106 protein-coding genes (1 of these 106 running past the window's edge) are annotated in these 114,161 nt (G+C 68.8%); 49 read left to right on the plus strand and 57 right to left on the minus strand.

Going from position 1 to position 114,161, the window contains the following annotated elements:
- The 6 genes from H7J06_RS11845 to H7J06_RS11870 all read right to left on the minus strand — a co-directional run.
- Positions 1-521: DUF222 domain-containing protein (locus H7J06_RS11845; RefSeq protein WP_264039046.1), on the minus strand; the 521-nt coding region annotated here is incomplete at its 3' end.
- Positions 522-558: 37 nt separating this feature from the next.
- Complete coding sequence (locus tag H7J06_RS11850) at positions 559-1,233, minus strand: methyltransferase family protein (RefSeq protein WP_264039047.1); 675 nt, start codon at positions 1,231-1,233, stop codon at positions 559-561.
- On the minus strand, positions 1,230-2,876 hold the full coding sequence (locus tag H7J06_RS11855) for an ABC transporter permease (protein WP_264039048.1): 1,647 nt from the start codon (positions 2,874-2,876) through the stop codon (positions 1,230-1,232). Before H7J06_RS11855 ends, H7J06_RS11850 begins: the two co-directional genes overlap by 4 nt.
- Positions 2,873-3,811, minus strand: coding sequence for an ABC transporter ATP-binding protein (locus H7J06_RS11860; protein WP_264039049.1), 939 nt, complete (start codon positions 3,809-3,811; stop codon positions 2,873-2,875). Before H7J06_RS11860 ends, H7J06_RS11855 begins: the two co-directional genes overlap by 4 nt.
- Positions 3,812-3,814: 3 nt before the next feature.
- Positions 3,815-4,444, minus strand: a complete 630-nt coding sequence (locus H7J06_RS11865; RefSeq protein WP_264039051.1) for a TetR/AcrR family transcriptional regulator — start codon at positions 4,442-4,444, stop codon at positions 3,815-3,817.
- Between the two features lie 72 nt (positions 4,445-4,516).
- A complete protein-coding gene (locus tag H7J06_RS11870) occupies positions 4,517-5,197 on the minus strand; it encodes an O-methyltransferase (protein ID WP_264039052.1) in 681 nt (226 codons plus the stop codon).
- Between the two features lie 176 nt (positions 5,198-5,373).
- Here H7J06_RS11870 and sigE point away from each other — a divergent pair, with 176 nt between their 5' ends.
- The 4 genes from sigE to tatB all read left to right on the plus strand — a co-directional run bounded on the left by sigE (position 5,374) and on the right by tatB (position 8,608).
- The gene (gene sigE / locus H7J06_RS11875; RefSeq protein WP_264039053.1) at positions 5,374-6,144 is read left to right on the plus strand and encodes an RNA polymerase sigma factor SigE; all 771 of its coding nucleotides are present in this window, start codon (positions 5,374-5,376) and stop codon (positions 6,142-6,144) included.
- A gap of 91 nt (positions 6,145-6,235) precedes the next feature.
- Positions 6,236-6,631, plus strand: a complete 396-nt coding sequence (rseA, locus tag H7J06_RS11880) for an anti-sigma E factor RseA (RefSeq protein WP_264039054.1) — start codon at positions 6,236-6,238, stop codon at positions 6,629-6,631.
- Between the two features lie 69 nt (positions 6,632-6,700).
- Positions 6,701-8,203 (plus strand): serine protease HtrA, encoded by a 1,503-nt coding sequence (gene htrA, locus H7J06_RS11885; protein ID WP_308205769.1) that lies wholly within the window; start codon positions 6,701-6,703, stop codon positions 8,201-8,203.
- A 3-nt stretch (positions 8,204-8,206) separates the two neighbouring features.
- Complete coding sequence (tatB, locus tag H7J06_RS11890; protein ID WP_264039056.1) at positions 8,207-8,608, plus strand: Sec-independent protein translocase protein TatB; 402 nt, start codon at positions 8,207-8,209, stop codon at positions 8,606-8,608.
- On the opposite strand, the gene H7J06_RS11895 is transcribed toward tatB, so the two are convergent.
- The 4 genes from H7J06_RS11895 to H7J06_RS11910 form a co-directional block, all read right to left on the minus strand.
- Positions 8,605-9,762 carry an Mrp/NBP35 family ATP-binding protein gene (locus H7J06_RS11895; RefSeq protein ID WP_264039057.1) on the minus strand — a complete coding sequence of 386 codons (1,158 nt, stop codon included), beginning with the start codon at positions 9,760-9,762 and terminating at the stop codon, positions 8,605-8,607. The two genes, tatB and H7J06_RS11895, sit on opposite strands and share 4 nt — an antisense overlap.
- A 24-nt stretch (positions 9,763-9,786) precedes the next feature.
- Positions 9,787-11,040, minus strand: a complete 1,254-nt coding sequence (locus H7J06_RS11900; RefSeq protein ID WP_264039059.1) for a lytic transglycosylase domain-containing protein — start codon at positions 11,038-11,040, stop codon at positions 9,787-9,789.
- 109 nt (positions 11,041-11,149) lie between these two features.
- The gene (locus tag H7J06_RS11905) at positions 11,150-11,689 is read right to left on the minus strand and encodes a DUF1003 domain-containing protein (protein ID WP_264039060.1); all 540 of its coding nucleotides are present in this window, start codon (positions 11,687-11,689) and stop codon (positions 11,150-11,152) included.
- The gene (locus H7J06_RS11910) at positions 11,686-13,014 is read right to left on the minus strand and encodes a magnesium transporter MgtE N-terminal domain-containing protein (RefSeq protein ID WP_264039061.1); all 1,329 of its coding nucleotides are present in this window, start codon (positions 13,012-13,014) and stop codon (positions 11,686-11,688) included. Before H7J06_RS11910 ends, H7J06_RS11905 begins: the two co-directional genes overlap by 4 nt.
- A gap of 25 nt (positions 13,015-13,039) precedes the next feature.
- Here H7J06_RS11910 and H7J06_RS11915 point away from each other — a divergent pair, with 25 nt between their 5' ends.
- Complete coding sequence (locus H7J06_RS11915) at positions 13,040-13,999, plus strand: HpcH/HpaI aldolase/citrate lyase family protein (protein ID WP_264039062.1); 960 nt, start codon at positions 13,040-13,042, stop codon at positions 13,997-13,999.
- Here the strand turns inward: H7J06_RS11915 and H7J06_RS11920 are convergent.
- Together H7J06_RS11920 and H7J06_RS11925 are read right to left on the minus strand one after the other, a co-directional pair.
- Positions 13,993-14,538, minus strand: a complete 546-nt coding sequence (locus H7J06_RS11920) for a DUF4190 domain-containing protein (protein WP_264039063.1) — start codon at positions 14,536-14,538, stop codon at positions 13,993-13,995. The genes H7J06_RS11915 and H7J06_RS11920 overlap by 7 nt on opposite strands.
- On the minus strand, positions 14,535-14,780 hold the full coding sequence (locus H7J06_RS11925) for a DUF4190 domain-containing protein (protein WP_264039064.1): 246 nt from the start codon (positions 14,778-14,780) through the stop codon (positions 14,535-14,537). The genes H7J06_RS11920 and H7J06_RS11925 overlap by 4 nt, the downstream gene beginning before the upstream one ends.
- Positions 14,781-14,949: 169 nt before the next feature.
- On the opposite strand from H7J06_RS11925, the gene H7J06_RS11930 reads away from it, so the two are divergent.
- The 6 genes from H7J06_RS11930 (at position 14,950) to H7J06_RS11955 (ending at position 20,499) form a co-directional block, all read left to right on the plus strand.
- Positions 14,950-15,462, plus strand: coding sequence for a YflT domain-containing protein (locus H7J06_RS11930; RefSeq protein WP_264039065.1), 513 nt, complete (start codon positions 14,950-14,952; stop codon positions 15,460-15,462).
- A 154-nt stretch (positions 15,463-15,616) separates the two neighbouring features.
- Positions 15,617-17,014: an ABC transporter substrate-binding protein gene (locus H7J06_RS11935; protein ID WP_264039067.1), complete on the plus strand. Its 1,398-nt coding sequence runs from the start codon at positions 15,617-15,619 to the stop codon at positions 17,012-17,014.
- On the plus strand, positions 17,011-17,904 hold the full coding sequence (locus H7J06_RS11940) for a carbohydrate ABC transporter permease (RefSeq protein ID WP_264039068.1): 894 nt from the start codon (positions 17,011-17,013) through the stop codon (positions 17,902-17,904). The genes H7J06_RS11935 and H7J06_RS11940 overlap by 4 nt, the downstream gene beginning before the upstream one ends.
- The gene (locus tag H7J06_RS11945) at positions 17,897-18,733 is read left to right on the plus strand and encodes a carbohydrate ABC transporter permease (RefSeq protein WP_275079322.1); all 837 of its coding nucleotides are present in this window, start codon (positions 17,897-17,899) and stop codon (positions 18,731-18,733) included. The genes H7J06_RS11940 and H7J06_RS11945 overlap by 8 nt, the downstream gene beginning before the upstream one ends.
- A 3-nt stretch (positions 18,734-18,736) precedes the next feature.
- Positions 18,737-19,909, plus strand: a complete 1,173-nt coding sequence (locus H7J06_RS11950) for an ABC transporter ATP-binding protein (RefSeq protein WP_264039070.1) — start codon at positions 18,737-18,739, stop codon at positions 19,907-19,909.
- Positions 19,906-20,499, plus strand: a complete 594-nt coding sequence (locus H7J06_RS11955; RefSeq protein ID WP_264039071.1) for a suppressor of fused domain protein — start codon at positions 19,906-19,908, stop codon at positions 20,497-20,499. The genes H7J06_RS11950 and H7J06_RS11955 overlap by 4 nt, the downstream gene beginning before the upstream one ends.
- A 12-nt stretch (positions 20,500-20,511) precedes the next feature.
- On the opposite strand, the gene corA is transcribed toward H7J06_RS11955, so the two are convergent.
- Complete coding sequence (gene corA / locus H7J06_RS11960) at positions 20,512-21,615, minus strand: magnesium/cobalt transporter CorA (protein WP_264039072.1); 1,104 nt, start codon at positions 21,613-21,615, stop codon at positions 20,512-20,514.
- Between the two features lie 107 nt (positions 21,616-21,722).
- Here corA and H7J06_RS11965 point away from each other — a divergent pair, with 107 nt between their 5' ends.
- Positions 21,723-22,559: a glycine betaine ABC transporter substrate-binding protein gene (locus tag H7J06_RS11965; protein WP_264039073.1), complete on the plus strand. Its 837-nt coding sequence runs from the start codon at positions 21,723-21,725 to the stop codon at positions 22,557-22,559.
- Between the two features lie 4 nt (positions 22,560-22,563).
- On the opposite strand, the gene H7J06_RS11970 is transcribed toward H7J06_RS11965, so the two are convergent.
- The 3 genes from H7J06_RS11970 to H7J06_RS11980 all read right to left on the minus strand — a co-directional run bounded on the left by H7J06_RS11970 (position 22,564) and on the right by H7J06_RS11980 (position 28,113).
- On the minus strand, positions 22,564-23,394 hold the full coding sequence (locus tag H7J06_RS11970; protein WP_264039075.1) for an SDR family NAD(P)-dependent oxidoreductase: 831 nt from the start codon (positions 23,392-23,394) through the stop codon (positions 22,564-22,566).
- A 76-nt stretch (positions 23,395-23,470) separates the two neighbouring features.
- The gene (locus H7J06_RS11975) at positions 23,471-27,199 is read right to left on the minus strand and encodes a multifunctional oxoglutarate decarboxylase/oxoglutarate dehydrogenase thiamine pyrophosphate-binding subunit/dihydrolipoyllysine-residue succinyltransferase subunit (protein WP_264039076.1); all 3,729 of its coding nucleotides are present in this window, start codon (positions 27,197-27,199) and stop codon (positions 23,471-23,473) included.
- 170 nt (positions 27,200-27,369) lie between these two features.
- Positions 27,370-28,113, minus strand: a complete 744-nt coding sequence (locus H7J06_RS11980; protein WP_264039077.1) for a hypothetical protein — start codon at positions 28,111-28,113, stop codon at positions 27,370-27,372.
- 249 nt (positions 28,114-28,362) lie between these two features.
- On the opposite strand from H7J06_RS11980, the gene H7J06_RS11985 reads away from it, so the two are divergent.
- Entirely contained in the window at positions 28,363-29,565 is a 1,203-nt protein-coding gene (locus H7J06_RS11985; RefSeq protein WP_372515296.1) for a multidrug effflux MFS transporter, read from the plus strand.
- Between the two features lie 140 nt (positions 29,566-29,705).
- Positions 29,706-31,784, plus strand: coding sequence for an MFS transporter (locus tag H7J06_RS11990; protein WP_264039079.1), 2,079 nt, complete (start codon positions 29,706-29,708; stop codon positions 31,782-31,784).
- Between the two features lie 3 nt (positions 31,785-31,787).
- Here the strand turns inward: H7J06_RS11990 and H7J06_RS11995 are convergent, their stop codons facing one another.
- Genes H7J06_RS11995 through H7J06_RS12005 form a run of 3 tightly spaced genes read right to left on the minus strand, consistent with a single transcriptional unit; the run spans position 31,788 to position 37,192 of the window.
- Positions 31,788-33,146, minus strand: coding sequence for an FAD-binding oxidoreductase (locus H7J06_RS11995; protein WP_264039080.1), 1,359 nt, complete (start codon positions 33,144-33,146; stop codon positions 31,788-31,790).
- On the minus strand, positions 33,143-36,580 hold the full coding sequence (locus H7J06_RS12000; protein ID WP_264039081.1) for a TM0106 family RecB-like putative nuclease: 3,438 nt from the start codon (positions 36,578-36,580) through the stop codon (positions 33,143-33,145). Before H7J06_RS12000 ends, H7J06_RS11995 begins: the two co-directional genes overlap by 4 nt.
- A 45-nt stretch (positions 36,581-36,625) precedes the next feature.
- Complete coding sequence (locus H7J06_RS12005) at positions 36,626-37,192, minus strand: LppP/LprE family lipoprotein (RefSeq protein ID WP_264039083.1); 567 nt, start codon at positions 37,190-37,192, stop codon at positions 36,626-36,628.
- An 84-nt stretch (positions 37,193-37,276) separates the two neighbouring features.
- On the opposite strand from H7J06_RS12005, the gene H7J06_RS12010 reads away from it, so the two are divergent.
- Together H7J06_RS12010 and H7J06_RS12015 are read left to right on the plus strand one after the other, a co-directional pair.
- A complete protein-coding gene (locus H7J06_RS12010; protein WP_264039084.1) occupies positions 37,277-38,947 on the plus strand; it encodes a DEAD/DEAH box helicase in 1,671 nt (556 codons plus the stop codon).
- A 95-nt stretch (positions 38,948-39,042) separates the two neighbouring features.
- The gene (locus H7J06_RS12015; RefSeq protein WP_264039085.1) at positions 39,043-40,086 is read left to right on the plus strand and encodes an acyltransferase family protein; all 1,044 of its coding nucleotides are present in this window, start codon (positions 39,043-39,045) and stop codon (positions 40,084-40,086) included.
- On the opposite strand, the gene H7J06_RS12020 is transcribed toward H7J06_RS12015, so the two are convergent.
- From H7J06_RS12020 to H7J06_RS12030, 3 genes are read right to left on the minus strand one after another with little or no spacing between them, the layout of a single operon-like run.
- Positions 40,034-40,651: a TetR/AcrR family transcriptional regulator gene (locus H7J06_RS12020; RefSeq protein WP_264039086.1), complete on the minus strand. Its 618-nt coding sequence runs from the start codon at positions 40,649-40,651 to the stop codon at positions 40,034-40,036. The two genes, H7J06_RS12015 and H7J06_RS12020, sit on opposite strands and share 53 nt — an antisense overlap.
- The gene (locus H7J06_RS12025; RefSeq protein ID WP_264039087.1) at positions 40,651-41,886 is read right to left on the minus strand and encodes a cytochrome P450; all 1,236 of its coding nucleotides are present in this window, start codon (positions 41,884-41,886) and stop codon (positions 40,651-40,653) included. The genes H7J06_RS12020 and H7J06_RS12025 overlap by 1 nt, the downstream gene beginning before the upstream one ends.
- A 51-nt stretch (positions 41,887-41,937) precedes the next feature.
- Positions 41,938-42,597, minus strand: a complete 660-nt coding sequence (locus H7J06_RS12030) for a TetR/AcrR family transcriptional regulator (RefSeq protein WP_264039088.1) — start codon at positions 42,595-42,597, stop codon at positions 41,938-41,940.
- 120 nt (positions 42,598-42,717) lie between these two features.
- Here H7J06_RS12030 and H7J06_RS12035 point away from each other — a divergent pair, with 120 nt between their 5' ends.
- A complete protein-coding gene (locus tag H7J06_RS12035; RefSeq protein ID WP_264039090.1) occupies positions 42,718-43,143 on the plus strand; it encodes an MmpS family transport accessory protein in 426 nt (141 codons plus the stop codon).
- Complete coding sequence (locus H7J06_RS12040; RefSeq protein ID WP_264039091.1) at positions 43,140-46,061, plus strand: MMPL/RND family transporter; 2,922 nt, start codon at positions 43,140-43,142, stop codon at positions 46,059-46,061. Before H7J06_RS12035 ends, H7J06_RS12040 begins: the two co-directional genes overlap by 4 nt.
- Here H7J06_RS12040 and H7J06_RS12045 read toward each other — a convergent pair.
- The 3 genes from H7J06_RS12045 to tap are packed head-to-tail and all read right to left on the minus strand — an operon-like array spanning position 46,058 to position 50,366.
- Entirely contained in the window at positions 46,058-47,413 is a 1,356-nt protein-coding gene (locus tag H7J06_RS12045; RefSeq protein ID WP_275079332.1) for an FAD-binding oxidoreductase, read from the minus strand. The genes H7J06_RS12040 and H7J06_RS12045 overlap by 4 nt on opposite strands.
- A gap of 30 nt (positions 47,414-47,443) precedes the next feature.
- On the minus strand, positions 47,444-49,072 hold the full coding sequence (locus H7J06_RS12050; RefSeq protein ID WP_264039093.1) for an L-lactate permease: 1,629 nt from the start codon (positions 49,070-49,072) through the stop codon (positions 47,444-47,446).
- 55 nt (positions 49,073-49,127) lie between these two features.
- Positions 49,128-50,366, minus strand: a complete 1,239-nt coding sequence (tap, locus tag H7J06_RS12055; protein WP_264039094.1) for a multidrug efflux MFS transporter Tap — start codon at positions 50,364-50,366, stop codon at positions 49,128-49,130.
- A 75-nt stretch (positions 50,367-50,441) separates the two neighbouring features.
- Between tap and H7J06_RS12060 the strand changes: the two genes are divergently transcribed.
- Entirely contained in the window at positions 50,442-51,263 is an 822-nt protein-coding gene (locus H7J06_RS12060) for a uracil-DNA glycosylase (RefSeq protein ID WP_308205770.1), read from the plus strand.
- A 77-nt stretch (positions 51,264-51,340) separates the two neighbouring features.
- A complete protein-coding gene (locus tag H7J06_RS12065) occupies positions 51,341-52,393 on the plus strand; it encodes an LLM class flavin-dependent oxidoreductase (protein WP_264039095.1) in 1,053 nt (350 codons plus the stop codon).
- Here H7J06_RS12065 and H7J06_RS12070 read toward each other — a convergent pair.
- Positions 52,390-52,836: a nitroreductase family deazaflavin-dependent oxidoreductase gene (locus H7J06_RS12070; protein ID WP_264039097.1), complete on the minus strand. Its 447-nt coding sequence runs from the start codon at positions 52,834-52,836 to the stop codon at positions 52,390-52,392. The genes H7J06_RS12065 and H7J06_RS12070 overlap by 4 nt on opposite strands.
- A gap of 109 nt (positions 52,837-52,945) precedes the next feature.
- Here H7J06_RS12070 and H7J06_RS12075 point away from each other — a divergent pair, with 109 nt between their 5' ends.
- Positions 52,946-53,905, plus strand: coding sequence for an amidohydrolase family protein (locus H7J06_RS12075; RefSeq protein WP_264039098.1), 960 nt, complete (start codon positions 52,946-52,948; stop codon positions 53,903-53,905).
- Here the strand turns inward: H7J06_RS12075 and H7J06_RS12080 are convergent.
- The 4 genes from H7J06_RS12080 to H7J06_RS12095 form a co-directional block, all read right to left on the minus strand.
- Positions 53,902-54,327 carry an HIT family protein gene (locus tag H7J06_RS12080; protein ID WP_264039099.1) on the minus strand — a complete coding sequence of 142 codons (426 nt, stop codon included), beginning with the start codon at positions 54,325-54,327 and terminating at the stop codon, positions 53,902-53,904. The two genes, H7J06_RS12075 and H7J06_RS12080, sit on opposite strands and share 4 nt — an antisense overlap.
- Before the next feature lie 23 nt (positions 54,328-54,350).
- Positions 54,351-55,253, minus strand: coding sequence for a hypothetical protein (locus H7J06_RS12085; RefSeq protein ID WP_264039100.1), 903 nt, complete (start codon positions 55,251-55,253; stop codon positions 54,351-54,353).
- 126 nt (positions 55,254-55,379) lie between these two features.
- Positions 55,380-55,862, minus strand: coding sequence for a DNA-deoxyinosine glycosylase (locus tag H7J06_RS12090; protein WP_264039101.1), 483 nt, complete (start codon positions 55,860-55,862; stop codon positions 55,380-55,382).
- 39 nt (positions 55,863-55,901) lie between these two features.
- The gene (locus H7J06_RS12095) at positions 55,902-56,660 is read right to left on the minus strand and encodes a DUF899 family protein (RefSeq protein ID WP_264039102.1); all 759 of its coding nucleotides are present in this window, start codon (positions 56,658-56,660) and stop codon (positions 55,902-55,904) included.
- 90 nt (positions 56,661-56,750) lie between these two features.
- Between H7J06_RS12095 and H7J06_RS12100 the strand changes: the two genes are divergently transcribed.
- Positions 56,751-57,875, plus strand: a complete 1,125-nt coding sequence (locus H7J06_RS12100) for an adenylate/guanylate cyclase domain-containing protein (RefSeq protein WP_264039103.1) — start codon at positions 56,751-56,753, stop codon at positions 57,873-57,875.
- Here the strand turns inward: H7J06_RS12100 and H7J06_RS12105 are convergent.
- The 4 genes from H7J06_RS12105 to H7J06_RS12120 are packed head-to-tail and all read right to left on the minus strand — an operon-like array spanning position 57,859 to position 62,701.
- Positions 57,859-59,994, minus strand: a complete 2,136-nt coding sequence (locus tag H7J06_RS12105) for a heavy metal translocating P-type ATPase (protein WP_264039105.1) — start codon at positions 59,992-59,994, stop codon at positions 57,859-57,861. The genes H7J06_RS12100 and H7J06_RS12105 overlap by 17 nt on opposite strands.
- Positions 59,991-60,191 carry a cation transporter gene (locus H7J06_RS12110; RefSeq protein ID WP_264039106.1) on the minus strand — a complete coding sequence of 67 codons (201 nt, stop codon included), beginning with the start codon at positions 60,189-60,191 and terminating at the stop codon, positions 59,991-59,993. Before H7J06_RS12110 ends, H7J06_RS12105 begins: the two co-directional genes overlap by 4 nt.
- 42 nt (positions 60,192-60,233) lie before the next feature.
- Positions 60,234-61,817, minus strand: a complete 1,584-nt coding sequence (locus tag H7J06_RS12115; RefSeq protein ID WP_264039107.1) for a class I adenylate-forming enzyme family protein — start codon at positions 61,815-61,817, stop codon at positions 60,234-60,236.
- A complete protein-coding gene (locus H7J06_RS12120; protein ID WP_264039108.1) occupies positions 61,814-62,701 on the minus strand; it encodes an AIM24 family protein in 888 nt (295 codons plus the stop codon). Before H7J06_RS12120 ends, H7J06_RS12115 begins: the two co-directional genes overlap by 4 nt.
- A gap of 93 nt (positions 62,702-62,794) precedes the next feature.
- Between H7J06_RS12120 and H7J06_RS12125 the strand changes: the two genes are divergently transcribed.
- On the plus strand, positions 62,795-62,998 hold the full coding sequence (locus H7J06_RS12125) for a hypothetical protein (RefSeq protein WP_264039109.1): 204 nt from the start codon (positions 62,795-62,797) through the stop codon (positions 62,996-62,998).
- Between the two features lie 67 nt (positions 62,999-63,065).
- On the plus strand, positions 63,066-63,608 hold the full coding sequence (gene abmR / locus H7J06_RS12130; protein ID WP_264039110.1) for an ATP-binding transcription factor AbmR: 543 nt from the start codon (positions 63,066-63,068) through the stop codon (positions 63,606-63,608).
- On the opposite strand, the gene H7J06_RS12135 is transcribed toward abmR, so the two are convergent.
- Positions 63,605-65,506 carry an ABC transporter ATP-binding protein gene (locus H7J06_RS12135; protein ID WP_264039111.1) on the minus strand — a complete coding sequence of 634 codons (1,902 nt, stop codon included), beginning with the start codon at positions 65,504-65,506 and terminating at the stop codon, positions 63,605-63,607. The genes abmR and H7J06_RS12135 overlap by 4 nt on opposite strands.
- Entirely contained in the window at positions 65,503-67,236 is a 1,734-nt protein-coding gene (locus H7J06_RS12140) for an ABC transporter ATP-binding protein (protein WP_264039112.1), read from the minus strand. Before H7J06_RS12140 ends, H7J06_RS12135 begins: the two co-directional genes overlap by 4 nt.
- Positions 67,237-67,353: 117 nt before the next feature.
- On the opposite strand from H7J06_RS12140, the gene H7J06_RS12145 reads away from it, so the two are divergent.
- Together H7J06_RS12145 and H7J06_RS12150 are read left to right on the plus strand one after the other, a co-directional pair.
- Positions 67,354-67,932, plus strand: coding sequence for a DUF3558 domain-containing protein (locus H7J06_RS12145; RefSeq protein ID WP_264039113.1), 579 nt, complete (start codon positions 67,354-67,356; stop codon positions 67,930-67,932).
- Between the two features lie 62 nt (positions 67,933-67,994).
- Positions 67,995-68,492, plus strand: coding sequence for a DUF3558 domain-containing protein (locus tag H7J06_RS12150; protein ID WP_264039175.1), 498 nt, complete (start codon positions 67,995-67,997; stop codon positions 68,490-68,492).
- Positions 68,493-68,498: 6 nt separating this feature from the next.
- Here the strand turns inward: H7J06_RS12150 and H7J06_RS12155 are convergent, their stop codons facing one another.
- Positions 68,499-69,002, minus strand: a complete 504-nt coding sequence (locus H7J06_RS12155; RefSeq protein WP_264039114.1) for a SixA phosphatase family protein — start codon at positions 69,000-69,002, stop codon at positions 68,499-68,501.
- A 114-nt stretch (positions 69,003-69,116) separates the two neighbouring features.
- On the opposite strand from H7J06_RS12155, the gene H7J06_RS12160 reads away from it, so the two are divergent.
- Both H7J06_RS12160 and H7J06_RS12165 read left to right on the plus strand, forming a co-directional pair.
- Positions 69,117-70,265 (plus strand): metallophosphoesterase family protein, encoded by a 1,149-nt coding sequence (locus H7J06_RS12160; RefSeq protein WP_264039116.1) that lies wholly within the window; start codon positions 69,117-69,119, stop codon positions 70,263-70,265.
- Positions 70,262-72,883 (plus strand): AAA family ATPase, encoded by a 2,622-nt coding sequence (locus H7J06_RS12165; RefSeq protein ID WP_264039117.1) that lies wholly within the window; start codon positions 70,262-70,264, stop codon positions 72,881-72,883. The genes H7J06_RS12160 and H7J06_RS12165 overlap by 4 nt, the downstream gene beginning before the upstream one ends.
- Here the strand turns inward: H7J06_RS12165 and H7J06_RS12170 are convergent.
- Together H7J06_RS12170 and H7J06_RS12175 are read right to left on the minus strand one after the other, a co-directional pair.
- Positions 72,880-74,241, minus strand: a complete 1,362-nt coding sequence (locus H7J06_RS12170; protein WP_264039118.1) for an LLM class flavin-dependent oxidoreductase — start codon at positions 74,239-74,241, stop codon at positions 72,880-72,882. The genes H7J06_RS12165 and H7J06_RS12170 overlap by 4 nt on opposite strands.
- Before the next feature lie 71 nt (positions 74,242-74,312).
- A complete protein-coding gene (locus tag H7J06_RS12175; protein ID WP_264039119.1) occupies positions 74,313-75,539 on the minus strand; it encodes an acyl-CoA dehydrogenase family protein in 1,227 nt (408 codons plus the stop codon).
- A gap of 90 nt (positions 75,540-75,629) precedes the next feature.
- On the opposite strand from H7J06_RS12175, the gene H7J06_RS12180 reads away from it, so the two are divergent.
- Complete coding sequence (locus H7J06_RS12180) at positions 75,630-76,904, plus strand: alpha/beta fold hydrolase (RefSeq protein WP_264039120.1); 1,275 nt, start codon at positions 75,630-75,632, stop codon at positions 76,902-76,904.
- Here the strand turns inward: H7J06_RS12180 and H7J06_RS12185 are convergent.
- The 4 genes from H7J06_RS12185 to H7J06_RS12200 are packed head-to-tail and all read right to left on the minus strand — an operon-like array spanning position 76,891 to position 82,311.
- Positions 76,891-78,561, minus strand: coding sequence for an oligopeptide ABC transporter substrate-binding protein OppA (locus tag H7J06_RS12185; RefSeq protein WP_264039121.1), 1,671 nt, complete (start codon positions 78,559-78,561; stop codon positions 76,891-76,893). The genes H7J06_RS12180 and H7J06_RS12185 overlap by 14 nt on opposite strands.
- Positions 78,562-78,579: 18 nt before the next feature.
- Positions 78,580-80,403, minus strand: a complete 1,824-nt coding sequence (locus H7J06_RS12190; RefSeq protein ID WP_264039122.1) for an oligopeptide ABC transporter ATP-binding protein OppD — start codon at positions 80,401-80,403, stop codon at positions 78,580-78,582.
- Positions 80,400-81,332, minus strand: a complete 933-nt coding sequence (locus tag H7J06_RS12195) for an oligopeptide ABC transporter permease OppC (RefSeq protein ID WP_275079323.1) — start codon at positions 81,330-81,332, stop codon at positions 80,400-80,402. Before H7J06_RS12195 ends, H7J06_RS12190 begins: the two co-directional genes overlap by 4 nt.
- Position 81,333: 1 nt before the next feature.
- Positions 81,334-82,311 (minus strand): oligopeptide ABC transporter permease OppB, encoded by a 978-nt coding sequence (locus H7J06_RS12200; RefSeq protein WP_264039123.1) that lies wholly within the window; start codon positions 82,309-82,311, stop codon positions 81,334-81,336.
- Between the two features lie 192 nt (positions 82,312-82,503).
- Between H7J06_RS12200 and H7J06_RS12205 the strand changes: the two genes are divergently transcribed.
- Positions 82,504-82,755 carry a hypothetical protein gene (locus tag H7J06_RS12205; RefSeq protein ID WP_264039125.1) on the plus strand — a complete coding sequence of 84 codons (252 nt, stop codon included), beginning with the start codon at positions 82,504-82,506 and terminating at the stop codon, positions 82,753-82,755.
- A gap of 2 nt (positions 82,756-82,757) precedes the next feature.
- Here H7J06_RS12205 and H7J06_RS12210 read toward each other — a convergent pair whose 3' ends face one another.
- Positions 82,758-83,231, minus strand: a complete 474-nt coding sequence (locus H7J06_RS12210; RefSeq protein ID WP_264039126.1) for a hypothetical protein — start codon at positions 83,229-83,231, stop codon at positions 82,758-82,760.
- 163 nt (positions 83,232-83,394) lie between these two features.
- Between H7J06_RS12210 and H7J06_RS12215 the strand changes: the two genes are divergently transcribed.
- From H7J06_RS12215 to H7J06_RS12240, 6 genes are all read left to right on the plus strand, one after another.
- A complete protein-coding gene (locus H7J06_RS12215) occupies positions 83,395-84,099 on the plus strand; it encodes a response regulator transcription factor (RefSeq protein ID WP_173008368.1) in 705 nt (234 codons plus the stop codon).
- On the plus strand, positions 84,096-85,751 hold the full coding sequence (locus tag H7J06_RS12220) for a sensor histidine kinase (protein ID WP_264039127.1): 1,656 nt from the start codon (positions 84,096-84,098) through the stop codon (positions 85,749-85,751). Before H7J06_RS12215 ends, H7J06_RS12220 begins: the two co-directional genes overlap by 4 nt.
- Before the next feature lie 23 nt (positions 85,752-85,774).
- Positions 85,775-87,664, plus strand: coding sequence for a glycosyltransferase family 39 protein (locus H7J06_RS12225; RefSeq protein ID WP_372515293.1), 1,890 nt, complete (start codon positions 85,775-85,777; stop codon positions 87,662-87,664).
- A gap of 55 nt (positions 87,665-87,719) precedes the next feature.
- Positions 87,720-88,997, plus strand: coding sequence for a bifunctional glycosyltransferase family 2/GtrA family protein (locus H7J06_RS12230; RefSeq protein ID WP_264039128.1), 1,278 nt, complete (start codon positions 87,720-87,722; stop codon positions 88,995-88,997).
- A gap of 25 nt (positions 88,998-89,022) precedes the next feature.
- Positions 89,023-90,939: an ArnT family glycosyltransferase gene (locus H7J06_RS12235; RefSeq protein WP_372515294.1), complete on the plus strand. Its 1,917-nt coding sequence runs from the start codon at positions 89,023-89,025 to the stop codon at positions 90,937-90,939.
- A gap of 65 nt (positions 90,940-91,004) precedes the next feature.
- Positions 91,005-91,496 (plus strand): beta-class carbonic anhydrase, encoded by a 492-nt coding sequence (locus H7J06_RS12240; protein WP_264039129.1) that lies wholly within the window; start codon positions 91,005-91,007, stop codon positions 91,494-91,496.
- Between the two features lie 16 nt (positions 91,497-91,512).
- On the opposite strand, the gene H7J06_RS12245 is transcribed toward H7J06_RS12240, so the two are convergent.
- On the minus strand, positions 91,513-92,685 hold the full coding sequence (locus H7J06_RS12245; protein ID WP_275079340.1) for a sulfotransferase family protein: 1,173 nt from the start codon (positions 92,683-92,685) through the stop codon (positions 91,513-91,515).
- 94 nt (positions 92,686-92,779) lie between these two features.
- On the opposite strand from H7J06_RS12245, the gene H7J06_RS12250 reads away from it, so the two are divergent.
- The 8 genes from H7J06_RS12250 to H7J06_RS12285 all read left to right on the plus strand — a co-directional run bounded on the left by H7J06_RS12250 (position 92,780) and on the right by H7J06_RS12285 (position 101,598).
- Positions 92,780-93,355: a TetR/AcrR family transcriptional regulator gene (locus H7J06_RS12250; protein WP_264039131.1), complete on the plus strand. Its 576-nt coding sequence runs from the start codon at positions 92,780-92,782 to the stop codon at positions 93,353-93,355.
- Positions 93,352-94,458: a DUF1214 domain-containing protein gene (locus H7J06_RS12255; RefSeq protein WP_264039133.1), complete on the plus strand. Its 1,107-nt coding sequence runs from the start codon at positions 93,352-93,354 to the stop codon at positions 94,456-94,458. The genes H7J06_RS12250 and H7J06_RS12255 overlap by 4 nt, the downstream gene beginning before the upstream one ends.
- A 94-nt stretch (positions 94,459-94,552) precedes the next feature.
- The gene (gene cysD / locus H7J06_RS12260) at positions 94,553-95,482 is read left to right on the plus strand and encodes a sulfate adenylyltransferase subunit CysD (RefSeq protein WP_264039134.1); all 930 of its coding nucleotides are present in this window, start codon (positions 94,553-94,555) and stop codon (positions 95,480-95,482) included.
- 7 nt (positions 95,483-95,489) lie between these two features.
- Positions 95,490-97,364 (plus strand): sulfate adenylyltransferase subunit CysN, encoded by a 1,875-nt coding sequence (gene cysN, locus H7J06_RS12265; protein WP_264039135.1) that lies wholly within the window; start codon positions 95,490-95,492, stop codon positions 97,362-97,364.
- Complete coding sequence (locus H7J06_RS12270) at positions 97,361-98,104, plus strand: 3'(2'),5'-bisphosphate nucleotidase CysQ (RefSeq protein WP_264039136.1); 744 nt, start codon at positions 97,361-97,363, stop codon at positions 98,102-98,104. The genes cysN and H7J06_RS12270 overlap by 4 nt, the downstream gene beginning before the upstream one ends.
- Before the next feature lie 75 nt (positions 98,105-98,179).
- Complete coding sequence (locus H7J06_RS12275) at positions 98,180-98,776, plus strand: cysteine hydrolase family protein (RefSeq protein WP_264039137.1); 597 nt, start codon at positions 98,180-98,182, stop codon at positions 98,774-98,776.
- A 212-nt stretch (positions 98,777-98,988) separates the two neighbouring features.
- Entirely contained in the window at positions 98,989-100,908 is a 1,920-nt protein-coding gene (locus H7J06_RS12280) for a glycoside hydrolase family 5 protein (protein WP_264039138.1), read from the plus strand.
- Between the two features lie 36 nt (positions 100,909-100,944).
- The gene (locus tag H7J06_RS12285) at positions 100,945-101,598 is read left to right on the plus strand and encodes a pyridoxamine 5'-phosphate oxidase family protein (protein ID WP_264039139.1); all 654 of its coding nucleotides are present in this window, start codon (positions 100,945-100,947) and stop codon (positions 101,596-101,598) included.
- On the opposite strand, the gene H7J06_RS12290 is transcribed toward H7J06_RS12285, so the two are convergent.
- Positions 101,587-102,414, minus strand: coding sequence for a nitrilase-related carbon-nitrogen hydrolase (locus H7J06_RS12290; RefSeq protein ID WP_264039140.1), 828 nt, complete (start codon positions 102,412-102,414; stop codon positions 101,587-101,589). The genes H7J06_RS12285 and H7J06_RS12290 overlap by 12 nt on opposite strands.
- A gap of 60 nt (positions 102,415-102,474) precedes the next feature.
- Between H7J06_RS12290 and H7J06_RS12295 the strand changes: the two genes are divergently transcribed.
- Complete coding sequence (locus H7J06_RS12295; protein WP_264039180.1) at positions 102,475-102,945, plus strand: Rrf2 family transcriptional regulator; 471 nt, start codon at positions 102,475-102,477, stop codon at positions 102,943-102,945.
- 6 nt (positions 102,946-102,951) lie between these two features.
- Here the strand turns inward: H7J06_RS12295 and H7J06_RS12300 are convergent, their stop codons facing one another.
- Positions 102,952-103,341: a VOC family protein gene (locus H7J06_RS12300; RefSeq protein ID WP_264039141.1), complete on the minus strand. Its 390-nt coding sequence runs from the start codon at positions 103,339-103,341 to the stop codon at positions 102,952-102,954.
- A 54-nt stretch (positions 103,342-103,395) separates the two neighbouring features.
- On the opposite strand from H7J06_RS12300, the gene H7J06_RS12305 reads away from it, so the two are divergent.
- Together H7J06_RS12305 and H7J06_RS12310 are read left to right on the plus strand one after the other, a co-directional pair.
- A complete protein-coding gene (locus H7J06_RS12305; RefSeq protein WP_264039142.1) occupies positions 103,396-104,409 on the plus strand; it encodes a nitronate monooxygenase in 1,014 nt (337 codons plus the stop codon).
- Positions 104,410-104,530: 121 nt separating this feature from the next.
- Entirely contained in the window at positions 104,531-104,830 is a 300-nt protein-coding gene (locus H7J06_RS12310; RefSeq protein WP_264039144.1) for a hypothetical protein, read from the plus strand.
- Positions 104,831-104,890: 60 nt separating this feature from the next.
- Here the strand turns inward: H7J06_RS12310 and H7J06_RS12315 are convergent, their stop codons facing one another.
- The 3 genes from H7J06_RS12315 to H7J06_RS12325 are packed head-to-tail and all read right to left on the minus strand — an operon-like array spanning position 104,891 to position 107,706.
- Entirely contained in the window at positions 104,891-105,748 is an 858-nt protein-coding gene (locus H7J06_RS12315) for a DUF4097 family beta strand repeat-containing protein (protein ID WP_264039145.1), read from the minus strand.
- A gap of 21 nt (positions 105,749-105,769) precedes the next feature.
- The gene (locus H7J06_RS12320; protein WP_264039149.1) at positions 105,770-106,414 is read right to left on the minus strand and encodes a response regulator transcription factor; all 645 of its coding nucleotides are present in this window, start codon (positions 106,412-106,414) and stop codon (positions 105,770-105,772) included.
- Entirely contained in the window at positions 106,402-107,706 is a 1,305-nt protein-coding gene (locus H7J06_RS12325; RefSeq protein ID WP_372515295.1) for a sensor histidine kinase, read from the minus strand. The genes H7J06_RS12320 and H7J06_RS12325 overlap by 13 nt, the downstream gene beginning before the upstream one ends.
- 154 nt (positions 107,707-107,860) lie before the next feature.
- On the opposite strand from H7J06_RS12325, the gene H7J06_RS12330 reads away from it, so the two are divergent.
- Both H7J06_RS12330 and H7J06_RS12335 read left to right on the plus strand, forming a co-directional pair.
- On the plus strand, positions 107,861-108,286 hold the full coding sequence (locus tag H7J06_RS12330) for a DoxX family protein (protein WP_264039150.1): 426 nt from the start codon (positions 107,861-107,863) through the stop codon (positions 108,284-108,286).
- Between the two features lie 54 nt (positions 108,287-108,340).
- On the plus strand, positions 108,341-109,222 hold the full coding sequence (locus tag H7J06_RS12335) for an LLM class flavin-dependent oxidoreductase (protein WP_264039182.1): 882 nt from the start codon (positions 108,341-108,343) through the stop codon (positions 109,220-109,222).
- A 9-nt stretch (positions 109,223-109,231) separates the two neighbouring features.
- Here the strand turns inward: H7J06_RS12335 and H7J06_RS12340 are convergent, their stop codons facing one another.
- The 7 genes from H7J06_RS12340 to nthB all read right to left on the minus strand — a co-directional run.
- Positions 109,232-110,209, minus strand: coding sequence for a phytanoyl-CoA dioxygenase family protein (locus H7J06_RS12340; RefSeq protein ID WP_264039151.1), 978 nt, complete (start codon positions 110,207-110,209; stop codon positions 109,232-109,234).
- 233 nt (positions 110,210-110,442) lie between these two features.
- Complete coding sequence (locus H7J06_RS12345) at positions 110,443-111,528, minus strand: substrate-binding domain-containing protein (protein WP_264039152.1); 1,086 nt, start codon at positions 111,526-111,528, stop codon at positions 110,443-110,445.
- Positions 111,529-111,631: 103 nt separating this feature from the next.
- On the minus strand, positions 111,632-112,072 hold the full coding sequence (locus H7J06_RS12350) for a MarR family winged helix-turn-helix transcriptional regulator (RefSeq protein WP_264039153.1): 441 nt from the start codon (positions 112,070-112,072) through the stop codon (positions 111,632-111,634).
- An 82-nt stretch (positions 112,073-112,154) separates the two neighbouring features.
- Complete coding sequence (locus H7J06_RS12355; RefSeq protein WP_264039154.1) at positions 112,155-112,673, minus strand: DUF1097 domain-containing protein; 519 nt, start codon at positions 112,671-112,673, stop codon at positions 112,155-112,157.
- A gap of 10 nt (positions 112,674-112,683) precedes the next feature.
- Positions 112,684-113,058, minus strand: a complete 375-nt coding sequence (locus tag H7J06_RS12360; RefSeq protein ID WP_264039156.1) for a nitrile hydratase accessory protein — start codon at positions 113,056-113,058, stop codon at positions 112,684-112,686.
- Positions 113,059-113,649, minus strand: coding sequence for a nitrile hydratase subunit alpha (gene nthA, locus H7J06_RS12365; RefSeq protein ID WP_264039157.1), 591 nt, complete (start codon positions 113,647-113,649; stop codon positions 113,059-113,061).
- Positions 113,650-113,683: 34 nt separating this feature from the next.
- Positions 113,684-114,161: the 3' portion of a nitrile hydratase subunit beta gene (gene nthB / locus H7J06_RS12370; protein WP_264039158.1), read on the minus strand. 218 nt of this gene lie beyond the right edge of the window; only the last 478 of its 696 coding nucleotides appear in the window; its start codon lies off the right edge, out of view — the gene reads right to left on this strand; the stop codon is at positions 113,684-113,686.

A 114,161-nucleotide genomic window follows, 5' to 3' on the forward strand; every position in this document is an offset into this window, starting at 1 on the left:
GCGGGGCGCACCCACACCGAGCGCTCCGACTCCGCGCGGGCGGCGCGGTCGACGACGGCGTGGGGGTCCAGTTCGTAGGCGATGGCCTTGGCGTCGGCCTCGATCCTCTTGTCACCCTTGCCCTCCAAACTCTTCGTATCGGCGCACATCCTCGCGTCCAACACCCGCCGGTCCGCCACGCTCAGGCAGGCCGACTCCCGGACGATCAACGTCGCCCGCCATTCGGAGAGCCGGCCAGCGGCCAGGGCGGCCAGGGTGTGGGGCATCTCGTGGACCAGGGCGCGGGCGAACCCGAGGTGACGACCGCCGCGGTTGGGTGAGTCGCGGCGGGCCAGCGCGACCTCACTGGCCAACCCCTTGCCCCGCTTGGCCGCGGGTATCCCGTTGGCGGCTTCGCGGGCTCGACGCGCACTGTCGAGTTGGGCGGTCAGGACCGCTTGTTCGGCGGCTGCGGCGCACTTGGCGCGTTCGAGCGCGGCGATGCGATCGACCAACCCCGCCTCGTCCACCGTATCGAACATGCGTTCGACGATACGCCGACCCACCGACAAGCGGGGATCACCACACTCCCGGGAGCAACCGGAAGCGCACCTGCTCGACGTAGTCGGCGTACCCGGCCAGTTCCTCGGTGAGCATCTCTTCCTCGTCGACGATCCTGGCGCCCAGCGCGACGCACGCGGGAACCAGCAGCACCAGCCCCCAATACGAATCCAGGGCCAGGGGCGTGCCGATCATCATGACGAGCGCACCGAAGTACATGGGATGGCGCACGAGTCCGTAGAGCCCCGTGGACACCACTGGCTGGTCGGCCTCGACGGTGATGGTGGCCGCGGCGTACTCGTTCTGGATGATGACGAACTGGGCGACGAGCAACCCCACGCCGACCAGGACGTCACCGAGAACCACTACGGCCGATGGCACCGACGACCAGCCAAAGCGGTGATCGAGGGCGCTGACGACCAACTGAACCACCACCGCCGCGACGGTGGCGACCATGACGACGCGTTGAATCGGGCGCGTTTCTGCGGTCGGGCCGCCCTTCATCCGGCGTTGCAGCGCGGCCGGATGCTTGACGGCGAGATAGACGCTCGGCAGCAACGTGGTCGCGGCGAAGACCACGAGAAACACCCACGCCTGCCAGTAGTCGACCGTCCCGGCGGGCAGGAACAGGGCAACGCCGAAGAACACCACGCTGACGACGAACGTGGCGACGAACTGCCCGACGACCTTCATGCCGTCAGATCCCTGCGGCGAAAGGCCATTGCGCCCAACGTGATCAAGGCGACGTCGATCCCGAGGAGCCACCAGAGTGGGGTGGCGCTGAAGTCGCCCACGCCGACGTGCGGCACGTGGGTGAACGGTTCGAGGTCCAGCAACCACTGCGGCGAATTCGCCAGCGAGCCAAGCAGGTACAGCGCGACGAAGGCGGTCAGAACTCCCCACGCCACCGGCGTGAACCGGGGGAGCAGGCCGAACAGGGCGACCGTGACGGCCGCCAACAGCCAGACCGCGGGCAACTGTACGGCGGCCGTCTCGAGAACGGTCGGCAACTTGCCGGTCACGTCACCCGAGGCGGCGCCATAGGTCAACCCCGCCACCGCCGCGGCGAGTATCATCGCGACACCGGTGCCCACGATTGCGACGATCAGATGGCTTGCCAGCCAACGAGTCCGGCTCACCGCACCCGCCAGCACCATCTCGGCACGCCGGCTCGACTCCTCCTGGTGCAGCCGCAGGGTCAGCGAGATGGCGAACGCCGACGCGACCATGCCAAGCATCCCGAACGCCACCGTGATGAAGGCCTGTTCCAACTGATCGGTGCTGCCGAGGCGGGCCACCACGTCGCGGGCGGCCTGGCTGTCGCCGATCTCGTCCCCGACGCCGTCGACGACGCTGCCGATCAACAGGCCGTAGAGGCACAGACCGACCGTCCACAGCGCACACGACGCCCGGTTGAGCCGCCATGCCAGAGTGGTCACCCCGCGCAGGCCCCACCCGGCCCGCGGCGCACCCGGGCGTTCGGCGATCAAACCCGCGCCGACGTCGCGCCGGGCCAGCAGGTGGTAGGCGAGCGCGAGCAGCACGGCGGTCACCGCCGCGTGCATCGGCAGTATCCACAACCGGTCGCCCGCGTAGGGGCGCACCTGCAGCGACCATCCCAAAGGCGAGAGCCACGACAAGAATTCGGCTCGGGACCCCGCGTCGCCGACGGCCCGAAGCGTGAACGCCGCAGCCAGCACGCCGAAGGCCGCGCCGCGGGCGAAGCGCGCGCTGGGCGACAACTGCGCCGTGACGGCGGCCACGGCGGTGAACACCAGGCCGGTAGCCGCCAGAGCCAGGCCAAAGGCCACCGAGCCCCCGGCGGGCACGCCCATCGGAAGCAGGCCTGCGGTGCCGATGATTCCCGTGGCGAGAGAGCCGCCTCCCGCCGCGATGATCGCCGCGGTGAGGCTTGCGTATCGGCCGACGGCCGTCGAGTCGACGAGTTCGGTTCGGCCGGACTCCTCCTCGGCGCGGGTGTGCCGGACGACGGTCAGAATCACGGCCACGGCGATCAGCACGTGGAACATGCCGGCCTTCCAGATGCCGGTGGCGCCGAGGCTGTCGCCGTAGACGTTGCCGTACAGCGCGCGCTGGGCCGGACTGGCCATGATGGTCGCGGCGAACCCCGCGCGGGCGGCCTCCGTCGGGTAGACGGCCTCGATGCCCCCGACGTACACCGTGCCGAGCGGAATCGACAGCAGCAGCACCCATGCGGGCAGGACGATGCGGTCGCGCCGTAGATAGAGGCGAAGCAGCCCAACGGTTCCCGAGAAGTGGGATCCGCGGGGCGGCGCCTGATGGGCGGGGTGGTGGGGGCGTTCCAGGACGGTCATGCCGTCACCTGCTCGGTCTCCCCGACGCCCTCGCTCTTCCCGATGCCGTAATGGCGCAGGAAAAGGTCCTCCAACGTCGGCGGCTGGCTGATCAAACTGCGCACCCCGGCGTTGCCGAGCATCTTGACGACGTCGCCGAGGCTGTTGCCGTCGACCTGGGCGCTGATGGTGTGGCCGTCGACGACGACGTCCTCGACGCCGGGGATGCGGCCGATGTCGGCCGGGTCGCCGATCATCTCCGCCTTGATCGACGTGCGGGACAGGTGTCGCATCGACTCGAGCGTGCCACTCTCGACGGTCCGGCCGGCGCGGATGATGGTGACGCGCTGGCACAGTGCTTCGGTCTCGGCGAGGATGTGACTCGACAGCAGGACCGTGACGCCCCGGTCGTGGGCTTCGACGACGCACTGCTGAAAGACGTTCTCCATCAAGGGGTCCAGGCCGCTGCTGGGCTCGTCGAGCAGCAGGAGTCTGGCGTTCGAGGCGAAGGCGGAAACGAGTGACACCTTCTGTCGGTTGCCCTTCGAGTAGGTGCGAGCCTTCTTCGACGGGTCGAGGGCGAAGCGCTCCACCAGTTCGGCTCGGCGGCGCTCGTCGATCCCGCCGCGCATGCGGGCCAGCAGGTCGACGGTCTCACCACCTGTCAGCGAGGGCCACAGGGTGACGTCGCCTGGCACGTAGGCGATCTGACGATGCAGCGCGACCGCGTCGGTCCAGGGGTCTCCGCCGAGTAGGCGTGCGGTGCCGGAGTCGGCGCGTGCCAGCCCGAGCAGGACCCGGATGGTCGTCGACTTTCCTGCGCCGTTGGGGCCGAGGAACCCGTGCACCTCACCCTCGGCGACCTCGAGGTTCAGCCCGTCGAGGGCTCGCACCGAGCCGAAGTTCTTCGTCAGGTTGCGGACCTCGATGGCGCCGTTGCCATGTCCTGTCGTCATCGGTCACTCCTTCTCCTCCGTCGACGCGACGATGGCGTCGTACATCGTCGAATCAGTCATCAGCCCGTGGGTGTAGACCTCGAGGGCGGGCAGCACCATGTCTTGGGCGTAGTCGTGCAGCACGGCACGCATGTCGGCCGGGTTGTCGCACATCTGCAGGTACAGCAGGAAGCTGCCGCCGCCGGCCAACGCAAGGAACGTGGCCCGCGCCTTGGGGTCACGGCTCGGCTTGACGGTGCCGGCGCGAACGCCCTCGTCCATGTACTGCTCGACGTTGTCGATCATGTTGCGCCACAACGTCTTCGCCAGGTCGCCGCCGGACTGCATGCTGCGTACCAAATAGGCCATCAGCGGCGCAAAGGATTCGATGTCCGCTAGTTGCGCGAGCCAGGACGCGGGGTCCGACGACTGGATGGTGTCGCTCTTGGCGGTGCGGATGGACTCGGCGACGAACTCGTCGCACGCCTTGCGCAGGCCGTCCTTGGAGCCGAAGTGGTGGATCACCAGGGCCGCGCTGACTCCCGCGGCCTTGGCGATGACCCGCAGGCCGACGTCGAAGCCGTGTTCCCCGAACTGCTCGACGGCCGCATCACGGATCCGGGCGGTCGCCGTCAAGTCGTCGACTGAACGCATGTTTAGTACGCTAAACGCGCGTTCAGCCGAGTGTCAAGGGTTCACCTCGAACGTGGCCAAGGGGTTACCGGGTCAGTCGCGGGCGGCGGCCAGCAGACCGTCGCCCAGGGGCACCAGCACGGGCGTGAGCCGCTCGTCCTCGGCGATCATTCGCGCCGCCTCGCGCACCGCGATGACGTCCCGGTCACTGGCGCTGGCATCGCCGGCCCGACCACCAAGGGCGGCGCGGTGGATCACGATCGCACCGCCGGAGCGCAGCAGTCGTACTCCCTCGGCGACGAACTGAGGCTGGTCGGCCGGATCGGCGTCGATGAACACCAGGTCGTAGGACTCGTCGGCGAGCCTGGTCAGGACTTCCTGCGCGCGGCCGCTGATGAGCCTGGTGCGCGACGGACCGATGCCCGCTTCAAGGAACGCCTGCTTGGCGAGCCGCTGGTGTTCCGGTTCGACGTCGATCGTGGTGAGCACGCCGTCGTCGCGCATCCCGGACAACAACCACAGACCGCTGACACCGACGCCGGTCCCCACCTCGACGACGGCCTTGGCCTGCGCCACCTTGGCCAACACGCTCAGCAGCGCGCCGACGGCAGGCGTCACGGCCCCTGCACCGCTGTCGTCGGCACGTTCCCGAGCCGCGGCCGTCAAGGCGTCCTCCGAGATCGAGTTCTCGGCATGCGCGACGATCGCCTCGGCCCGGCTTGGCCGCGTCGTGCCGCCCTCGGGCTGACCCGTCGAACCGTCGCTGCTGGTCATGCCCGCAGCGTAGAGCGAAGGCAGAGGGCTCCGCGCCCCGACACGCCCGCGCACCAACGTGGGATTGGCCGAAAATTCGGTCGTTTTCGCAGTTCCCGTGGTGCAAGATCGACATTCTCAGGGAAAGCTCAGTTTGCTCATATGCGGACCTCAACGGGGTCGGGGACGGTAAGCGCATGGAAAACGGCGGAAGCTGGGGCCCCGGGAATATTGATGCTCGAAAGGCAGTTTCCGCGGGAGCAGGTCCGGGAACGACTTCCGGCATCCGCACGATTGATCTGGAGGATCCGACGACCACCACGAGCACGTCCCCCGTATTCATGGCCCACTTCGAGCAGGGCAACGACGGCGAATGGGTGCAACCCGCCGAGGAACTGTCGGGCACGGCGGTGTTCGACGCCACCGGCGACAAGACGACGATGCCGTCATGGGACGAGTTGGTCCGGCAGCATGCCGACCGGGTGTACCGCTTGGCCTACCGGCTGTCGGGCAGTCAGCACGACGCCGAAGACCTGACGCAGGAGACGTTCATCCGCGTCTTCCGTTCGGTGCAGAACTACCAGCCGGGCACGTTCGAGGGCTGGCTGCACCGCATCACCACCAACCTGTTCCTCGACATGGTCCGCCGCCGCAGCCGCATCCGCATGGAGGCGCTCCCCGAGGACTACGACCGCGTGCCGGCCGACGAGCCGAACCCGGAGGAGATCTACCACGACTCCCGGTTGGGACCCGACCTGCAGGCGGCGCTGGACTCGCTGGCGCCGGAGTTCCGCGCCGCTGTGGTCCTGTGCGACATCGAAGGTCTCTCCTACGAGGAGATCGGCGCCACGCTGGGAGTGAAGCTCGGCACCGTCCGCAGCCGAATTCACCGTGGCCGACAGGCGCTGCGCGACTACCTGGCCAGCCACCCGGACTCCTATGCCGAGGGCGCCGCACGCTTCGCCTGACCGTTGACGCCGTCTCGTGCGTGATCAATCCGGCCGGCCGCGCTACATTCGATTGTGTTGGGTTGACGTGGTTGACGAGAGGAGCAGGTCGATGGTGGACCCGGGACACGTGTTCCGTCGTGCATTTTCGTGGCTCCCCACTCAGTTCGCCTCGCAGAGCGACCAGCCCGTCGGGCCCAGGAGGTTCGGCTCGACCGAGCACCTGTCGACCGAGGCCATCGCAGCATTCGTCGACGGTGAACTGCGGATGAGCGCCCACCTGCGGGCCGCCCACCACATGTCCATGTGTCCCCAATGCTCGGCGGAGGTCGACGCACAGGGGCAAGCCCGATCGGCGCTGCGCGATTCCTGCCCGATCAGGATTCCGTCGTCGCTGTTGGGAGCGTTGTCGGAGATTCCCCGCCACGCTCCGCTGGAGCCGCCGGTCGAGGACGCCACGGCCCAGTTCCTTGCTGGCGAGACGCGGTCTCGTCGCAAGCGCCGGTAGGCTAAAAGTTGTCCAAGGGTAAAGGCGTGCGTCGTTGACGGCGGACGCTCCAACGGAGAGTGAACACGGGTGACCAACCAGGACCAATTTGGAAATCGTCCCCGTATGGAACCGAAACCCGTCTCGCGCCCCCCGGTGGATCCGGCGCAGACCCGCGCATTCGGTCGTCCCGACGGCGTCAGCGGTTCGTTCCTCGGTGCGAACGAACACCGCGACCAGGGTGACTACACCCCACGGGATCAGGCGCCCGACCCCGTGCTCGCCGACGCCTTCGGACGTCCCGACGGCGTGGCGGACACCCTTCAGCGTCACCCCGCCGACGCGGGGGCGTTGCAGGCCGAGCAGAACCGCGACGGTGCCGACGTCCCGCCGGATCCGTGGCGCGACCCGTCGGCCACCCCGTCGCTCGGCGTGCCGGCACAGCAGGCGCCCGCACCGGTGATGGTCAACCAGGCCCCGACGGGCAAGCTCGGCGTGCGCGAGGTCTTCTTCGGTGGCCGGGTGTCATGGGTCGCGCTGGGCGCCATCGTGATCGTCGCCCTCGTCATCGGCGCCATCGGCGGCGTCATCGGCAACAAGACCGCCGAGATCGTGCCCGCGTTCACCACCTCGAAGGTGACGCTGCAGACCGGAGCCACCGACGAGCAGGAGCCGACCAGTCGCTTCGCCCAGGTCGCGGCGAACGTCGCCGACTCGGTCGTCACGATCGAAGCCACCAGCAAGGGCGAGGGATCGCAGGGTTCCGGGGTCGTCGTCGACGGCCGCGGCTACATCGTCACCAACAACCACGTCATCTCCGATGCGGCGAAGAACCCGTCCGAGTACCAGATCTCCGTGGTGTTCAACGACGGCCACGAAGTGCCCGCCAACTTGGTCGGGCGCGACCCGAAGACCGACCTCGCCGTGCTGAAGGTCGACAACGTCGACAACCTCGTCGTCGCCCGCTTCGGTGACTCCGAGAAGCTCCGGGTGGGTGAAGAGGTGATCGCGGCGGGCGCCCCGCTGGGTCTGCGCAGCACCGTCACCCACGGCATCATCAGCGCCCTGCACCGGCCCGTCCCGCTGTCGGGCGACGGCTCGGACACCGACACCGTCATCGACGGCGTGCAGACCGACGCCTCGATCAACCACGGCAACTCCGGTGGCCCGCTGATCAACATGAGCTCCGAGATCATCGGCATCAACACGGCCGGAAAGTCGTTGTCGGACAGTGCAAGTGGTCTCGGCTTCGCCATCCCCGTCAACGAGGTCAAGGAAGTCGTCGAGGGCCTGATCAAGGACGGCAGGATGTCGCACCCGACGCTCGGCCTCAACGCCGTGTCGGTGAGCAACGACGTGGCCTCGGGCGCGTTGGTGAAGAACGTCGTCGCGGGTGGCCCCGCGGACCGGGCCGGCATCAAGGAGAACGACGTCGTCGTCAAGGTGGGCACCCGCAAGGTCGCCGACGCCGACGAGATGGTGGTCGCCGTGCGCCAGCTCAAGATCGGCGTCGACGCGCCAGTCGACGTCCTTCGAGACGGGCGGCCCGTCACGCTGACGGTCACCCCCGGCTCCGACAACCCCGCCGCGTAATCCATGTTCGGCAACATCGGCTGGGGCGAGATGCTGGTGCTCGTCGTCGCCGGTCTGGTGATCCTGGGGCCGGAACGGCTTCCGGGTGCAATTCGCTGGACCACCAACAGTGTGCGTCAGGCCCGGGAGTACCTCAGCGGCGCGACCAGCCAGCTGCGCGAGGACCTGGGCCCCGAATTCGAGGACCTGCGTCAGCCGTTGAGCGAACTGCAGAAGCTTCGCGGGATGACACCACGCGCCGCCCTCACCAAGCACCTACTCGACGGCGACGACTCGTTCCTCACCGGGAACTTCGACAAGCCGGTCAAGCCGGTGTCGGACAATCAGCCGCAGCCGCAACCACCGGCACCCACGCCCGAGCCACGCACCCCCGGCGTCACGCCGTACGACAGCGACGCGACCTAGCGGCCAATCGGGTTCAACCCGAGCGACACGCCCGCCAGGCTGCGCTTGCGGGCGGTCAGTGCGTCGGCGATGGAGCGGAGTTCCTTGGCTGCGGCGGAATCCGGTGCGCTGAGCACCAGGGGCACGCCCGCGTCGCCCGCCTCCATCAGCGCTTGGTCCAACGGGACCTGTCCGAGCAGCGGCACGTCGGCGCCGATGGACCGCGTGAGGCTCTCGGCGACCTGCTTGCCGCCACCCTCGCCGAAGACGTTCAGCACGGTGCCGTCGGGCAAGGTCAGTCCGGACATGTTCTCCACCACGCCGACAATGCGCTGACGGGTCTGCAGCGCAATTGCACCGGCCCGCTCGGCAACCTCGGCGGCCGCCAGCTGAGGCGTGGTCACCACCAGGATCTCGGCGCCGGGAATCAGCTGGGACACCGAGATCGCGATGTCACCGGTCCCGGGCGGAAGGTCCAGCAGCAGGACGTCGAGATCGCCCCAGTACACGTCGGCCAGGAACTGCTGAAGGGCCCGATGCAGCATGGGGCCGCGCCACACCACGGGCGTGTTGCCCTGGGTGAACATCGCGATCGAAATGACCTTCACGTCGTGGGCGATCGGCGGCAGGATCATCGAGTCGACCTGCGTGGGCCGTTCGGCGGTACCCATCATGCGTGGCACCGAATGGCCGTAGATGTCGGCGTCGAGCACGCCGACCGACAGCCCGCGGGCCGCCAGCGCGGCCGCCAGGTTCACCGTGACGCTGGACTTGCCGACGCCGCCCTTGCCGGAGGCCACCGCGTACACCCGCGTGAGGGACCCGGGCTGGGCAAACGGGATCACCGGTTCGCGGGAGTCGCCCCGCAGCAGCTTGCGCAGTTCCGCGCGCTGCTCGTCGTCCATCACGTCGAGGGTCACCTTCACCGCGCCGGTGCCGGGCACGTCGACGACGGCCTGCTTCACGCGGTCGGTGATCTCGGTCTTCTTCGGACACGCCGACGTGGTGAGGTAGATCTCGACGTGGACGGCGGCGTCACCGGGGTCGACGGAGACGTTCTTGACCATGCCGACCTCGGTGATCGGCTTGCGGAGTTCGGGGTCGACGACCTTGGACAGCGCCGAGCGGACGGCCGATTCCAGCGCCTCGGAGTCGTGCGGAGATTGCGGAGACATCACCCGCGAGTGTAGGCGCAGCCGTCAGCCGATTGGACCGGGCACCGGTCCCGTCGGTGGCGGAGGTGATGCAGGTGGCGGGAGTGGGGGCGGTCCGCCGAACGGGAACTGCATGGGGGCAGGCGGCGGGAACGACGGTGCCGGGGGCACGGGGGCTGGGGGCAGGGTCGCCGCCGCGGGTTGGGGCGTCAGGCAAAAGACCTGACAATTCTGCGGCGGTGCCACCGGCGCCTGTGGCGTCAGGCAGAAGACCTGGCAGTTCTGCTGCGGTGCCGGGGGTATGCCCGCCCCGGGACCCGGCGGGATGCCGAGCTGGTTCTGCCCCCCGACGTCGGTGACGTTGATCGCGGCCAGCGGGTCGTCGGCGGGCAGCCCGATGCCGGGGCCGATGCCCTCCGGGTTGGCCGCCAGATGGGCGTCGCCGATGGGTGGGGCGACTCCGATGGGCGGCAGGTCGACGGGTGCGACGCCGGTGGCGTAGGCCGCCGCCCAGCCGAGGACGTTCTGGGCGTACGCCATCGAGTTGTTGTAGCGCAGGATCGCCGAGAGCACCTGAGAGCGGTCCCGGAGGTTCAGGTTGCCGCTGCAGAGGTATCTGGCGGCTCCCAGCGACGCGTCGTAGAGATTCTGGATGTCGGCCTTGCCGTCGCCGTTACCGTCGGACGCGTACCTGGCCCACGTGCCCGGCAGGAACTGCATCGGACCCATCGCCCTGGCGTAGGTCACCCGACCGGCCTGCACGGCCTGCACGATGACCTCGTTGCCCGCGAGGCTGCCGTCGAGCGCGGGGCCGAAGATGCCCTGGACCGGGTTGCCCTGCGGGTCGGTGGCGCCACCGTTGGCGTGCACCGACTCGATGCGACCGATTCCGGCCAGCAGGTTCCAGCTCACCCCGCAGCCCGGGTACGCCGAGGCCATCATCCGTTCGGCGTTGCGGTACGCGCTCAGCGCGACTGCCGGAATGCGAAGGCTGCCAGCCGAACTCACCACGATCGGCGGGGGCGGAGCCGAGATGTTCGCCATGGCGAACCGGAACGGGGTCGGCGGTCGTGGGGCCGCGACGACGACTACACCGGCGTCGTCACCGGTGCGGGCCACCGCCGCCAGGGGCGTGATGCCGGCGTCGGCGACGGCGTGCCTCGGCGTCGGTGCGGAGGCGCCGACGGCCAGCAGGAGGATCAGCGGAGCGAGGACGGCGACGCCGAAGGCGGGAGTGCTCGCCACGCGGCGCGCACGGCGTCGTACCGCTGCGTACGCGGTGCCGCCTCGAATCTGCACTCGACCGTCCTCGATCGCCGGTGACCAAACGTCGGCCCCGGCAAAGCCCGGCAAACGTTGTGAACGACGCCACCATACCGATCAGGTGTTGCCCGTGTTACGGCATTGACTAGACGGACTCGTCGACGTCACGGACGCTCTTGGCGGGCGCACTCTTCTTGGGTTTCTTGGCGGCCTTCAGCTCGTCGAGCAGCTCGCGCACTTCCTCGAGTTCGCGGCGGAGGTAGTCGCGTGTGACGACCTCACCGACCGCGATGCGCAACGCCGCGAGCTCGCGGGCCAGGTACTCGGTGTCGGCCTTGGTCTGCTCGGCGCGACGCCGGTCCTCCTCCAGCGACACCCGGTCGCGGTTCTCCTGGCGGTTCTGCGCCAGCAGGATCAACGGTGCGGCGTAGGCGGCCTGCGTGGAGAACGCAAGGTTCAGCAGGATGAACGGGTAGGGGTCGAACCGCAGCGACACCGCGACCAGGTTGAAGCTGATCCACACGACCACCAGCACGGTCTGCATGGCGAGATAGCGGCCGGTGCCGAGGAACCGGGCGATCGACTCGCTGTAACGGCCGACCGCCTCGATGTCGACCCTCGGGGTGAAGCGTCGGCGTCGGGTGCGCGGGGTGTCGAGCCGCTGCCGGGCGGACAGGTCGCTCACGACGGACCCCCCGCGGCGGGCAGGGGCGCGTCGGTCAGGTCGTCCTCGCCGGGCAGCTCGGGATCTTCCTGGCGCACCCGCCAGTCGTGGGGCAACAGATGGTCGAGGAGGTCGTCGACGGTGACGGCACCCAGGAGGTGCTTCTCGTCGTCGACCACCGGCCCGCAGACCAAGTTGTAGGCCGCGAAGTAGCGCGTCACCGCGGCCAGCGTCGTCTCGGGTTCCAGGCTGGGCAGATCCGAGTCCATGATGCCGCTGACCAGGGACGCCGGCGGTTCCCGAAGCAACCGTTGCAAGTGGACGCAGCCCAGGTAGCGACCGGTCGGGGTGGACGTCGGCGGGCGCACGACGAAGACCAGGGAGGACAGTGCCGGGGTGAGTTCGGGATCGCGCACCCGAGCCAGCGCCTCGGCCACCGTGGTGCCGGGACCGAGCACCACGGGTTCGGAGGTCATCAGACCACCGGCGGTGTCGGGGGAGTGCTGCAGCAGCCGTCGCACGGATTCGGAGTCCTCGGGATCCATCCGCGCCAGCAGCGCCTCGGCGGCCGACGCGCCCAACTCGCCCAAGAGGTCGGCGGCGTCGTCGGGGTCCATCGCCTCGAGCACGTCGGCGGCGCGTTCGGGCTCGAGCCGCTCCATCAGATCGGCCTGCTCGCTCTCGGGCAGCTCCTGCAGGATGTCGGCGAGGCGTTCGTCGTCGAGGGCGTTGACCACCTCGTAGCGGCGCTTGGCGGGAAGGTCGCGGATGGCGTCGGCGACGACGATGGGCCGCTGGCCGGCGAACTGCGCCAGCAGGTAGGCGACGCCCTGACCGGGCAGCGACATCGCCGAGTGGGTCAGCCCGGTGACGTTCTGCCAGTCGACGATGTGCACGGAGGTGCGGCGGCCAAGCCTGCGGTGGCTGCGGACCGCGACCCGGGTCACCACCCAGTCCCTGGTGCGGATCTGTTCGATGGCGAGGTCGACCACGACGAGGTCGACCCCGGCGAGTTCTTCGAGCTCGGGATCCTGCACGCGCACGCGGGTGTCGAGCACCTGGCCGAAGACCAGGACCTCGCCCGGCCGCTGCGCGAATCGGCGCAGCGAGACGTTGGCGGTGTTGAGGGTGACTGCGTTCGGTTCGATCGCCGTGACCCGGAGCAGGCCGACGAAAATTCTTCTGCGCGTAAGCAATTCGACGACCAAGCCGAGCACGCGCGGCTGTTGGCGGCCGATGCCGATGCTGATCACGACGTCGCGGACGCGGCCTACCGACTCACCGTCGGGGCCGAGTACCAGCAGCCCCGCTAGTCGGGCCGCATAGACCCTCGTTACCGCCACCATGGGTCAAAGAGTAGAGAGTGAACTCGTGGAGAACCTCTATCGCCCCCGGAGAACCTGCCTTTCGGTTCCCGGCAGCAGCGCGAAGATGATCGAGAAGGCCAAGCAACTGCCCGCCGATCAGGTGTTCCTCGACCTCGAGGACTCGGTGGCCTCAGATGCGAAGGCGCACGCCCGTACTCAAGTGGCCGCGGGTTTGGCCGGCGACGGCTGGGCGGGACAACTGCGGGGTGTGCGCGTCAACGACTGGACGACGCCGTGGACGCACGCCGACGTCATCGAGGTCGTCGCGGCGGCCGGCAGTGACCTCGACGTCGTCATCCTGCCGAAGGTGACCGACGTCTCTCACGTGCAGGCGCTGGATCTTCTGTTGACCCAGTTGGAGGTCACCCACGGACTGCCGGTCGGACGGATTGGCATCGAGGCGCAGATCGAGAACGCCGAGGGGCTGACCAACGTCGACGCGATCGCGGCGGGACCGCGGGTGCAGGCCCTGGTGCTCGGGCCCGCCGACATGATGGCGAGTTTGAACATGCGCACGCTGGTCGTCGGCGAGCAACCCGAGGGGTACGACGTCGGCGACGCGTATCACCACGTGTTCATGCGCATCCTGGTCGCCGCGCGCACGAGGGGGATCAACGCGGTCGACGGTCCGTTCCTGAAGGTGCGCGACGTCGACGCCTTCCGGCGGGTGGCGGCCCGCGCCGCGGCGCTCGGCTACGACGGCAAGTGGGTGCTACACCCGGACCAGATCGCGGCGGGCAACGAGATCTTCAGCCCCCGCCAGGCCGACTACGACCACGCCGAGTTGATCCTCGAGGCCTACGAATGGCACACGTCGCGGGTCGGCGGGGCCAGGGGCGCGGTCATGCTCGGTGACGAGATGATCGACGAGGCGAGCCGCAAGATGGCCTTGGTCGTCGCAGGCAAGGGGCGGGCCGCCGGCATGGCGCGGACGTCGGCCCCGTTCGAACCGCCCGCTCAGTAGCCGTACGTGGGGGTCGAGGTGACGGCGATCGCCACGACGATGATGACGAAGTAGGCGATCCACCCCACGACGGCCAGCGCGCCGACGATGACTGCCGCCAGCGCCATGCCATGGCCCTCCTGACCCGTGCGCTTGGTCTCCCGCATCGCGATGATCCCGAGGATCAGCCCGACGATCGACGGCACGCCGCAGAGGATCAGTCCGGACAGCGACGTCACCAACGCGGCAATTGCCTTGCCGCTGGTGCCGACCGGCCTGGCCGGGGCGTAGGGGTCGTAGCCGTAGCCGCCCTGGTACTGCGGCGGGTAGCCGGGCGGCGGGTAACCGGCCTGGGGGTACCCGGGTTGGGGGTAACCGGGTTGCGGATAGCCCGGCGGGGGATAGCCGGGCTGCTGAAAGTCGGTGGGAGCGCCGTAGTTCGGCGGCGGGGCCGACTCCGTCGGATAGTCCACTGGCGCGTAGGGATCGCCCTGCGGGGCCGAGTTCTCCAGTGGCGGGTACTCCCGGCCGTGGTTCGGTTCGTCGGATCCAGTGCTCATAGCGTGCTCAGTCCCATCACGATTGCGGTCATGCTCAACAGGAGGGTGACGGCGCCGACGAGGATCCCCGCAGTCGCCAGTCCGCGACCGCGTTCGCCGGTCACCGCGATGTGGTTGAGGGCGTACACGCCCAAGACGATTCCGACGATCGAACCGATCCCGAACAACGTCACCACGGACGAGGCCAACGACGCGACGGCGGTGCGGTTCGTGCGCCTCGCCGTCGTGGTGGGCGATGTCATGGGTTCCAACCTAGCGTTCTCAGGTGTCGGGGTCGGTGTCAAACTACTCCGAGCATGGATTTGCCAGAGTTCGTCGCCCGGACGGCACTCATCGGGGTCCTCGAACGTTGAGAATGTAACGAGGCTCCACTCGAGCACGAGCGACGATGACAGGACGAGGACACCGACCATGACGAACCCACTTCAGAACCCGGGGCGGGCTGGACAGAATCAGGGCCGTGGGGGATTCGCTTCGCTGCCGACCCCGCCGAAGGGCTGGCCCATCGCCTCCTACCCCACCTACGCCGAGGCTCAGCGCGCCGTCGACCATCTGTCCGACCAAGAATTCCCCGTGCAGCAGGTGACGATCGTCGGCGTGGACCTCATGCAGGTCGAGCGCGTCACGGGCCGGCTCACGTGGCCGCGAGTGCTGGGTGGCGGTGCGCTGACCGGCGCGTGGCTCGGTCTGTTCATCGGGCTGGTTCTCGGCTTCTTCGGCCCCAGTCCGTGGGGTTCTCTGATCGCCGGCCTGATCGCCGGCATCTTCTTCGGCCTGATCACCTCGGGGTTGCAGTACGCGATGGCGCGGGGCACAAGAGATTTCAGCTCCACGATGCAATTGGTCGCCGGGCGTTACGACGTGCTGTGTGATCCCCAGAGCGCCGAGCAGGGCCGGGATCTGTTGGCGCGCTTGACCATCTAGAGCCCCACGGAGGTTGCTGCCGCATCACGATTTCGACGCGATGGTGCGGAAGTGTTGCGCTCCACGCGTAACTCGCTCTACGGTTCGAGCGCGGGACGTTCCCGCCCGAAGCTGCCCCGGCGGCGACGTCGGGAGCGGGAGACGGGAGACGGTGGTGCGCGTTGGGCGGCTATGCGCTGCGGCGTTGGCTGGGCTGACGACGGCGTCACTGGTGTCGGCATGCGGTAGTTCCAGCGGCGGCATCGTCGTCAATTACTACACACCCGCCAACGAGATGGCCACCTTCACCGCGGTTGCCAAGCGGTGCAACGAGGAACTCGGCGGTCGCTTCACCATCAAGCAGATCAGTCTGCCCAAGGGCGCCGACGATCAGCGGCTGCAGCTGGCGCGCCGACTCACCGGCAACGACAAGTCGCTGGACGTGATGGCACTCGACGTGGTGTGGACCGCCGAATTCGCCGAGGCGGGTTGGGCGCTGCCGCTGACCGACGATCCGGCAGGCAAGGCCGAGGCCGACGCGCGGGACGACACGCTTCCCGGCCCGCTCCAGACGGCCACGTGGCACGACCAGCTCTTTGCCTCGCCGATCACGACGAACACCCAATTGCTCTGGTACCGAGCCGATTTGATGCCGAACCCACCGCAGACCTGGGACGACATGGTCGGCGAGGCGACCCGTTTGCACGACGAGGGCAAGCCGAGCTGGATCGCGTTGCAGGCCAAGCAGTACGAGGGCCTGGTCGTGTGGTTCAACACGCTGCTGGCCAGCGCCGGCGGACAGGTGCTCTCCGACGACGGCAAGACGGTGACGCTCACCGACACGCCGGAACACCGGGCGGCCACGGTGAAGGCGCTGCAGATCATCAAGGCCGTTGCCACCGCCCCCGGCGCCGACCCGTCGATCACCCAGACCGACGAGGCCACCGCGCGACTGGCACTCGAACAGGGCAACGCCGCTCTGGAGGTCAACTGGCCGTTCGTGCTTCCGTCGATGCTGGCGAACGCCGTCAAGGGTGGCGTGCCCTTCCTGCCGCTCGACGGGCGCGACGACCTCAAGGGCAGCATCGACGACCTCGGCACGTTCAAGCCCAGCGACGCGCAGTTCGACGCGGCCTACGACGCCAGCAAGCAGGTCTTCGGGTTCGCGAACTACCCCGGCGTGGTCCCCGGGCAGCCCGCCAAGGTGACACTCGGCGGCCTCAACCTCGCGGTGGGTCGGAACACCCAGCACAAGGCGGAGGCCTTCGAGGCGATCCGTTGCCTGCGCAACGTCGAGAACCAGCGCTTCACCTCCGTCGAGGGTGGCCTGCCCGCCGTGCGCACGTCGCTGTACGACGACCCGGAGTTCCAGAAGAAGTACCCGCAGTACGCCATCATCCGCGAGCAGCTCACCAACGCCGCCGTCCGGCCCGCGACGCCGGTCTACCAATCGGTGTCGACGCGCATCTCGGCGACGCTCGCCCCGATCACCGGCATCGATCCGGAGCGCACCGCCGACGTGCTGGCCGATCAGGTCCAGAAGGCCGTCGACGGCAAGGGACTGATCCCATGACCGCCGCCACGCCCGCCACCGACGATCGCAAGTCCGAACGGCGCCTGGCGTTCTGGTTGATCAGCCCCGCCGTGCTGCTGATGTTGGCGGTCACCGCCTACCCGATCGGGTACGCGGTGTGGCTCAGCCTGCAGCGCTACAACCTGGCTGCCCCCAACGACACCACCTTCGTCTGGTTCGCCAACTACGCGACCATCCTCGGTGACCGGTACTGGTGGACGGCCTTCGCCGTCACCCTGGCGATCACCGTCGTCTCGGTGGCGATCGAGTTCGTGCTGGGCATGGCCCTGGCGTTGGTCATGCACCGGACGATCTTCGGCAAGGGCGTCGTACGCACCGCCATCCTGATCCCGTACGGCATCGTCACCGTGGCGGCGTCCTACAGCTGGTACTACGCATGGACGCCGGGCACGGGCTATCTGGCCAACCTGCTGCCCGAAGGCGTTGCGCCACTGACGGAGCAGATCCCCTCGCTGGCCATCGTGGTGCTGGCCGAGGTGTGGAAGACGACGCCGTTCATGGCGCTGCTGTTGCTGGCCGGCCTGGCGCTGGTGCCCCAGGACCTGCTCAACGCCGCCCAGATCGACGGCGCCGGCGCGTGGAAGCGGCTGACGAAGATCATCCTGCCGCTCATCAAACCGGCGATCCTGGTGGCCCTGCTGTTCCGCACCCTGGACGCCTTCCGCATCTTCGACAACATCTACGTGCTGACCGGTGGCGCGAACGACACCGGGTCGGTGTCGATCCTGGGCTACGACAACCTGTTCAAGGCCTTCAACCTCGGACTCGGTTCGGCGATCAGCGTTCTCATCTTCCTGACCGTCGCGGTGATCGCGTTCATCTACGTCAAGCTCTTCGGTGCGTCGGCCCCCGGGGCTCGCGATGAGTGAGCGAGTGAGTTCCGGCCGCGCCACCGGGTGGACCGTCGTCAACGTCCTGGTGGTGCTCTACGCCCTGTTCCCGGTGCTGTGGATTCTGTCGCTGTCGCTCAAGCCGACCTCAACGGTCAAGGACGGCAACCTGATTCCGACACAGGTGACGTTCGACAACTACAAGGCGATCTTCCAGGGCAACGTCTTCAGCTCGGCGCTGGTCAACTCCATCGGCATCGGTCTGATCACCACCGTGATCGCGGTCGTCGTCGGAGGCATGGCCGCCTACGCGATCGCCCGGCTGGCCTTCCCGGGCAAGCGGGCGCTGGTGGGCGTCGCGCTGCTGATCGCGATGTTCCCGCAAATCTCCCTGGTGACACCGCTGTTCAACATCGAACGCACGATCGGGCTGTTCGACACCTGGCCGGGGCTCGTCATCCCCTACATCACGTTCGCGTTGCCGCTGGCGATCTACACCATGTCGGCGTTCTTCAAGGAGATCCCCTGGAATCTGGAGAAGGCGGCGAAGATGGACGGCGCCACGCCATGGCAGGCCTTTCGCAAGGTGATCGCTCCACTCGCGGCCCCAGGCATCGTGACCGCGGCCATCCTGGTGTTCATCTTCGCGTGGAACGACCTGCTGTTGGCCCTGTCGCTGACGGCGACCCAACGGGCCATCACCGCACCCGTGGCGATCGCAAACTTCACGGGCAGTTCACAATTCGAGGAGCCGACCGGATCCATCGCCGCGGGCGCGATGATCATCACGGTGCCGATCGTCGTCTTCGTACTCATCTTCCAACGACGGATCGTCGCCGGTCTCACGTCCGGTGCGGTGAAGGGGTAGGTCATGGCCGAGATCGTGTTGGACCGCGTGGCGAAGAGTTACGCCGGAGGCGCGCCGGCGGTGAAGGATCTGTCGATCACCATCGCCGACGGCGAGTTCGTCATCCTGGTGGGCCCGTCGGGCTGCGGCAAGTCCACGACGCTGAACATGATTGCGGGGCTGGAGGACATCACCTCCGGGGAGCTGCGCATCGGCGGTGACCGCGTCAACGAGAAGGCCGCCAAGGACCGCGACATCGCCATGGTGTTCCAGTCCTATGCGCTCTACCCGCACATGACGGTGCGGCAGAACATCGCCTTCCCGCTGACGTTGGCCAAGATGGCCAAGGCCGACATCGCCACCAAGGTCGACGAAACCGCCAAGATCCTCGACCTGACCGAACTGCTGGACCGCAAGCCCGGGCAGCTCTCCGGCGGCCAGCGTCAGCGGGTGGCGATGGGACGCGCAATCGTGCGCAGCCCCAAGGCATTCCTGATGGACGAGCCGTTGAGCAACCTGGATGCGAAGCTGCGCGTGCAGATGCGCGCCGAGATCGCCCGCCTGCAGGACCGTCTGGGCACCACCACCGTCTACGTCACCCACGACCAGACCGAGGCCATGACCCTCGGTGACCGCGTCGTCGTGATGCTCGCCGGGGTGGCCCAGCAGATCGGCACCCCCGACGAGCTCTACCACCGCCCGGCCAACCTGTTCGTCGCCGGCTTCATCGGCTCCCCGTCGATGAACTTCTTCCCGGCTGAGTTGACCGACGTCGGAGTGCGGCTGCCGTTCGGCGAGGTCACCCTGACGACCGACGTCCACGACATGTTGGCCCGCCATCCGAAGCCGGGGGGCGTGATCGTCGGCGTCCGGCCCGAGCATCTCGAGGACGCGGCCCTCATCGACTCCTATGCCCGGATCAAGGCGCTGACGTTCGAGGTGACCGTCGACCTGGTGGAGTCACTCGGCGCCGACAAGTACGTGCACTTCCACACCGAGGGCGAGGGGGCGAAGGCCGCTCAGCTCGAGGAGTTGACCACGGAGTCCGGGGCGGCCGAGAACCGGTTCGTGGCACGGGTTCCCGCCGAGTCGAAGGTGGTCGCCGGGCAGCCGGCCGAGTTGGCCTTCGACACCTCCAAGCTCATCTTGTTCGACGCGGAGACCGGCGCGAACCTGTCGATCCCGCCTTCTCGGTGACCGACGTCCTCGCCGCGGTCCGTGCCCGGCTGACGGAGCACTTCGCCCGGGTCGGTGCCGGCGGCGAGCCCGCCGTCGCCAGCATCACCTTCCTCGGTGCCGAGTCGATCGACGTGCTGCGCTTCGGACCCGATGCCGACGGCACGCTTCACCACGTGTCACTTGGCTGTTCGCGGCACGCGATGCTCGACCCGACGGCGATGGTCGTCGACTCGGCGAGCGGTCCGCGGGCGGAAGTCGCGGTGGCACTTCGTGGTTCGACCCCGGCGGGCCTGGCCCGGTCGATCGCCGTGGTCGCGGCGTCACCCGCCGTCGAGGGTCTGGTGCTGGTGCCCGACGCCCTGGTCGATCTCGAGACGCCGCTGTGGGAGGGTGCGCCGTTCACCGCGGTGTTGCTGGGCCCCGGCGACGTCGACGACGTCGAGCTGCCCGCCCCCTTCGACCCGGTGCGCATCCTGTCGGCGACCCCGATCACCCCGACCGAGGCGGCCTGGGTGCGGCTCAAGGGCGCTGACGCGATGCGGGAGGCGTGGGCCGTCGACGGCGTCGACGTCCGCGACCCCCGTCGGCGGGCGAGCTCGCCAAGCTGAGCGTCGAGGGCGCTACAGCCAATGGTTGCGGCGGAACGTGAAGTACAGCGCCGAGCACACCGTCGCCATCACCGCCAGCACCATCGGGTAGCCGTAGGTCCACGCCAGCTCCGGCATGTGCTCGAAGTTCATCCCGTAGATGCCGGCGAGCGCCGTCGGCACGGCCGCGATGGCCACCCACGCCGAGATCTTGCGCATGTCCATGTTCTGTTGCATCGACACCTTGCCGACGGCGGCCTGCACCAACGAGCTGAGCACCTCGTCGTAGCTGGCGATCCGGTCGGAGGCCTGGGTGTTGTGGTCGACGACGTCGCGGATGTAGCGCCGGACCTCCTTGGAGATCAGGTCGTTGTGGTCGGTGCCGAGGCGCTGCAGCGCGAGGTTCAGTGGGCCCACCGCCCGGCGCATCTCGACGACCTCCCGCTTGAGCAGGTAGATGTGCTCGATGTCGGTGTCGCTGGTGGGGGAGAAGACGTTCTCCTCCATCGCGTCGATGTCGTACTCGACGAGGTCGGTGACCTCCAGGTAATGGTCCACCACGTGGTCGGCGATCGCGTGCAGCACGGCGTAGGGTCCCAGCGCGCAGTTCGCCGGGCTGGTGTCCATCCGCTTGCGCACCTTGGCGAGGCCGCCGTGGTCGCCGTGGCGGACCGTCACGACGAAGTCCGGTCCGACGAAGATCATGATCTCCCCGGTCTCGACGATCTCGCGGGCCTTGGCCACCGATTCGTGCTCGACGTACATGATGGTCTTCAGCACCAGGAACAGCGTGTTGTCATAGCGCTCCAGCTTCGGCCGCTGGTGGGCGTGCACGGCGTCCTCGACGGCGAGTTCGTGCAGGCCGAACACGTCGGCGACGGACTGCATCTGGCGTTCGTCGGGTTCGTGCAATCCGATCCAGACGAAGGCCCTGACCTCCTCGAGCTGAAGTTCCCTGACCTTGGCCAGTGCCGCGGCGTGGGTGTACTTGCCGGGCAGCCGCTTGCCGTCGGCGTAGACGCCGCAGTCGACCATCGCCCGGGCGACCGGGACGTGGATGGTGCTGGCATCCGGCTCGGACGTCCGTCGATTGGTCGGACGCAACATCGACGGCTGCAAGGCACGAAATGACGGCACGAACGTCCTCCCCTCAGCGGGCGGAGCAGCTACGTTGAGCCCCGAATTGACCGTTGCAGATGGTACGCCCAAAGCCTGAGTACGAAGCGGTGAAGTAGCCTGACGCGATGGCCTTGCAGCGATTGGCGGCGCTGCTCGTCGTGCTCGTGGTCGCCGGGTGCGGGGGCTCGACCCCGGAGAAGTCGCTGGCCGTTGGCGCCGGTTCCGACGCCCCCACCACCCTGTTGGCCCACCTGTACGCGGCCGCGCTGCGGTCCTACGGCAGTGCGGCACACGTCGAACGGGGCGCGGATCCGTTGGCCGAGCTGGACACCGGCGCCGTCGAGGTGGTGCCGGGACTCACCGGACGGTTGTTGACCCGCTTCGATCCCGACGCGACGGCGCGCGCCCCCGAGCAGGTCTACCGCTCGATGATCTCGGCACTGCCGGAGGGCATCGGCGCCGGTGACTACACCCAGTCCGCCGAGGACAAGCCCGCGCTGGTGGTCACCGAGGCGACGGCCCAGAAGTGGGGTGCCCGCGACGTCGCGACGGTGGTCCGCCACTGCCCGGGCCTGACGGTCGGCAAGGTGCCCGGTGACCCGGCACCGGCGGTCATCGCGACGTGCCGGCCACCCGCGGCGACCGAATTCCCCACGGCCGCAGCGTTGGTGGCGGCGTTGCGCTCGAGCCGGGTGACCGCTGCCTGGACGTCCACCGCCGTGCCGGAGACCCCCGACGACGTCGTCGTCCTGAGCGACAAGACCTCGGTCATCCGCGCGGAGAACGTCGTGCCGCTGTACCGGCGCAACGAATTGGACGAACGGCAGGTGTTGGCGCTCAACGAGATTGCCGGCGAGCTGGATACCGGCTCACTGGCCGACATGCTGGGCAAGGTGGCCTCGGGCAGCGATCCCGGTGCGGTGGCCGACGACTGGCTGTCCGCGCATCCGCTCGGACACTAGCTCGTCAGCGGACTCCCGGCATTGCCCGGGCGATGACGGAGGCGAACAGCCGCTGGTATCCCGACCCGGTGAGGCGAACGATGACGTCGAGGGCCTTGGCGTCGGCGCCGACGAGCACGCGGGCCTTGTTCTTGCGGACGGCGTCGAGAATGATCACCGCGGCCCGCTCAGGCGTGGTCTTGGCGAGCTTCTTGTCGAACGTGTTCGCGAGCTTCTCCGCGTCGATGCCCTCCGCGGCCGCCGCGTTGCGCGCGATCGCCGTCTTGATGCCGCCCGGGTGCACCGTCGTCACCTTCACGGGGCGCTTGCCGGCGACCATCTCCTGGCGCAGGGCCTCGGTGAATCCGCGTACCGCGAACTTGGCGGCGTTGTAGGCGGCCTGCCCGGGCACCGAGAAGATGCCGAAGAGGCTGGAGACGTTGACGACGTGCCCGTCGCCGGACTCGATCAGATGCGGCAGGAAGGACTTGGTGCCGTTGACGACGCCCCAGAAGTCGACGTCCATCACGCGCTCGATGTCCTTGTAGGAGCTCGCCTCGACGTCACCGGTGAACGCGATGCCGGCGTTGTTGTAGATCTGGTTGACCTTGCCGAAGTGCGCCTTCACGGCGTCGGCGTACAGCTCGAACGCCTCCCGCTCGGTGACGTCGAGGCGGTCGGCCTTCACGGGGGCGCCGATGGCCTTCAGGCGGGCCTCGGTGACGGCCAGACCCTCGAGGTCGACGTCGCTGATCGCGAGTTTCGCCCCCGAACGTCCCAGCTCCAGGGCCAGCGCCTGGCCGATGCCCGACCCGGCTCCCGTGACGACGGCGACCTTACCGGCGAAGCCATCCATGAACACTCCCTCTCTCGGCGGCCAGCGTGCTTTCGGCGTGAAGCCTAACCGGTACCGCTGGTCCCGCCTAAAAGGGTCAGCCGAAGGCCTCGTCGATGATCTCCTGCTGCTCGACGGCGTGCACCTTCGACGAGCCCGACGACGGTGCCGACATCGCGCGCCGCGAGATGCGCTTGATGCCGGTCAACTTGTCCGGCAGCTGCTCGGGGAGCGCGAGGCCGAACGTCGGCCACGCACCCTGGTTGGCCGGCTCCTCCTGCACCCAGAAGAACTGCTTGGCGTTCGGGTACTCGTCGAGCGTGGCGCGCAGCCGGCGCTTGGCCAGCGGGTAGAGCTGCTCGATGCGGACGATGGCGACGTCGTCGCGATTGTCCTTCGCCTTGCGGGCGGCCAAGTCGTAGTAGATCTTGCCGCTGGTCAACAGGATTCGCGTGACCTTCGAGCGGTCGCCGTCACCGTCGGTGAAGGTCGGCTCCTCCATCACCGAGCGGAACTTCTGCTCGGTGAAGTCGCGGATGTCGCTGACGGCTTCCTTCTTGCGCAGCATCGACTTCGGCGTGAAGACGATCAGCGGGCGGTGGATGCCGTCCAGCGCATGCCTGCGCAGCAGGTGGAAGTAGTTCGCCGGCGTCGACGGCATGGCGACGGTCATCGAGCCCTCGGCGCACACCTGCAGGAACCGCTCGATGCGGCCCGACGTGTGGTCTGGGCCCTGGCCCTCGTGGCCGTGCGGCAGCAGCAGCACGACGTCGGACAGCTGGCCCCACTTGGCCTCGCCGGAGCTGATGAACTCGTCGATGATGGACTGCGCGCCGTTGACGAAGTCGCCGAACTGCGCCTCCCACAACACCATTGCGTCCGGGTTGCCCACCGAGTAGCCGTACTCGAAGCCCACTGCGGCGTACTCAGACAGGGCCGAGTCGTAGACCATGAACTTGCCGCCGGTCGGCGTGCCCTCCTCGTCGAGCGTCAGCAGCTCGAGGGGGGTGAACTCCGCACCGGTCGTGCGGTCGATGAGCACCGAGTGCCGCTGGGTGAACGTGCCGCGACGGGTGTCCTGACCGGTGAGCCGGATCAGCTTGCCCTCCGACAGCAGGGATCCCAGCGCCAGGAGCTCGCCGAAGGCCCAGTCGATCTTGCCCTCGTAGGCCATCTCGCGACGCTTGTCCAGCACCGGCTTGACCCGTGGGTGCACGGTGAAGCCCTCGGGCACCGCCAGGTGCGCGTCGCCGATCCTGGCGAGCAGCGACTTGTCAACGGCGGTACTGAGTTTCGCGGGCAGCTGCTGATCGGCCTCGACCGACTCGCTCGGCTCGATGGCGTGCTTCTCGAGGTCGCGGACCTCGTTGAACACGCGCTCGAGCTGACCCTGGTAGTCGCGAAGGGCGTCCTCGGCCTCCTTGATGGAGATGTCGCCACGGCCGATGAGCGCTTCGGTGTAGGTCTTGCGGACGCCGCGCTTGGTGTCGATGACGTCGTACATCCCCGGCTGCGTCATCGAGGGGTCGTCACCCTCGTTGTGCCCGCGGCGGCGGTAGCACAGCATGTCGATGATGACGTCCTTGTTGAACTGCTGCCGGAAGTCGACCGCCAGCCGGGCCACCCACGACGCGGCCTCGGGGTCGTCGCCGTTGACGTGGAAGATGGGCGCTCCCACCATCTTTGCGACGTCGGTGCAGTACTCCGAGGAACGGGAGTCCAGCGGCGAGGTGGTGAAGCCGATCTGGTTGTTGACGATGATGTGGATGGTGCCGCCGGTGCGGTAACCGCGCAGGAGCGCGAGGTTCAGCGTCTCCGCCACCACGCCCTGGCCGGCGAAGGCCGCGTCGCCGTGCAGCATCAGCGGTACCACGGAGAACTTCGGCGAGCCCTCCGCGCCGTCCCTGGAGTCCACCAGGTCTTGCTTGGCGCGCACCAGGCCCTCGAGCACCGGGTCGACGGCCTCGAGGTGCGACGGGTTGGCCACCAGCGAGACGTCGATGTCGTTGTCGCCGAACATCTGCAGGTAGTTGCCGGTGGCGCCCAGGTGGTACTTCACGTCACCGGATCCGTGCGCCTGGCTCGGGTTCAGGTTGCCCTCGAACTCGGAGAAGATCTGCGAGGCGGGCTTGCCGACGATGTTGGCCAGCACGTTGAGGCGCCCACGGTGCGGCATGCCGATGACGACCTCGTCGAGGTTGTGTTCGGCGGCCTGGTCGAGCACGGCGTCCATCATCGGGATGACGGTCTCGGCGCCCTCCAACGAAAAGCGCTTCTGGCCAACGTACTTCGTCTGAAGGAAGGTCTCGAACGCCTCGGCGGCGTTGAGCTTGCTCAGGATGTACTTCTGCTCGGCGACGGTGAACTTGTCGTGCTTGACCTCGACGCGTTCCTGAATCCACTTCTGCTGCTCGGGTTCCAGGATGTGGGTGTACTCCACGCCGACGTGGCGGCAGTACGCGTCGCGCAGCACCGACAGCACGTCGCGCAGCTTCTTGTATTCCTTGCCGGCGAAGCCGTCGACCTTGAACACCCGGTCCAGGTCCCACAGCGTCAGCCCGTGGGTCAGGACGTCGAGATCGGGGTGGCTGCGGAAGCGCGTCTTGTCGAGCCGAAGGGGATCGATGTCGGCCATCAGATGGCCCCGATTGCGGTATGCCGCAATCAGTTCGATGACCCGCGCGTTCTTGTCGAAGATCGAGTCGGGGTTGTCGGTGCGCCACCGGACGGGCTCGTACGGGATGCCCAACTCGCGGAAGATCTCGTCGAAGAAGTCGTCCGACAACAGCAGCTGGTGGATGGTGCGCAGGAAGTCGCCGGACTCGGCGCCCTGGATGATGCGGTGGTCGTAGGTCGACGTGAGGGTGATCAGCTTGCCGAGACCCATCTCGGCGATCCGCTCCTCGCTGGCGCCCTGGAACTCGGCGGGATACTCCATCGCGCCGGCGCCGACGATGGTGCCTTGGCCGCTCATCAGTCGCGGCACCGAGTGCACGGTGCCGATGGTCCCGGGGTTGGTCAGCGAGATGGTGACCCCGGAGAAGTCCTCCGCGGTGAGCTTGCCGTCGCGCGCGCGACGCACGATGTCCTCGTAGGCGGCGATGAACTGCCCGAAGCGCATCGTCTCGCACTTCTTGATGGCGGCGACGACGAGCTGGCGACCGTTCTTGGTCTGCAAGTCGATCGCGAGGCCCAGATTCGTGTGAGCCGGGGTGACCACGTTCGGCTTGCCGTCGACCTCGGCGAAGTGCCGGTTCATGTTCGGGAAGCTCTTGATGGCCTGCACGATCGCGTAGCCCAAGAGGTGGGTGAAGCTGATCTTGCCGCCGCGGGTGCGCTTGAGGTGGTTGTTGATGACGACGCGGTTGTCGATCATCAGCTTCGCCGGAATGGCGCGCACGCTGGTGGCCGTCGGCACGCTCAGCGAGGCGTTCATGTTCTTCACTACGGCGGCGGACGCGCCGCGCAGGACCGACACCTCGTCCTCGTCCGAGGCCTTCGAGGGCTCGGGCTTGGACTCGGCCTTGGCGGGCTCCCGCTTCGACTCGGCCTTGGGTGCCGGCTTGGGCTCGGTCTTGGGCGCGGCCTTCGGCTCGGCCTTGGGTGCTGGCTTCGACTCGGCCTTGGGAGCGGCGGGCGCCGGCTTCGCGGCCGACCCGTTACTCGTCGACGGCGGCGCGCTCGACTCGGTCGACGGCTCCGGGGAGTAGTCGACGAGGAACTCGTGCCAACTGGAGTCGACCGACGATGGATCCTCGCGGAACTTGCGATACATCTCCTCGACAAGCCACTCGTTCTGTCCAAATGGTGAAGGTGAACTGCTCACGGCAGCTACTCGCCTCGATTCCTTCTAACTCCGCGGGCGCGCCGTCTGCCGCTCGCTGTCTCGCCGCATAAAGGCTAACGCTTCGACGGCGACCGTTGACGGCCAACGCCCTTAGTCAACTGGAGCCGACGTCGATGGCGGCGTGCGAACGTCCCCGGGGGACGGCCGCCCTACTTCTCCAACCCGGGCAGCACGTGCAGCGTCGCAGGCCACCTCGGCGGTGGAGTGCCGAACGCGCCGCGTGCATTGGAGATGATCTTCTTGCCCATCGCACGGTTGCCCACGCCACCGATCACGGCGCCGATGCCGACCGGGAGCAGCTTTCCGAACGCGATCGCGCCGCGCTTCAGGGCGTACTTCTTGACGAAGAACTTGAGCAACCGGCCGTTGAGCTGCGACACCGCAGGCAACGGCAGCGACGCGGCGCCGTCGGCGAGCCAGCCGCCGCCCGTGCGCCCGGTACCGAGCAGGTCGGCAACGGCTCGCTTGCCGTCGTCGCCGACCAGCACCGCCAGCACGAGTGCCCGCCGCCGCTCGCGATGAGCGGCCGGAATGCCGTGGACCTCCGCCACCGCCAGCACGAACACGGCCGTCGCCTCGAGGAACACCACGGTCTCACCGGCGACCGCGGACATCGCCACCAGAGTGCCGATGCCCGGGAACGCCGCCGCCGAGCCGACGGCCGCACCGCTGGCCATGACCGCGGCGAGGTAGTGGCTCTCGAGCTTGTCGACGATCTCCGCGGGCGTCGCACCGGGGCTGTGCTCACGCAGCCGGTCGACGTAGGCCTTCACCGCGGGTGCCTGCACCCGCGCGCCGCGTTCGATGATCTGGGACAGCGCTCGCGCGGCGACGCTGGGATCGTCGTCGAGCTTGGCGGGCACCTGGCTCTTGGCACCGGAGCGAGCGCTCATGTTGGGCCTCCCGTTTGCGGACTGGCTCGTTCAGGCTAGTCCGTCGTCTTGCCACTCCAACGCGCGGCGAGGCATCGGCGTGCCCGGCGGTGACGCCGGTCACCGTTCGCTCAGGGAAGAAAATCGTCGTAACCCTTGCTAAACACTTCCATGGCAGCATGTGGATACGTGGACCTCGAGAACACTGCATCCAAAGAACTTGGGGTGCCGGCCGGAAACGACGGAGACAAGGTCCCGAGTCGCGCTCGGATGATCGTGGTGCTCGGTCTGCTGGTGGCCCTGGGGCCCCTCACCATCGACATGTATCTGCCGGCGCTGCCGCAGATCGCCGACGACTATTCGGTCTCGTCGTCGGTGGTGCAGCTGACGTTGACCGGCACCCTGGCGGGCCTGGCCTTGGGCCAGCTGGTGATCGGTCCGCTGTCGGACTCGTTGGGCCGTCGGCGTCCGCTGATGGCCGGGATCGTCCTGCACATGGTGGCGTCGCTGATCTGCCTCTTCGCGCCCAACATCGCCGTCCTGGGGATCGCGCGGAGTCTGCAGGGCGTGGGCGCGGCGGCGACCATGGTGGTCGCCCTGGCCATCGTCGGCGACCTCTTCTCCGGCAACGCCGCGGCGACGGTGATGTCGCGTCTGATGCTGGTGCTGGGCGTGGCCCCGGTGATCGCGCCGTCGCTCGGCGCGGCCGTGCTGCTGCGCTTCTCCTGGCACTGGGTGTTCGCGGTGCTGGTGGTCCTGGCCGGTCTGCTCCTGTTGCTCGCCGCGCTCGCGCTGCCCGAGACGTTGCCGGTGTCGCACCGCCGACCGCTTCGCGTGCGCGGCATCCTCGGCACCTACGGCGAGCTGCTGCGTGACCGGCGGTTCGTCATCCTGGTACTGGTGGCGGCCCTGGGCATGTCCGGTCTGTTCGCCTACATCGCGGGCGCCTCGTTCGTGCTCCAGGGCCGGCACGGCCTGGATCAGCAGACCTTCGCCTTGGTCTTCGGCGCCGGGGCCGTGGCGCTGATCGGCGCCACCCAGTTCAACGTCGTGCTCCTGCGCCGCGCCACGCCGCAGACCATCACGGTGTGGGCGCTGGCGGCCTCCGTGGTCGCCGGGGTGGTCTTCGTCGCGCTTGCCGTCGCCGGCGTCGGGGGCATCTACGCCTTCGTGCTGCCCGTGTGGGCGATTCTCGCCGCGATGGGGTTCGTCATCCCCAACGCACCGGCGGTGGCCCTGTCGCGGCACCCCGACGCGGCGGGCACCGCGGCGGCGCTGCTCGGGGCGGGACAGTTCGGCCTCGGCGCGGCGGTGGCGCCGCTGGTCGGCGTGCTCGGCAACGACGAACTGGCGCTGGCCGCGGTGATGACCGTGGGCTCGGTCGTCGCCCTGCTGGCCCTGCTCGCCGTGGGGTCGACGGCACCGGCCGGGGACGACGCCGTACCCGCGGGCGCCGTGCCCGACGCCGCCTGACGCGCGGTCGGCGACTTGTCGTCGATCGGGCTGATCCGTAGCGTCGGCCCCTTAGCTACGCAACGCTTGGTCGGACAGATGCCCCAGACGATGAACCCCCCGCCGATGCCCCACGCCGTCACGGCGATCGAGGCACGCCGATGACGGCGGCGCTGAGCCTGCTCAAACCCCGCACCGACAACCCGTGGAACGCGTTGTGGGCGCTGCTGGTCGGCTTCTTCATGATCCTTCTCGACGCCACCATCGTGTCCGTCGCCAATCCGTCCATCATGGACGCCCTGCACGCCGACTACGACGCGGTCATCTGGGTGACCAGCGCCTACCTGCTGGCCTACGCGGTGCCCCTGCTGCTTGCGGGCCGGCTCGGCGACCGGTTCGGGCCCCGCAACCTCTACCTCGTCGGGCTGGCGGTGTTCACCGCGGCGTCGCTGTGGTGCGGGCTGGCGGGCAGCATCGAGGTGCTGGTCGCCGCGCGCGTGGTGCAGGGCGTCGGCGCAGCGCTGCTCACCCCGCAGACGCTGTCGACGATCACCCGGGTCTTCCCGCCGGAGCGACGCGGCGTCGCGCTGAGCGTGTGGGGTGCCACCGCGGGCGTCGCCACCCTGGTGGGGCCGCTGGCCGGCGGCGTGCTGGTCGACGGTCTCGGCTGGCAGTGGATCTTCATCGTCAACGTGCCCATCGGCGTGCTGGGCCTGGTCCTGGCGCTGATCTTCGTCCCGGTGCTGCCGACCGAGAGGCACGGCTACGACGTGATCGGGGTGCTGCTCTCCGGCGTCGCCCTGTTCCTGATCGTGTTCGCACTGCAGGAGGGTCAGTCGCATCACTGGGCGCCGTGGATCTGGGGCACGCTGGTCGCCGGCGTCGTCGCGATGGGGGCGTTCGTCTACTGGCAGGCGGTGCACACCGGCGAGCCGCTGATCCCCCTGAGGATCTTCCGGGACAACGACTTCAGCCTGTCCAACCTCGGCATCGCCGTCATCGGCTTCGCGGTGACCTCGATGATCGTCCCGGTCATGTTCTACGCGCAGGCGGTGTGCGGACTGTCGCCCACGCGGTCTGCCCTGCTGACGGCCCCGATGGCGATCGCCTCCGGGGTGCTCGCACCGTTCGTCGGCAAGCTCGTCGACCGGTCCCATCCGCGACCCCTCATCGGGTTCGGCTTCTCGGCGGTGGCCATCGCGCTCACCTGGCTGTCGTTCGAGATGACGCCGACGACGCCGATCTGGCGACTGGAGCTGCCGTTGGTTCTGATGGGCGTCGGGATGGCGTTCATCTGGTCACCGCTGGCGGCCACCGCCACCCGCAACCTCCCGCCTCGGCTGGCGGGTGCCGGATCGGGTGTCTACAACACGACTCGGCAGGTCGGCAGCGTGCTGGGCAGTGCGGGCATCGCCGCGCTGATGACGTCGCAGATCAGCGCCGCGCTGCCGGCTCAGTCGGACCCCGGGGTGGGGCAGCAGGGCGCGGTGACGCAATTGCCGGCCTTCCTGCACGCGCCGTTCGCCGACGCGCTGTCGCGGTCGCTGCTGCTGCCCGCCTTCGTGGCCCTGTTCGGCGTCGTCGCCGCGCTGTTCCTGCGCGGCTTCGGGCACGGCTCGGCGCTCGAGGGCCGACCGGTCACCCCCGCCGTCCCGGTCGAACCCGACTACTTTCCCGACGACGACGACTACGTGGAGTACACGGTCGACTGGTCCACCGCCGACGACGACGAGTGGGACGATCCCGACCGCGCCGTGCGGCGGCACGCCGACGTCCTCGAGCGCGATTCGACACCGGCCGACGACAGCGTCACCTCCCCGTTCGCGGTGCCGTTCGAGCATCCGCTGCCCGCTCCCGCGGACACCTGGCACGCCGGCCCCGCCGACACGTGGCACAGCCTGATGGACGAGCCCCCGGCCGGAACCGACCGCGACCCCGTCGACGACGACCCCGACACGGTGCCCGAACTGATCGGCCTCAGCGAGCAGTACCGGACCCCGGAGCCGATCCCCGCCCGCAACGGACACGCCCCGTGGCGCAATCTCCTCGACGATCCGCTCGACGGGTCGATTCCCCTGCCGCAGCCGGATCCGGAGCCAATTGGAGTGGCTCGCAACGGTTTTCACGTCTCCGACGAGGTGTGGCCGGCTCGGTCGTCCGGACGGCATTCCCGTCGGGAGGAGGAGCCCGCCGACGACGCGGGAACCTACGGCAAGCACTCGATGCGCTTCCGCGACTGACTCTCAGCCGAAGAGCACCGCGGGGTTGAGGCGGCCGTCCGGATCGAAGGCCGCCTTGAGGGCGCGCATCGCCGCGACGTCCGCGTCGGTCCGCGACATCGTCAGGTAGTCCCGCTTTCGGGTGCCGACACCGTGCTCGCTGCTGACGTTGCCCCGGTGCTCGGCGATCAACGCCATCATCGCCGCGTACAGCGCCCGCTCGCGGTCGGCGTCGAGCGCGCAGCGCACCAGGTTGAGGTGCAGGTTGCCCTCGCCAACGTGGCCGAACAGCACGGGGATGGCATCCGGGGCGTGCTCGGCGACCAATGCGGTTGCCGCCGTGGCGAACTCGCTGACCGTCGACAGCGGCAGGGAGACGTCGAACTTCAGTGGCGGGCCGTAGGCGCCCAGCACGTCGGCGACGGCCTCGCGAACCTGCCAGAGCCGCAACTGCGTCGCGGCGTCGACGCCCACGGCGGGCTCGCCGGTCAGTTCTGCGTCGGCGAGCAGGTCGGCCAACCGCTCGGTGAGGTCGACGTCGCCCGCCAGCTCGATCAGCAGCTGCCACGCCCCGTCGACTGCGGGCCCGACGCCGGCGTGTTCGGCGGTCAACGCGCTGGCCCTGGCGTCGACCAGCTCCAGCGCGGCGATGCCGTCGACGTCGCGGAACTCCCGCCCGACGGAGATCAGTGCGTCGAGGTCGTCGAAGCCCGCGACGGCCGTGACCCGATGTGCGGGAGTGGGGTGCAGGCGCAGGTCGAGGCTGGTGATCACCCCGAGGGTGCCCTCGGCGCCGACGAACAGCGACGCCAGGTCGTAGCCGGTGTTGTCGCTGCGCACCTCGCTGTGGCGGCGCACCACCGACCCGTCGACGAGGGCCACCTCCAACCCGAGGACTTGCTCGCCCATGTTGCCGTAGCGCACGGTGCGCAGCCCGCCGGCGTTGGTCGACGCCATGCCACCCACCGTGGCCGAGTCGCGGGCGGCGAGGTCGACGCCGAACACCAGGCCGGCATCGGTGGCCGCGCGTTGAACGGCCGCCAGGGTGGCGCCGGCGCCGGCGCGAACGCGGCGCTCGACGACGTCGACCTCGCCGACCGCCGAGAGCCGTTCGGTGGAGAGCAGCACGTCGGCGTGCTCGGGCACGGTGCCCGCGACCAGCGACGTCCGCCCGCCCTGCACGGTGACGTAGGCCTGAGCGTCGCGACAGGTGCGCAGCACCGCGGCGACCTCGTCGTCGGAACCCGGCCGGACCAGGGCGGTCGCCTGGCCCCGGTAGCGCCCCGTGTAGTCCACGCACCGACCGGCCAGCACGTCGGGATCGGTGCTGACGTACTTGGCGCCGACGATCGCCGCGAGCTCGTCGGTCAGGCTGTCACTCACTCCGCCGGTGTATCACACGCCACGAGCGACAGGAACGCGCCGAGTTCGATCAGGCCGTCGGGCGTCGACGGTAGGTAGTCCGTCAGCAGCCGGGACCGCACGACGACCGCCGCGTACTTGGCGCGGCTCACCGCGACGTTGAGTCGATTCCGGTTGAGCAGGAACGAGATTCCGCGCGGCACGTCGTCAGCCGAGGACGCCGTCATCGACACGAACACCACCGGCGCCTGGCGGCCTTGGAACTTGTCGACCGTGCCGACCTGCACGCCCGTCAGGTCGGCGGCGTCCAGGCGGCGCCGCAGCGTGACCACCTGGGCGTTGTACGGCGTGACCACCAGCACGTGCTCCTGGTCCAGCGGGACGGTCTCGGCGCCGTCGGTCCACGATCGGCCGAGCAGTCCACCGATCTCGGCGACGATCGCGTCGGCTTCCTCGGGGCTGTCGGTCGAGTTGCCGTCGTGGTCGAGCTCGAGCACCCGCACCCCGGGGGCGACGCCGTCGAGTCGCCGCGCCGCGCTGACGGACGCCTTCGAGTGGAGGCGGCCGTCGTAGGACAGCCGGGACACGGGCCCGCACACGTCGGGATGCATGCGGTAGGAGAACTCGAGGAAGTAGCCACGCTCAGGGGGCAGCGTGTGGTGGCCGTCCACCAGCCAGCCCAGGGCCGAGTGGTCGACGGGCTCGGGATGGGTGCCCTGGCTGACCTGCGGCAGCTGCTGCGGGTCGCCGAGCAGCAGCAGGTTCTTCGCGGCGCTGGCCACCGCGATGGTGTTGGCCAGGCTGTACTGGCCCGCCTCCTCGACGACCAGAAGGTCGAGGGCGCCGCGCGGGACGCGGCCGGCGTTGGCGAAATCCCATGCGGTACCGCCGATCACACCACCGGCGGGGTCGGCGACGAACGCCGCGTAGTCCTTCTCGGCGACGTCTCGCCACGGCGCGTTCGGGCTCTTCTTCTTGCCCACCCGGTCCGGGTCGACTCCCGCGTCGACGACGCAGCCCAGCAGGTTCTCCACGACGGCATGCGACTGCGCCACCACGCCAATGCGCCAGTGGTGCTCGGCGACCAGCCGGCTGATCACCTGGGCCGAGGTGAACGTCTTGCCGGTGCCCGGCGGCCCGTGCACGGCCAGGTACGAGGACTCGAGGTCCAGCAGGGCGGCGGTGATGTCGTCGGCGACCTCGCCGGTGCGGGGCAGCGGGCGGCCGCTGACCGTACGCGGTGGGCGGCGCAGCAAGACGTCGACGACCGGGTCGGCGGGCAGGTTCGGCAGGCCCGCGCCGACGAGGGCAGCCGTCGCCTCGATGGACTCCTGCATCGGCTTGGTGTTGATCGGCGGTCCCGGCGTCAGCGCGAACGGCACCTGACCGAAGACCTCGCCGTCCTTGGGCTGCTTCTCCACGATCAGCGCCTCCGTCGGCGCCTCGGGGTCGTCGCACCCGATCACCTCGACGCTGGCGAACCCGCGACGGTCGGGGTCGTCGGCGAACCCGGCCGGTGCCGGCGGTTCGTACAGGGCGTACATGCTGCGGCCCAGTTCCCCGGTGGCGATCTCGCCGAAGAGGCGGACGTGGCGTTGCGGCTTGCGGGCCCGCGGCGGTTGGTGCCAATCGGCGACGATCTCTTGGCGGTCGGCGACGAACACGTCACCGTCGTCGGCCCATTCGTCGACGGGGCTGTTGACGCGGTCGAAGTGCGCCCACCAGAACGGCTTGTCCTCACGCTTGTGGTAGCCACGGGCGGCCGCCACCATCGCGACGGCCGTCTGCTCGGGGGTGCGTGGTTCGGTCCCGTCGCCGGCGAACCGCATCAGTCGGCGTTCGAGGGCGTCGGCGACCTCCACGGCCTCCTCGGCCGCCTTCCCGCGGACCGGCTGCGGCCCGCGCGGAGGGACCTCGGACTCGATGGCGCGCGCCACCAACCAGTCCCGGAGCCGGCGGGTGGACCGACAGTCGTAACGGTTGTAGTCCTCGATCTCCTTGAGCACGATCTGCGCGTCGTCGTGGCTGCCCTCGTCGCGCAGCGCGCAGTACCGGGCGTACTGCGTGATCGAGTCGGTCGCGGTGGTCACCTCGCCGCTGCGCAGTTCGTTGCCCATGTACAGCGGTTCGAGGTACTTGATGCCGTAACTCTCGGTGCCGACGCGAATACTCTTGCGCACTAACGGATACAGGTCCACCAGCACGCCGTTGCGCAACAGCTCGTCGACGTCGTTCTCGCCGGTGCCGTACCGCCCGGCCAGCCTCAGCAGCGTGCTCTTCTCGTACGCGGCGTAGTGGTAGACGTGCATGCCCGGGTACTTCTTGAGGCGCTTGCGGACCATCGCGAGGAAGTCGACCAATGCCTGGCGCTCGCTGGGCCGGTCGTGCGCCCAGTAGGGGGTGAACTCGTCTGCCGACGTCAGCACGCCCCACAGGTATTCCAGGCCCCACTCGCGGCCGTCGAGGGTCCACAGCGGGTCGCCCTCGAAGTCGAAGAACAGGTCGCCCTTGTTCGCGTCGGGCAACACCATCAGGGGCTGGGCGTCGAGCACCTCGTAGGGCGGTTTGCCGTCGACCCGATCGGCGACCTGCAGCCGGGCCTGGGCGGCGAGCGCCGTGGTGGTGCGGGCCGACAGCTCGGGCACCGGCGCGTCCAGCTCGGCGAGGTCGTGCAGCGTGGTGACCCCGGCGTCGATCAGGCGGGCGCGCTGGCTCACCCGCATGCCCGCGACCAGCAGCAGATCGTCGTGGGCGCGCACCTCGACGCTGCACTCCGGGCAGCGGAAGCAGGCGCGGACGTCCTGGTCGTCCCACCGGACGGGCCGGTCGCGGGCCAGGTGCTCGTCGAGCAGCCGCTGCAGGGCCGCCCGCCGCGGCAGGTAGACGGGCAGCAGCTCGTCGACCCGGTAGGCGGACACGGCGCCGTCGCCGAGCACCAGCTCGACCTCGTCGGCCACCGGGACGCCGCTGCGGGCCAGCGTGTCGGCGTACGCCGCGAGCTGCAGCAGCGCCTCGACCTTGACCGACCGGGCCAGCTTGGTGTCGCGCAACACGTACCGGTCGCCGGCCAGACCGTCTTCGAGGATCAGGAAGTCGGCGAACCCCACGAAGCGGCCGTCGAACATCGCCGCCTGGTAGACCACCGGCGCGCGGCTCTGGACCGCCCGCATGGTCTGCTCCGACGCGGCCTTCAACCCCGAGGCGCTGTAGGACGGACGACCGATGACGGTGACGTCGCCGAACTCGGCGCGCAAGTCGTCGAGCTGACGGCGCTCGTGGTCGTCGCCGAGGGTGGAGGTGCGCTCGAGCAGCTCGTCGGTGACGACGACCTTCGGAGTGCGCCCGAGCTTGGCGTCGAACGCGCGCAGCAGCGCGTACTCGCACCGGGCGGCGGCGGCGAGATCGGATGCGCTGTAGACGACGCGGTCGTCGCCCTCATCGGCTAGGACGAACACGACGTCGACTGTAGGTCAGTGGCCCGACGTCGACGCCCGCGCGAACTATCCCGTGTTGCCGATCAATTCGACGCCGTTGCCGTTCCAGCGGAACCGCACCACGCTCTTGAGCTTGCTGGTGTCGTTGAGGTACATCAGCGCGACGGTGTCACCGGTGGTGGCCGTGTCGTCGATGCCGTTGAAGCCGTAGGTGTCGGGAACGCCGGTGGGGATGACCTTGCCGAGGTGGAACAGCACGGCGCGGGTGTTCGGGTTGTCGGCGTTGGTGTTGGCCTTGATGACGACGGCCGACAGCGGCGCGCATTCGTTGTAGTTGCCCGCCAGCGGTTCGGGGCTCCATGGTTGGCCGCTGCGCGGGTCCCGGGGCAGCTCGGAGACGGCCTTGGCGATCTCCGGTGCGGCGAGGTTGACCGCGCAGGGATCGGCGGGCGCCGGGGCCGGTGACGGACCGGCGGCGACGGTGGGCGCGGGAGCGGGCGGTGCGGTCTGCGCCGGGGGCACCGGCGCCTCCGGGGTCTTCGACACCGTCGAGTCGCTCGACCCGCAGCCGGCCAGTGCCGCGACCGTCACGAGAACCGCGAACCACCACTGGAACCTTCGCTTCACCCTCACGCCGGGCCACCGTACCGGCTCCGGGCATCGGACCGGGTGCAACATGGGGGAGAGAGCTGCGACTACACGTAGACTGCCAACTCGATGAGCTCTGAAGAACCCGACGCGACGAGCGCCGAATTGACCTTTGCCGACCTGCAGATTCACCCGGCGGTGCTGCAGGCCCTTGCCGACGTCGGCTACGAGTCGCCGTCGGCCATCCAGGCCGCGACGATTCCGGCGATGATGGCCGGGTCCGACGTGGTCGGGCTGGCGCAGACCGGCACCGGCAAGACGGCCGCGTTCGCGATCCCCATCCTGTCCCGGATCGACACCTCCAGCCGCACCACCCAAGCCCTGGTGCTGGCGCCGACGCGTGAGCTTGCGCTGCAGGTCGCGGAGGCCTTCAGCCGCTACGGAGCCCACCTGCCGGTGAACGTCCTGCCCGTCTACGGCGGCTCGTCGTACGGTCCGCAGCTGGCCGGTCTCAAGCGCGGCGCGCAGGTGGTCGTCGGTACGCCCGGCCGTGTGATCGACCACCTCGAGAAGGGCAGCCTGGACGTCTCGCACCTGGACTACATGGTGCTCGACGAGGCCGACGAGATGCTGCAGATGGGCTTCGCCGAGGACGTCGAACGGATCCTCGCCGACACTCCCGAGTACAAGCAGGTGGCGCTGTTCTCGGCCACCATGCCGCCCGCGATCCGCAAGATCACCTCGAAGTACCTGCACGATCCCGTACAGGTCACCGTCAAGTCGAAGACCGCGACCGCGGAGAACATCTCGCAGCGCTACATCCAGGTGGCCGGTCCACGGAAGATGGACGCGCTCACCCGGCTGCTCGAGGTCGAGCCGTTCGAGGCGATGATCGTCTTCGTCCGCACCAAGCAGGCCACCGAAGAGGTCGCCGAGAAGCTGCGCGCCCGGGGTTTCTCCGCGGCGGCCATCAACGGCGACATCGCCCAGGCCGTCCGCGAGCGCACCATCAGCCAGCTCAAGGACGGCACCATCGACATCCTGATCGCCACCGACGTGGCGGCGCGCGGGCTGGACGTGGAGCGCATCTCGCACGTGCTGAACTACGACATCCCGCACGATCCGGAGTCCTACGTGCACCGCATCGGGCGCACCGGGCGGGCCGGCCGCTCCGGCGCGGCGGTGTTGTTCGTCACCCCCCGCGAGAAGCACCTGCTCAACTCGATCGAGCGGGTGTCGCGACAGAAGCTGGTGGAATCGCAGCTGCCTTCGGTCGACGACGTCAACGACAAGCGGGTGGAGAAGTTCCGCGAAGCGATCACCGAGGCACTGAACGCACCCGGAATCGAGTTGTTCCGCAAGCTGATCGAGGACTACGAGCGCGACCACGACGTGCCGACGGCGGAGATCGCCGCCGCGCTGGCCGTGCAGAGTCGCGGTGGTGGCGAGTTCTTGATGACTGAGCCGCCGCCGGAGAAGCGCCGCGAGCGCCCGGATCGCGAGGACGGCCCGCCGCGCAAGCGTCGTGACAACGTGCGCAGTGACCTGGCGACCTACCGCATCGCGGTTGGCAAGCGGCACAAGGTCGGTCCGGGGTCCATCGTCGGCGCGATCGCCAACGAGGGCGGGCTGCATCGCAGCGACTTCGGCCACATCACCATCAAGATGGACCATTCGCTGGTCGAGTTGCCGGCGAAGATGTCCAGGGAAACGCTCAAGAAGCTGGAGCACACCCGGATCTCGGGCGTGCTCATCGACCTCAAACAAGATCGCGGGCCGAGCCACCACAAGCCGAAGTGACGCGGCGCGACACTGACGTTGGCGGCCTCGAGTCGGCAAGCCGGGGCAGAGTCGCCTCACTGACCGGCATTCGTGCGGTCGCCGCGCTATTGGTCATGTTGACCCATGCGGCGTACACGACGGGCAAGTACACCCACGGGTACCTGGGATTGATCTACTCCCGCATGGAGATTGGCGTCCCGATCTTCTTCGTGCTGTCCGGCTTCCTGTTGTTCGCGCCGTGGGTGCGGGCGGCCGCTTCCGGAGAACCCGCACCGTCGGTCCGTCGCTATGCCTGGCACCGGGTTCGTCGCATCATGCCGGCCTACGTCATCACGGTGCTCGCGGCGTACCTCCTCTACCACTTCCGCACGGCGGGGCCCAACCCCGGTCACACGTGGATCGGGCTCTTCCGCAACCTGACGTTGACGCAGATCTACACCGACGACTACCTGTATTCCTATCTGCATCAGGGTCTTACGCAGATGTGGAGCCTCGCCGTCGAGGCGGCGTTCTACGTCGCGCTGCCGGTGTTGGCCTACCTGCTTCTGGTGGTGCTGTGTCGTAGGCAGTGGCATCCGGTGCGCCTCGTCTGCGGCCTGCTGGCGTTGACGCTCGTCAGCCCGGCGTGGTTGACGGAGGTGCACACCACCGACGTCCTGCCCGACGGTGCGCCGCTGTGGCTGCCGACCTATCTGACGTGGTTCCTCGGCGGCATGCTGCTCGCCGCGTTGCTGCCCTCGGGGATGAAGGCGTACGCGGCGGTCTGCATACCGTTGGCGATCGCGTGCTACCTCATCGCGTCCACGCCGATCGCCGGTGCGCCGACGACGTCACCGGCCGAACTCCGGGAGGGCTTGTTCAAGACCGTGTTCTACGCCGTCATCTCGACGCTGGTGGTGGCCCCGGTGGCGCTGCGGGGCGGCGACGGTGGGCGCGGGTGGTACCTGCGGCTCACGGCGAGCAGACCGATGGTGTTCCTCGGCGAGATCTCGTATGAGATCTTCCTGATCCACCTCGTCACGATGGAGCTGGTGATGGTCGAGATCCTGCGATTCCCGATCTACACGGGCTCGACGTGGGCGCTGTTCGTGGTGACGTTGGTCGTCACCGTCCCGCTGGCGTGGCTGCTCCACCGCCTGACGAGGGTGCGGACATAGCCGACTCGGGCAGCACGATCGGTACGACGAAGTCGGCGACCATGTTTCGTTCGTCCTCGGCGTCGCGTCCGGGGAACGTCAGCAGCGACGTCATCGTCCGGACCAGCCACCGGGCGCGGCGCTCGACGTCGTCGGCCGCCGAACCCGACGACCGCAGGAACGACGCCGCGAGTGCGTCGATCACCTCGGACCGGTCGGCCATGTCGCCGCCGATGGGACGCGCAGAGGTGACGAACCACGAGGACAGAGACGGGTTTTCGCGCACGATCTCGAGCGCGGCGAGCACCCCCTCCACCAACCGCTCACGGGGATCGGCGATCCCCGCGACGCGACCACCCAGTTCGCGGAACACGCGGCGTGCCTCGCGGTGCACGTAGGCGGTGTACAGGGCGTCCCGGTTCTCGAAGTAGCGATACAGCGTGGCACGCGAACAGCCCGCTGCCTTGGCGACGTCGTTCATCCCGACGCTCGCGGCGTCGCTGCGGGTGAACAGGTGCGCCGCGGCGTCGAGGATGCGGTCGGCGGCCACCTCCGAGCGGCGGTCGGCCAGCCAGTCGCCCGACATCAGGCCACTCGCAACGGCATCGACAGCGGTCGCCGCACGTAACTCCCGCCGGCCCAGACGATGGCGTCCTCGTCGACCTCGAAGTCCGGGATGACCGCCAGCAGTTCCTCCAGGGCGACGCGCGACTGCATGCGGGCCGCGGCGGCACCGAGGCAGTGATGTGCGCCGTGGCTGAAGGTCAGGATGTTCCGCGGCCTGCGGGTGACGTCGAGTTCGCTTGCATCGTCACCGTATTGGCGTTCGTCTCGGTTGCCCGAGCCGTAGAGCAACATGGCCCGCCGTCCCGCGGGGATCGTGGTGTCGCCGATCGTCACGTCGCGGGTCACCGTGCGGCCCAACATCTGCACGGGGGAGGTCAGCCGCAGGAACTCGTCGACGGAATCGCCGACGAGGCCAGGATCGCGCACCAACGACGCACGCTGGTCGGGACGCTGGTGCAGCAATTGCACCGAGCCCCCGAGCATTCCGGTGGTGGTGTCGTTGCCGCCGGTGACCATCGTGAAGGTGAACGACAGGATCGACAGGAGACCCGAGACGTCGCCGTCGACGCCGATTCCGGCGGCGACGAGGTGGGAGACGGTGTCGTCCTCGGGTTCGGTCCGGCGGCGCTCGATCAGCGACGTGAAGTACTCCGTCATCTCCCCGAGTGCGTCCCCGAGGGTGGTCAGCACCCCGCCGATGCCGTCGGCGGAGGTGTTGGCGGCGACGATCGCGTCGGTCCAGGCGTCGAAGCGGTCGCGATCGGCCTCCGGCACGCCGAGGTAGTGCGCCACCACCATCGAGGGCAGCGGCTTGAACAGCTCGGCGACGACGTCGCCGCCGCCGTTGGCGCGGATGCGCTCCACTCGCGCCCGCACGTACTGGCGCACCGTCGGCTCGACGGCCTCCACCTGGCGGGGCGTGAATCCGCGGGACACCAGTTTTCGGAACGCGGTGTGCGCGGGCGGGTCCTGCATCACCATCGGCGGATTGTCGGCCATGCCAATCAAATCCAGCTCGCCGTAGTTGACGGTCAGCCCGTGTGCGGAGGAGAAGGTCTCGTGGTCGCGCGCCGCGGCGAAGACGTCGGCGTGCCGGGACAGGACGTAGTAGTCGTGGTCCGGCGCGTCCGCGGGGACCACGTGGTGGACGGGATCGTGGTCGCGCAGGGCGCGGTACATCGCCCAGGGGTCGGCCCACGTCTCGGCCGTGGCGAGTTCGAAGCGAGCATCGGAGTGAGACATCACGGCCGTCATGTCTCATGAGTACGACAAACCGACTCGAGTTTCAACCCTTGGCCGGTGAGGTCAGCCGGCCGGGTGCCAGCCCTTCATGGCGTCGTCCATCTGCTCGTCGTCCAGGGCGGCGACGGTGATCGTGGGTTGGCCCGGGTGGGCGCGCATGCCGTCCAGTAAGAGTGCGACGTACCGACGCCACAGTTGCGGCTGGACGTGCCCGGCCCACTCGACCACCGCGCCGGCCAGAAGGCTCACGATCGGCATGTCGCTCGGTTCGACCCCGGGCCGCAGGTAGCCGTCGCGCCTGGCTCGTTCCACCAGGGCGGAGACGAACGGGTCGAGTCGTACGCGGGCTCGTTCCACGCGATATCCGCCGTAGGCCTTGCTGTAGAGCATCTCGCGCAAGCCGCGGTCGGTGGCGGTCAGCTCGCAGGTCTGCTCGACGAAGTAGACGAGGCCTGCCCATGAATCATCCTGCCGTGACGCAATTTCCGCGATACCGGCGATCTGCTCGATGCCGTCTTCGAAGATGGCCTCCAGCAGTTCCTCCTTGGTGGCGAACCGCCGGTAGACGGTGCCCACCCCGACGTTGGCGTGGTGGGCCACGTCGTTCAGGGTCGCCTCCAGGCCTCGCTCGGCGAAGAGGGCGCGCGCGCCGTCGAGCACCCGGCGTCGATTGCGCTCCGCGTCCTTGCGCAGCGCTCGGCGGGGTTGCTCGCCCTCGGTCACGCTCGCGAGTCTAAGTGACGGCCGTCATAAGTGGATTGCATTTATCCACTTATGCATTTAGGTTGGCTAGCTACATGACCGGCTCCGACTGGTCGGGGTTCCCCTGGAAAGGCTCGACTCTTGATCGCGGTGCTGAGACGAACGTGGTTGCCGCTGCTGGTCGTCGTCGCGATAGCCGTTGGCGCGGTGAGCGTCTCGCACTTCCGGTCGGTCTTCGGCTCCCACGGGGCGGTGGTGACGCCCGTGGGTTCCGACACCGCCGAGTCGTTCAACCCGAAGGTGGTGACCTACGAGGTGTTCGGGTCCGGCTCGACCGCCACCATCAACTACGCCGACCTCAGCGGAGTGCCACAGCGCACCGGTGAGGTGCCCCTGCCGTGGACCTTGACGCTCACGACCACGGTGCCGTCCGTCATGCCCAACATCCTCGCTCAGAGCAACGGCCAAACCATCAGCTGCAGAGTCACCGTGGACCACGTGGTGAAGGACGAAAGGACGGCCGAGGGCGTGAACTCCGCGACGTACTGCCTGGTGAAGGCCGCATGAGCATCGTCAAGAGGTCGGGCGGCCAGGACTCCGTCGACGACGCGCCCACGGACGCGATCCCGACCGCGCGCCACGCCGCCCGGCCCCGGCCCTGGCTCCCGCGGTTCCTGCGGGCCTTTGCGATTCCGATCGTGCTGGGGTGGATCGCCATCGTCGCGCTGCTGAACACCGTCGTCCCCCAACTCGAAGACGTGGGAAAGCTGCGGGCGGTGTCGATGAGCCCGCAGGATGCGCCCGCGCTGATCGCGACCAAACGCGTCGGTGAGGTGTTCAACGAATACAAGACCAACAGCTCGTTGATGGTGGTGCTCGAGGGCGAGGATCCCCTTGGCGCCGAAGCGCACACGTTCTACGACTCGATGGTCCGCAAGCTGCGCGCGGACACCACGCACGTGCAGCACGTCCAGGACTTCTGGGGTGACACCCTGACCGCCGCCGGTGCGCAGAGCGTCGACGGCAAGGCGGCCTACGTACAGGTGTACGTCTCCGGCGACCAGGGCGAGGCGCTGGCCAACGAGTCGGTGGAAGCCGTGCGGCACATCGTGAGTACCGAGCCCGCGCCGCCGGGCGTCAAGGCGTACGTGACGGGTGCGGCCGCGACGACGACGGATCAGAATGCCGTCGGTGACGCCAGCATGAAGATGATCGAGGGTCTGACGTTCGCCGTCATCATCGTCATGCTGCTGCTCGTCTACCGTTCCGTCGTCACGGTGCTGATCACCATGTCGATGGTGGTCGTCGGCCTTCTCTCGGCGCGCGGCATCGTCGCCTTCCTCGGCTTCTACGACGTGTTCAAGCTGACGACCTTCGCGACGAACATGGTGGTCACCCTCGCCATTGCCGCGGCCACCGACTACGCGATCTTCCTGATCGGCCGCTACCAGGAGGCCAGGAGAGCCGGCGAGGACCGAGAGTCGGCGTACTACACCATGTTCCACGGCACGGCGCATGTCGTGTTGGCATCGGGCATGACCATCGCCGGGGCCACGCTGTGCCTGCACTTCACCCGGTTGCCGTACTTCCAGACCATGGGCTTTCCGCTGTCGGTGGGCATGACGATCGTGGTGGCCGCGGCGCTGACCCTCGGCCCGGCGGTCATCTCACTGGTGACGCGGTTCGGAAAGGTACTGGAACCCAAGGGCAGGGCCAAGTCCCGGGGCTGGCGCCGCGTCGGAGCGGCCACCGTCCGCTGGCCCGGCGGCGTGCTGATCATCGCCGTCGTCCTGGCGCTCGTCGGCCTGCTGACGCTGCCGGGCTACCACACCACCTACAACGACCGAAACTTCCTGCCCGCGGACATCCCGGCCAACATCGGCTACGCCGCCGCCAACCGGCACTTCTCCGAAGCCAAGATGAATCCGGAGTTGGTGATGGTGCAGGCCGATCACGACCTGCGCAACCCGGCCGACTTCCTGATCATCGACAAGATCGCCAAGGCCATGGTGCACGTGCACGGGATCGCGCAGGTACAGACGATCACCCGGCCCGACGGCAAGCCGATCGAACACGCGTCGCTCGCCTACAACGTCAGCCAGAGTGGCAACGGTCAGCTGATGAACAACGACTATCAGCAGACCGTGCTGGCCAACACGCTCAAGCAGGCCGAAGAGATGCAGACGTCCATCGATTCGCAGCAGAAGCTCTACGACATCACGCTGCAGCTGGCCGACGTCACCAGCAGGATGGCCGCCAAGATGAGCAAGACGTCGGACGACATCCAGGAGGTGCGTGACCACCTCGCCGACTTCGACGACTTCTTCCGGCCGATCCGTAACTACCTGTATTGGGAACCGCACTGCTACGACATCCCGATGTGTTGGTCGGTGCGGTCGGTCTTCGACTCCCTGGACGGCATCGCCAAGATGTCCGATGACTTCCAGGACATCGTGCCGGATCTGAACCGGATGGCCGAATTGACCCCGCAGATGGCGGCGGCGATGCCGGCAATGATCCAAACCTTGAAAAACCAAAAGCAATATCTGCTCAACCAGTATCAGGCGCAGAAGGCCCAACAGGACCAGAACATCGCCCTGCAGCAGAACTCGACTGCGATGGGCCAGGCCTTCGACGCCGCGCGCAACGACGACACCTTCTACCTGCCGCCGGAGGCGTTCCAAACCGCCGACTTCCAGCGGGGCATCAAGCTGTTCCTCTCACCCGACGGACATGCGGTGCGCTTCACCGTGTTTCACCAGGGTGACCCGTTGACGGAGGAGGGCACGTCGCACATCGAACCGCTGCGGGTCGCCGCGGTGGACGCCATCAAGGGCACTCCGCTGGAGGGTTCGACCGTGTTCGTCGGCGGCAGCGCGGCCACCTACGTGGACATGCAGCAGGGCGCGGACTACGACCTCCTCATCGCGGCTGTCGCGGCATTGATCCTGATCTTCCTCATCATGGTGCTGCTCACCAGGGCAGTGGTGGCCGCAGCCGTGATCGTCGGAACCGTGCTGCTGAGTCTCGGTGCGTCCTTTGGGCTTTCGGTGCTGCTGTGGCAGCACGTGATCGGGCTCCCGCTGCACTGGATGGTGCTGCCGATGTCGGTGATCGTCCTGCTGGCCGTTGGTGCCGACTACAACCTGCTGCTGGTCTCCCGGATGAAGGAGGAGCTCCACGCCGGGCTGAACACCGGCATCATCCGGTCCATGGCAGGTACGGGATCGGTGGTCACCTCGGCGGGCCTGGTGTTCGCGTTCACCATGATCGCGATGTCGGTGAGCGAGCTGAGGATCATCGGCCAGGTCGGCACCACCATCGGCCTTGGGTTGCTCTTCGACACCCTGGTGGTGCGCTCGCTGATGACGCCGTCGCTGGCGGCGCTGCTTGGCAAGTGGTTCTGGTGGCCGCTGCACGTGCGCAAGCGTCCGCTGCCACAGCCGTGGCCTCGCCGTGACCCGGTGGAGGCTCCGGCGAGCTAGAGCGCGGCGCCCGGGTTGAGGATGTCGTCGGGGTCGAGGGCCTTCTTGATGCGACGGTTGAGCTCCATCGCCTCGGGGCCGAGGTAGCCGGCCAGCCACGGCCGCTTCAACCTGCCGACGCCGTGCTCTCCGGTGATGGTGCCGCCCAGGTTGACGGCGAGGTCCATGATCTCCCCGAAGGCCGTCTGTGCGCGGGCGGCCTCGTCGGCGTTGGACGGGTCGAACACGATCAACGGATGGGTGTTGCCGTCACCGGCGTGCGCGATCACCGAGATCATCAGCTGGTGCTGTTCGGCGAGCTTCTCGACACCCGCCACCAGGTCGGCCAGCGCAGGTAGCGGCACGCCGACGTCCTCCAGCAGCAGCGACCCCTTCGCCTCGACCGCCGGGATCGCGAAGCGCCGCGCCGCCACGAAGGCGTCGCCCTCGTCGGGGTCGGACGTCGAATACACCTCCGTCGCACCGGCTTCGGTGAACACCCGCGCCATGTACTCGGCGTCTTCCGAGCCGGCGGGACCGCGGTCGTCGGACGCCGCGACCATCATCGCCGCGGCGTCGCGGTTCAGCCCCATCTTCAGCTTGTCCTCGACGGCGTTGATGGCGACCTTGTCCATGAACTCCAGCATCGACGGCCGGATCTTTCCGGTGATGGTGACGACGGCGTCGGCGGCGGCGGCGACGTCGTCGAACGACGCGACGACGGTGCAGCCGCGGTGCTGAGTGGGCAGCAGCTTGAGCGTCACCTCGGTGACGATGCCGAGCGTGCCCTCGCTGCCCACGAACAGCTTGGTCAGGCTCAGGCCCGCGACGTCCTTGAGGCGGGGTCCGCCCAGCCGGACGGCGGTGCCGTCGGCCAGCACCACCTGCAGGCCGAGGACGTAATCGGTTGTGACGCCGTACTTCACACAGCAGAGTCCGCCCGCGTTGGTGGCGATGTTGCCACCAATGCTGCAGATCTCGTAGGACGACGGGTCGGGCGGGTACCAGAGCCCGTACTCGGCCACCGCCTTCTTCACTTCGGCATTGAACAGCCCGGGCTGGGTGACGGCGGTCCGGGTCACGGGGTCGACGGTGATGTCGCGCATGCGTTCGGTAGACAGCACGATGCCGCCGTCGAGGGCCGTCGCGCCGCCGGACAGTCCGGTGCCCGCGCCGCGGGGGACCACCGGCACGCGATGGGCGGTGGCCCAACGCATTACGGCCTGCACCTCCTCGGTGGTGCGGGGTCGGACGACCGCCAGGGCGGTGCCCGCATTCGGGTCGGCGGCGCGGTCCTGCCGGTAGGACGCGACGATGTCCGGGTCGTCGACGACGGTGCCCTCGGGTAGTTGGGCGATCAGGTCAGCCAGCATGTCTGCGCTCACGGTTCGATGCTACGAGTGTCATGGCACCATCCACGACAAGATGGGCGAGGACTGCAGCGCCGACAGCGCGCAGAGCACGAGGAGGAAGCCGAGACTCCACAGGACCACTCGGCGGAAGATCTCGCCCTCCTTGCCGTCGAGTCCCACCGCCGCCGCGGCGATGGCGAGGTTCTGCGGCGAGATCATCTTGCCGAGCACGCCGCCGGAGCTGTTGGACGCGGCCATCAGGACCTCGGAGAGCCCGGCCTGGTTCGCGGCGGTCACCTGCAGTGCGCCGAACAACGAGTTCGCCGACGTGTCGGAGCCGGTGACCGCCACGCCCAGCCAGCCGAGGATCGGCGACAGCAGCGCGAACGCCGAACCCGCCCCGGCCATCCAGGTGCCCAGGGTGATGGTCTGGCCGGACACGTTCATCACGAAGGCCAGCGCCAACACCGCCATCACCGTGAGGATCGCCCACCGAAGCTGGTGCAGTGTCGCGCCGTAGGCCTTGACCGCCCTGGGCGCCGAGAGTCTCAGCACGACCATGGTGAGGAGACCGGCCACCAACATCTGCGTGCCCGGGGTGGTGAGCAGGTTGAGGGAGAACTTGGCGAGGCTCAGCGGATTCCCGTCGGCGCCGACCACGTCGAGGCCGGGCCAGGTGAACGTGAACGTCGCACCGTCCAGCAGCCGCTTCACGGCACCGATCTGGCAGACGACGAAGACCGCGATGATGATGCCGTAGGGCGCGTAGGCCTTGACCACGTCCGCCCGGGAGTCGGTCACCTCGTCGTCATCCGGCCCGTCGCCCGTTCCCGAGCCGCCAACACGCGCGGCGACGTCGGCCGTGCGGGTCGTGCGCTGGACCCGCACCATGACGACGACGGCGGCTGCGGACGCCAGTGCCGCCACCACGTCGGCCAGCGGCACGGAGACGAAGTTGGAGGTGGCGTATTGCGCTGCGGCGAACACGATTCCGCAGACCAGCGCGACGGGCCAGGTCTGGCGGAGGCCGCGCCGACCGTCCACGATCGCCACCAGGGCCAGCGGAACGAACAGGGCGAGCAGCGGCGTCTGGCGGCCGATCATGGCGCCAAGCGAGTCGACGGGCAGTTCGGTGACCCGGCCCAGGGTGATGATGGGGGTGGCCATCGCGCCGAAGGCAACGGGTGCGGTGTTGGCGACCAGGGCGAGCACCGCGGCCTTCATCGGCTGAAAGCCCAACGCCATCAACATCACCGAGGTCACCGCGACCGGGGTGCCGAAGCCGGCGAGTGCCTCCATCAGCGCGCCGAACGAGAAGGCGATGATGATCGCCTGAACGCGTTGGTCGTCGCTGACGCTGGCGAACGAGCGGCGCAGGACGTCGAAATGACCGGTCGCGACGGTCATCTGGTACACCCAGATGGCGTTGATGACGATCCACAGGATGGGGAAGAAGCCGAATGCCGCGCCCTCGGTGCCGGCGAGCAACGCCTGTCCCACGGGCATGCCGTAGACGACGATCGCGATCGCGAGCGACACCGCCAGGGAGATCAGCGACGCCACCCATGCGGTCATCTTCAGCGCGCCGAGCAAAACGAACAGCAACAGCAGCGGAATGGCCGCCACCACCGCGCTCCAGGCGAGCGAGTTGGCGACCGGATCGAGAACTTGCTGGTACACGGCGGACCTCGATTGTGGTGTGCGTCACATCCGCCTGTGTGGTTACCCAAACCCCCTAGTCGGAAACAGCGCGATCCGGATCGCGGTCCAGGTGCCGCAGCGCGGGCAGGAAGATCGCCGCCAACCCCAGCAGCAGCATCGGCAGTGACAGCGCCAGGAACGTGACGTGCAGACCCGCTGCGTCGGCGAGCGGACCCGCGACGATCAGGCCGAGCGGACCCGCCGCGTACGCCAGCGAGCCCATCACGCCGACCACCCGGCCGCGCAGGTGCGCCGGTGCCTGGGTCTGCATGACGTAGTTGTAGATCGGGGCGATGGGCCCGTAGACGAATCCGACGACGGCGCACAGCAGCAGGATCACCGGCAGCGGCGGCAGGAAGGCGATGACGGTCATCGACACCCCGAGCACCAGCAGTGCGACGAGCATGATCGTCCGCCGGTTCGAGTACTTCGACAGCACCGCGTAGCCGAGGGCGCCGACCAGCCCGCCGACGCTCAACGCCACCAGCACCCACCCGAGTTGGGCGGGCTCGCTGCGGTCGGTGAAGTACTTGGGGAACAGCACGCTCTCCATCGGCATGTACAGGCCGGTGGCGGTGAGGTCGACGAACGCCAGCGTGCGCAGTACCGGGGTGTTCCAGACGAACTTCAGCCCCTCGACGACGCCGGCCCACACCTGGGGCATGTGTTCGCGGTTCGGGACGCCCGCGCCCTCCAGTCGCAGCACCGCGACGGCCGAGATCGACAGCACGAAGGCCCCGGCCGTCACCCACATCGAGTTGACGCCACCCAGGGTGGTGATGAGCAGGCCGCCGACGCCGGGACCGACGATGTAGGCCAGGTTGAACACCGCCTCGTAGACGCCGTTGGCGCGGTCGAGCGTCCAGCCCGCCCGGTCGGCCGCCTCGGGCAGCATGGTCTCGCGGGCGGTCATGCCGGCCGGGTCGAAGAACGCACCCAGCGCCGCCAGGGCGGCCAGCACCGTCACGTTGACCGCGTCGGCGTCGAAGGTCAGCGCGATCACCGGGACCGCGGCCACCGAGACGGCGGACAGCCCGTCGGAGATCATCGACACCCGCCGCCGGCCCAGATAGTCGACCGCCGCCCCCGCCATCAGGGTGGCGACCAGCAACGGCAACGTCCCCGCCATCGCGACGATCGACGCGTCGACCGCAGAACCGTTGCGCTGCAACACCAGCCACGGGAAGGCGACGAGGGAGATGCCGTTGCCCGCCCCGGCGGTCAGCGCCGCGAAGAAGATCAGGAAGAGGGGGCGCCGGGTGGTGGTGATCATGAGTTATCGGGGCTGAATCTAACAGCGCGTCCGCCCGGTCCGCGAACCATTTTCCCGCACGTGCACAGTGGGGGGGTGAGACTGCCGCATCCGCGAACGGGCGAGCTCTACGACTCGCCGGTGCCGCCCGGGACCGGCTGGCCGGGCGACCCCGCCGGCCCCGACACCGCGGTCGCGACGACGCCGGGGCGGGTGCGCAGGTTGGCCGCGGGCGCCCGTGACGTCGGACTTCTCGACGCCGAGGTCAGCGTCTGCCGGGCGTGCCCGCGGCTGGTCGCCTGGCGCGAGAAGGTGGCCGTCGAGAAGCGCCGGTCCTTCGCCGGCGAGCCGTACTGGGGCCGGCCGGTGCCCAGCTTCGGCTCGACCACGCCGACGATCCTCGTCGTGGGGCTCGCGCCCGCCGCCAACGGTGCCAACCGGACGGGTCGCGTGTTCACCGGCGACCGCAGTGGCGACGTCCTGTTCGCCGCGCTCCACCGCGCCGGCCTCGCGAGTTCGCCGCTGAGCGTCGACGCCGCGGACGGCTTGACCCTGGTCGACACCCGCATGGTGGCACCCGTCCGCTGCGCCCCGCCGGACAACGCCCCGACACCGGAGGAGCGCGCCACGTGTGCGCCGTGGTTCGATGCCGAGTGGCAGCTGGTGCGGCCCGGCGTGCGCGCGATCGTCGCGCTCGGCGGGTTCGCGTGGAAGGTGGCCTTGGGCATGGTGCGCGCCGGCGGCGGGACGGTGCCCCGGCCGCTACCCAAGTTCGGCCACCTCGCGGTCGCGCAGCTTGGTGACGTGGCGCTGATCGGCTGCTACCACCCCAGCCAGCAGAACACCTTCACCGGTCGGCTCACCCCCGCGATGCTCGACGACGTGTTCACCACCGCCCGAGCGATTTGTGGTGTTTGAGGAGCGCTCACCGCTCCTGAACGCACACGAATCGCCCGACGGGGAACGATCCCACCGGCCCGGCGGTTGAATGAAGCGTGCGACTTTCGGTACTAGACCTCGTCCCGGTCCGCAGCGACCAGACCACCTCCGATGCGCTCGCGGCGACGGTGCACCTCGCCCAGACCGCCGACGAGCTGGGCTATACGCGCTACTGGGTGGCCGAACACCACAACATGCCCGCCGTCGCGGCGACCAGCCCACCGGTCGTGCTGGCCTATCTGGCCGCGCAGACCCGGCAGTTGCGGCTCGGCTCCGGCGGGGTGATGCTGCCCAACCACGCACCGCTGGCCGTCGCCGAGCAGTTCGCGTTGTTGGAGGCGGCCGCCCCCGGACGCGTGGACCTGGGCATCGGGCGGGCGCCCGGCTCGGATCCGGTGACGTCGATGGCGTTGCGCGGCGCCGCCGGCCGCGACGACAGCGACATCGAGAACTTCCCCCAGTACCTCGACGACGTGGCGGCGCTGATGAGCACCTCCGGCGTGCGGGTGGCCGTGCGCAGCAGGGGCCTGCTCGACCAGAACTACGTCCTCAAGGCGACGCCCGCCGCCTCGAGCGAACCGCGGCTGTGGCTGCTGGGATCGTCGCTGTATTCGGCGCACCTGGCCGCCGCGAAGGGCCTGCCGTACGTGTTCGCCCATCACTTCTCGGGGCAGGGCACCGAGGAGGCGCTCGCCACCTACCGGTCCGAGTTCCGGCCAAGCGACGTCGCCGCCGCGCCCGTCACGTTCATGACGGTCAACGCGTCGGTCGCGCCCACCCGCGAGGAGGCGATGGACCTCATGCTGCCCAACCTGCACATGATGGCGTTCCTGCGGACCGGTCAGCCGTTGCGCGCACTGGACCTGGTCGAGGACGCGAAGCGCGTCGAGCTCAGCTTCCAGCAGGAGGCCGTCGTCGACGCCGGTTTGGAGCGCGCCATCGTCGGATCGCCGACCGAGGCGGCCGATCAGGTGCGCGAGCTGGCCACCCACTTCGGCGTCGACGAGGTGATGGTCAACCCCGTCGGCTCGGCGTTCCACGGCGTCGACCCCCGGCTGGCGCCGGCCCGTGATCAGACGCTGGAACTGCTTGCCAAGGAGCTCTTCTAGGGCGTCAGCGCGATGATCGGAATCGGCCGCGAGGTCCGCTTCTGGTACCCGTCGTACCGGTGGGAGTTGTTCTCGTTGACCAACTTCCACAGTCGGGCGTAATCCGGGTCGTCGGAGCCGATGACGCGCGCCGTGGCGGGCATCCGCTTGGGGCCGACGTTGATCTCGACCTTCGGATTCGCCTTCAGGTTGAAGTACCACCCGGGGGCCTTGGGGTCACCGCCCTTGGACGCGACGACGTGATACGAGCCGCCGTCGAGGGCGTAGCTGAGCGCGTTGGTGCGCGCGATTCCGGTCTTCGCGCCGACGGTGTGCAGCAGCAGGATGGGTGCCTGTCCGGGGATCTTGTGTCCGACCCAGCCGTTGGTCTTGCGATAGATCGCGTCGTGGACCTTGAGAAGCGGAATGCCGAGGTAGCGCTCCCATACGGGAATGGTGCTCATGGGCCTCAGTCTGTCATCCGAGGGTCGTGTGGAGGCGTTGCCATAGCTCCCTGCGACTTGTGTGGCGGCTGACATTGTCGACCGCCGTCGCGTCGCGCATCGTGGAGCCATGACGACTGGTCCGATCGACGTCCACGCGCACTGGCTACCCAAGGAGCTCTTCGGCCTTCCGCCTGGCTCGCCGCTGCCTCCGCTTCACGGCCGCGAGGGTCAGATGTACCTCGGCGACTTGCCGCTGTACATCGAGACCGACGCCATGACCGATCCGCGTCGCGTGCTCGCCGACACCGACGCCGCCGGGCTCGGCACCAGGGTGATCTCGGCGCCGCCGTTCGCCTTTCCCGTCGCCGACGCCGCCGGGGTGGACGACTACGTCGCAAACTTCAACGACGCGTTGACCCGCGCGTGCCGCGACAGCGGTGACCGACTCCTCGGGCTTGGTCTGGTGTCGCTGCACGACCCCGATGCCGCCCGCGCGCAGATGGACCAGATCGCCGCAACCGACGTCGTACGTGGCATTGCCGTACCGCCGCTGCTGGGGCCCACGTCCTTCGACGTCGCGCCCATGCGAGAGCTGTTGAGGGCCGCCGCCGAACGCGATCTTGCCGTGCTGGTGCATCCGATGCAGCTGCCGCGGCCGGAGTGGTCGTCCTACTACCTGGTCAACCTGATCGGCAATCCCGTCGAAACCGCCACTGCCGCAGCGTCATTGGTGTTGGGCGGCGTGCTCGAGGAGCTACCCGACCTTCGGATCTGCATGCTGCACGGCGGCGGCTGTGCGCCGGCCCTGGTGGGGCGGTGGCAGCACGGCTGGGAGAAGCGCGCCGACGTCCGCAGCGCGGAAACCCGTTCGCCGCGCGAGGGTTTCGCCGGCCTGTGGTTCGACACCCTGACCCACGACGCCGCGGCGCTGGAGTTGTTGCGCGCGCACGCCGACCCCTCGCACCTGATGTGCGGCAGCGACTATCCGTTCGACATGGGGTTGCCGCAACCGCTCGAGTTGCCCCACGCCGCAGGCATCGACGACGCCACGCTCGAACGCAACGCGCGGCGCTTCCTAGGGCTTTAGGCGTCGAGGGTCGCCAGCGCGTCGCGCAGGATGCGGGCCGTCTCCTCCCGATCGGGATCGCGGCGGACCACCAGCCCCTTGGCGAAGGACAGCTTGTCGCCGGTCTTGCGCGGGGCGACGTGCAGGTGGATGTGGAAGACGCTCTGAAACGCCGCCTTCCCGTCGTTGACGACGACGTTGTTGCCGTCGGCGTGCAGGCCCGACGCGCGGGCCGCCCTGGCGATGCGCTGGCCGATGCGCATCATGGCGGCGACGGTGTCCGGCGGGGTGTCGGTCAGGTCGACGGTGTGCGTCTTGGGGATGACGAGCACGTGCCCGCGCACGATGGGCCGGATGTCGAGGATGGCGACGTACTCGTCGTCCTCGTAGACGCGGATGGCCGGTGCGTCACCGGCGACGATGGCGCAGAACACGCAGGGCATGAGGCCACCGTAGTTCGCCCGGGTCACGCCTTCGTGAAGGCGGGTCGGGTGTGGGCCGCGTGGGCCCGGTCGTCGCCCGGCTCGCCACGGGGGTCGAGCATGGCGACCACGTCCTCGGGCATCGGGGAGAGGTCGGCTGCGCGGACGAAGTCGCGAATCGACGAGCCCGTGCAGCGGCCGTCGACGTTGCGCGCGCCGAGCCCGGCCCGGACGTCGCCGACGTCGACGGTCGCGAAGTCGACCGAGAAGCGGGTCCGGTCGCCCTCGTTCGGGACGGTGGAGTACAGGTGCTGACCGGAGAACTGCAACACACCGCCGACCGGGGTGACGAACACGCTGGCCGAGAACGGGTCGACCGCCTCGGTCGCCACGGGAAGGGGCGATGTCGGTCCCACGGCGCGGGCCCACCCGTGGTGGTCGTAGTCGGCGGAGTCGTTGGCGATCGCCTGGCTGAAGTACTCGAGGTGAAGCGCCACCGCGTTGTCCTCGTCCACCTCGTAGACCGGCATCCAGTGGTTCACCTGTGCCAGGGGAGCCGCGCGCCAGGTGTCGCGGTGCGGACGCCAGGCGTCGACCCCGGCGACGTTGCCGGTGGACACGCACAGGCGCGGGACGCCGACGTAGGTGGTCTCCGGGTCGCAGCCGCGCTCGAGCAGGAGAGCCCGGAGGAGGCGCGTCGACTCCGGGTGGTGGGTGAAGCGTCGGGTCAGCGTTCCGATGACGGCGTCGTGGTCGGCGACGGGCAGATCGAACTGGGCCAACTCGGGGTCCCGACCCCCGAAGGCGTCACCGATCAGCTCCCTGGCGAACATGGCCAAGGCGATGGACGTGGGCGAGGCAGAGGTGACGTTGACCGCACCGCCGTGGACGAGGGCGCGTCGGACGCGGCTACCCACCGGCTGGTCGAAATGCACTGCGATCGACATGGGCCGATACCTCCACCCGACGACAAGGCGTTAGCTGCGAGTTAACTGGAGCCAACGAATTCAAGGGTAGTCGCTCGACCACGCCGCCGTCGAGGTTTGCGCGGCCGTTGCCACGCACAGCGGTCGTCAGGCGACGTCGCGCCACCTGTCCAGCTTGTCGGCGAACGACATCGGCAACGCCCCACTGCTCGACGGCAGCCGCACCGCGGGGATCTCGGTCTGGACCCGCGCCTCGAACAACTCGAAGGCGGTGAGCCCGTTGACGAAGATCCGCTGGATACCCGGGTGCCGGGCGAACAGCGGTCCGAAGTCGTTGACCGTCAGCGTCGCCTTGTCGATCTTCGCGTCCAGGCTGCCCACCCGACGGCAGCTGTGGACCACGTCCCACAGCGCGACTCCGTGACCCGTCAGGGCGTCGACCCGCTCCTGATACGGCAGGTCCACGCCGACGTCGAACAGGGTGGCCATCAGTTGCCAGAACTGATTCCGCCGGTTGGCGTAGTACTCGCCGGCCACCAGCGACCGCTCACTGGGAAACGACCCCAGGATGAGCACCCGGGCGGCGTCGCCGACGACGGGTGGCAGGCCTACTCGCATGGGCTCGGTCATCGTTCCTCCGATCCTCCCAGAAGGCCGGGGACGATCGGGTCAGCGGTCGTCGTCGCGGCGCCCCAGGGTCGTCACCGCCGTTGCGCCGGGGCGAGTCCACTGCGGTACCGGACGACTGGTCGGGCCCCAGGTGGGATTCCCGTCCGCGTCCGCACGCCAGGACCAGCACGAGTGCCGTCCCTCTGGCCATCCGTCGGGGTCGTCCTCCCACTCCTCGCCACGACCGTGGGGAGTCATGTCGAGAAGGCCCATCGAGCCGTTGACCCGCTCGTTGCCTCGGCCCGTCGTGGAGTAGGTGAGGAACGTCCGGTCGCCGAGGCGCAGATACGACGCGAGGAAGCCCATCGGGCCTCCGGCCGGGCCGTCCACGTCGCGCACGGAGTACCAGGGCTCGGTGTAGCCCATGAACTCCAGGTAGGGCGCCACCTCGTCCCACGCGCCTTCGGTGAGGACGGCATACGAGACACCGCGGGCGTTGAGGTACACCGAGTCCCTGACATGCCACGCCGTGGTGGTGCAGCCCTCGCACTGCCCCTGGTGCGGGGCGCCGTCGTGCCACATGTGCTTGTAGACGACGAGTTCGTCTCGCCCGTCGAACAATTCGAGGAACGGGACCGGGCCGCGGGGCCCGACGACCGCGACGGTGCCGTCGAACTCCACCATCGGCAACCGGCGGCGGGCGGCGGCGATGGCGTCACCCTCGCGGGTGTGGGCCTTCTCGCGGAGAAGCAGCTCGTCACGGGCGGCCTGCCAGGTAGTGGCGTCGACGATGGGCGGATGGCCGGTCGGCGTGGTCATGGAGTCCTCCTGGAACGTCGGGTAACGGTATGGACGAGTCTGCGGGCCGGAACTCATCGCGGCCCGGAAGTCGTCGGATACGTTGAGCCGGTGAAGGACCTCGATGACCTGGACGCGGCCGGCCTGCTGGACGGGCTGGAGGGAACGGCGCGATCCGAGCGCGCCGAGCTCGTCGAGTGGCTCACCTCGAAGGGCTACACCGCCGCCCAGATCCGCGAGTCGTTCGCCCCGATGCTGCTGGCCACCCGCGGGGCCCTCGGAGACGACGGGACCCTGGTCTCGGCCCGCGACATCAGCGAGGCCGCCGGTCTGGATCTCGAACTGCTGGAACGCATGATGCGTGCGGTCGGCCTGCCGAGGGTCGACGATCCCGACGCCGTGGTGCTGCCCAAGTCCGACGCGGAGGCCTTTGCCAACGCGCGGAAGTTCCTCGACCTCGGCATCACCGCCGACCAGGTGGTGCTCGTGCTGCAGGTGCTCGCCGAGGGGTTGACCCGGGCGGCCGAGGTGATGCGGTACGCCGCATTGGCCGCCGTGCTGAAACCGGGCGCCACCGAGCTGGAGACCGCGAAGGCCTCCGAGGCGCTGGTGGCGCAGGTGGCGCCGCTGCTCGGCCCGATGATCGAGGACACGCTGCGGCTGCAGCTGCTGCACATCATGGAGGACGAGGCGGTCACCAACACCGAACGGGCCGAAGGGCTTCCGCTTCCGGGCGCCCGCCTCGTCACGACCGCGTTCGCCGACCTCGTCGGCTTCACCCGACTCGGGGAGGCCGTCCCGCCCGAGGATCTCGAGAAGTTGGCGCACCGGCTCGCCGACCTGGCACGTGAGGTCGCCGAGCCCCCGGTCCGCTACGTCAAGAGCATCGGCGACGAGGTGATGCTCGTCAGCAGCGATCCCGTCGCGATGCTGCACGCCGTCCTGAATCTGCTGGACGCCACCGAGGTCGACGAGGACTTCCCCCGACTGCGGGTGGGCCTGGCCACCGGCATGGCGGTGAGCCGGGCGGGCGACTGGTTCGGCAACTCGGTGAACCTCGCCAGCCGGGTGACGGGAGCAGCCCGGCCCGGTGCCGTCCTGGTCTCGGAGTCCACCCGGGAGGCCGTCGGCGAGGTCGACCAGTTCACGTGGTCCTTCGCCGGCGCGCGACGCCTCAAGAACATCAAGGACGAAGTGAAGCTGTTCCGGGTCCGAAGGGCTAGCGGGACGGAGTGAACCGCCGCAGCCGCAGGCTGTTGCTCACCACGAAGACCGAGCTGAAAGCCATTGCGGCGCCGGCGATCATCGGATTGAGCAAGCCGAGCGCGGCCAGCGGGATGGCCGCCACGTTGTAGGCGAACGCCCAGAACAGGTTGCCCCTGATGGTCCGCAGGGTGGCGCGGGAGAGCCGGATGGCGTCGGCGGCGGCGCGGAGGTCGCCGGTGACGAGCGTCAGGTCCGACGCCTCGATGGCGACGTCGGTGCCCGTGCCCATCGCCAGCCCGAGGTCGGCCTGGGCGAGGGCGGCGGCGTCGTTGACGCCGTCGCCGACCATTGCGACGACCCTGCCCTCGGACTGCAGCCGCTTGACGTGGTCGAGCTTGTCGGCGGGCAGCACCCCCGCGATCACCGCGTCGACGTCGGGGTCCATCCCGATTTCCACCGCCACCGCGTGGGCCGCGCGCTCGTTGTCGCCGGTCATCAGGATCGGTGTCAGCCCAAGGCGGCGCATGTCCCGAATCGCCTCTGCGGCGGTGTCCTTCACGGTGTCGGCGACGACGATCACGGCGCGGATCTCGTCGTCGACGGCGATCCAGACCGGGGTCTGGCCTAGTGCTTCGGCCTCGGCGGCCGCGGTGAGGAGGTCCGCCGGTGCCACGAGGGCCCGCTCGTCGCGCAGCCACGTCAGGCGTCCCGCGGCCACGGTCTGGCCCTCGACCACGCCGACGACGCCCCGCCCGCCGTGATTGGCGAAGTCGGTGACCGGCGGCAGCGCGCCGGCGGCGGCCGCTCGAGCGGCGACGGCGCGGCCGATCGGATGTTCCGATGCGTTCTCCAGAGCACCCGCGAGCCGCAGGGTGTCGTCGTCGCCCACCACGCTCGCGACGCTCATTCGGCCCGTGGTGACGGTGCCCGTCTTGTCGAGCACGATGGCGTCGACGCGGCGGGTGGACTCAAGCACCTGCGGTCCCTTGATCAGGATGCCGAGCTGGGCACCGCGGCCGGTGCCCACCAGAAGCGCCGTCGGGGTGGCGAGCCCGAGCGCGCAGGGGCAGGCGATGATCAGGACGGCCACGGCGGCGAGGAGCGCGGCGGCGGCCGAGCCGCCGGCCAGCAGCCAGCCGGCGAACGTGATTGCTGCCACGGCGATCACGACGGGCACGAAGACCGCGGAGACGCGGTCGGCCAGCCGCTGCACGTCGGCCTTGCCGCTTTGGGCGTCCTCGACCAGGCGCGCCATCTGAGCCAGCTGGGTGTCGGAGCCGACGCGGCTCGCACGGACGTGGAGCAGTCCGCTGACGTTGACGGTGGCTCCGGTCACCTCGTCGCCGACGGCGACCTCGACGGGCACCGACTCGCCGGTCAGCATCGAGGCGTCGACTGCCGACGCACCGCCGACGACCACGCCGTCGGCGGCGACCTTCTCGCCGGGCCGCACCACGAAGACGTCGCCGACCGCCAGTTGGTCGACGGGGATGCGCTCCTCGCGGTCGCCCCGGACGACGGCGACGTCCTTGGCGCCCATGTCCAGCAGTGCCCGCAGGGCGGCGCCGGACCGGGTCTTGGCCCGCGTCTCGAAGTGGCGCCCGGCGAGGATGAAGGTGGTGACGACCGATGCCACCTCGAGGTAGAGCTGGTGGTGGTCGTCACCGGCGACGACTTGCCACGCCGACCACAGATAGGAGGCGAGCACCCCGATCGAGACCAGGGTGTCCATCGTCGTGGCGCCGTGTCGCAGGTTGGTGATCGCGGCCCGGTGAAAGGGCCACGCGCCCCAGCTGACCACGGGAGTGGCCAGTGCCAGCGCGAACCACTGCCAGCCGGTGAACTGCCATGCCGAGATCATCGACACGGCCAGCACCGGCACGCTCAGGGCGGCCGAGACGACCAGCCGGCGTCGGTAGTCGTCGTCGTGGTTGCGGTCGGAGCGGTGAATCGTCGCGGTGTACCCCGTGGCCTGCACGGCGGCCACCAGGTCGTCGGTGGTCACGCCCGCGTCGAAGTCGACGGCGGCCTGTTCGGTGGCGTAGTTGACGCTCGCGCGCACGCCGTCGATCTTGTTGAGCCGCTTCTCGATTCGTGCCGCGCAGGAGGCACACGTCATCCCGTCGACGGCGAGGGTGACGGTGCTCATGGTGTCGTCACGTCGTAGCCGGCGTCCTCGATGGCCGCCGCCACGGCGTCCACGTCGGGGCTGCCCTCGACGCGCACCGTGCCGTCGGCGAGTGCCACGTCGACGGCCGTCACCCCGGGCAGTGGGGACACCGCGGAGGTGATCGAGGCGACGCAGTGCGCGCAGCTCATGCCGTGCACTTCCAACAAGACGCTCATGCCGCCACTATATACCCATAGGGGGTATGGGTAATTGAGCGATTAGTCACCCCGGCCAGCGGCGAACGACGCGGCCAGCGTCTTCTTGTCGACCTTCTCGCCGGCCAGCGTCGGAAGCGGCTGGGCGCGAATCTCCCAACGGGTCGGGATGGCGAAGTAGGAGAGCACGCCCGCGACGTGACCGGCCAGCTCCGCAGCGGTCGGCGGCTCGGCGTCGGCCTGATGGACCACCACCGCCACCAGTTCCTCGCCGAGGTCGGGATGGGGCACGCCAAGGGCGGCCACCTCCACGACGGCGGGATGGCTGGCGATCGCCGCCTCGACGTGCGGGCAGGCGATGTTCTCCCCACCCCGGATCACGACGTCCTTGCTCCGGCCGTCGATGAACAGGTAGCCGTCCTCGGTGAGGTGCCCGAGGTCGCCGGAGTGCAGCCAGCCGTCGCCGTCGACGGTCTCGGCGTTCACCGCGGCGTCGACGCCGACGTAGCCGTTCATCACCGTCGGCGAGCGCGCCAGCACCTCGCCGACGCCGTCGGCGTCCGGGTTCGCGATCCGGATCTCGACGACGGGGTACGGCCGTCCCACCGAACCTGGGTGGACGGCGAGATCGCGAGCGTCGGCCACGGTGAGGAAGCCGCCTGCTTCTGTCATGCCCCAGGTGTTGCTCAGTCCCCGTTCGCGCAGCTTCGGCAACTTGGCGCGGATCCGGTCCAGCAGGGCGGTGGTGACGGGTGCCCCGCCCAACGGCCAGGACTTCAGGCTCGACAGGTCGTACGACGCAAAGTCGGGGTGCTCCAGGAGGCGAATTGCCATGGTGGGCACGGCCCCCCACACCTGAATGCCCTCGCGCTCGATCAGGGCGAGGATCCGGCCCGCGTCGAATCGGCCCTCCGTCATGACGATCTTGCCGCCGGTCAGGAAGTGGGTGAGCAGGCTCGACAGGCCGCCGACGTGGAACATGGGCGTCGTCGCCAGGCTGACCACCTGGACGGAGTTCTCGTCGAGCAGATGGGGCAGCCGACCGGTGCGATGCAGGATGTCGTGCTGGTTGCAGATCACCGAACGACGGGACAGTTCAACGGCTTTCGGCATCCCGGAGCTGCCGGAGGTGAACAGGATCAGCGCGGCCGCGTCGCCGTCGGACTCGACCGCGGGGGAGGCCTCGACCGCGGGTCCGTCGAACGCGGCGCGCAGATCGCCGAGCGGGCTGACCGGCACCGGCACGTCGAGCGTGGTGTCGGCGAGCACGTGGGTGGGTGCGAGAACGCCGACGGCGTGGTCGATTTCGGCCGTACTCCACCACCGGTTCGCCAGCACGGGCACCGCGCCCTCCAGCCACAGCGCCCACAGCGCGACGATCCACTCGGGACCGTTGTATCCGAACACCATGACGCGGTCACCGGAGCGGATGCCGAGGCCGGCGAGCTGAGCCCTCGCGGCGTGGGCGGCAGCACGGAAACCGGCGAAGGTGACGCGGCGCTCGCCGTGCACCAGGAAGGTTCTGTCCGTCCACACCTCGGTGCCGGCCATCAGCTCGGCAAAACCATCGGGTGCCCGGTCGTAGAGCAGTCCCGGGTGGCCGCCGTAGGTGCTCGTCCGGACCTCGGTTCCCCACGTCTGCGTCACGGCGTCGGAATCTGGATGCCCTCCGAGGGCTGCACGATGACGAAGCCTCGGCCCTGGAAGGAGACCTGGACGGCCTCGCCCGAACCGCGACCGATCAGTGCGCCCGCCTTGAAGCTGGCCTTCAACTGGGTCTGCAGGTTCGCCGACCACGCGACGACGGCGTTGGTGTCGGCGTACGTCGGCGCCTCCCCGGCGTCGAGCACCACGGGTGGCCCGTCGGTGGTCAGCGCCACCCAGCCGGTGCCGCGCAGCGTGGTGTTGAACAACCCGCCGGTGGCCATGCTGCCGCCCTTCACCCGTTCGATGTTCCAGTCCAGGCTCGAGGAGAACGCCAGCACGTTCTTGCCGCTGATCGACAGACCCGAGTTCTCGAGGTTCAGCAGATGCACGTCGTGGGCGAGTTCGGCGAGGAACACGTCGCCCTGCCCCTGGCACCGCATGAGCGGTACGCCCTCGCCGGTCAGGGCCTTCTTGATGAACTTCGACGCCCCGCCGCCCTCGAAGGCGAAGTCGACGTTGCCCTGATAGGCGACCATCGATCCCTGTCGCGCCATGAACGGCTCACCGAGGCGGACGCGAAGCAGCTTCGCGTTCTGGTTGGCGATCGGCGTGGACTCCTTCTCGGTGAACCGGCCGTCGACCAGGTCACCGGTGATTCCCTCGAAGCCGTCGCCGGCGGGTTGACCGGGGTCGTACGTCGACGCCTGCGGGGCCTGGGACTGCACCTGCGCCTGGGCTTGCGCCGCGGGTGGGACACCCAGCGGCGCCTGGCCAGCCTGCCCCTGATGGAACACCTGATCGGTCCACCCGCGGCCGTCCCACCAGCGGTACTCGTATCGGCCCTCGGGATCGGGCTGCCAGCTTCCTTGTCCGGGTCCAGTCACCGTGTCGCTCCTCGGTTCGATGTCGGCGTCTCCTTGCCCAGACCCTAGGCCAACGCCGGTGGGTCGAGGGGCGGGTGCTGGCATGCTGGGCAGATGTCCAAGGAGATCGACCCGGCGCGTGCCCGCAGCGCCCTCGAGGTCGTCAAGCAACACCCCGGAATGGTCCTGTTCCTCGCCTCGCCGGGAATCGTGGCGGTCGTCGCGGTCTGGCTGCTGGCCGGTGCGGGCTGGGGGATCCTGCTCCTGCTCGCGCTCGTTGTCGGCGGCGGTGTGGCGGTCGCGCGCAAGCTGCGCTGACGGCCTGGTCCGTTCGCCCTGGGAGAAGTCTGCCCCGTTAAGGCTGTAACAACGTAATCATGTAATCATGAAACAACATCACCGCGGCCGCTCCGGCGGCTGGCAGCAGTCCCAACAGCCCGACGCCACCGACGCCCCCGACTGGATCGCCGGACGCCTACCCGAGGGCTGGTTCTCGGGTGACCCGACGGTCGTCGTCGACCGCGAGGAGATCACCGTCGTCGGCCACCTCCCCGACGCCGACGGCGAGGAGAGCGACGCCCGTGCCTCCGGTCGTGCCGCACGCTTCCGCGAGGAGACCCGGTCGGAGCGGATGCGGATCGCCGACGAAGCCGAGCATCGCTACGGCCGCAAGGTGGCCTGGGGTGTCGAGGTCGGTTCGGAACGAATCCTGTTCACCCACATCGCCGTACCGGTCATGACGCGCCTGCGGCAGCCCGAGCGTCAGGTGCTCGACACCCTCGTCGACGCCGGCGTGGCACGGTCGCGATCCGATGCCCTGGCCTGGTCGGTGCGGCTGGTCGGCGAGCACGCCGACGAATGGCTCGGCAAGCTGCGCGACGCGATGAGCACGGTCGACGACCTCCGCGCCGAGGGCCCCCAGCTCTAGGCCTGGGTCATCGACCAGTACTCGCCGTGGCGGGCCATCAGCTCGTCGTGACTGCCCCGCTCGACTATCCGGCCCGCCTCCATCACCAGGATCACGTCGGCGTCGCGAATCGTCGAAAGTCGATGCGCGATGATGAAACTCGTCCGGTCCCGGCGAAGTTCGGCGGTGGCCTGCTGGATCAGCAGCTCGGTGCGGGTGTCCACCGAGCTGGTGGCCTCGTCGAGGATCAGCAGTCTCGGCTGGGCCAGGATCGCCCTGGCGATGGTGATCAGCTGCTTCTCGCCGGCGCTGATGTTGCCGCCGTCGTCGGTGATCCGGGTCTGATATCCGTTCGGCAGCGTCGCGACTAACCGGTCGACGTGAGCGGCCTTCGCGGCCTCGATCACCTGCTCCTCGTCGGCCTCGGGACGACCGTAGGCGATGTTGTCGTAGATGGTGCCGCCGAACAGCCAGGTGTCCTGTAGCACCATGCCGATGCTGGACCGCAGGGCGTGGCGGCTCATCGCGGTGATGTCCACGCCGTCGACGGTGATGCGCCCGGAGTCCACCTCGTAGAACCGCATCAGCAGGTTCACCAGCGTCGTCTTGCCCGCCCCGGTGGGACCGACGATCGCCACGGTGCTGCCGGGCTCGGCCACCAGCGACAGGTCCTCGATGATCGGCGTGCCCGGCCGGTACTCGAACCCGACGTGCTCGAACTCCACCCGTCCCGGCCCACGCCGTTCGGGTGCCGAGCCCGTCGGGTCCGGTGTCTGCTCCTCGGTGTCGAGGAAGTCGAATACCCGCTCCGCACTGGCGATTCCGGATTGCAACGTGTTGTACATCGACGCGACCTGCGTCAGCGGCTGGTTGAACTGGCGGACGTACTGGATGAAGGCCTGGATGCTGCCGAGCGAGATCTGGCCGGTCGCCACCTGCAGGCCGCCGACGACGGCGACCGCGACGTAGCCGAGGTTGCCGACGAACGTCGTCGCGGGGGACACCAGGCCGGACAGGAATTGCGCCCGGAAGCTGGCCTGGTACACGTCGCCGTTCAGTTCCCGGAACCGGTCTTCCGCGATGGCGCGGTGGCCGAAGGTCTTGACGACGGTGAACCCGCTGTAGGTCTCCTCGACGTGGGCGTTGAGACGGCCGGTGTTGCGCCACTGCGCGATGAACTGGTCCCGGCTGCGGCGCGCGATCGTGCGAGTCGACCACAGCGACAACGGCACCGTCAGCACGGTGATCAGGGCAAGCACCGGCGAGATCGTCAGCATCATCGCCAGCACCGCGACGACGGTGAGGATCGACGTCAACAGCTGGCTGATCGTCAACGACAACGACGACTGGATGTTGTCGACGTCGTTGGTGACCCGGCTCAGCACCTCCCCGCGTTGCCGAGAGTCGAAGTACGACAGCGGCAGCCGGTGCACCTTGTCCTCGACGTCGGAGCGCACCGCCACCATCGTGCGCTGGATGATCACGTTGAGCAGTCGGGCCTGGATCCAGATCATCAGGGCGGCAACCAGATACAACACGAGCGCCAGCAACAGCGTCCGGCCGACGGCGGCGAAGTCGACGCCCTGCCCCGGCACCACGTTCATGCCGGACAGCAAGTCGGCGAAGGTGCCGTCGCCGCGCGCCCTGGCCGCCTCGACCGCCTGCGCCTTGGTGATGCCGGCGGGCAGCTGCCGGCCGATCACGCCGCTGAACAGCAGGTCGGTGGCGTGCCCGAGGATCAGCGGCCCCACCACCCCGATCGCGATGCCGACGACGCCGAGCAGCAGCACGATGACCGTCGGAAGCCGTTGCGGGGTAAGCCTCCTCAGCAGCCGTACCGCCGTTCCGCGGAAGTCCTTGGAACGCTCCGTCGGCGTGTCGAGGCCGGCGTTGAGCCTGCGGCCGACCGGCCCGGTCATCGGATGGCCCCGGTGACGGCCTGGGAATCCGCGAACTCCGCATACACGGGGCAGTCGACGAGCAGCGACTCGTGCGTGCCGGTGCCGACGACGGCGCCGTCGTCGATCACCACGATCTGGTCGGCGTCCATCACCGTCGAGATGCGTTGGGAGACGATGAGCACCGTCGAGTCGGCGGACACCTCGCCCAGCGCGGCCCGGACCCGCGCGTCGGTGCGGACGTCGAGGGCGGAGAACGCGTCGTCGAACAGGTAGATCGCCGGGCGACGGATCACCGCGCGGGCGATCGCGAGCCGCTGCCGCTGTCCGCCGGAGAAGTTGATGCCGCCCTGGGCCACCCGCATCTCCAACCCGTCGGCGTGCGCGGCGACGAACTCCTCCGCCGAGGCGACGCGCAGCGCGGTCCACATCTCGTCGTCGGTGGCGTCGGCCTTGCCGTAGCGAAGGTTCTCGGCAACCGTCCCGGAGAACAGGTAGCCGCGCTGGGGGACCAGTCCGATCGTCGACCACAGCCTCTCGACGTCGTAGTCCCTGACGTCGACCCCGTCGACGGCCACCGACCCCTCGGTGACGTCGAACAGCCGGCAGATCAGGGAGACGAGCGTCGACTTGCCGGACCCCGTCGACCCCACCACGGCGGTCGTGGTGCCGGGCCGCGCCACCAGGGAAACCCCCTGCAGCACGGGTCGATCCGCGCCGGGGTAGCGGAAGCTGGCGTCGACGATCTCGACGGCGCCCCGAGCGAGAACCGGGCTCTCGGGCGTGTCGGGACTGGCGATCGCGGGCGTGGTGGAGAGCACCTCGCTGATGCGCTCGGCACACACCGAGGCGCGCGGCAACATCACCACCAGAAGCGTCGCCATGAGGACGGCCATCAGGATTTGCATGAAGTAGGACAGGAAGGCGATCAGGGAGCCCACCTGCATTTCACCCGAGTCGATGCGCATGCCGCCGAACCAGATGAGCGCGACGCTGGACACGTTGATCACCAGCGTGGTGAACGGCAGCATGAGGGCCTGCAGTCGGCCGACCGTCATCGCCGTGTCGGCCAGCGCCTCGTTGGCCTCGCGAAACCTGCTGCGCTCGAACGGTTCCCTGGCGAATGCGCGGATGACCCGGATGCCGGAGAGCTGCTCGCGCATCACCCGGTTGATGCCGTCGATCAGCCGCTGCATCCGACGGAAGATTGGCAGCAGCTTCGCGACGATCACGTAGTTGGACAGCGCCAACAGGGGCACGCTGACCATCAACAGCCATGACAAGCCCGCGTTTTGGTGGATCGCCATCACGATGCCCCCGACGCACATGATCGGTGCGGCGATCAGCATGGTGCACGTCATCTGCAGGAGCACCTGAATCTGCTGGACGTCGTTGGTGGTGCGGGTCAGCAGCGTCGGCGCGCCGAAGCGGGCGGTCTCCTCGGCGGACAGGCCGGTCACGTGGTGGAACATCGCCGATCGCAGATCGCGGCCGAAGCCCATGCCCACGCGCGACCCGAAGTAGACGGCGCCGATCGCGCAGAGCACCTGCAGGGCGGTGACGCCGAGCATCATGGCGCCGAGCTCGACGATCGTGGTGGTGTCACCCTTGGCGACGCCGTCGTCGATGATCGCCGCGTTGATCGTCGGGAGGTACAGCGAGGCCAGCGAGCTGACCATCTGGAGGCCGCCGACGACCGCGACCGACCCGCGGTACGGTCCCGCGTACCGTCGCAGCAACGCCCAGAGCATTCCGCAACTGTCGCACACCTCACCGCGTCCGCCGACACCCGTGGATTTCCTTAGAAAACTCCAGGTCAGTCGGCATGTCGGTGGTTGTGGCCCAAGCCTGCCGCTACAGTGTCGGGCGTGACGGGAAGACGCGGCCACCGCCTGGGCGGACGCAATACGAAGGCGTTCGCGGTGCTGGCCGCCGCCGTGATTCCACTGGTTGCGGCCTGCTCCGGCAGCTCCGACCAGCCGACCGGTTCCGGCAGCTCGTCGGCGCCCGCGCCCGCGGCCGACGCCAAGCACGGACCGATGATTCCCGAGTGTGGCGGCATCACCGACCAGACGATGGCGCAGCTCACGCAGATCAACGGACTGGTCAACACCGCCAAGACGTCCGTCGGCTGCCAATGGTTGCTGGGCGGCGGCATCCTGGGACCCCACTTCTCCTTCAACTGGTACCGCGGCAGCCCAATCGGCCGCGAACGCAAGACCGAGGAACTGTCGCGCACCAGCGTGGAGGACATCAACATCGAAGGCCACGACGGGTTCATCGCCATGAACGCCGACCCGACCCTGGGCACCTCGCTGTGCGAGATCGGCATCCAGTTCGACGACGACTTCATCGAGTGGTCGGTCAACTTCACGGAGAAGCCGTTCCCCGACGCCTGCGACGTCGCCAAGGAACTCACCCGCCAGTCGATCGTGAACTCCAAGTGAGCACCACGAGCCGGTGGCGCCGGAGCCTGGCCGTCCTGTTCGCCATCCTGGCCACGGTGACGATGCTCGTCGGCTGTACGCGTGACGTGTCCGGCCAGGCCGTCAAGGCGGGTTCCGGCGGCAACACGCCCCGCAACGACAACTCCGCCAAGACCTACCCCAACCTGCTCAAGGAGTGCGACGTCCTGACCACCGACGTCCTCGCCAAGACCGTCGGCGCCGATCCGCTGGACATCCAGAGCACGTTCGTCGGCGCGCTGTGTCGCTGGCAGGCGCTCAACCCCGCGGGGCTGATCGACATCACCCGGTTCTGGTTCGAACAGGGCAGCCTGGACAACGAACGCAAGGTCGCCGACTTCCTGAAGTATCAGGTCGAGAGCCGTGCGGTGGCGGGCGTGCAGTCGATCGTCATGAAGCCCAACGACGCCAGCGGTGCGTGCGGCGTGGCGAGTGACGCGGCCGGCGTGGTCGGGTGGTGGGTCAACCCACAGGTGCCCGGCATCGACGCGTGCGGCATGGCGATCAAGTTGATGGAGTTGACGCTCAACACCAACAACTAGGGCCGACTACCGCGGCACGTGGAAGTCGACCAGGGTCGCGCCGCCGACCTCGAGGCGCGACCAGGGGTGTTCCGTGGCGAGCACGGCGATCGCCGACGTCGGATACTTCTGCGTCATCCGTTCCAGCGCTTCGGCATCGGAGCCGGGGCCGGCGAGGGCGAACGCCAGGCTCGACGTCGTCGGTTCGTGGCCGACCACCAGCAGCGTCTTCACGTCCTCGTCGACGTCGTTGACGAGGTCGACCACGATGCCGGGCCGGGAGTCGTAGAGGGAATCCTCGTAGCGGATGTCGGCCTCTATCCCGGTGCGCGCCAACGTCTCGCGCGTGCGGGTGGCCGTCGAGCACAGCACGGCGTCGACGTTGCCGACGTTGGCCCTGATCCAGTCGCCGGCCAGGGCGGCCTCCCTGACGCCCCGCGGGGCCAGTGGACGCTCGTGGTCGGCGACCCCGTCGGGATAGTCGGACTTCGCGTGCCGGAGCAGCACCAGGGTGCGTACGGGTGTCGTCATCGACATCACGTTACCCACATGCCGACCGAGGTCCGCTGACTTGTCGGAGCGCGGACCTACACTCGCCATGCCCGTCAAAACGACGGTCCACGAGTAGAGAGCTGAGGAGTCCGGATGCGCTTCCTGCACACCGCCGACTGGCAGCTCGGGATGACCCGCCACTTCCTGAACGGCGAGGCGCAGCCGCGATATTCGGCCGCCCGCCGCGACGCCGTCGCCAGCCTCGGTGCCGTCGCGGCGGAGACGGGCGCGGAGTTCGTCGTGGTGGCCGGCGACGTCTTCGAGCACAACCAGCTGGCGCCGCGCGACGTCAGCCAGTCCTTGGAGGCCACGCGGGCCATCGGCGTGCCGGTGTATCTGCTTCCCGGCAACCATGATCCGCTCGACGCGTCGTCGGTCTACACGAGTGCCCTGTTCGCCGCGGAACGGCCGGACAACGTCGTCGTGCTCGACCACGCCGGGGTGACCGAGGTGCGTCCCGGACTCGAGATCGTCGCGGCGCCTTGGCGTTCCAAGAAGCCGACCAGCGATCTGCTGGGTGAGGTGCTCGGCGGGATCGCCGCCGACGGGGTCACCCGCATCGTCGTCGGTCACGGTGGCATGGATCTGTTCGAACCGGACCGCGACAAGCCGTCCCTGATCCGCTTGGCCACCGTCGAGGCGGCGCTCGCGCGGGGCGCCGTGCACTACGTCGCCCTGGGCGACAAGCATTCCCGCACTCGGGTCGGGTCTACGGGCCGAATCTGGTACTCGGGTTCCCAAGAGGTCACCAACTACGACCACATCGAGCCCGATCCTGGCCACGTGCTGGTCGTCGACGTCGACGAGCAGGACCCGGCCCGTGCGGTGCACGTCGAGAGCCGGCGCGTCGGCCGCTGGAAGTTCGTCACGCTGCGCCGGTCGGTCGACTCCGCAAGGGAGGTCGTGGATCTCGACATCAACCTCGACCAGTTGCCCGACAAGGAACGCACGGTGGTGCAGATCGCGTTGACGGGCACGCTGACGGTGACCGACAAGGCGGCGCTCGACGCCTGCCTGGACAAGTACGCCCGGTTGTTCGCCGCACTCGCGACGTGGGAAAAGGAGACCGACCTCGCCGTGATGCCCGCCGACGGCGAGTTCGACGACCTGGGCATCGGCGGTTTCGCGGCCGCCGCCGTCGACGAGTTGGTCGCGACCGCCCGCACCGACACCGCGCAGGCCGACCAGGCCAGGGCGGCACTGGCGTTGCTGCTGCGACTGACCGATCGGGGGGTGGCGTGAAGCTGCACCGATTGGTCCTGCGCAACTATCGCGGTGTCGCCCACCGCGACGTCGAGTTTCCCGACCGCGGTGTCGTCGTGGTGTCCGGCGCCAACGAAATCGGCAAGTCGTCGATGATCGAGGCGCTGGATCTGCTGCTGGAGGCCAAGGACCGCTCGACCAAGAAGGAGGTCAAGCAGGTCAAGCCGACGCACGCCGACGAGGGCGCCGAGATCACGGCCGTCATCTCCACGGGCCCCTACCGTTTCGAGTACTTCAAGCGGTTCCACAAGAAGCCGGAGACCCGGCTGACCGTGTCGGCGCCGCAGCGCGAGCAGCTCACCGGTGACGAGGCGCACGAGCGGGTGCTGGCGATCCTCGCCGAGACGGTCGACACCGAACTGTGGCAGGCGCAGCGCGTCCTGCAGTCGGGATCGACTGCCTCGGTTGATCTTTCGGGATGTGACGCGTTGGCGCGCGCCCTCGACGCGGCCGCCGGCCAGGCGGTCACGCTGTCGGGATCCGAGCCGTTGCTCGTCGACCGGATCGACGCCGAGTTCCGGCAGTACTTCACCGCGATGGGTCGCGCGACGGGGCCGCTGGCATCGGCCGTCGCCCGATTGCGCGACGCGCAGCAGCAGGTCGAGCAGTGCCAGGCCGCGGTCGCCGAAGTCGACGAGGCGGTGGTCCGGCACGCCGAACTCTCCGACGAGCTGCTCCGGCTCTCCCAGCAGCGGGCGCAGGCCGCCGAGCGGGTTCGCGTCGCCACGACCGCCGCGGCTGCCGTCAAGAAGCTCGAGGACCGGCTGGCGCAGGCACGCGCCCTGGCCGAACCCGCCGAAATGGCACGGGTGGCATCGGAGGCCGCTCTCGGCGAGCGGCGCCGACTGCGCGCCGAACTGACGGAGCGAACCACCACCATCGCCGGACTCGAGGCGGCCGTGACGGCCGCCGCCGATGACGCGACCGCCGCCAACCAGGCTGCCGTGGAGGCCGCCACCGCGGCCGAGGCAGCGCGCGTCGGTGCGGTGGACGCCGCGGCCCGAGTGGAGACCGTGCGCGCAACGGTCGAGCGAATCGCTCGCCGCGGCGAGCTGTCGCGGCTGGCGGCCACGCTGGCCAAGGTCGACGCCGCGGCGTCAGAGCTGGCGGGTGTCGAGGCGGAGTTGGCGGGGATCACCCTGACCGACGACGTGATGCGGGACGTCGAGATGGCCGCGTTGGCGACCGAGCGGGCCGCCTTCCAAGCCGAGCTCGCCTCGGCGCGAGTGGAACTCGACGCGGCGGTGGATCTTCGAGTCGTGGTCGACGGCCAGCCGGTGGAGCTCTCTTCGGGTGTCACGTGGACCCAGAACGTGACGACGTCCGCCACGCTCGACCTGCCGGGCGTGATGACCGTTCGGCTGATTCCCGGTGCGCCCGCGGCTGATTCGCAGGGCCGGCTCGACAAGGCGCGGGAAATGCTGGCCGCACTGCTGGACGAGGCCGGCGTCGCCGACGTGACGCAGGCACGGGCGGTCGACGCCAGGCGGCGCGAGCTGGCGGGGTCGGTGGACCGGTTGCGCGCGATCGGCGACGCGTTGGTCGGCGACGACTCGGTGGCCGACCTGCGCGCGCGCCGGGCGGCACTGACCGAGGAGCTGGCCGCGGCCGGCGGAGCCGACGATCCCGGCCTCGACGTCGTCCGTGCCGAGCTCGAGGCGGCCACCGAGGCCTACCGGCTGGCGCGGGCCGACGAGGAGGCGCGCCGCGAGGCCGCCGCGACGGCCAGCTCGCAGGCGATGCGTGCCGCGGGCGCGGTGACGGTTCTCCGGTCGAAGCTGGAGACCGCCCGCGACGAGGTCACTAGTGCATCGGAACGCCTTGCCCGTCAACGGGAGTCGCAATCCGACGACCAGCTGGTCATCCAGGCCGAGGCCGACGTCGAGCGGGCCCGGACGGTGGTGGCGCACGTGGTGGCGATCGAGGCCGAGCTCGCCGCCTCGGGGCCGGCGGCGGTGGCCGCGGAACTGGCGGCCGCCGAGGGGAGCGCGGCGGCACTCGACGCCCGCCACGCCACGGTGACCGGCGACCTCCGTGAGGTGGCGGCGCAGCTGCGGGTGTACGGGTCCGAGGGCCGCAAGGGACGGCTGGACGCGGCGCAGACCGAATGTGAGCACGCGGCGACCGACCACGACCGGGTTCAGCGCCGGGCCGCGGCGGCCCAGCTTCTGCAGTCGGTGATGACGCGCCATCGTGACGAGTCGCGGCTGCGGTACGTCGACCCGTTCCGAACCGAGGTCGAGCGGTTGGGCCGCATCGTGTTCGGTGCCGACTTCGAGGTCGAGATCGACGGCGACCTTCGCATCCTCAGCCGCACCCTGGCCGGGTGCACGGTGCCGTTCGACTCACTGTCCGGCGGCGCCAAGGAGCAGCTCGGCATCGTCGCCCGGCTGGCCAGCGCGGCGCTGGTGGCCAAGGAGGACGGTGTTCCCGTGGTCATCGACGACGCGCTGGGCTTCAGCGATCCGCACCGGCTGGCCAGGATGGGCGAGGTGTTCGACGCCGTCGGCGGCGACGGTCAGGTGATCGTCCTGACCTGCAGCCCGGAGCGGTACGCGGGCATCGTCGACGCGCAACACCTCGCCCTGAGCGGTTAGCTCGCCACCGAGACGTCGCGCCGCCGGGGTGAGTCGAACGTTGCCGCCGGCAGCCCGAGGTGGTCGCGCAGCGTGTTGCCGGTGTACTGCTCGCGGAACAGCTTGCGCCGCTGCAACTCCGGCACCACCGAGTCGACGAAGTCGTTGAACGTGCCCGGCGACTGGGCGGCCGAGACCATGAACCCGTCGGCCTCGCCCGCGGTGAACGACTCCTCGATCTGGTCGGCGACCTGTTTGGCCGTGCCGACGAACTGAGGTAGCAGCACACCCTGGGCGTACCACTTGCCGATGTCCCGCAGCGTGAGGTTGTCGCGCTGGGCCACCCGACGGGCGGTGTCGAACAGCCCCTGGGTGCCGGTCACGGCGATGTCCTCGACGGGCGCGTCGAGGTCGTAGCGCGAGAAGTCGTGATCGGTGTGCACCGACAGGGTGATCAGCCCCGAGATCGGATCGGCGAGTTCGTTGTGGAACGCCTGCTTCTCCCTGGCGATGGACTCCGTCTCCCCGATGAAGGGGATGAACGCCGGGAAGATCAGCACGCCGTCGGGGTCACGCCCGTAGTCGTCGGCGCGGCTCTTGATGTCGTCGTAGTAGGCCCGTCGGCCCTCGGGCGTGGGGTCGATTTCGAAGATCGCCTCGGCCCACCGTGCGGCGAAGTCCCGTCCGGTGGGCGACGAGCCGGCCTGAATCAGCACCGGGCGGCCCTGCGGTGAGCGCGGCACGTTGAGCGGTCCGCGGGTGCGGAAGTACTCACCGTCGTGGTTCACCGTGCGGACCTTGTCCGGATCGGCGAACACCCCACCCTCCTTGTCGAGCACCAGGGCGTCGGCGTCCCAGCTGGACCACAGTTCGAGCGCGGTGCGGACGAATTCCTCGGCGCGTTCGTAGCGGTGGTCGTGGCCGAGGTGCTCGTCGTGGCCGAAGTTCTGCGCCTCGCTCTGCGTCAGCGAGGTCACGATGTTCCACGCGACCCGGCCGTTGCTGACGTGGTCGAGGCTGGCGAAGATACGGGCCAGCTCGTACGGGTGAAAGTAGGTGGCGGACTTGGTGATCGCGACGCCCAGCTTCGACGTCACCGCCGCGATGCTGGCGGCCACGATGGACGGGTCCAATGTCGCGGTGGCCTGCGTTCCGCGTCGCAGCGGCTCGGTGACGTCGTCGCCGTAGCGGGCGGGTGCGGCCAACAGGTCGGCGAAGAAGACGAAGTCGAACTTGCCGCGTTCGAGGATGCGCCCGATGCGGTGGTAGTACTCCGGCGTGGTGAACGCCGTGTCGCTGCCGGGATGCCGCCACGCGGCGTGGGAGTGGGTGACCTGAGAGGCGATCTGGAATCCGCCCAGGTGGAGTTGACGTGTCATGTGCTCTCGTTTCCCGCGATTTCGGCGTGATTGGTCGCGCTGGCCGCGACCAATCACGCCGAAAACGCGTGTTAGAAGTAGGCGTTGGCGGGCAGCGGGGTGTCGTGCAGCAGGTTCGCGCCGATCGCGACGGCCTTGTAGGCCACCGGGTTGTGCAGTGTGATGGTGCGGATGTTGCGCCAGTGCCGGTCCAGACCCTTCTGCCGACTCGCCGCGCTGGCGCCGCCGAGCTCCAGGAGTCGCGTCGCGGCCTCCGGGGCGATGGCGTCGAGGTGGACCTTGACCTGCGCGACCTTGATCTGGGCGTCCTGCGCGAGCCGGGCGTCCGGGTTGCCGTCGGGCGTCGTCGCCGCGGAGGTGGTGGCCGTCGCGATGGCCTCGGCGGCGTCGAGCACCGCCGCCTTGGCGACGTAGGCAGTGCTGGCCAGTTCGCCGAGGAGCCGCTGCAGCAGCGGGTCGTCGGTGGGCCGATCGGTGGGCGCGTGGCTGAAGCTGCGGTCGCGCGACCGCAACAGGGTGACCCCGTCGTCGACGACACCGGCGAGGATGCCGGCCACCACCGCGTGGATGAAGAGCTGCAGGGAGGCGTACTGGACCGACGGAACCGCCGCGGCGTCGTACGGCGAATCGGCGAGGATCTCGTCGGTGGTGACCGCCACGTTCTTGAAGACGGTGGTCCCCGTGCCGGTCCGCCGCTGGCCGAAGCCGTCCCAGTCGTCGATCAACTTGACGCCGGTGCGGTCGGCGGGCACCACGACCGTGGCCACGGAGTCGTGATCGGTGGTCGCGGTGACCGTCAGGTAGTCCGAGAACAGCGTGCCGGTGCTGTAGAACTTCTCGCCATCGAGCCGGTAACCACCCGCCGGATCGGGCAGCAGCCGGGTGTTGAACACCAGGCTGCCGACGGCGTTGGATCCCTTCTCGCTGAACGCGTTGCCGAAGAGCTGTCCGTCGGCCACCTTCCGCAGCCAGTGCAGTGACGCGGGGTCACCCGAGACGGTGCGCAGCCGCTCCTCGACGAACCAGAAGTGCGTTCGGAAGATGTGCGCCACAACGGGATCCGCGCGGGCGACGTCGACGACCGCGGAAAAGAGCTGTGGCACAGTCAGTCCGGGGCCGCCAAGTTCGTGGGGCAGGCGCAGGGTGCCGAATCCGGCGCGCTTGAGAGCGGAAACTTCGTCAAAGGGATTCTCGTCGTTCAGGTCTCGGTCCTTGGCCCCGGCCGCGATGCGGCCGAGTAGCTCGTCCCACTGTGGCGAGCCTGGGAGAATGCGGGCGTTGTTCTCGACGGTGGTCATGTCGTCGTTTCTACGCAAGCCCGCATCCGGCGGCACTGCTTTGGCTCACCCCGAACCTAAGAGCCGCCCAACCAGGGCACAATGGAGGTGATGACCATGAATGCCGGGCGCCGGCGAGTGCACGACAGGTTGGCCGCGCTGCCCGGGGTGAGCTCGGTGCGCAGGCCCATCCTCGACGACGGGTCCGACGAGTTCGATCTGTTCTACGTGCGGGTGGGCGAGAAGTCGGACCACCCGCTGCTGATCATTCCCGGCGGCCCGGGTGCGGCGTCGATCGCGCTCTATCGCGGACTGCGCAAGCACGCCGTCGCCGACGGTCTCGACGTGATCATGGTCGAGCATCGCGGGGTCGGGATGTCGCGCCACGACGACGACGGTGCCGACCTGCCGCTCGAGGCGATGACCATCGAGGCGGTGGTGGGTGACATCGCCGCCGTGCTCGAGCACGCCGAGGTCGAGTCGGCCGTCGTCTACGGCACGTCGTACGGCACCTATCTGGCGGCCGGGCTCGGTGTCCGGCACCCCCAGCGGGTGCACGCGATGATCCTGGACTCTCCGCTGCTGTCGGCCGACGACGTCGACCTGGTCCGCGAGGCCGTTCGCCGAGTGCTGTGGGACGGGGTGGACGACGTCAACGGCGAGAACGAGGAGACCGCCGAGCTCGCCGCCAAGGTGCGACGACTGGTCGCCGACGGCGTGCTCACGCCGGCCGCCACCCAGCTCGCCGCCGACATGTACGGGCTCGGGGGAGCGGAGCTGCTGGGCCGCCAGCTCGACCTGCTGCTCAAGGATCACGACTGGGTGTGGGGTGCGGTGGGGCTGGGCACGCGCCTGCTCGTCGAGCGCAAGACGCCCTTCCACAACGAACCCGACCTCGTCGGCCGCATCGGTTACCGCGAGCTCAACTACGGCGCGGTGCCCGACGGCAAACCACTCGACCCGGCCGTGGCGTTGCGCGAGATGGCTACCGGGGAGGTCGACTTCGTCGAGGAACCGTTCGACCTCATCGCCGAGATGCCGACGTTCACCTGGCCGACGGTGGTCATCTCCGGTGGTCGGGACCTGACCACGCCGCGGGCGGTGGCGTGCCGGATCGCCGAGTTGATTCCCGATTCGGTGCTGGTGGAGATGCCCACCAGTGGGCACAGCGTCGTCGACACCAAGGAGCGCTCCGCGCTCGACGTCGTGCGGGCCGTCTACGCCGGGGAGATTGCCGAATTGCCCAGTCGGTCAGCCGAACTCGACGCCGTGCCGAGCCTGCTCAGCGTCCGTCTGCTCAAGCGGGCGATCACCGCGGCCGCGGTCGCGGAGTCGGTGGTGCCGTCGGCGGTACCGCGCGTGGTCCGCAACGTCACGACTTCGTGAACCCGATCGCGGTGTAGTCCACGTCGGCCAGCCCTGGTGCGCCGAAGTTGGCCAGATTGCTGCGCACCGCCACGTTTCCGGCGGACTGGAACAGCGGCAAGCTGGCACCCTCGGCCCAGACCAGTGCGTCGACCTCGTTGGCCAGGCCGCGGGCCTTGTCGGGGTCGAGCTCCGACAGCGTCTGCTCGATCTTGGCGTCGATCTCCGGGCTGCCGATCTTGCCGAAGTTGCTGTCGCCGTTGGACGCATAGATTTGCGGGAGTCCGGACAGCGGGAAGGCGTCGGCCACCCAGCTGAATTGGGCGATGTCGAAGTTTCCGACGGTGACGTAGTTGGTGAAGAAGCCGCTGCCGCCCTTGGCCTGTAGGTCGAGTTTGACCCCGATCTGCGCCAGGCTGTTCTGGGCAATCTGGCCCACCTGACGCGTGCTGGCCGCGTCGTAGAACAGGTCGCGGATGACGAGCTGCTTGCCGTCCTTCTCACGGAACTGGCCGTTCATCCGCCACCCGAGGTCGTCGAGCTCCTTCTTCGCCGCCTCGGGGTCGAATGCCACGACGCCGCTGTTGTCCTGGTAGCCCTTCTGGCCCGCCACGTAGACGTGGTTGTTGAGCGGCGCCGGGTTGTCGGCGAGTCCGCGTTGCGCCACGTTGGCGATGGTTTGGCGGTCGATGCCCTTGGAAATGGCCTTGCGCAGGGCGGGGTCGGCCAGGATCGAACCGGGCGCGCCGTTGAAGGTGAAGTGGTACCAACTGGTACTCGGCGCCCGCCGAATCGAAACGCCGGCGGTGCGCTTGGCGATCGTCACGTCGTCCAGCGAGGCCAGCCCCGTGGCGTCGATGGCGTTGTTCTGCAGAGCGGGCAGGCGGGCCGCGTCGTCGAGCACCAAGAAGGTGATCGTGTCGAGGCGCGGCGGCGCCCCCCACCATTTCGGGTTGCGGCTCAAGGTGATTCGCTGTGCGGTGCGATCGAGTGCGGTCACGATGAACGGTCCCGCCGACGGCCCGGGGCCGTTCAGTTGGGCGGTGTTGAAGGCCTCCGGGGTGGCGGTCATGCTCTTGGGCGAGAGAACGGTGTTGCCCGCGAACATGCCCTTCCACTCGGCGTACGGCTTGGCGAACGTCATGATCGCCTGCCGGTCGTCGACGCCTCGGGTCACCGACGCGACCCGGTCGCTGCCGTTGGGCGCCGAGATCGCGAAGTCCTTGTTCTTGCCGCTCGTCGCGTCGATCTGAGACTTGATGTCCTCCCAGGTGACCGGCGTGCCGTCGCTCCACACCGCCTTGGGGTTGATCGTGTACGTCACGACTTGGGGATTGGTCCCGGTCAGCTCGACCTTGGTGAAGAAGTCGGTGTTGACCGACGCCGTGCCGTCGGCGGCGATCCGGAACGCCCGGGGCATGGTCGCGCGGGAGATCGCGGCCGCGTCGGCGGTGGGCCCGTTGATGTGCATCGTGTTGAAGTTGTCCGGGAAGTTCGTCAACGGGATGCGCAGGTTGCCACCCTCCTGCAACGAGGCGGGATCCTGCGGATTCACGTCGTTGGTGCTGCCGACCTCGGCGGTGCCGCCCGCCGACGGGGGCTCCTGGCTGCCGCCGGAGCACGCGGTGAGCACGACTCCGGCGACGAGGAGGGCACTGGCGAGACGTCGAATCTGCATGGGACAGACTCTAACCGCTCACGGCTGCGGCACGGCGGCCAGCAACTGCCGGGTGTACTCGTGCTGCGGGCGCGCGAAGATCTCCGCGGCGTCGCCGGACTCGACGATCGACCCCTGGAACATCACCACCAGTCGGTCGGCGAGATGCTTGACCACCGACAGGTCGTGCGAGACGAAGAGATACGACAATCCGAACCGCTCCTGCAGGTCCAGCAGCAGGTTGACGATGCCGGCCTGGATCGACACGTCGAGGGCCGAGACCGGTTCGTCGAGCGCCAAGATCTTCGGTTGCAACGCCAACGCGCGTGCGATGCCGATGCGCTGCTTCTGGCCGCCGGAGAACTCGGCCGGATACCTTCCGGCGTCCTCGCGTCGCAGCCCCACGGTGCTCAGCAGCTCGGCGACCCGCTCGTCAACGTGCTTCTTGTCGAACCCGTTGGCGGTCAACGGTTCTGCCAGCGCATCGAAGACGGGCAAGCGTGGATCGAGGGAGGCCACGGGGTCTTGGAACACCACCTGTAGATCGCCTCGCAGTGCCCGCCGCGAACGGTGGTCGAGGGTGGCGACGTCGTGGCCGAGGACTTCGATGGAACCACCTTGGGGCGCAGCGAGTTCCAGTACCTGGTGCAGCGTGGTCGACTTCCCCGACCCGGATTCTCCGACGATGCCCAGGGTTTGACCCTGCCGCAGGTCGAAGCTGACGCCGTCGACGGCCCGCACCTCGCCGATGCGGCGCCGGAACACCGCGCCCTTGGTGAGGGTGAAGGTCTTGACGAGGTTCTCGACGCGGAGCACGACGGGCGCGTCGGGGTCGGCCGCGGCGTCCGCCGGCGCCGTCGACACGCCGTAGACGTCGGCGGCCGAGCGGCCCGCGACGTCGTCGGTGCGGATGCAGGCCGCGGTGTGGCCGGGCCCCACGGAGATCAACTCCGGTTCGGCGGTGAGGCAGTCGTCGACGGCCATCGGACACCGCGGCGCGAACGGACAGCCCGGGGGGAGGGCGGCCATCGACGGTGGGACGCCGGGGATCGGCACCAGTCGAGAGCCCTGGGCGGCGTCGAGGCGGGGCACCGAACCCAGCAGCCCGACGGTGTACGGCATGACGCGGCTCTCGGCCAGGTCGGCCACCGGCGCGGCCTCGACGGCCCGGCCCGCGTACATCACCAGCGCCCGGTCGGCGAACTCCGAGACCACGCCCAGGTCGTGGGTGATGATCAGCACGCCTGCGCCCGTCACGTCGCGGGCCGTGCGCAACACGTCGAGGATCTGCGCCTGGACGGTGACGTCGAGTGCGGTCGTCGGCTCGTCGCAGATGATGAGGTCCGGGTCGTTGGCGATGGCGATGGCGATCACCACGCGCTGGCGCTCGCCGCCGGACAGTTCGTGGGGAAAGGCCTTGGCGCGGCGTTGCGGCTGCGAGATGCCCACCAACTCGAGGAGTTCCACGGCCCGCGCCGCGGCGGCCGACCGGCTGAGGTCGCGTTGGTGCACGCGAATTGCCTCCGCGATCTGCTGACCCACCGGGTAGACGGGGGTCAGCGCCGACATCGGATCCTGGAAGACCGTGCCGACCACCCGGCCACGGATGCGCGACATCCGCTGATCGTCGAGTCCGATGAGCTCGTCGCCGTGCAGCCGCACCGAGCCGGACACCCGGGCGTACTCCGGGAGCAGCCCGACGACCGCCATCGCGGTCGCGGACTTGCCCGCGCCGGATTCGCCCACCAGCGCGACGACCTCGCGGGGCTTGACGTCGAACGTCATGCCACGCACGGCCGCGACGTCCTCGGCGTCGGTGGTGAAGCCGACGCGCAAGTCGGTCACCTCGAGTAGTTCGCTCACGTGCGCCGCCGCCGCCGACGGGGTTTCGCACCCGGGTCGATCGCGTCGCGCAGTCCGTCGCCGATCACGTTGGCGCACAGCACGATCAGCACCAGGATGCCGGCCGGGAACAGGAACACCCAGGGGAACGTGGTCACCGACGGGGTGCCGTCGGCGATCAGCGTGCCGAGTGAGACGTCGGGCGGTTGAATGCCGAACCCCAGGAACGACAGTCCGGTCTCGGCGAGGATCGCGACGCCCACGTTGAGAGTGGTGTCGATGATGAGGATGGACGCGACGTTCGGCAACACGTGGCGGACGATGATCCGCCGGTTGGACACGCCCATGTACCGCGCGGCGGTGACGAACTCGCGCTCACGCAGGCTCATCGTCATCCCACGTACGATGCGCGCGCTGATCATCCAACTGAACGCCGCCAGCAGCAGGATCAACGAGAACACCCGGCCCGATTCCCCAAGGCGCGGTGTGACGATGGCGATGAGGATGAAGCTGGGCACGACCAGCAGGAGGTCGACCACCCACATCGCCGTGCGGTCCCGCCACCCGCCGAAGTACCCGGCCACCGCGCCGACGGTGGCCGCGATGATCGTCGAGAGAAAGGCCACGCAGACGCCGATCAGCAGCGACTTTTGCATGCCGCGGAGGATCTGCGCCAACAGGTCCTGGCCGAGCCCGTTGGTGCCGAACCAGTGACTGGCGCTCGGCGGCTGCTGCAGGGCGAGGAAGTCCAGATCGGTGTAGCTCCATGGCAGCAACGGCGGCAGCGCGTAACAGCCGACGAACATCGCGGCCAGGACGACCGATGCCGCCACGGCAAGCCGGTTGCGGAGGAACCGTCGCGTCGTCAACGCGCGTCGAGAGGCGAATCTTCCCACGTCCATCCCGGATTGCGCCGTCGACGACGCCTCCGTCGCGACCGGTTCGGTCATCTCAGGCCACCCTCACCCTCGGGTCCAGTGCCGCGTAGATGACGTCGGACAGCAGGCCGGCCAGCAGAATGGTGGCTCCCGTGAAGACCGTGATCGCGGCGATGATGTTGGTGTCCTGGGTGGCGATGCCCTGAATCACCCACTCGCCCATGCCATGCCAGCCGAAGATCTTCTCGACGAAGACGGCGCCCGTCACCAGACCGCCCACGCCGTAGGCGAACAGGGTGGCCATGGGTATCAGCGCCGTGCGCAGGCCGTGTTTGAACAACGCCTGGCGGCGGGTCAGGCCCTTCGCCCGCGCGGTGCGGATGAAGTCCTGGCCCAGCACGTCCAGCATGGCGTTGCGTTGATAGCGGCTGAAGCCGGCGATGGAGAACAGCGCCAGCGTGGTGGTCGGAAGGACCAGGTGCTGCAGGCGGTCGACGAACTGGCTGGCGGCCCCACCGGTCGTCGTCCCCGACGTCTCACCGGTGTATTCGAAGACGTTGAATCCCAACGCCGTATTGGCGCGCAGCGCGCCGAGGATCAGCAGGTTGGCCACGACGAACGTCGGCATGCTGATCAACAGCAGCGACAGCACCGTGATCACGCGGTCGGACACCCGGTATTGCCGGACGGCGCCCCATGCGCCGACCACCACCCCGATCACGGTGCCGAGCACCGAACCGAGGAACACCAGACGCAGGCTGACGCCGATGCGTCGCCCCAGCTCGTCGGAGACCGGTTGCCCGGCCACGGTCGTGCCGAAGTCGCCCTGCACGGCCTCGGATACCCAGTGGACGTAGCGCAGGGGGATGGGCTTGTCGAGCGCGAGCTCGGCGGCCTTGGCGTCGATGACGGCCTGCGGTGGCCGGGGGTTGCGGCCCTCGAGGCTGTCGAGCGGTTTGAACGACCACGACGCAAGCGCGAAGGTCAGGAACGACGCCAGCAGGAGCAGCACGACGTAGTTCAGCGCCCGGCGGGCGAGGAAGCGCGTCATGACGCGCCCGTCGGAAACTGCATGGCCACAGGGTAGGAGATGAACCGCCGATTGCCGTTTCCCGGTCCACGTAAGTCTTGACTGGGAGTCCGCTTGGTGTTTGATGCGCGTCTGCTTCGGTTACCCCGTGGAGCAGCGGGGGCCGACCAGGCCCCCGGCACACCCGAACAGCCCCGATTGGGAGGGACCACCATGAACGGCAAGAGCATGAAGTTAGTGGCCGCGAGCGTCGGTGCAGGAGCATTGATCGCCGGTGGCGCGTTGACCGTGGCGACGTCGAGCTCGGCGGAGCCGTCGACCCCGGGCCCCGTGCCGACGGAGGAAGCCACGATCGGCGAGACGACGACCGAGACGGTGGCGCCCGAGACGCCCACCACGTCGTCGGCCGTGCCCCCGATCGAGGGCCCCGCAGCGCTCCCGCCGGAGCAGCAGGACGCGCTGTAGACCTAGTGACCTGGTGACAGGGGAGGCCCCATGGAGGAGACCATGGCGGCCTCCCCTTGTCGCGTGGCCTTGATGACGACGGTGTCGCCGACGGCGAACGGCGGCGCGCTGGCGTTCTCGACCTCGCGAATCCCGTAGGTCTGCGTGAAGCCGTCCGCGCTGCGGGCCGTCACCGAGGTCGGCGAGATTGCCGTGATCGCGCCCGTTTGGGTCATCATCGTGGAGTAGCCGCCGTGGTCGTCGGCCACCACGTATTCACCGTGCAGTGAGGCGGGTTCGGCCTCACTGCGATGAGCTCCGAGTGGTGAGCCCGGGGGCCCCTCGAAGCCGGCGAAGCCCGCAAAGTCACCAAAACCGCCAGGTCCACCGTGTCCGCCCGTCTCGGTGGCCGCGGCGATCGCGGCTCCTCCGACGCCAGCCACCGCCGCCGCCACCGCGACGGCGCCGATCGTCTTCCGCATGCCCCAGGTGTTCACGGCAGCCACTCTGCCGGGCCAAGCTATGGGCCAGCTGTGAGACTGTGTTCACAGGTCGCGCATAGGGTTGGCACAGGACGTGCCCATCGCACGGGCCCACACTGAGGACGTGACCACCATGAACGGCGCCGACCGCGAACACGCCGATCCCGCCCGGCTCGTCATGCGCAGATCGGATGGCAAGCCCATCAACGTGCTGGTGGTCGACGACGAGCCGGTGCTCGCCGAGCTGGTGTCCATGGCGCTGCGCTACGAGGGTTGGGACATCTCCACCGCCGGTGACGGCGAAACCGCGATCGCGGTGGCCAAGGAGAACCCGCCCGACGTCGTCGTGCTGGACGTGATGTTGCCCGACATGAGCGGATTGGACGTGTTGCACGAGCTGCGCGCTCAGATTCCCGGGCTCCCGTTGTTGCTGCTGACGGCGAAGGACTCGGTCGAAGACCGCATCGCCGGCCTGACCGCGGGCGGCGACGACTACGTCACCAAGCCGTTCAGCCTCGAAGAGGTCGTCTTGCGGCTGCGGGCGTTGCTGCGGCGCACCGGGGTGGCCGACGAGACGGGCGGCGCGCAAATCGTGGTCGGCGACCTGGTTCTCGACGAGGACAGCCACGAGGTCACCCGGGCGGGGGAGCCAATCACGTTGACGGCGACCGAGTTCGAGCTGTTGCGATTCATGATGCGCAACGCCAAGCGGGTCCTGAGCAAGGCGCAGATCCTCGATCGGGTGTGGAGTTACGACTTCGGTGGTCGCTCCAACATCGTCGAGCTGTACGTGTCGTACCTCCGCAAGAAGATCGACAGCGGTCGTGAGCCGATGATCCACACGCTGCGCGGCGCCGGGTACGTCCTCAAGCCGCCGCGATGAGCCCGGGCGCCGCCGGACCGGGTCCGCGGACGGGGTCGCACAGTCGCATCCTGGCGCCGCGCACGTGGTCGCTCCGAATGCGGCTGTTGTTCACGCAGGTGGTGTTGCTCGCGGTGGTGTGCGCCAGCATCGGCATCGCGACCGAGTTTGCGCTGCAACGGTTCCTGGTACGCCAGCTCGACAACCAGGTGGTCGAGGCGGGCAAGCGCTCAGCGGCCATCTTCGAGCTGCCGCGTCCGATGCCGCCCATCCCGTTCGAGGCGTCCCGTGACTCGGACAAGGGGGGCGACGACTACGCGCCCCGCAACCGCTTCTTCGATCCGGAGGCGGGGCCCGGGCCCGGTTTCCTCAACGCGCCGGGGCAGGCCACCCGGACGGTCGGGGCCGTCGTCTCGCCGTCGGGCGACATCGACGCCGGCGTGATCACCAATGACGGTGGCCGGGCCGAGATCAGTGCCGCTGCGGCCGCCGCGCTGGCGAAGGTGCCGCCGACCCGCACCCCGGTCACGATCGAACTCGACGGCCAGGGCAAGTACCGGGTGATCGCGCTGCACGCCCGCCACGGCGACGAGACGATCGTGACGGGCTTGCCCACCGCGGTGGTCGACGACACCCTGCTGTGGGTGGTCGGCATGTTCTGCGTCCTGGCCGTCATCGCCCTGATTGCCGCCGCCACCGCGGGGGTGCTCGTCATCCGTCGTCAATTGGCGCCGTTGTCCCGTGTCACCACGGCCGCGAGGGACGTCGCGGCCCTCGAACTCGACAAGGGCGAGGTCAACCTGCCCAGCCGCATCGTCGAGGTCGACCCGGAGGGCGTGCACACCGAAGTGGGGCAGCTCGGGACGGCGTTGAACACGATGCTCGACCGCGTCGCGGGGGCGTTGTCCGCTCGCCACGCCAGCGAGACCCGGGTGCGCCAGTTCGTCGCCGACGCCAGCCACGAGCTTCGTACCCCGCTCGCCGCGATCCGCGGGTACACCGAACTCGCGCAACGAAAGAGACGCGAACTCCCCGACGACGTCGCACACGCGATGAGTCGCGTCGAGTCCGAGACCGGTCGCATGACCCACCTCGTCGAGGACTTGCTGCTGCTGGCCCGGCTCGACTCGGGGCGGGCGCTGGTGCGGGAATCGGTCGACCTGACCAGGCTCGTCGTCGACGCGGTCAGCGACGCGCACATCGCGGGTCTCGACCACGATTGGGCGCTTGACCTGCCCGAGGAGCCGGTCGTCGTGGTCGGTGACGAGGCCCGGCTGCAGCAGGTGCTGGTGAACCTGTTGGCCAACGCACGGATTCACACCCCGGCGGGAACGGCGGTCACCACGTCACTGTCCCGGGAGGGTGACACGGCGGTGCTTACCGTCGCCGACGGCGGCCCCGGCATCGCGGCCGACCTGTTGCCGGAGATCTTCGAGAGGTTTGCCAGGGGTGACTCGTCACGCGCGCGGCGCGGAGCCGCCCCGGCAGCTTCGAGCCCCAGCCCCAGCGGCAGCACCGGTCTGGGCCTTGCCATCGTCGCCGCGGTGGTCAAGGCGCACGAGGGGAAGATCGACGTCCGAAGCGAACCCGGCCGGACGGAGTTCGTCGTCCGGCTGCCCGCCCACACCGATTCTTCACAGGTGACGCACAGGGTGAGCCAATCGAGCACATAGCCCACTCACCGAAGATCGATGGAGTGACCGCCGTTCTCACGCGCCCCGCGCACGCCGACGACGGCGCCACCGACCCCGACGACCTGCGCCGTCAGCGGCTTACGCTCGGCGAACGGGTGTCGCTCGGGGTGCTGCTGGTCACCACGGCGCTGCTCTACCTGTGGAACCTGTCAATCAACGAGTGGGCCAACGGCTTCTACTCCGCGGCCGTGCAGGCCGGGGCCGACGACTGGACGGCCATGCTGTTCGGGTCCAGCGACGCCGGAAACGCCATCACCGTGGACAAGACGCCCGCCGCGCTGTGGGTGATGGACGTCTCGGTGCGGCTGTTCGGTCTCAACTCGTGGAGCGTCCTGGTGCCGCAGGCGCTGGAGGGGGTGGCCGCGGTCGCGCTGCTCTACGCCGCGGTGCGCCGGGCGGCCGGTCCGTCGGCGGCCTTGCTCGCCGGCGCGGTGTTCGCGCTGACTCCCGTCGCCGCGCTGATGTTCCGCTTCAACAACCCCGATTCCCTTCTGGTGCTCGCCCTGGTGGCCGGCGCGTACTGCGTCCAGCGCGCCTGCGAGCGGGATGCCAACCGCTGGTGGTTGACGGGTGCGGGTGCGGCGGTCGGCGTCGCCTTCCTGGCCAAGATGATGCAGGCCTTCCTGGTGCTGCCCGCGTTTGGCGTCGCCTACCTGATCGCCGCCGCGGTGCCGCTGCGGACGCGGCTGGTGAGGTTGGCCGCAGCCGTGGCGGCAATGGTGGTCAGCGGCGGCTGGTACCTGCTGCTCGTCGAGCTGTGGCCAGCGTCCTCGCGCCCGTACATCGGTGGCTCGCAGGACGACAGCATCGTCGAACTCGCCTTGGGCTACAACGGAATCGGCCGGCTCACCGGTGAGGAAACCGGTGGCCTCGGCAACATGAACTTCGACGTCGGCTGGGGACGGTTGTTCGGCGTCTCGATGGGCACCTACAGCGCCTGGCTGATCCCCGCCGCGGTGATCTTCCTCGCCGCCGGCGTGATCGTCACCCGCCGTGCCCCCCGGACCGATCCGGCGAGGGCCGGGCTGATCATCTGGGGCGGGTGGCTGGTCGTCACCGCCGTCGTCTTCAGCTACGCCAACGGCATCCTGCACCAGTACTACACGGTCGCCCTCGCCCCCGCGATCGGTGGAACCATCGGCATCGGTGCAGTGTTGCTGTGGCGCAACAGATCCGACGTGCGAGCCGTCATCGCGATGTCCGGCACCGTCCTGGTGACGGTCGTGCTCGCCGCGGTCCTGCTGGCCCGCAGGCACGACTGGCTGCCGTGGCTCGGCACGGCGGTCGCCGTCGCCGGGGTCGGCGCCGCGGTGCTGCTCCTGGTCGTGGGCCGGCTCCCGCGGCGGGTTGCCACGGGCGTGGCCGGGCTCGCGATCCTGGCATGTCTGGCGGCACCGACGGCCTACTCACTGGCCACGGTCGCCACCCCGCACTCCGGGGCCATCCCGTCGGTCGGGCCGGCACGCGGGCACGGTTCCTTCGGCGGTCCGGGCGGCCCCGGCGGCGGCTTCCTCGACATCCCCGAGCCGGGGCCGGGGCTGACGGAGATGCTGTCCGACGGCGCCGACCGGTTCCAGTGGACGGCCGCCGTGGTCGGCTCGAGCAACGCGGCGGGCTACCAACTCGCCGTCGGCGCTCCGGTGATGGCCGTCGGTGGATTCAACGGCACCGATCCGGCGCCGACGCTCGCCGAGTTCCAGCGCGACGTCGCCGACGGCCGGATCCACTACTTCATCCGCGCCCACTCGATGTTCGGCATGCCCGTGGGACGTGGCACGACCGGCAGCCGCGAGGCCGCTGACATCGGCGAATGGGTCGAGGCGCACTACGCGCCGAAGACCGTCGACGGCGTCGTCCTCTACGACCTCACCGAGGTGCCCAATCACTCATAGCCGACGCATAGCTTGCGCAAACGGTCAGCACGAGCAGCCGAACGACGATGGAGACATGACGGACATTCAGGAAGCGGACCTCACGGAGGTCGCGATGGTTCCCAGGGCGACGGCGTTCGGATCGCGGCCGAATGCCGCGCAGGAGGCCCGCAGGCTCGGCGTTCCGGTGCTGGACGTCGTGATCCCGGTCTACAACGAGCAGGCCGCGCTCGCCGACTCGGTGCACAGGCTGCACCGCTATCTGAGCGAGAGCTTCCCGTATCCGGTCCGCATCACCATCGCCGACAACGCCAGCGTCGACGACACCCCCCGCATCGCCGCGGAGTTGGCCGAGGAACTCGAGGGCGTCCGCACCGTGCGGTTGGAGGAGAAGGGCCGCGGGCGCGCGCTGCATCACGTCTGGTCGCACTCCGACGCGATGGTGCTGGCGTACATGGACGTCGACCTGTCGACGGACCTGGCTGCGGTCGGCCCCCTCGTCGCCCCGCTGATCTCCGGTCACTCGGATCTGTCGATCGGCACCCGGCTCGGTCGCGGCTCCCGCGTGGTGCGCGGTCCCAAGCGCGAGATCATCTCGCGCTGCTACAACCTGATCCTGAAGTCGACGCTGCACGCGCGGTTCTCCGACGCCCAGTGTGGCTTCAAGGCAATTCGCGCCGACGTCGCACACCGGTTGCTGCCCTACGTCGCCGACACCGGGTGGTTCTTCGACACCGAGCTGCTGGTGCTGGCCGAGCGAAGCGGTCTGCGCATCCACGAGGTCCCGGTCGACTGGGTCGACGACCCCGACAGCCGGGTGGACATCATCGCCACGGCCACCGCGGACCTCAAGGGCGTCGGTCGGCTGTTGCGCGGCTTCGCCAGCGGTTCCATTCCCGTCAACGCCATTGCCGCGCAACTGGCTCCGTCGCAATCGGCGGCTGCCGCGCCCAATTCGCTGTTCCGCCAGGTGGTGCGGTTCGGTGCCGTCGGCGTGCTGTCGACCGTGGCCTACCTGCTGCTGTTCATGGTCCTGCATCCGCTGATCGGTGCCCAGGTGGCCAACTTCGTCGCGCTGCTGGTGACGGCGATCGCCAACACCGCGGCCAACCGCCGCTTCACGTTCGGAGTCTCGGGCGCGACGAAGGCGGCCCGTCATCACGTCGAGGGGCTCATCGTCTTCGCCATCGCCCTGGCGATCACCAGTGGCGCGTTGGCGGGGCTGCACGCCTTCGTCGACCAACCGCACCGCATGCTCGAGATGTCGGTGCTGGTGCTGGCCAACCTGCTCGCCACCGCCGTCCGCTTCGTCCTCCTGCGCGGCTGGGTGTTTCACCCCCGCAGGACGCGCTGACCCGACCATCACGAGGAACACGACTGTGACACTGACTGCTGAAGACGTCCAACCGGACGCCGTCGTCGACGACCCGGCTCCGGCCGCTCCGCGCTGGACGACGCCCGCGTTCTGGGCACTGCTGGTGGGCACCGGCGTGCTCTACCTGTGGGGGCTCGGCTCCTCGGGATGGGCCAACAGCTATTACGCCGCCGCCGCCCAGGCAGGCACCCAGGACTGGAAGGCGTTGTTGTTCGGTTCCTTCGACGCGGGCAACGCGATTACGGTCGACAAGCCGCCCGCGGCGATGTGGGTCATGGGACTGTCCGGCAGGCTGTTCGGCTTCAACGAATTCACCATGCTGCTGCCCGAGGCGTTGATGGGCGTGGGTGCGGTCGCGGTGCTGTACCTCACCGTCCGGCGGACCAGCGGTGCCTACGCGGGCTTGATCGCCGGCCTGGTGTTGGCACTGACACCGGTGGCCGCGTTGATGTTCCGCTACAACAATCCCGACGCGCTGCTGGTGTTGCTGCTCCTGGTGGCGGCCTACTGCACGGTGCGCGCCCTCGACGCCAGCACCGTGCGGCGGATGACGATGTGGATGGCGTGGACCGGTTGCGCCGTCGGCTTCGCCTTCCTGACCAAGATGCTGCAGGCCTTCCTCGTCGTGCCCGGTCTGGCGGTGGCCGTTCTGGTCGCGGCACCGTTCGGCGTGTGGAAGCGACTGGGCGCGTTGCTCGTCGGCGGGGCGACGATGATCGTGTCGGCGGGGTGGTACGTCGCGCTGGTCAGCCTGTGGCCAGCCGACTCCCGGCCCTACATCGCGGGGTCGACCGACAACAGCCTGTTGCAACTTGCGTTCGGCTACAACGGCATCGAGCGCATCGCCGGCAACGAGGGTGGTGGGCCCGGTGGTGGCGGCCCCGGCCCGGGACACGGTTTCGGCGGCGGCGGCATGAACCTGTTCTTCGGCGGCGACCCCGGCATCGGTCGGCTGTTCGGCGCGTCGATGGGCGCCGAGGCGTCCTGGCTGCTGCCTGCGGCTCTCATCGGATTGGTCGCCGGACTGTGGTTGACCATGCGCACGCCGCGCACCGACCGCGTCCGCGCCGGCCTGTTGCTGTGGGGCGGTTGGCTTCTGGTGACCGGCGCGGTGTTCAGCTTCATGGCGGGCACCGTGCATCCGTACTACAACGTCGCGCTCGCCCCGGCCGTCGCCGCCCTGGTGGGCATCGCCGTCGCGCAGCTCGTCGCGCGCCGCGAATCGTGGGTGCCCCGCATCGTGCTCGCGGTGATGCTGGCGGCCACCGGGGTCTGGTCCTTCCTGCTGCTGAACCGCACGCCCGAGTGGTGGCCGGCGATCCGCTGGATCGTGCTCGTCGGGTCGATCGTGGTGGCGGTACTGCTCGCCGTCCGGGCGCACCGTCTCGGCAGGGCGGCCGTCGCCGTCGTCGTGGCGACCGTCGTCGTCGGGCTTGGCGGATCGGCGGCCTTCTCGATCTACAACGTGGCCAGCGCGCACAACGGCCCCGGCACCATGTCGGGTCCGCAGAAGGCCGGCGGCTTCCACTTCGGCGGACCCGGCGGCCCGGGTGGACCCGGTGGCCCCGGTGGGCGCGCCGACAGCCCGGAACTCGAAGCGATGCTCAAGAGTGCGGACAACCGTTGGGCCGCAGCCGGTATCGGTTCCATGTCGGTGAGTGACCTCGAGCTCAAGACGGGCACGTCGCTGATGTCCATCGGTGGCTTCGCCGGTGGTGACCCGTCGCCGACGCTGGCGCAGTTCCAGCAGTACGTCGCCGACGGCCAGGTGCGGTACTTCCTCGCCGATTCGGGGCACGGCGGGCCGTCGTGGCACCGTACGGGTTCGGCTGGCGACATCACGGCGTGGGTGGAGAAGACGTTCACCAAGACCGACGTCGGCGGCACGACGGTCTACGACCTGCAATCACCGCGATCCTGAACCTCTGACCACGGGCAGACCGCAGCTAGCGTCAACGCCGACGTCTGCCCGTGGAGGAGATTCCCGTGTCCGTGACCGACGAGTACCTGAAGAACAACGAGGCGTACGCCGCGCAGTTCAGTGGTCCGCTTCCTCTGCCGCCCAGCAAGCACGTCGCGGTGGTCGCGTGCATGGATGCCCGCCTCGACGTGTACCGAGCGCTCGGCTTGGCACCGGGGGAGGCGCACGTCATCCGCAATGCGGGCGGTGTGGTCACCGACGACGAGATCCGCTCGCTGGCCATCAGCCAGCGCCTGCTCGGTACCCGCGAGATCATCCTGATCCACCACACCGACTGCGGCATGCTCACGTTCACCGATGACGACTTCAAGCGGCAGATCCAGGACGAGACCGGCCTGAAGCCGGAGTGGGCCGCCGAGTCGTTCGCCGATCTCGACGAGGACGTGCGGCAGTCGTTGCGCCGCATCGAGGCGAGCCCGTTCGTCACCAAGCACGAGTCGCTGCGCGGGTTCGTGTTCGACGTCGCGACGGGCAAGCTGACCGAGGTCACCCCCTGACCTCCGTCGACTGACGTCAGGACAGGAAGCGCTCGGCGTACGGGGCGAAGCGTTCCCGAACGCGCACCTCGTCCAGACCGAACATCTCGCACGACGTGGCCACCCGGCCCAGTCGATTGCGTTGATGCCCAGCCAGATACTCCTCCATCGGAGCCCGCACGACGTCGGTCACCGGCTCACCCGCCAGGGCGTAGATCTGTTCGGCCACCCCGAGCTCGTTGGCCATGAAGTCGTCGAAGCGCACGTCGACCGAGCGCTCGGGTCCGATGGCGTTGCGGTCGCGCAGGAACGCCGACAACATGAGGTCGAGGCGATCGATCCACGACGCCGCAATGCGTTCGACGGGCACCCGGCCGCGGTGCATGCGTGCCGAGTAGGTCACCATCGCGATCATCGACAGCACCACCGGCATCGGATCGCGGTGGGTGCACACGACGACCGCGCCGGGGAACACCTTGTCCAACACGGTCAGCTGCTCGAGGTGCTGAGGTGACTTGAGCAGCCAGCGCCGCCCGCCTCGGAGGAACTGCAGCGCCTTGAGCTGCGTGGCGAGATGCTCGTAATGGCTCGTCTGATCGTGGGAGAGGTAGTAGTCACGCCAGCGCGGCGCGTCGCAGAGGGTCTCCATCAGCATCGTGGAGACGTCGTTGGCGAGTAGCTGAATCTCTTCGTGCACGTGGTCGGTGGTCATCTCGTGCATGAGGGGAAAGTGCGGCATGACGAGGTTCATCACCTCGACGGCGACGTCCATTCGACTGCGCCGTGGGTCCGGCTCGACGCCGGCCTCGGACGGCAACGGAAACGGTTCCACGCCTTCCCAATACGGCAACGTGCGGAAGGTCGGCCCGGCACCTAGCAGGTTGTGCAGATGGGTCGTGCCGGTGCGGGGGAGGCCCACGATGACGACGGGTGGCTCCAACTCGACGTCGTGGATCTCGGGGTGCCGCGACAACAGATCGGTCAGCAGCAGTCGATTCTTCAGAACCTGCAACAACTGCCCGAAGAAGTTGACGACGCCCACCCCGGTGAGGCCGTCGACGTCGCGGACGTCGGCCAGATACACCTCGAGTCGTTCGCGGTAGTCGTCCGGGCCGAAGTCGTCGAGTCCGGTGTCGGCGGCTGCCCTGGCGTGCAGGGCATCCGAGTCGAGGGGGCAGTCGGGCGCCAGGGACGCAATCATGTCGCGCATCTGATCGGCCTCGGGGGTGAAACGAGGCTCGGCGAGGTCGTCGAGATGAACTGTGGTGTCGCTCACACCGACTTATGTTACTGTCAGTTCCGTAATGACGACGGACTTTGGTCGACCTCGCGATCCGCGCATCGAGGGCGCCGTGCTCGAGGCGACGGTGGCACTCCTGGCGGAGACGGGGTACGCCGAGCTGTCGGTCGACGCCATCGCCCGGCGGGCGGGCACCAGCAAGCCGGCCATCTATCGCCGCTGGCCCAGCAAGGCGCATCTGGTGCACGAGGCAGTCTTCCCGCTCGGCGAGGCCACCGAACTTCCCGACACCGGCACCCTGGCGGGTGACGTCCACGCCATGGTCCGGCGTAGCGCCGACGTGCTGACCACCCCCGCGGCCGGGGCCGCGCTCACCGGACTGGTCGGCGAGCTGGCCGCCGACCCGACGCTGCATACCGCTCTGTTGCAACGCTTCTCGGGAATTCTGTCGCGAGGCTTGGCGGACCGACTCGCCGACGCCGTCGCGCGCGGCGAAGTCCGGCCGGACGCGTCGGCCGACGAGCTCGTCGAAGCCGTCGCCGGCATCACCTTCTTCGCGCTGCTCACCCATGGGCCCGCGCTCGACGACGCATGGGTGGACCGAACCGCCACCCTCATCACGAGAGGCATCAGCACATGACCACGCACGAGTCGACGACGGCATGGCGCGAACTCTTGGAGACGCTGGGAGGTCTCGACGCCTCGTTCCTGACCGGCGATCGTGCCGTCACCGACGACCGGCACGTCGCCGACGGGTACCGCATGTTGGCGACGACCCTCGGCGTCGCGTTCGACACGTATCTGTTCGCCGACCCCAGTCGACCCACCTGGGTGGAGATCAACACGCCGGTGCGCCCCGACCGTCGGTGGGGCGGCGACAACACCGACGCCTATTACCTGATGTGCCCGGTCGACCCCGCGCGGCGGTATCGAATCAGCGGCAATCGTGGTGACAGCGTGTACTTCTCGGTGACCGCCTACAACGAACCGTCGCCGGGCGCCTGGTCGGACCGGGTCGTCGCGCTGGTCCGTGACGACGACCTGGAGCTGGACGCCGACGGAAACTTCTCCTTCGAGCTCGGGCCGACGCCGGACGCCGCCGTGTTGATGACCCGCGACTATCAGGCGGATCCGCGCACCGGACGGCCCGTCGAGTGGCACATCGAGGCACTCGAGGAGCCCGACCGCTTCCGTCACGGCGACGACGAAACCGCGGCAGCGCTGCGGGCCAGTGCCGCCTGGATGCGCACGATGTTCGCCATCCTGCCGCTGGCCGTCGGCATGCGCAGGGACGACGCCCACGGCCTTGGGCACGAAACATCGCACGCGGCAAATGAATTCGCCGAGCCCTATCAGGTGCTCGACGCCAACTTCGGCTGGTCTGCCCGCGACGCCTGCTACTCCTACGGCAGCTTCGTTCTCGCCGACGACGAGGCGCTGGTGATCACCCATCGGCCACCCGCCTGCCGGTTCTGGAATCTCGTGGTGTGGAACCAGTTCATGGCCACCCCCGGCGTCGCCGACGCGCGCAGTTCGGTCAACGGGCACACCGCGGTGCCCAACGCGGACGGCTCGGTGACCATCGTGCTGTCCACGGGAGCCACGGCCCACCCGAACTCGCTGACCACCCTCGGGTACCCGCGAGGCAACCTGGCGTTCCGGTGGTTCCTGGCCGACGGGGTGCCGGCCCGGCCCGAGGCGCGGCTGGTCAAGGCGGCGGACGCGCCGACGACGGTGGACTGAGCTCGGAGATTCGTTGACATGCCATGGCGGCGCCGGTTACATTCCTGGGCATGATTGTAATTCTGGTTAACTTCACCAACTTAGTGGTGAAGTCATGACCGCGACACAGGACCTCGACCGGACGGCGGGCAAGTACGAGCTGAGCCACCTGCGGTCGCTGGAGGCCGAGGCAATCCACATCATCCGCGAGGTCGCCGCCGAGCTCGAGAAGCCGGTGCTGCTGTTCTCCGGTGGCAAGGACTCGATCGTCATGCTGCACCTGGCGCTCAAGGCCTTCCGGCCCGGACGGCTGCCGTTCCCCGTCATGCACGTCGACACCGGCCACAACTTCGACGAGGTGCTGGCCGTCCGCGACGAACTGGTCGAGAAGTCCGGCGTCCGCCTCGTCGTCGCCAAGGTGCAGGACGACATCGACGCCGGCCGGGTGGTCGAGACCATCCCGTCGCGCAACCCGATGCAGACCTTCACGCTGCTGAGGGCCATCCGGGAGAACAAGTTCGACGCCGCCTTCGGTGGGGCCCGGCGCGACGAGGAGAAGGCTCGCGCCAAGGAGCGGGTGTTCAGTTTTCGCGACGAGTTCGGCCAGTGGGACCCCAAGGCGCAGCGGCCCGAACTGTGGAACCTCTACAACGGCCGCCACCACAAGGGTGAGCACATCCGGGCGTTCCCGATCTCCAACTGGACCGAGTTCGACATCTGGTCCTACATCGGCGCCGAGAAGATCACGCTGCCGTCGATCTACTACGCCCACGAGCGGCAGGTCTTCGAGCGCGACGGCATGCTGCTGGCCGTCCACAAGTACCTGCAGCCCCGCAAGGACGAGACGGTCGTCGAGAAGGTCGTGCGCTTCCGCACCGTCGGTGACGTCACCTGCACCGGCTGCGTGGAGTCCACCGCCCGCACGGTCTCCGAGGTGATCGCCGAGACCGCGGTCTCCCGACTGACCGAACGCGGCGCCACTCGCGCCGACGACCGCATCTCCGAGGCGGGGATGGAAGACCGCAAGCGCGAGGGGTACTTCTGATGAGCGCTTGCGCGAAGAAGAGAAGGCACAGTTGATGGCAACGTTATTGAGGCTCGCCACTGCGGGTTCGGTCGACGACGGCAAGTCCACCCTCATCGGCAGGCTGCTGTTCGACAGCAAGGCCGTCATGGAGGATCAGCTCGCCGCGGTGCAGCGCACCTCGCAGGAGCGCGGTCACGACTACACCGACCTCGCCCTGGTGACCGATGGCCTGCGCGCCGAGCGGGAACAGGGCATCACCATCGACGTCGCGTACCGCTACTTCGCCACGGCCAAGCGGAAGTTCATCATCGCCGACACCCCGGGCCACGTGCAGTACACCCGCAACATGGTGACCGGTGCGTCCACCGCACAGCTGGTCATCGTGTTGGTCGACGCGCGGCACGGACTGTTGGAGCAGTCGCGGCGCCACGCATTCCTGGCCTCCCTGCTCGGCATTCAGCACATCGTGTTGGCGGTCAACAAGATGGACCTCGTCGACTGGAGCCAGGAACGGTTCGAGAAGATCCGCGACGACTTCCACGAATTCGCCGCGCGCCTCGACGTGCAGGACGTCACGACCATTCCACTGTCGGCCCTCAACGGCGACAACGTGGTCACCAAGTCCGACGCGTCGCCCTGGTACGAGGGTCCGGCCCTGCTGAGTCACCTCGAAGAGGTCTACATCGCCGGTGACCGCAACCTGGTCGACGTCCGGTTCCCCGTGCAGTACGTCATCCGGCCCCAGACCCGCGAGCACGCCGACCATCGCAGCTACGCGGGCACCATCGCCAGCGGCGTGATGCGCACGGGCGACGAGGTCGTGGTGCTGCCGGCTGGGAAGACCAGTCGCATCACCGAAATCGAGGGTCCCGCAGGTCCTCTCGGCGAGGCGTTCGCGTCGATGGCGGTGTCGATTAGCCTGGCCGACGACATCGACATCTCCCGCGGCGACATGATTGCCCGGCCCAACAACCAGCCGCACGTCACCCAGGACTTCGACGCCACGGTCTGTTGGATGTCCGACGACGCGGCGCTCGAACCCGGGCGCGACTACGTCATCAAGCACACGACGCGGACGACTCGGGCCAGGGTGACGGCGCTGGACTATCGACTCGACGTGAACACGCTGCACCGCGACAAGAGCGCAACGGCGTTGAAGATCAACGAACTCGGCCGCGTCACGCTGCGGACGCAGGTGCCGCTGCTGCTCGACGAGTACGCCCGCAACGCCGCGATCGGATCGTTCATCCTGATCGACCCCGACACCAACGGCACGGTGGCCGCGGGCATGGTGCGCGACACCACCCCGGCGGCGACGCGCACGGCCACCCCGAATGCCGTCCGGCACCAGAATCTCGTCACCGCCGAGGACCGGTTGTCGCGGGGGAGCACGGTGTGGTTCACGGGGCTCTCCGGTTCGGGCAAGTCGTCGGTCGCCATGCTCGTCGAACAGAAGTTGCTCGAAAGTGGGCGTCCCGCCTACGTTCTCGACGGCGACAACCTGCGGCACGGCCTCAACGCGGATCTGGGCTTCACGATGGCCGACCGCGCCGAGAACCTGCGACGGTTGGCGCACATCGCCACGCTGCTGGCCGACTCCGGGCAGATCGTGCTGGTGCCCGCCATCAGCCCGCTCGAGGAACACCGCGCGCTGGCCCGCAAGGTTCACGAAGATCAGGGTTACGACTTCTTCGAGGTCTTCTGCGACACCCCGCTGCAGGATTGCGAACGTCGAGACCCCAAGGGGCTCTACGCCAAGGCCCGACGCGGCGAGATCACGCACTTCACCGGGATCGACAGCCCGTATCAGCGGCCCAAGAACCCCGACCTGCGTCTCACACCCGACTGCGACGTGACCGAACTGGCGCAGCACGTCATCGACATGATCGACGCGAAATGACCGACCACGAACTGGCGGCCCGCCTGGCGACCGAGGCGGGCGAGCTGCTCCTCGGCGTGCGCGCCGAGCTGGCCGACGCCACCGCCGTCGAGCGAAAGGACGCCGGAGACAAGCGTGCTCATGCCTTCCTGATGACGGCGCTGGCGGCCGAGCGGCCCGACGACGCGGTGCTGTCGGAGGAGGCCACCGAGGAGGAGAAGGCCAACTCGAAGCGGTTGAGCGCCGATCGGGTGTGGATCGTCGACCCCCTCGACGGCACCCGGGAATTCGGTGAGCTCGGTCGGCAGGACTGGGCGGTGCACGTGGCGCTGTGGCAGTCCGGCGAACTGGTCGCCGGTGCGGTCGCGCTCCCCGCTCAAGGCGTCACGTTGGCGACGCCGAACGTGCCGCCGCCGGCTGCCGCACCAGGGGTGCCGCGCATCATCGTGTCCAGGACCCGCCCGCCGGCCGTGGCGCTGGCCGTACGCGAGGCGTTGAACGGTACATTGGTCGAAATGGGCTCGGCCGGAGCAAAAGTCGCGGCGGTCGTCCAAGGCGTCGCGGACGCCTATGTCCACGCCGGCGGCCAGTACGAGTGGGACTCGGCCGCCCCCGTCGCGGTGGCCCGCGCGGCCGGTCTGTTCACCTCGCGTCTGGACGGATCGCCGTTGCGGTACAACCAGGCCGACGTCCTGTTGCCGGACTTGATCGTCTGCCGCCCGGAGCTGGCCGACGCGGTGTTGGCGGTCACCACCGCCTGAGCGCCGAGCGTGGGCCTCGTGTACGAAATGTCGATGATCGGCGTACACAGCCCCCACGGTCGGTAGGTTGAGGCGATGAGCAATCCCACCCTGCGCGCGCTGTCCGAACTCCCCTCGACGCCGGCACCCCTGGCCGAGTCGACCCTCGTGTTGATCGACTGCCAGAACACCTACACCCAGGGCGTCATGGAGCTCGAGGGCGTGCAGGCGGCGCTGGACGAGGCGGCGGCACTGCTCGACCGCGCCCGGTCGGCGGGCATCCCGATCATCCACGTCCAGCACTCCGACGGCCCCGGGTCGCTCTACGACGTCGAGGGGGAGAGCGGCGCGATCGTCACACGCGTCGCCCCGCGTGACGGTGAAGCAGTCGTCACCAAGCAGTACCCAAACTCGTTCGTGGAGACCGACTTCGACGACAAGTTGAAGGCCCTCGGTGCGAGCAATCTGGTAATCGCCGGGTTCATGACCCACATGTGCGTGAACTCGACCGCCCGCGGCGCATTCAACGCCGGCTACGCGCCGACGGTGGTCGCCTCGGCCACCGCCACCCGGTCGTTGCCGGGCGTCGGTGGCGAACCGGTGACGGCGGCCAGCCTGCAGTCGGCCAGCCTGGCCGCGCTCGCCGACCTGTTCGCGGTGGTGGTTCGCGACGGCGCGGACGTTCCCGACTGACAGAGCCTGCCTGAGACGAACCCCGGATCGCGGGCGGCGGCTCCACCACCCCGTCTCTGGGCAAATGCTGTCAAGTCGCTGACAGTCTCTGATACCTTCCGAGCTGTCGTAAATGACGCCCGTGCAAGTTTGCTGTAACGCAGCCGCGCGGCGTCGCGCCGCAATACCTCGGGGGTTCAATGATCAATCGCCACGCCACCGTGCTTCGAACGATGGCGACGAAGACCGTCGTCGCAGTCCTACCGGTGGCGCTGACGTGCGCGTACGCCAGCAATCTGTTCGTGCCCCCGCCGCGCCGCCTGGCCGCCTACGACTACTTACCCGTCGCCGAGATCACCGTGTCCGGCTCGACCGTCGGCCTCGCTGATTCGAACCTCTTCTTTCTGAGGGACCCGGACGACGCGATCGACCCCGTGGAGGTCGCTCGGCATCTGGACCAGATGCAGGCACTTGGGATCGACAACATCCGGGTCTACGTGCCGTGGCGTTTCGTGGAAAAGACCAAGGGTGAATACGACTGGGAGGCGATGGACGTCGTCATGTCCCTCGCCGCGAAGCGAGACATGGGCGTGTTGGCCGAGATGAATACCACCCCCGCCTGGGTGGACCCCGACGACCAATTCGAGCCAGGGGCCGCTCATCCAGACGTCAAGGACTTCACGGACTTCGCGTCGGCCGTCGCGACCAGATACGGCTCCACGGTGTCGGCCTACGAGATCTGGAACGAGCCCAATTACGTCGGCTTCTACGACCCGATCGATCCGGCGGCGTACGCGGAGTTGCTCAAGGCGGTCTATCCCGCGTTGAAGGACATCGATCCCACGGCGACGATCGTCGCGGCGGGACTCGGCCACACGCCGACGTACGACGACGGCACGGCGCTGAGTCCGGTCGAGTTCCTAGACGGCATGTACGACGCCGGAGCGAAGGGCTACTTCGACGCGCTGGCCTACCATCCCTACCAAGAGACCACTCCCTTCTCCGAGGGAACCCCCGACGGTTATGCGCTCGATCAAGCGTTGGCGATGGTGGCGCTGATGGCCAGCAACGGTGACTACGTCACCGGACCTGGCGGGCAGCCAGTGTTGGACGCCAACGGTGATCCCGTCACCAAGAGGATCTGGGCCACCGAATACGGTTTGGCCACGTCGAGAGTCACCTACGAGCACCAAGCCAGTTACATTCAGGACTTCCTCGCGACGTGGAGCATGCAGTCGTGGGCCGGGCCGGCTTACGTCTACACGACAGTCGACTCCAATCCCGGCAGCAGCGATCCGGAGGAGAACTTTGGCGTCTTCACTGTCGACGCCAACGGCAACTGGGTGCGAAAGCCGGCGGCCGACGTGTTGGCGGAATGGATTCTGGCCCACCCGAATCAAACGTTCGACCCGGCGGGCCCGACCAACCCGTCCAATCCCGCCAACCCGCTGACGGCTTTCGTGGTGTTCGTGCAGCAGTTGGTTCAGCAGTTCACCCAGTCGGCCTTCTCGTTCGTCAACGCCGTCGTCGCGGCCATCACGAACTTCCTCGGGTCCTTCACCCGTCCCACAGTGAGCGACGCGGCGCCGTCGTCGCAGCGGGTGGCGTTCGGCACGGGTCTGGACGAGCACTCGGCAGCAGCGCAGGCCGGTGAGACCGCAACGGCTGCAGCAGGATCAGATGCCGCGGTTCGAATTACCGCGATCACGGGATCGGGCGCGAAGACGCCGATCGCCGAAGCCACGCCCGCCGCCACGTCCAAGGCCACCGAGCCGACGGCCATCGAGTCGACGGTCACGGAGCCGATGGTGACGGAACCGACCCTCGCAGAGGGTGTTTCGACCACCCCCGAGGCCGAGGCGTCGGTGGTCAGCGAAGCCACGTCGGCTACCCCGGAAACGGGTGGCAACGAGGACTCGACGACGTCGAGCGCCGCGGCGGCCGAAGCGCCGGCGAAGAAGTCGGCCGCCGACGAGAAGGAACGAGCCGAACGTCAATCTCGAGGCAATCGTGACAAGACGCCGCCTGCCGTGCCGTCCCCGTCTACTCCCTCCCGGTCCACCACGGTCCAGTCCGTCGCAGGCGACGACGGGGATGCCGGGCAGGACGGCACAACCGCGGCAAAGCCCGCGAGCAGCGGTTCCGAGGACTAACTGGCTGTACTGGCCTTCCCGACTCAGAATGAACCCATGACCCAGCCCTCGACCCGAGTCACCCGGCTCACCGAAAAGCAGGACGAGTCGCGCAGCGCGCTCGACGCCCTCCTGGACGCCACCCCGCTGGCCACCGTCGCCCTGGTGCGCGACGGCCACCCGGTGATCTTTCCGACCGGCTTCGCGCGGGTGGGCACCGATCTGGTGATCCACGGTTCGACGGGGTCGCCGTGGCTGCGGGCGCTGTCGACTGGAGTGCCCGCGGCGGTGTCGGTCACCACCCTGGACGGCGTCGTCGTCGCCCGCAGCGGATTCGAGTCGTCGTTTCAGTACCGCAGCGCGGCGCTGTTCGGGGTGTTCGAGCAGGTGTCCGGGGACGACAAGGCCGACCTTCTGGAGACTCTCACCGACGCGTTCATTCCCGGCCGGGTCGCCGAGCTGCGGCCCAGCACCCGCAAGGAGATCGCCGCGACGCTGGTGCTGAGAATGCCCATCGCCGAGGACAATTGGTCGTTGAAGGTCAGCGCCGGCTGGCCGGAGGACCCCGACGAGGACGTCGCGGGCGACGCCTGGGCCGGTGTCGTGCCGATGGCGGTGACGTACGGCGAACCAGTGGCCGCGCCGGATCTCACCGCGGGAATCCCGGTGCCGGCGTCGGTGCGGGCGTTCGCCCAGCGCTCAGTCCAGTAGTCCCGCACGGCGGTAGAGGTCGGTGCGCCGGTCGCCGTGGACGTCGTTGTTCTCGTTGAACTGCTTGACGCGGGATTCGGCGAGGTCGACGTCGGCGGTGATCCGGCCGGGTGTGCCGTAGCCGGCGATCGCCATCGGGTAGCCGTCCGCGTCGACGATCACGCTGCCTCCCACCCAGTCCTGACCGCGTTCGACACCCGCGCGGTCGCAGACGGCGATCGCCATGCGGTTCATGCCTGCGCCGGCGAGCGCGCGGACCTGCTCGGTCGGCCGTTCACCCTCTGGCCTGGGGAGCAGCGGCCAGTTCACCGGCGCACAGAGCAGGTCCGCCCCCTGCAGGGCCACCGCGCGCACCCATTCGGGGAATTCGATGTCATAGCAGACCATCACCCCGAGGCGGCCGTGGTCGGTGTCCAGCACCAGCGGCAGGTCGTCGGCGCGGTCGAACACCCGGTTCTCGGTGTCCCACAGGTGCGCCTTGCGGTACACGCCGCGCAGCCCGGTCGGGTCGACGACGGCGGCGCTGTTGTAGACCTGGTCGCCGGCGGCCTCCGGAAACCCGGCGACGATGGTCAGGTCGAAGGCCTCGGCGAGATTGGCCCACTCGGTGATCGCCGGGCCGTCGCGGGTCTCGGCGAGCGCCTCGAGTTCCGCACGGTCGGCGAACACGTACCCCGACGAGGCGAGTTCGGGCAGCACGACGATCTGTGCGCCGTCGCGGGCGGCGTCCTCGATCGCGGTCCTCGCGGTGGTGAGGTTGCCGGTGGTGTCACCGATGCGTAGGGGTATCTGACAGCAGGTGACGCGGGTAGTCATGTGTCGATGGTGGACCATCCTCGCGCAATCCGCAGCCACGTCGGTGGCATGATGCGCTCTATGCGGATGTCGGCCAAGGCGGAGTATGCCGTCCGGGCGATGGTGCAGCTGGCCACGGTCGCCGACGGCGTCCTGGTCAAGACCGACGATCTGGCCAAGGCTCAGGGCATTCCGCCGCAGTTCCTCGTCGACATCCTGTCGGATCTGCGCACCGACCGATTGGTGCGCAGCCATCGTGGGCGCGACGGTGGCTACGCGCTGGCCAAGCCGGCGGCCGAGATCAGCATTGCCGACGTGTTGCGGTGCATCGACGGCCCGTTGGCCAGCGTGCGCGACATCGGTCTCGGCGACCTGCCGTACTCGGGTCCGACCGTGGCGCTCACCGACGTCTGGCGTGCGCTACGCGCCAGCATGCGGTCGGTGCTGGAGGAGACCAGCCTCGCCGACGTCGCGACGGGGGATCTGCCCGGCCACGTCGCCGCCCTCGCCGGTGACTACGTCGGCCAAGAAGAGGAACGCGGCCACGGTTGAGGGGTGTCAGCCGCCGGAGCCGTACGGCCGGGTGATGATCTCGAGGTAGTGTCCCGACGGGTCCTGGAAGTACACGCCCCGGCCGCCGTCGTGGTGGTTGATCTCGCCGGGCCTGGCGCCGCGCGGATCGGCCCAATGCCGTTGTCCGCGACGCACGATGCGGTCGTAGATGGCGTCGAAGTCGGCCTCGTCGACCAGGAACGCGTAGTGCTGCGGGTGGATGTCCTGGTCGTCGGGAGCCTGGGCGAAGTCCAGGCTGACGCCATGCTCGACGGTGACGGCGAGAAAGGGTCCGAATTCCTGGGCCGGCGCCAAACCGAAGACGTCGGTGAAGTAGTTCGCCGACTCCTCGCGGTTCCTGGCGGCCACGATGGTGTGGTTGAAACTGATGGCCATGTCAATCCAGTGAACCACTCGGGGCTGACTCGCGCGACGTTGCAGGATGTACCCATGAGTTTCGACGTCCGTTCACTCGACAAGCCGGTGATCGTCGCGCCCATGGCGGGCGGCCCGACGACGCCGGAGCTTGCCGCGGCGGGATCCAACGCCGGTGGGCTCGGCTTCCTGGCGGCCGGCTACCTCACCGCGGACGTGTTGGCCGAACGCATCACGGCGGCGCGCCAGCTCACGACGGGTCCGCTCGGCGTGAATCTGTTCGTCGTGCAGTCCAGCGCGGCCCGCCCCGAGGCGATCCAGCAGTATGCGAAGGCGTTGGGCGGCGAATCGAGGCGTTACGGCACCCGACTCGGCGACCCGCGGTTCGACGACGACCACTGGTCGGCGAAGCTCGACGTCGTGATGGACCTCAAACCGGAGGTCGTGTCGTTCACGTTCGGTCTGCCATCGGTTCAGGAGTGCGCCAGGCTCAAGGATGCAGGCATCTCCACGGTCGCCACCGTCACCACCCTGGCCGAAGCGGAGCGGGCCGTCGCCCGAGGCGTCGACGCCGTCGCGGTCCAGGGTCCGGCGGCGGGTGGGCACCGTGGCACGCTCGATCCCGCGGCCTCCCCGGCGACCCAGCCGCTCGGTCAACTGGTGCGTTCGACCAGCATCGCGCTCGACGTTCCCGTGATCGCGGCGGGCGGTCTGATGACGGCGGTCGACGTCGCCGACGTCTTCGTGCTGGGAGCCGTTGCGGCGCAACTCGGAACGGCGTTCCTGTTGGCGGACGAATCAGGCAGCAGCCCGGTGCACCGCGCTGCCCTGCGCGACCCTCAGTTCACCGAAACGGTCGTGACGAGGTGCTTCTCGGGTCGCTATGCGCGGGGGATCCGCAATCGCTTCGTCGACGAACACGACGCGCAGGCGCCGCTGGGCTATCCCGAGATCCACCATTTGACCAGCCCGGTGCGGGCGGCGGCGGTTCGCGCCGGTGATCCACATGGCGTGAACATTTGGGCGGGCACCGGGTTTCAGAAGGCCGTCACCGGTTCGGTGGCCGACATCATGGCGTCGCTGGTGTGACGACCCACGGGGGCTAGCCCCCGTCAAGGTCTCCGGAAAGCGCCATGGGCCCAGAGGATTCGGGCTCATAGCGTAGTGGCATCGGGAGCGTCGGGCTCCCGGCCACCGAGGGAGACCGACCATGAAGTCCTACCGCACAACGCTTTTCGCCGCCGCCGTCGCCACCGCTGCCGTCCTCGTGTCCGCCGGCGTCGCCACCGCCGCGCCCAGTGGTCCGTCGCGGGCCGAGGACGTGGTGCGGACGCTGGAGGCCGACGGGTACCACGTCATCGTCAACCGCGTTGGCACCGGCCAACTCTCGTCCTGCACGGTGACGGGGGTGCAGCCGGGTCAGACCTACTCGACCTTCGACTCGCGGGGCGGCTCGTCACCGGCGCTCACCGTGCTCGCCAAGACGATGCACGTCGACCTGGTGTGCTGATCCACTTCACCGCAATGGCCACTTGCAGCACGCTGCAAGTGGCCATTCCAATGTGTCCGGTTAACGGCGGGCGTCGACGGAGACGCTTCCGTCGTCGGACCGCACCGTCACCTCCGACGCGGCCCGCGCCGGGTCGGTCGTCTCCGGGACGTCGACGGACGTGGCGTCGCCGGAACGGGTGCGGACGAGATAGGGCCCCGGCGCCGGAAGCGTGATCGCGACGTCACCGCTCCTGGTCGTGGCGGCGACCCTGCGCGGGGCGGGGTCGGCGAACGCCACCGCGACGTCGCCGTCGACGGCCTCGACGGTGAAGGACTCTGTGACCGACACCGGCCGTCGGGAGACCACGTCGCCGTCGCGCGCGGTGACGTCCACGACGTGCACGGCACCGTTGAGGACGACGTCGCCGTCGGCGCTGCGAGCTACCAGCCTGTCGAGGTTGGCGTCGACGGTCAGCGTGCCGTCGTCCTGCCGGGTGCTGACCGAGAGGGTGGCCGCCAACGCCGGTGGCAGGGTGATCGTCAGATCGCTCGGACCGCCGACGTCGACCACGTGGGCCGAGCCGGGGGTGACGCGGACGCGTGTCTCGCGGGCATCGGAGGTCACGTCGAGGCTGGGTCGGGCGCCCCGCGAGGAGCCCACCGTGCGAAGGTCGGCGCGGGCGGTGGCGGCGTCCGGGTCGGACGTCACGTGGACGGAGACGTCGGACGCGTCGACCACCAGTGAGCGCATGTTGCCGGGCAGGTCCTTGCCGTCGGTGGTCACCCGTAGTGAGGCGATTCCGAAGGCCGCCGCGACGAGGGCCACGACGCACCCGACGACCAGCACCGAGGCGGCGATGACCAGCAGGGCGCGCAACGCGGTGCGGTTGCCGGGGGTGAGTGGCGGCGGAGCGGACGGGGGAGCGATGGTCGTCATGGCGAAAGGCCTTTCAGTGGTTCAGGATTCGAGATAGCGGAGAACGGCGAGGACGCGTCGGTTCTCGCTCTCGTCTGGCGTCAGGTTCAGCTTCGTGAAGATCGAGGCGATGTGCTTCTCGGCCGAGCCCACCGAGACGTGCAGCGAGGCGGCGATGGCGGAGTTGGCCCGTCCCTCCGCCATCAGTTGCAGCACCTCGAGTTCGCGCGGGGTGAGCGAGTCGAGCGTGGAGCGCTGGCGCGACCGGACGAGGATCTGCGACACCACCTCGGGGTCGAGCACCGTGCCGCCACCGCCCACGACGGCGACCGTGTCGAGGAACGACGGCACGTCGGCGACGCGGTCCTTGAGCAGGTAACCGAAACCCCTGGTGTCCGAGGCGATCAGGTCGGCCGCGTAGCGCTCCTCGACGTAGTGCGACAGGACCAGTACCGGCGACTCGGGGTTCTGGCTGCGCAGCAGCGCCGCGGCGCGGATGCCCTCGTCGGTGAACGTCGGCGGCATGCGGACGTCGAGGATCGCGAGGTCGGGTCGCAGCTCGTTGACGAGGCGCAGCAGGTCAGTCGCGTCGGACACTCCGGCCACCACCTGATGCCCGGCGTCGGTCAGGATGCGTTCGATGCCCGCCCGCAGCAGCGCGGAGTCCTCGGCGATTACGATCCGCATGGCAGCACCGCCGTCACGATGGTGGATCCCGTCACCGGGCTGGACACCTCGAACGTGCCGCGCGCCGCCGCGACCCGCTCGCCCAGGCCACGCAGACCCGTCGCGTCGTCGTCGGCGGTGGCCGTCGCACCGCCCACGCCGTCGTCGTAGACCGACACGAAGAGCGCGTCGCTTGCCTCGTCCAACCGGACCGTGACGACCGCCTGGGTGGCCCGTGCGTGTTTGGCCACGTTGGTCAGCGCCTCGGCGACGACGAAGTACGCGCACGCCTCCACCTCGTCGGGAAGACGCCTCGGCAGGTCGACGTTCAACGTCGTTGGAACGCCCGAGGTTTCGATGCGCTGCACCACCGAGGACAGCGCGGCGTCCAGGCCGCGGTCGGGCAGGATGGTCGGCGCGATGCCGCGGACCACGTTGCGCAGTTCGACCAGTGCGCTCTTGGCGTCGTCGTGCGCCTCGCCGATGAGTTTCTTGGCCTGAGGCAGGTCGGTGTCGAGCTTGGTCTGGGCGAGACCGATCGTCATGGCCAGGGACACCAATCTGGGCTGCACGCTGTCGTGCAGGTCGCGCTCGATGCGGTGGCGTTCGGTCTGCGCCGAGGACACCGCGCCGCGGCGAGCGTCGGTGAGCGCACTGACCTCGTGCTGAAGTGCGGCAGTCGCCGACGGGGGCAAGAGCCAGCGGTCGACGGCAGCGTCGACGACCGGGGCGAAGACGACGATGGCGACCGCGGCGACCAACGCGACGACCGCGAGCACCCAGGCCAACGGCGCGGAGGGCAACCAGAGGTTGGCGTCGACGTCGCTGCGGTGGACCGCCGTCACGATCGCCGGGCCGGCGATGGCGAACGCCAACAGCGCCAAGGCAATACCCGATGCGAGGAGGTCGTAGACCAGCCGTAGATAGTGGTGCGCGACGACCTTCCAGAACCGGGCGCTGCTGACGTCGAGCCACAGTTGGTGGGCCCACCGCTGAAAGCCGTCGTACGGCGAGGTGCGGCGCGGGGGAACCGGGATGCCGAAGCCGAACACCGCCTCGCTGCGGATGCGTTCCACCCGGTCGACTCCGCGGACGAGATAGACGAATACGACGCCGGCGGCGGCGAATCCGACGACCGACGGTATCGACGAGATGGCGATCACGGCGACCGTCAGGGGAATCCAGAACCAGACGACGCCCAGCGCGGCGCCGGTCAGCATCGAGGCCGACGGCACCACGCCGATGCGGCGGACGGTGGCGGTGGCGTCGTCGTCCTGGCGGGGGAGTGGCATGTCGAGGGTCGTTGCAACCATGCCTTCAACCTAGGGAGTCGCGACGCCCCGCGGGTATGGCGTTTTCCCACGACCTTCGTGGGGGATAACCCCCGGCCCACCGCGACCGATGAGTTTCCTCGCCCGGCACGGTCTGCCCCGGTACCGAACACATCGACAACCGAGGGGCCCTTCCGTGAACACGAACGTCGACACCACCACCGCCGTCACTTCCACCACCACGTCCCGGCTCGGCGCCAAGGTCGGCGTCGTGATCAGTGTGCTGGTCGGGGCCTTCCTGACATTCGACGCCGTCGGCAAGCTGGCGGGCATCCAGCAGGTCAAGGAAGGCACCGAGGCGCTGGGCTTTCCGGCCGGTCAGGCGTTCGTCATGGGCGTGGTGCTGACGGTGTGCGTCGTGCTCTACGCGATCCCGCGCACCGCGGTGCTCGGGGCGCTCGGGATCACGGCGTATCTCGGCGGGGCCGTCACCGCCAACATGCGGATCGAGGCGCCGCTGTTCAGCGCCACCCTGTTCGCCGTCTACCTCGGCGTGCTGATGTGGGTCGGCATGGTGCTTCGCCGTCCCCAGCTGCTGACGGTGGCCGGGCTCACTCGCTGAAGTCTGCAACGTCGACGCCCGTCGGCGTGCCAGAATCCGGTCGTGCACATTGGAATGACGCTGCCGGTGATGGAACCCGACGTCGACGGCGCCGTGCTCGAGCAATGGGCTCGCATCGTCGACGAGGGTCCGTTCAGCTCCTTGTGCTGGGGTGAGCGCATCGCCTTCGGCAACCCCGACTCGTTGACGTTGCTGGGGGCGGTGGCCGCGTGGACCAATCGGGTCCGCCTGGTCACGACGGTCGTCGTGCCGCAACTGCACGACCCCGTCATGCTCGCGAAGGGCCTCGCCACCGGCGACATGCTCAGCGGCGGACGGCTGACCGTCGGCATCGGCGTCGGCGGCCGCAAAGAGGATTACGACGCCGTCGGCGCGGACATGGAGACCCAGACGATGCGCGGCATGGCCGAGCGCGTCGAGATCATGAAGCGCGTCTGGGCCGGGGACAAGGTCACCGAATCGGTGCTGCCCGTGGGTCCCTCACCCGTGCAGCCCGGCGGCCCTCCGCTGTTGGTCGGAACCATCGGCCCCAAGACCGTTCGCAGCGCGGCGACGTGGGCAGGCGGGATGGCGGGGACGACCCTCGATCTCGACGTCGCGGCGCAGAACGAGTTGTTCGACGTCGCGCGGGCCGCCTGGCGTGACGCTGGCAAGCCGAAACCCCATCTGGCGACGTCGTTTTGGTTCGCCATGGGGGAGGGCGACGAGCCCCGCGCACAGATGCACCGGCACCTGAGGCGCTACATGAACTGGATTCCCGCCGAGTTCGTCGACGCGATGGCGCCGACGACGGGATGGGCGGGGAACGAGGACGACCTGCGCGACGTGCTTCGCGCCTTCGAGGCCATCGGGACCGACGAGATCCACCTCATCCCGACGAGCACGGACGTTGACCAGTTGCGCCGAGTTGCCGACGTCGCCAAGGACTTTGCCTGACGCGCCAGCTCAGGCGACGCCGGCCCGCCGGCCCCGACCGACGCAGAGTGCGTCCCACTGTCGCGGCGAAAGGCGTTCCCGCAGCTGGTCGACGGCGCGGCGCGGCAGCATCAACCGCGAGTACGCGTAATACGGCGACCTGCTGGAGTAGGCGAACGTCACCGAATACCGCTCGGTGTCGGTCGGTGGGAAGACACGATGGAACACCTGCCCGGTGTCGACCAGAACGGCCGTCATCCGTGGACCGGTGACCTGCGCCCATTCGTGACGCGGCACCATGGCGTGCATGTCGTCGTCGGGCACGCCCCGCACGTCGAGGCGGCGCGACCCGCGGATCTTCGAGCTGTGGGACTGGTGGATGTAGCCGAAGGGCCCGGCGCCGGCGTCCACGTCGCTGAGGTAGACGATGACCTTGAAGATTCGTCGATCCTCGTGGTCGAGGTGCCAGCGCCGCACGACCTCGTGGTTGCCGCCGGACGCCGACCGGACCAGTTCGCGCTTGACCTCCATGCCGAGATAGCGCACGGGCAATCCGATGTGGCATTCGGCAAGGTCGAGCAGGTGGTCGGAGAGCCCCCACGTGAACAGGGTGGGGTCGACGGCAAGCTCGCGCGGCGTGGCCTTCACGCACGGCGCGTCGACGCCCTTGCGGCGCAGCAGTGTGACGAGGCCGTCCGCGGAGTCGACCACGTCGGCGGGGAGCTCGGCGGGGCGCACGGCGACGCCGGCGTCGTTCAGCTCGGCAAGCACGTCGAGCTGAGCCGCCGAGGGGAGGGGCAGGTGGCCGGCGTGCTGAGACAGTCGCTTCTCGTATCGACGGTCGCTCACCTGGCTGATCAGCGGCAGCCGGGTCCCGGCGCGGCGGAGGAACGCCCCGCGGCGCCCGACGGCGCTGATTGCTCGGGTCATCAGCGCGCGGGTGGCGTAGGCGGTGCCGGTCGGCGAGACGTCGGCGTTCCCCACGGATGTCAGCGGAAGCAGTGCCACGGCGATCCTCCGGATGTAAACCATACTTTCGCCCCGATTTCCGTGACGATTGCTAGAACTTACCATCGGTGAGTGATACTCGGCAGCACCAAATACTCTGCAATGGATCTTGAACTGGTCAGATCGCGATAATCCGGTTAAACGGCGTCAGACTGGCGACGTGGCAAACAACTTTACGAAGTCAAATCATCCCGCCATTGATTTGCCAAAAGTGCACGAACGTGTGTCGAGTGCTACGCGGCGGAGATCCGCTGACGGACCTCGAAGTCCATTCCCACGGCTTCGGCGACGTAGATGTCCTGCGACATCTGATTGCCGCGCATGGTGACCTCGCCCCGGGGGCTGACGTAGGTCAGGTTCTCGGCGGCCAGATTGAGCTCGGGAATCGCCAGTGACCCGGCCCTGGTGGCCAGAGTGATCAGCAAGGTCAGCGCCTCGTAGCAGGACTCGCCGATGCTGTTCAAGGCGGGCGCGGCGGGTCCGAAGCGGGCGTAGTAGCGCCCGGCGAAGTCCATGCTCGCCGCGGTGTTGAGCGCCTCGAAGTAGCCCGCGGAGGCGAACAGTCCGTCGTTGCTCTCCGATCCGCTGGCCATCAGCATGTTCTCTTCGACGTGCGGGCTGAGTCGGGGCACCGCGGTCGCCATGCCGGCCGCGGCAAACTGCCGGTTGAACTCGACCCCGTCGCCGCCGACCAGCAGCAGCAGCACGCCCGAGGCGCCGGTGGTCTCGACGTGTCGGATGGCCGCGCTGAAGTCGGACGTGCCCAACGGGAGGTACAGCTCTCCGACCAGGGGGCGACCGCGGGACCGTGCATGCAGCCGCGCGGCCGTGCCCGTCTCGCGCGGCCAGACGTAGTCGTTGCCGATGACGACCCAACGGTCGACCCCGTACTCCGTGTTCATCCAGTCCATCGCGGGCAGGAGTTGTCGCGACGGCGTCTCGCCGGTGAGGAACAGTCCGGGTGTGCGCTCGCCGCCTTCGTAGAGCGGGCCGTAGACGTAGGGCACCCGGTTGGCGGTGACTCTCGCCACGGCCTGCCGCACCGGCGAGATGTGCCACCCGGTGACCGCGTCGACGGCACCGAGTTCGATCAGTGCGGCGATCTCCGCCGCCACGGCTGACGGCGCCCGGCTGCCGTCCACCGGGATCAGTCGGATGCGACGCCCGAGCAGACCCGCACGTGAGTTGACGTCGGCGATGGCGAGTTCGGCGCACGCCTCACAGGACGGCCCGTAGATGCCGGCAGGCCCACTTTGGGGGACCACGAGGGCGACGTCGAGAGTGTCACGTGACGGGCCGACGGGGACTTGGCCGTACACGTCCACCTCCGTCCACTCGTGCGTGGCACCGATCTTGAATGCCCGCGGTTACCGCGGCATTTCCTGGGTGTTCGCGGTGTGAAACGTTGCAATCGACCGTCGCTCAGCGGCCGGACACCGGCAATTCCGACACCCGGGCGAGCGTCGCGAGAAGCTGGCCGGCGGTGTCCTCGCCGAACTCGTCGACCAGGGCGGTCTTCAGTGACGCCTCCTGTCGCGTCAGCTTGCGCACCTTCGTCTTTCCCTTCGCGGAGAGGTACACCAGCACTCGGCGGCGATCCATGGCGTCGACGCGACGAAGGACGAACCCACCGTCGACCAACTTGTCCACGATGCGCGTCAGCGTCGGCGGCGCCACCGACATCGCCGCGGCGATGTCACTCATGGTGAATCCGTCACCGCCGCGCAGCACCCCGAGTACCCGCCAGCCCTCGACGCTGCTCACGTCGGCGTCGAGCAAGCCGGTCGAGAACGCCTCGGTCCACCAGCGTCCCACTCGGAACAGCACCTCGGAGACGCTGTCCATGCTCGTGGTGGTGGGCATGGCCCCTCCTCCTGACGCGGTCGTCGTCATTCCGAATTGTGTTTCCGGCCAGCATATCCGGCCCCGGTGCGGTACGCCGAACTCACGCCGGTTGCCCGGATTCGACGATGCGAACACCGCCCAGTTTGGCGATCACGGACGCTCCCCACTCCGACGCGATCCCGAACGCGGCTCCCACCAACGCGGTGACGGCCGCGATCAGTGCCGGGTTGGACACCCCCGGGGTGAGGATCCCGTTTCCGGTGGCGGCGATCGTGCCGACCGTCATGGCGAAGCCGAACACGATCGCGGGGGTGGCCGACAGCCACGGAAGCCGGGACACCTGAACCATTGTCAGACTTCCGATTCCGACCGCCACGGCCAGCAGGACGGCGCTGGACGTGGCGCTCACGGCCAGCAGCGTGCACGTGGCGATGAGGATGCCCGCCCAGTTGCAGGCGACGGACTTCGCCAGGCCGGAGGGACCGGATCCGACGAAGAAGAACGACGCCCACGCCAGGAACAGCACCCAGACCGGAAGCAGCCAGACGGTTGCGGTCAGCCAGGTGGACAGGGCGCCGAAGATTCCGACGCTGACGGAAAGCGCGGTGGCCTTGCTCATGTCGGTGCTCCTAGTGGTGATGCGGGTGGTCGTGGTCGTGGTCGTCGTGCGCGAGCAGCGCCGCCTCGGTCACGGTCCGCTCGTCGAGCGCCGTTGCGTCGAAGAACTGCTTGGTGGCCGCCAGTCGGCAGAACGCCTCGCCGAACTGGCGGTAGTACACCGCCGGATCGCAGACGTCGGTCAGTCCCGACTCGTCGATCACCGCGATCAAGTGCTCCTTGAATTCGTCCCACTCGAAGGCGCCCGCCTTGCAGAGGTGCACCACGAGGCCGAACAGCCGCCCCTGCCATGGCGCGTCGAAGACCAGTTCGCCGTTCGACCGTGGAAGCGCCGAGGCGCCGTGCCAGTCGTCGAAGCCGGTGAGGTCGATCGTGGCGGTGGTCATCTAGGCCCCCGTCCCGACCAGCGCGGTGCCGACCATGGAGTCGCGACTGATCAACGGCATCAGGTCGTCGACCGTCATGCCGTCGGTGCCCTCGGGACGTTGCGGGATCACCAGGTACCGGATCTCGGCGCTGCTGTCCCAGACGTCGATCTTGACGTCGTCGGGCAGCTCGACGCCGAATTCGGCCAGGACGCTTCGGGGTTCCTTGACCACCCTCGCGCGGTACTGCGGGTACTTGAACCACGCCGGCGGAATGCCGAGCAGGGTCCAGGGATAGCAGGAACACAGCGTGCAGACGACGACGTTGTGGCGTTCGGCGGTGTTCTCGACGGCCACCATGTGCTCGGTCTGCAGTCCGGTGAAGCCCATGTCGGCGATGGCGGCGGTCGCGTCGCGCAGCAGCCACTCCTTGTACTCCGGGTCGGTCCACGCCCTGGCGACGACCTTCGCGCCGTTGACGGGCCCCATGTCGTTCTCGAACGACGCGACGACCGCGTCGACGGCCTCGTGCTCGGCCAAGCCCTTCTCGACCATCAGTGACTCCAGCGCGTTCACACGCGCCTCTACGTCGGTTAGTGAAAGCCAGTCCATCGTCGGTTCTCCTCGTCTTCGGTTGGTGGTGGGGTCAATTGGCGGGTTCGAGGTAGTCCTCGAACAGGTCGGCGTACAGGTCGAATTCCTCGACGGCGGCGTCGCCCCACAGTTCGGTCGAGGTGAACCGGACCATGTAGAGCTGGTGTGGCACCTCGGTCTGCTGGTGGGCACTGGCTGCGGGGTCGTGGAACGCGCCGTACTGCTTGGCGATCACGCCGGTGGCGCGGTTGAGATACCCGGGCAGCCGGTTGTGGCTGGTGTCGTGGATGTTTCGCACCCGCACGGTGGCGCCCACGTCGTAGACCGGCGGTGCCTCGGCGGGCAGATCGTGCGGGGTGCCCTTCCAGAGCACGTCGACCATCTTCTCGGCGAAGGGGGACAGAGTGGCCGGCTTCTCGGGGTGCGGCGTCATGCTCGGCGGCCCGAGTTCGGCCATCCGCGTGTCGATCTCGTCGTGGGTGATGTACCCCTTGTCGTTGAGCAGCTTCTCCACCGAGAACAGCCAGTGC

The organism is Mycolicibacterium hodleri (genome assembly GCF_025822245.1).
Lineage (GTDB): Bacteria > Actinomycetota > Actinomycetes > Mycobacteriales > Mycobacteriaceae > Mycobacterium > Mycobacterium hodleri.

What these genes read in the sequence shown, in the direction of transcription:
- H7J06_RS12220 (WP_264039127.1), top strand. Translation starts at nt 84,096, where the DNA reads ATGAGCCCGGGCGCCGCCGGACCGGGTCCGCGGACGGGGTCGCACAGT.
- H7J06_RS12010 (WP_264039084.1), top strand. Translation starts at nt 37,277, where the DNA reads ATGAGCTCTGAAGAACCCGACGCGACGAGCGCCGAATTGACCTTTGCC.
- H7J06_RS11860 (WP_264039049.1), bottom strand. Translation starts at nt 3,811, where the DNA reads ATGACGACAGGACATGGCAACGGCGCCATCGAGGTCCGCAACCTGACG.
- H7J06_RS12095 (WP_264039102.1), bottom strand. Translation starts at nt 56,660, where the DNA reads ATGACCACGCCGACCGGCCATCCGCCCATCGTCGACGCCACTACCTGG.
- H7J06_RS12140 (WP_264039112.1), bottom strand. Translation starts at nt 67,236, where the DNA reads ATGCTCTGGGCGTTGCTGCGACGGTACGCGGGACCGTACCGCGGGTCG.
- H7J06_RS11910 (WP_264039061.1), bottom strand. Translation starts at nt 13,014, where the DNA reads ATGGTGGCGGTAACGAGGGTCTATGCGGCCCGACTAGCGGGGCTGCTG.
- H7J06_RS12275 (WP_264039137.1), top strand. Translation starts at nt 98,180, where the DNA reads ATGAGCAATCCCACCCTGCGCGCGCTGTCCGAACTCCCCTCGACGCCG.
- H7J06_RS12045 (WP_275079332.1), bottom strand. Translation starts at nt 47,413, where the DNA reads ATGCTGGCTGACCTGATCGCCCAACTACCCGAGGGCACCGTCGTCGAC.
- nthA (WP_264039157.1), bottom strand. Translation starts at nt 113,649, where the DNA reads ATGGACTGGCTTTCACTAACCGACGTAGAGGCGCGTGTGAACGCGCTG.
- H7J06_RS12280 (WP_264039138.1), top strand. Translation starts at nt 98,989, where the DNA reads ATGGCGACGAAGACCGTCGTCGCAGTCCTACCGGTGGCGCTGACGTGC.
- H7J06_RS11940 (WP_264039068.1), top strand. Translation starts at nt 17,011, where the DNA reads ATGACCGCCGCCACGCCCGCCACCGACGATCGCAAGTCCGAACGGCGC.
- H7J06_RS12305 (WP_264039142.1), top strand. Translation starts at nt 103,396, where the DNA reads ATGAGTTTCGACGTCCGTTCACTCGACAAGCCGGTGATCGTCGCGCCC.
- H7J06_RS12090 (WP_264039101.1), bottom strand. Translation starts at nt 55,862, where the DNA reads ATGACCGAGCCCATGCGAGTAGGCCTGCCACCCGTCGTCGGCGACGCC.
- H7J06_RS12290 (WP_264039140.1), bottom strand. Translation starts at nt 102,414, where the DNA reads ATGACTACCCGCGTCACCTGCTGTCAGATACCCCTACGCATCGGTGAC.
- H7J06_RS12170 (WP_264039118.1), bottom strand. Translation starts at nt 74,241, where the DNA reads ATGACACGTCAACTCCACCTGGGCGGATTCCAGATCGCCTCTCAGGTC.
- H7J06_RS11895 (WP_264039057.1), bottom strand. Translation starts at nt 9,762, where the DNA reads ATGTCTCCGCAATCTCCGCACGACTCCGAGGCGCTGGAATCGGCCGTC.
- H7J06_RS12285 (WP_264039139.1), top strand. Translation starts at nt 100,945, where the DNA reads ATGACCCAGCCCTCGACCCGAGTCACCCGGCTCACCGAAAAGCAGGAC.
- H7J06_RS12215 (WP_173008368.1), top strand. Translation starts at nt 83,395, where the DNA reads ATGCGCAGATCGGATGGCAAGCCCATCAACGTGCTGGTGGTCGACGAC.
- H7J06_RS11855 (WP_264039048.1), bottom strand. Translation starts at nt 2,876, where the DNA reads ATGACCGTCCTGGAACGCCCCCACCACCCCGCCCATCAGGCGCCGCCC.
- H7J06_RS12075 (WP_264039098.1), top strand. Translation starts at nt 52,946, where the DNA reads ATGACGACTGGTCCGATCGACGTCCACGCGCACTGGCTACCCAAGGAG.
- H7J06_RS12230 (WP_264039128.1), top strand. Translation starts at nt 87,720, where the DNA reads ATGACGGACATTCAGGAAGCGGACCTCACGGAGGTCGCGATGGTTCCC.
- H7J06_RS11950 (WP_264039070.1), top strand. Translation starts at nt 18,737, where the DNA reads ATGGCCGAGATCGTGTTGGACCGCGTGGCGAAGAGTTACGCCGGAGGC.
- H7J06_RS12015 (WP_264039085.1), top strand. Translation starts at nt 39,043, where the DNA reads ATGTTGACCCATGCGGCGTACACGACGGGCAAGTACACCCACGGGTAC.
- H7J06_RS12205 (WP_264039125.1), top strand. Translation starts at nt 82,504, where the DNA reads ATGAACGGCAAGAGCATGAAGTTAGTGGCCGCGAGCGTCGGTGCAGGA.
- H7J06_RS11865 (WP_264039051.1), bottom strand. Translation starts at nt 4,444, where the DNA reads ATGCGTTCAGTCGACGACTTGACGGCGACCGCCCGGATCCGTGATGCG.
- H7J06_RS11990 (WP_264039079.1), top strand. Translation starts at nt 29,706, where the DNA reads ATGACGGCGGCGCTGAGCCTGCTCAAACCCCGCACCGACAACCCGTGG.
- tap (WP_264039094.1), bottom strand. Translation starts at nt 50,366, where the DNA reads ATGATCACCACCACCCGGCGCCCCCTCTTCCTGATCTTCTTCGCGGCG.
- H7J06_RS12310 (WP_264039144.1), top strand. Translation starts at nt 104,531, where the DNA reads ATGAAGTCCTACCGCACAACGCTTTTCGCCGCCGCCGTCGCCACCGCT.
- H7J06_RS12360 (WP_264039156.1), bottom strand. Translation starts at nt 113,058, where the DNA reads ATGACCACCGCCACGATCGACCTCACCGGCTTCGACGACTGGCACGGC.
- H7J06_RS12150 (WP_264039175.1), top strand. Translation starts at nt 67,995, where the DNA reads ATGCTCGTCGGCTGTACGCGTGACGTGTCCGGCCAGGCCGTCAAGGCG.
- H7J06_RS11985 (WP_372515296.1), top strand. Translation starts at nt 28,363, where the DNA reads ATGATCGTGGTGCTCGGTCTGCTGGTGGCCCTGGGGCCCCTCACCATC.
- H7J06_RS12185 (WP_264039121.1), bottom strand. Translation starts at nt 78,561, where the DNA reads ATGCAGATTCGACGTCTCGCCAGTGCCCTCCTCGTCGCCGGAGTCGTG.
- H7J06_RS11980 (WP_264039077.1), bottom strand. Translation starts at nt 28,113, where the DNA reads ATGAGCGCTCGCTCCGGTGCCAAGAGCCAGGTGCCCGCCAAGCTCGAC.
- H7J06_RS12180 (WP_264039120.1), top strand. Translation starts at nt 75,630, where the DNA reads ATGACCATGAATGCCGGGCGCCGGCGAGTGCACGACAGGTTGGCCGCG.
- H7J06_RS12155 (WP_264039114.1), bottom strand. Translation starts at nt 69,002, where the DNA reads ATGACGACACCCGTACGCACCCTGGTGCTGCTCCGGCACGCGAAGTCC.
- H7J06_RS11965 (WP_264039073.1), top strand. Translation starts at nt 21,723, where the DNA reads ATGGCCTTGCAGCGATTGGCGGCGCTGCTCGTCGTGCTCGTGGTCGCC.
- H7J06_RS12085 (WP_264039100.1), bottom strand. Translation starts at nt 55,253, where the DNA reads ATGTCGATCGCAGTGCATTTCGACCAGCCGGTGGGTAGCCGCGTCCGA.
- H7J06_RS12250 (WP_264039131.1), top strand. Translation starts at nt 92,780, where the DNA reads ATGACGACGGACTTTGGTCGACCTCGCGATCCGCGCATCGAGGGCGCC.
- H7J06_RS12200 (WP_264039123.1), bottom strand. Translation starts at nt 82,311, where the DNA reads ATGACGCGCTTCCTCGCCCGCCGGGCGCTGAACTACGTCGTGCTGCTC.
- H7J06_RS12040 (WP_264039091.1), top strand. Translation starts at nt 43,140, where the DNA reads ATGAGCATCGTCAAGAGGTCGGGCGGCCAGGACTCCGTCGACGACGCG.
- H7J06_RS12350 (WP_264039153.1), bottom strand. Translation starts at nt 112,072, where the DNA reads ATGCCCACCACCACGAGCATGGACAGCGTCTCCGAGGTGCTGTTCCGA.
- H7J06_RS11930 (WP_264039065.1), top strand. Translation starts at nt 14,950, where the DNA reads ATGACGAACCCACTTCAGAACCCGGGGCGGGCTGGACAGAATCAGGGC.
- cysD (WP_264039134.1), top strand. Translation starts at nt 94,553, where the DNA reads ATGACCGCGACACAGGACCTCGACCGGACGGCGGGCAAGTACGAGCTG.
- H7J06_RS11945 (WP_275079322.1), top strand. Translation starts at nt 17,897, where the DNA reads ATGAGTGAGCGAGTGAGTTCCGGCCGCGCCACCGGGTGGACCGTCGTC.
- H7J06_RS12105 (WP_264039105.1), bottom strand. Translation starts at nt 59,994, where the DNA reads ATGAGCACCGTCACCCTCGCCGTCGACGGGATGACGTGTGCCTCCTGC.
- H7J06_RS12020 (WP_264039086.1), bottom strand. Translation starts at nt 40,651, where the DNA reads ATGTCGGGCGACTGGCTGGCCGACCGCCGCTCGGAGGTGGCCGCCGAC.
- H7J06_RS12025 (WP_264039087.1), bottom strand. Translation starts at nt 41,886, where the DNA reads ATGACGGCCGTGATGTCTCACTCCGATGCTCGCTTCGAACTCGCCACG.
- sigE (WP_264039053.1), top strand. Translation starts at nt 5,374, where the DNA reads ATGGAAAACGGCGGAAGCTGGGGCCCCGGGAATATTGATGCTCGAAAG.
- H7J06_RS11925 (WP_264039064.1), bottom strand. Translation starts at nt 14,780, where the DNA reads ATGACATCGCCCACCACGACGGCGAGGCGCACGAACCGCACCGCCGTC.
- H7J06_RS12335 (WP_264039182.1), top strand. Translation starts at nt 108,341, where the DNA reads ATGACGCTGCCGGTGATGGAACCCGACGTCGACGGCGCCGTGCTCGAG.
- H7J06_RS12125 (WP_264039109.1), top strand. Translation starts at nt 62,795, where the DNA reads ATGTCCAAGGAGATCGACCCGGCGCGTGCCCGCAGCGCCCTCGAGGTC.
- H7J06_RS12160 (WP_264039116.1), top strand. Translation starts at nt 69,117, where the DNA reads ATGCGCTTCCTGCACACCGCCGACTGGCAGCTCGGGATGACCCGCCAC.
- H7J06_RS12255 (WP_264039133.1), top strand. Translation starts at nt 93,352, where the DNA reads ATGACCACGCACGAGTCGACGACGGCATGGCGCGAACTCTTGGAGACG.
- H7J06_RS12315 (WP_264039145.1), bottom strand. Translation starts at nt 105,748, where the DNA reads ATGACGACCATCGCTCCCCCGTCCGCTCCGCCGCCACTCACCCCCGGC.
- H7J06_RS12300 (WP_264039141.1), bottom strand. Translation starts at nt 103,341, where the DNA reads ATGGCCATCAGTTTCAACCACACCATCGTGGCCGCCAGGAACCGCGAG.
- abmR (WP_264039110.1), top strand. Translation starts at nt 63,066, where the DNA reads ATGAAACAACATCACCGCGGCCGCTCCGGCGGCTGGCAGCAGTCCCAA.
- H7J06_RS11850 (WP_264039047.1), bottom strand. Translation starts at nt 1,233, where the DNA reads ATGAAGGTCGTCGGGCAGTTCGTCGCCACGTTCGTCGTCAGCGTGGTG.
- H7J06_RS12245 (WP_275079340.1), bottom strand. Translation starts at nt 92,685, where the DNA reads ATGCGCGACATGATTGCGTCCCTGGCGCCCGACTGCCCCCTCGACTCG.
- H7J06_RS11870 (WP_264039052.1), bottom strand. Translation starts at nt 5,197, where the DNA reads ATGACCAGCAGCGACGGTTCGACGGGTCAGCCCGAGGGCGGCACGACG.
- H7J06_RS12070 (WP_264039097.1), bottom strand. Translation starts at nt 52,836, where the DNA reads ATGAGCACCATTCCCGTATGGGAGCGCTACCTCGGCATTCCGCTTCTC.
- rseA (WP_264039054.1), top strand. Translation starts at nt 6,236, where the DNA reads ATGGTGGACCCGGGACACGTGTTCCGTCGTGCATTTTCGTGGCTCCCC.
- H7J06_RS11970 (WP_264039075.1), bottom strand. Translation starts at nt 23,394, where the DNA reads ATGGATGGCTTCGCCGGTAAGGTCGCCGTCGTCACGGGAGCCGGGTCG.
- H7J06_RS12355 (WP_264039154.1), bottom strand. Translation starts at nt 112,673, where the DNA reads ATGAGCAAGGCCACCGCGCTTTCCGTCAGCGTCGGAATCTTCGGCGCC.
- H7J06_RS12195 (WP_275079323.1), bottom strand. Translation starts at nt 81,332, where the DNA reads ATGACCGAACCGGTCGCGACGGAGGCGTCGTCGACGGCGCAATCCGGG.
- H7J06_RS12110 (WP_264039106.1), bottom strand. Translation starts at nt 60,191, where the DNA reads ATGAGCGTCTTGTTGGAAGTGCACGGCATGAGCTGCGCGCACTGCGTC.
- H7J06_RS12080 (WP_264039099.1), bottom strand. Translation starts at nt 54,327, where the DNA reads ATGCCCTGCGTGTTCTGCGCCATCGTCGCCGGTGACGCACCGGCCATC.
- H7J06_RS12135 (WP_264039111.1), bottom strand. Translation starts at nt 65,506, where the DNA reads ATGACCGGGCCGGTCGGCCGCAGGCTCAACGCCGGCCTCGACACGCCG.
- H7J06_RS12325 (WP_372515295.1), bottom strand. Translation starts at nt 107,706, where the DNA reads ATGGTTGCAACGACCCTCGACATGCCACTCCCCCGCCAGGACGACGAC.
- H7J06_RS12295 (WP_264039180.1), top strand. Translation starts at nt 102,475, where the DNA reads ATGCGGATGTCGGCCAAGGCGGAGTATGCCGTCCGGGCGATGGTGCAG.
- H7J06_RS12320 (WP_264039149.1), bottom strand. Translation starts at nt 106,414, where the DNA reads ATGCGGATCGTAATCGCCGAGGACTCCGCGCTGCTGCGGGCGGGCATC.
- H7J06_RS12175 (WP_264039119.1), bottom strand. Translation starts at nt 75,539, where the DNA reads ATGACCACCGTCGAGAACAACGCCCGCATTCTCCCAGGCTCGCCACAG.
- H7J06_RS12270 (WP_264039136.1), top strand. Translation starts at nt 97,361, where the DNA reads ATGACCGACCACGAACTGGCGGCCCGCCTGGCGACCGAGGCGGGCGAG.
- H7J06_RS11920 (WP_264039063.1), bottom strand. Translation starts at nt 14,538, where the DNA reads ATGAGCACTGGATCCGACGAACCGAACCACGGCCGGGAGTACCCGCCA.
- tatB (WP_264039056.1), top strand. Translation starts at nt 8,207, where the DNA reads ATGTTCGGCAACATCGGCTGGGGCGAGATGCTGGTGCTCGTCGTCGCC.